This is a genomic window from Kribbella sp. NPDC051587, from assembly GCF_044453945.1.
Lineage (GTDB): Bacteria > Actinomycetota > Actinomycetes > Propionibacteriales > Kribbellaceae > Kribbella.
Genome location: NZ_JBITDE010000001.1, coordinates 1,017,224 through 1,130,570 on the forward strand (window position 1 = coordinate 1,017,224; position 113,347 = coordinate 1,130,570).

The window sequence follows — 113,347 nt, forward strand, 5'->3', positions numbered from 1 at the left end:
CGGGTGAGACCCTCGGCGAATGGATGTACGACGTACCGCCAAGCGGCTGCTGATCGGCGGAGCCCTGGCAGCGGTCATCGGACTGGTCGGCGCGATGGTGACCGACTCGGCGACCAAGCTGAGCTATCAGATCATGGTCGCCGACCCGGCCGCCTCCGGACGGCTGCCGGCGTGCAAGCCGACCGTGCTCTTCGTCGACCGCACGAGCGGTAAGGAACTCCCCTGCTCCGGTACGCCGGAAGGCGGCTACACCGACGCCGAACGCCAGGAGATCCTGCGGGTCGCGGCCGGCATGGCGGCCGACGACGGCACCATCGACGCGGTGGACGAGTTCAAGCTCAGCGAACTCGGCACCCAGATCGGCCTGCGCCACCACGACGCCACGAACACCGCAGGCACCTGGGCCTTCGGGATCATCGGCATCCTGGGCGTCGCGGCGTTCGTGACCGGGATCGTCGTCAGGCTGGTCGCGAACGCGCGACGTAAAGTCCCAGGACGTTGAGCGCGACACCCCAGATCGCCACCATCACGAGGAACGGCAGCACGTCCGCACCACTGAACGTGCCCTTCCACCACAACTGAGCCGACCCGTACGGCGTCAGTCGCCGTACCCCAGGTCCGATCGCGGCCAGCACGAAGTACACACCGAGCGGCGGCACGATCGTCAGGATCGACGCGATCACCCCGCGCCCGGTCAACAACCCGAACCCGGTGCCGAGCGACTGCGCGACGAGCTGCGTCACGAACGAGCCGATGACGATCATCGGCGCATGCTGCCACAGGTCGTTCGAGGTCGACGGCACCAACAGCACAACAAGAATCGACGCGATCAACCCGAGCGCCGCCATCCCCACGGCGTACCCGAAGGCCAGCTTGTACAACGACTTCTCGCGCCGGGCCCCCGCGACCGCACCGATGAACGGCACCCCGATCGAGATCAGGCTCTGCGCAACCGTCGAGGTCGTCGCGAACGTCCGGTCGGCGCTCACCGTCGCGACCTGACTCCCCACCGCCCCGAGCACTCCGACAACCCCAGTGACACCGGCTATGACGCGATAAGTTCGCATCGAGCACCCCCAGCTCTAGTCGATGCCCGCATTGTCCCAGCCCGACGGGTCCGGCGGACGTTTCTGACAGCTTCAGGCCAGCTTCTGGGGTGTGAGCTCGGTCGCAACCTTGGCCAGCTTCGGCAGTACGGTGTCCCGCCATCCTGGACCCATGCGCTCAAACGCGTTGCGGTGCTGGGGATTGTCGAGATCGAAGCCGGAGTGCTCGAGGAACAACCGAGTCCCTCGGCCTTCCGGGCTGAGCCGCCAATCCAGCGTCCAGTCCCCATTGAAGGTGTAGATGAAGCGGGTCGGCGGATCGACGTGCGTGACCTCGCAGGCGATCTCGCCCCACTTCGGCATCTGCAGGTGAAACTGATGACCGACGACCGGCGCGACATCGCCCGGCGCCCACCACTGGCCCAGCAGCTCCGGCTCGGTCAGCACCCGCCACACCCGCTCCGGTGCCGCCGCCACGAATTGATCCACCACGATGGCCGTCTCACTCATCCGAACCCTCCAACTCTTCCGCAAGATCCGCCAGCGCCCGCAGTCGCGGCCGCCAGTACTGCTCGAACGGATGCAGCCACTCGGTGACCACAGCCAGCGGCGCGCCATCGAGCGAGTAGTGCCGCTCGCGCCCCTCGGCCCGGTCCCGCACCAACTCCGCATCGCGCAGGATCTTGAGGTGTTCGGCCACCGCAGGCCGGCTCAACTCGAACTGCGCCGCCAGATCCCCGGCAGTCCGTGGTCCATTCACCAACAGCTCGAGCAACCGACGCCGTACCGGGTGGGCAAGCGCCGCGAACGCATCCGTCATGCCTGGACAATACGTCGGAGATTCCCGACATGTCAACTATTCCCGACACGTTGGTTTAGACCACTGGACAACGGATCGATAACTCCGCAGATCCGTGGGATCCGTTGCCTGCAAGGGCCCGTCCGAGGTTTCGACAAGGTCCCCTGACCCGAAGGAACATCATGAAGCTCAACACCAAGCACCTGATCGTGGCGGCCGCCGGAATCGTTGCCGTCGGCATCACCGGCTGCAGTGCGGCCGCGACGGGCAACACCGAACACACGGTCGTCTACAAGATCAGCGGTACGTCGAAGAAGGCCGATCTGACCTACACGACGGACGGTTCGACGACCACCGAGCAGTCGACCGGCACCGCCGTACCGTGGACGAAGACCCTGAAGATCAAGACGGACTTCCCGGTCTACCAGGTGTCGGCACAGAACAGCATCGACCAGAAGGGCACGCTGACCTGCGTGATCGAGGTCGACGGCAAGCAGGTCAAGACCGCTACCGCCAAGGGCGAAGCGGCGATCGCGGCCTGCGACTACAGCAAGAGCTGAAACCCGCACCACCCGAGGGGGGCTGTCGGCAGCGGACGCGTTGCCGACAGTCGAATTCTCACTCGTCAGCCCAGCGGTCCAGTACGTCGGCGACGCGGGCGAGCACATCGCGAGCGATGTCGTATTCCTCCGGACCGAACTCTTCGGCGAAGCGGTCTTCCAGTTCACGAAGGCGCTGGAACCCGTCGGCCACCACCTTCTGACCGAGCTCGCTGTAGGTGACCAGCTTGGCTCGGCCGTCCTCCGGATCCGGGCGCATCTCAAGGATGCCCAGGGCAACCATCTCGCGGACCAGCTCACCCATCGACTGCCGGGTCATCCCGGCCCGGGTCGCCATGTCCGCCGAGCGCGATCCCTCCCACTGCAGGGTGGCGAAGACCGCGTTGTGCGCCTGCTTCGCCTTCGGGAAGCCGCGCCGGCCCATCTCGCGCACCATGTCCACCTGGAGCGCCCGGTTCGCACGGTCGACCAGGGCGATGAACGGCTTGCGGTCGGGTCGGGGCAGGTCAGGGCTTGACACTCGTAAGGATTCCTTCCATTATTTCGACAGGAATCCTTACAGTATCAGGAGCGACCATGAAACCGAAGGAACTGCACCCGCTGGTGGCGGAGCTGTTTGCGCGGGGCCGGCGCCGGAGTGTCCGGGTCGCCGTCGAGCAGGAGTTCCTGGTCGCCGACGCCACCACGGGCGCCGCCGTACCGATCGAGCGGGTACGACGTGCCGCGGCCGGCGCGATCGCGGCGCCGTACCTGGGATTCGAACCGGGTGGGCAGCTCGAACTGAGCCTGCCGTGCACTCTCGACCCGGTCGGCCAGGTCCGCACGATGGTGGACGACATCGCCAGTCACCTCGCCGCGGCCCACCTCACCATCTACGCGCTGCCGGTCGACCCGCGGCCCGAGCACGAGGTGCCGCTGCAGCTCACCAGCCCGCGGTACGTCGCGATGCACCGTCACTTCGACTCGATCGGCCCTGCCGGTCGCCGGATGATGCGCCGTACCGCCTCCACACAGGTCTGCCTCGACTGGTGGCCGGGGCGAGCCGGGCTCGAGCAGTGGCGAGTCCTCAATCTCGCCGGGCCGTATCTCGCCGCTCGGTTCGCGCGGAGTTCAGGCCCGCACGGCCGGCTCAGTACCTGGCTGGATGCCGATCCGGCGCGAACCGGCTTCGACGATCGGCTGCTCGTGGGCGACGACCCGATCGCCGCCTACACCGCCTTCGCCGCAGGCGCTGCGGTCTTCACGGCCGGCGGCCCGGGCGAGCATCTCACCACGATGTTCCCGCCGGTGCGGCCGCGATCGACGTACCTGGAGGTCCGCTTCCTCGACGCACAGGAACCCTTCGCCATCGGCCGCGTCATCAATGCGCTCACCAGTCTGATGTACGACGCCACGCACCGCCGCAGCGTGTTGCGGGCGCTCGAACCGAGTCGGGGTGAGCTCGCCTCCCAGTGGCGGGCCGCCGCAGCCGGTGAACTCGACCTGGAGCTGGTCGCATGAACGGCATCCTGTTCATCACCGACCCACTCGTCGGGCTGCAGGCCGACGTCGACGCGACCATCGGCCTCATGGCCGCCTCCCAGGACCTCGGCCACGAGGTGTGGTGCTGCCAGCCGGAAGAGCTCGCCGTCATCGACGGCCGCCTGCAGGTTCGCGCGCATCGCATCCGACTCCGTCCGCGCCGGCCCGGGCACGATCACCGGTGGATCGTCGACCCCACCTGGTACGACGAACTGGAGGTCGGCCTGGTCGACGTCGCCGACTTCCTGGTCGCGCAGCTGCGGATCGATCCGCCGGTCGACGAGCGGTACCTGCACACGACGTACCTGCTGGATCTGGCGGGTACCCGGGTGATCAACCGGCCGGACGGGATCCGCGCGGTCCACGAGAAGCTCATCGCCCTACGGTTCCCCTCGCTGTGCCCGTCCACCTACGTCGGCACGTCCGTCGTCGCGCTGCGCGCCTTCGTCGCTCGCGTCGGTACCGCGATCGTCAAGCCGGTCGACGGATTCGCCGGCCTTGATGTCTGGCTGGCGCACGACGACCACTCCGCGCTGTCGTTGCTGGAGTCGGCCACTCGTGGCGGGCGCCGGCAGGTGATCGCCCAGGAGTATCTGCCTGCTGTTGCGCATGGCAACAAACGGCTCTTCCTGCTCAACGGGGAGATCGTCGGTGCGGTCCTGCGCCGGCCGGATGCCAGTGACTTCCGGATCGGCCCGCCGGTCGCCATCGCGCCGATCGACGCCGCCGACGAGGCGATCGCCGCCGCGCTGCGGCCGATCCTCGTCCAGCACGGCCTCACCATCGCCGGCGCCGACGTGATCGGCGGCCGCCTGATCGAGGTCAACGTCACCTGCCCCGGCGGCATGCACAAAACCGACGCCCTCCTCGGCACCACCCTCAGCCAGTCCATCGTCCAGCACCTCACCACGGGAGTCTTCGCATGACCACCATCACCACCATCTGCATGGGCCTGCTCGGTGTCCTACTCTTCCTGCTCGGCGCCAACGTCACCCGTCACCGAGCCCTGCGCGGCGCCGGCAACCAGGCCCCATCAGACCCTGCAGATCCGCTACTGATCGCCGTACGGGCTCATGGCAACGCTGCCGAGTACATCCCGACCATGCTCGTCCTGCTGCTGGTCTGCTCGATGCTGTCCGACAGCTGGCTCGTAGACGCGCTGGCCATCGCCGCCCTGGTCGTCCGCACCACCCACGCCATCGGCATGCTGACCGCCAAGACCCTCGCCGCGCACGGACCCCTCCGCGACATAGGTGCCCTAGGCACCTACGTAGTAGGCCTGGCCATCAGCATCACCGCTATCGCGACCCTCTAGGCCAGCCGGTGTAGGTCTCGGCCAGGTAGGTGGAACCGGCGGTGGAGGTGGTGACGGCGTCGAGTTCGCCTAGCTGGCGGCGGAGGTCGAAGGCGTTGGCGCCGGGGATGGTGTGGAGCATGCTGGTCATCCAGTAGGAGAAGTGCTGGGCTTTCCAGACACGGGCCAGGGCACGGGGACCGTATTCGTCCAGGGCATCGTCGCCAGTGAGCGTCCGTTCGAGAAGCTCGGCGAGGACCCGGACGTCGGCCAGGGCGAGGTTGAGGCCTTTGGCTCCGGTGGGTGGGACGGTGTGGGCGGCGTCGCCGGCGAGCAGGAGGCGTCCGTACCGCATGGGTTCGGCGACGAAACTGCGGAAGCGGAGGACGGTCTTGCTGGTGATCGGCCCCTCGTGCAGGGTCAGACCGTCGGGGCCGGCCACGCGGGCTTGCAGCTCGGACCAGATCCGGTCGTCCGACCAGGAGTCGGCGTCTTCGTCGGGATCGCACTGGAAGTACATCCGCTGCAAGGTGTCCGTGCGTTGACTGATCAGCGTGAACCCGCGCGGCGAGTGCGTGTAGATCAGCTCCGGCGCACTCTTCGGCGCCTCGGCCAGAATCCCGAACCAGGCAAAGGGATACTCGCGCACGTAATGCTGCCGCAGGTCCTCCGGAACCTCCAGCCGGCACATCGAATGCGATCCGTCCGCCCCGACGAGATACTCACACCGCACCTCGTGCTCGACCCCATCGGCCGAGAACAGAATTCCGGGCCGGTCCGAGGTGACGTCGACAACGCGGGTGTCGGCAACCCCGAACCGCACATCACCACCGTCCCGAGCGCGAGCATTCGCGAGGTCGATGAACACATCGGTCTGCGGATACAACCACGACGCCGCCCCGACCAGTCCCTTGAAGTCGATCCGGTGACTCGCGCCGCCGTACCGGAGCACGATGCCGTCGTGCGCGATTCCCTCGCGGTGCACCCGATCGGAGACCCCGGTCTCGACCAGCAGCCGGACGCTGTCGTCCTCGAGAATCCCGGCGCGAACCGTGTTCTCGATCTCTTCGCGGGTACGACGATCGACCACGACCGAATCGATCCCCGCCAGCGCGAGCAGGTGCGAGAGCATCAGCCCAGCCGGCCCACCGCCCACGATCCCGACCTGGGTACGCGTCACCTCAGTCATTCAGTACCTCCTGCGCGATCGCGAAGGCGTGGTTGGCGGCGGGCACCCCGCAGTACACGGCCGACTGCAGCAGCACCTCGGTGATCTCCTCGACACTCAACCCGTTCCGGCGCGCGGCCCGCAGGTGCATCGGCAGCTCGGTCCAGTGCCCGTGCGCGATCAACGCGGTGATGGTGATCGCGCTCCGCATCCGGCGGTCCAGCCCGGGCCGGGTCCAGATGGAACCCCAGGCATACTTCGTGATCAGCTCTTGGAAGTCGGCGGTCAGTGCGGTCTTGGCCGACTCGGCCCGGTCGACGTGCTCATCGCCCAGCACCTCGCGACGCACCTGCATCCCGGCGTCGTACGTCGGATCGCTCATCGCCCACCTCGCTGGAAGTACTCGGTCAGGACGGAGGCCACCGCGGTCGGCTCCTCGGCCGGCGGCAGGTGCGCACTCCCTTCGAACACGTACGACGTTGCCGCGGGCAACCGATCCGCCGATTCCCGAGCCAGCTCCGGCGGTACGACGCGATCGTGGCGACCCGCGGTCACCAGGACCGGTACCGTCGCGGCACCCAGCCGATCCCGTACGTCGAACCGGGCGAGCGCCTCACAGGTCGCGGCGTATGACCGGGCATCCGCATCGGTGAGACTGTCGAGCAACCGCCCGGCGGTCCGCGGATCGCGATCGGTGAACCCCGGGCCGAACCAGCGCTCGACCGAGCCTGCGATCAACGCCGATGTCGATGCCGTCCGGACCAGGTCGGCGCGCTCATACCAAGGACCGGGCTCGCCGATCTTCCCCGCGGCCGCCAGGGTCGCGATCGCGGTGAACGGCCCAGGGTCGACGGCGAGTGCGAATCCGACGGCACCGGCTACCGACACACCGGCGTACCGGGCGTTGCCGGTAGTGAGCTCAGCCCCGACTTTGCGGACGCTGTCGGCGAGGTCTGCCAGATCGAACCCGGTCGCCGGCGCGCTGCGGCCGTGCCCGGGCAGGTCCCAGCCGACGACTCGGAAGGACTTGGTCAGCCCTGAGACACACGCGCTCCACAGGGCCTCGACCGAGGTACCCAGCGACGGGCCGACGATCAGCAGATCGCCGGAGCCGCCGAAGTCGGTGCAGGTCAGCTCAACCACGGTCCCACCTCGCCAGCACCTGATCGACGAAGGAGGTCGCCGACCCGAGGTAGTCCGCAGGTTCGCCCCCTCCGCCACGCTCGGCGAGGAGCTCGGGAGCTGCCTGCTGGGCACGTGCAGTCATCGCCGCCGCGTCGATCTCCAGTCCCCCGAGCAGATCCGCCGTCTGGGACAGCGCGGTGACGGTGAGCGTCAGAACCCTAGTAAAAGAAGGCCATTCCGCATGCCAGGCCCCATCCGGCCGCTCGTCGGTCGCTAACGCGCTGCAGGTGTGCAGGTGGCCGACGAGCGGCGGCACCTGCAACGCGGCGCTGCGGACCAACACACTGAGCACCGGATTGGCCTTCTGCGGCATGGTCGACGACGTCCCCTTCCCGGCGGACCGCCCTTCCCGGACCTCTCCGATCTCCGGACGCCCCAGAAACAACACGTTGCTCGCAATGACGCCGGCTGCCGCACAAGCTTCCGCCAGTACGTCGGCCACCCGCGTGATCGGTGTACGACGGGTCTGCCACGGCAGGGCGGGGAGCAGCCCGAGTTCCGTCGCGAAGGACTCGATAACCGCATCCGGTGAGCCGGTCAGCTCACCCAGGAGCGACCTCGTCCCGGCAGCTCCCCCGACCTGCACGGGAAGCTGCGCGCCTCGGATCGCGTCCCGCGCATCCAGTACGCCGACCAGCCACTGGGCCGCTTTCAGCCCGAAAGTCACCGGTACGGCGTACTGCGTGAGCGTCCGCCCGGCCATCACTGTCTCCCGATGGGTTCGGGCGAGCTCGGCCAGCGAAGCCGCTGTCAGGGTGAGGTAGGTGTCGGCGCGGCCGAGTGCGTCCTTGGCCAGCAGCATCAGCGCGGTATCGAGGACGTCTTGGCTGGTCAGCCCGCGGTGGACGTGTTGGGCGGTACCTTCGTCGACTGCCGATCGGAGGATCCGGACCAGCTCGACGACCGGGCTCCCCGCGTTCTCGATGGTCTCCGGGGCTGGGCGAGGGAGGTCAGTCGCGATCGCTGCGGTGAGGGTACGCAGGTGGAGGTCGGTGGCTTTGCCCTGCGCAACCAAGGCGGCGAGCCAGGCGCGCTCGACCTCGAGCATCGCGCGCCAGAGCCCGTCGTCACCGAGCCCGACGGCGCGATGACGACCTGGTTCCAGCAGGTCGCTCACTGGTGCCTCGGGTAGGTCAGGAAGACCGACTGGTTGTCACCCTGGAGGTGCAGGTCGAGGCGCAGTGAACCGTCCGGCTCGCGGATCGCGGTCATGCGAGCCTGCTCGTCAGGGTCGAGGCTGGCCAGGAGCCGGTCTCCACGGGACGGGTCGGGAAGGTAGATCCGGGTGAACAACCGGTCGAGCAGCCCTCGGGCGAACACGGTCACCGCGAAGAACGGCGTACCGCCGTCGACCGGGCCGGGCTCGACCGTGGAGAACCAGTACTCGCCGGCCAGGTCGGTGCTGCAGCGACCCCAGCCGGTGAAAACGCCGTTACGTATCAACGATCCGGAAACGGCCGGGACGACACCGGCGGCGTCTGCCTGGCGGATCTCGATCAGCGCGTCCGGAACGGGTTGCCCGGCACCGTCGTACACGATGCCGTGCAAGCGGATACCGGTACCGAGCGGCATCAGCTCGCGATCGCCGTCGTACGGGAGGGCGTTGTGGAAGAACGGACCGACGGTCTGGCCGGGGGTACGGTCAGGCATGGTTCTCGTCCTCCAGCGGGGTGGCGTGCGATCCCGTCAGGACGATGTCCCACCGGTAGCCCAGCAGCCATTCGTGCTGGGACAGGCCGTGTTCGTACGTCGCGACCAGGCGTTCGCGCGCGGCCGGGTCGGTGATCGACTGGTAGATCGGGTCGAGCCCGAAGAGCGGATCGCCCGGGAAGTACATCTGGGTGACGAAACGCTGGGTGAAGTCGGTGCCGAACAGCGAGAAGTGGATGTGAGCCGGGCGCCAGGCGTTGCGGTGGTTCCGCCACGGGTAGGGCCCGGGCTTGATCGTGGTGAACGAATAGTTGCCGTCAGCATCAGTCAGGCAGCGGCCGACGCCGGTGAAGTTCGGGTCGATCGGGGCCGGGTGCTGGTCGCGCTGGTGGATGTACCGGCCGGACGCGTTCGCCTGCCAGATCTCGACCAGTTGATGCCGGACCGGACGGCCGTCGCCGTCCAACACCCGGCCGGTGAGCAGCATCCGCTCGCCGATCGGCTCGCCGCCGGCCTGGATGGTCAGATCGGCCTCGAGCGGGTCGATGTCGTGCTCGCCGAAGACGGGCGCGAGCAACTCGGCACCCTCGGGGTCCGCCTGCCGCAGGTCCTTGGTCGGGAACCGCAGCAACGAGCTCCGGTACGGCGCGAAGCCGAGCACCGGATCGGCACGACCGGACGGGGCGGCGGCGATCTCGGCGGAGATCTGCGCCTGGGTCGGCAGGGACGCGGCAGGCTCGTTCACCCGTTCATCGTCGCCACCGCGCGCTCCATCTGCCACGATGGGCTTCCGCTGAGTGGAAGGATCACCGAGATGGCGGGCCGAGTCTCCACCCCGGGCGCGACCGTGGTCTCCCGCGCGCTCAGTCTCCTGTTCGCCTTCGACGACCAGCACCGCCGCCTCACCCTCACCGAGCTGGCCGCCCGCGCCAACCTGCCCCTCCCCACCACCCACCGCCTGATCGGCGAACTCGTCACCGGCGGTGCCCTCACCCGGCAGTCCGACGGCCAGTACGTCGTCACCCGCAAACTGTGGGGCGTCGGCCTGCTCGCTCCCCTGCCGAGCGGCCTGCGCGAGACGGCCGGCCCGTTCCTGAACGACATCCACGCGGCGACCCGGGCGACCGTTCACCTGGCGATCCGCGAGGGCATCCGGACGCTCTACCTGGAACGGATGACCGGCCGCGCCTCGGTCCCCGTGGTCAGCACGGTCGGTTCGTATCTGCCGCTGCACTCAACTGGCGTCGGCAAGGTCCTGCTCGCGTACGCGCCAGACGACGTACAGGAGGAGGCGATGAAGCAGCTCACCCGCTTCACTCCGCACACGATCACCCATCCGGGACGCCTCGCCCGACAGTTGGTCGAGATCCGCGAACGCGGCTACGCCACCACCACCGAGGAGATGACCCTCGGCGCCTGCTCAGTCGCCGTCCCCATCCGCCCCGTCGGCCCCGACGGCCCGGTCGTCGCCGCCGTCGGCCTCGTCGTACCCAACCTCCGCTCCCACCGAGCCGCCCTCCTCGCCGCCCTCCAAGTAGCCGCCCAAGGCATCGGCCGCAGCATCACCACCTGACCCACAACGTCCGAAGCCCCGCAGCACGTGGTCGGCGTGTTTTCGGACGCTGTGATCAGCCACCGCGCAACGTCCGAAGATCCGCAGTACGTGGTCGGCGTGTTTTCGGACGTTGTGATCAGAGGGGGTAGGTGGGGGGTGTGCCGCGGAGGGTGATCCAGCGGGTTTCGGTGAAGGCTTCGATGTTGGCGGTGGCGCCGCCGAAGCGGGAGCCGGTGCCGGAGGCGCGGACTCCGCCGAAGGGGGCGTTGGCCTCGTCGCTCACGGTCTGATCGTTGATGTGCACGATGCCGGTGGGGATCTGCTCGGCGATGGCGAGGCCGCGCATCACGTCCTTGGTGACGATGCCGAGTGACAACCCGTACTCGCTGGCGCCGGCCAGGCTGATGGCGTCCTCGACCGACTTCACCTTGGTGACCGGGGCGACCGGGCCGAAGACCTCTTCGGTGAAGGCAGCGGCGTCGACCGGTACGTCGGCCAGCACGGTCGGCCGGTAGAACAGATCGGCATAGGTGCCACCAGCAACGAGTTTGGCGCCATCGGTCGTTGAGGTTCCGACCAGACCGTGGATCTTGTCGCGCTGACCAGCATCGATCACCGGGCCAAGGGCAACTTCCTCGGTGGCCGGGTTCCCCACTGTCAGCGCCGCGGCCTTCGCAGCAAGGGCTTCCACGAAATCGTCGTACACGCCGGCGGAGACGAGGTGGCGGCCGGTCGTCATGCAGATCTGGCCCTGATGGAAGAACGAACCCCAGGTGGCCAGGTTGACGGCTGCTTCGACGTCGGCGTCGTCGAGGACGAGCAGCGCGGAGTTGCCGCCGAGCTCGAGGTGGGCGCGCTTGAGGTGCTCGCCGGCCAGCGCACCGATCCGGCGGCCGACGGCTGTGGAGCCGGTGAACGAGATGACGCGGACGTTCGGATCGGTCACCAGTGCCTGTCCGACCTCCGCACCACCGGGCAGCATCTGCAGTACGCCGGGAGGTAGTCCCGCCTCCTCGAAGATGCGCGCCATCAGCGCTCCGCCGGTGACCGCCGTCCGGGGATCCGGCTTGAGGATCACCGCGTTGCCGAGGGCAAGGGCCGGGGCGACCGAGCGGATGCCGAGGATGATCGGCACGTTGAACGGCGAGATCACCGTGACGACTCCGGCCGGCATCCGCCGTGCCATCGAGAGGCGTGGCTCCTCCGACGACAGCACCTCACCGAGCGGATGCCCGGGCAGCGCTGCCGCCTGGTAGCACTCCTCGGCGGCGATATGCAGGGAGAAGCCGACGATCCCGCCGGTTGCACCCACCTCGCGGGTGTTCCAGCCCGCAATCTCCTCGGCGTGCTCCTGCCAAAGGTCGCCGGCGCGGCGCATCACCGCGGCACGCGCCGGGTGCGGAAGCGCGGCCCACGCCCGCTGCGCCTCGGCCGCAGCCCGACCGGCCTCGGCGACATCCTCAACACCGGCCAGCCCCATCCGGCCGAGCTCCGCGCCGGTGGCAGGCTCGATGACGGCGTACTGGCCGCCCTTGCCGGGCTGCCAACTCCCCGCCTTGAAGACGTTGCCCGACCAGTCGGCGGAATCCAGAAGCGTCATGTCGCTGCCCTCTCTTAGGTGGCGTCACCGTAGGAGCCGCGGCAGAGCCCTTCAATCCCAACTTCCACTCAGTGAGAGTCCCTCTGGGCGGCTTCTCGGAGCGCCTCGGCCACAGCGTCGACCGGTGGGGTGCGGGCGCGACGCGTGAGCAGGTAGACGGCTCTGCCAACGTCCGCTTCAGCGGGTCGCCGTACGACGACGCCCGGGGTGCCGTGGCGGAGGACCAGATCGGGGAGCAGCGCCGCCGCACCGGTGGTGCGCACCAGCTCAAGCAGGATGAGGAAGTCGTCGGAGGCGTAGCGCAGATCCGGCTCGAACCCGCCGTACTCGCGGCACACGCGGACCTGCATCTCGCGGTGACCAGTACCGGGCTGACAGGCGGCCCAGGCGATGTCAGCGAGCCGGGAGATCTTCACTCGGTCCGCACCGGCCTCAGGGTGGTCCTCCGGGAGCACTACTCGGATGTGCTCGCGCAGTAAGGGCTCACGCTGCAGGTCCGCGTGGACCGAGCGCGGCTGACCGTCGTACTCGTCACCGACCACCAGGTCGAGCTGCTGCAGCCGAAGGGCCGGTACGGCCTGCTCAACCTCGCCCTCGGTCGCCTCCACCCGGATGTTCGGGTGCGTGACAGCCAGTGCCTGTACGGCGGGTGCCACGATCCGCAGGAACGCCGACTGAAACGACGCGATCCGTACGACGCCAGCTACCCGACCCGCCGCGACAGCTGCGAGCTCGGCCTCGGCCGCCTCGACGCCCTCCAGCAGAGTCGCCGCATGGCGGACCAGCACGTGACCGGCCGGGGTCAGCCGGACGTTACGGCCAATCCGCTCGAGCAACGGCGTACCGGCTTCGCGCTCGAGCACCGACAGCTGCTGGGAGACGGCACTGGGCGTGTAGCCGAGTGCGCGGGCGGCGCCGTGGACAGTTCCACGGTCGTGGACCTCGCGGAGGAGACGGAGTCTGTGCAGGTCGAGCATCTGTTCAGGATAGCTACACGATCCTGTCCAGGAAGCCGTGATAGACGTGAACAGTTGAGAGCCCGGATCATCGTTCCCGTGGGCGCCCTCTTCTGTCTCCTTTCCGCTGCCGCCTTCGGCGCGATGGCCGTGTTCGGCAAACTCTCGTACGACGAAGGCGTGTCGGTCGACGCCCTTCTCCTGGTCCGGTTCGGGCTGGCCGGCCTGGTCCTGCTGACGATCGCGCTGGCCCGGGGAGCTTTCCGCGGTATCCCCCGGCGCGCGGTGCTGACCAGCCTCGGCATGGGCGTCTTCGGGTACGCCGCTCAGGCCGGGCTGTACTTCTCCGCGCTGACCCGGATCGACGCGTCACTGGTCGCGCTACTGCTGTACCTCTACCCGATCCTGGTGATGGTCGGCGCGATCATGCTCGGTCGCGAACGCGCGTCCCGGCGGCGGATGTGGGCGCTCGGGATGGCGCTGGCCGGGATCGGCCTGGTCCTGAGCGGCGCGTCTTCCGGTCGCTTCAACCTGACCGGTGCGCTGCTCGCGATCAGCGCGGCCGTGGTCTACACCTGTTACATCCTCGTCGGCGATCGGACGACGGCCGCCGTACCGCCGCTCGCTCTCGCGTCCTTGGTCTGCGTGGGCGCCTTCGGCACCTTCCTGATCGCCGCGGTCGTCCGCGGGAGTAGCGGCCCGCTCGTACAGCTCAGCGCTATCCAACCAACCGGTTGGTTGTGGCTCGCGACGCTGTCGCTGGTCAGTACGGTCGCCGCGATCTTGCTGTTCTTCGCCGGGATGGCTCGGGTTGGGCCGTCGGTCGCGTCGATCCTGTCGATCCTCGAGCCGGTCGTCACGGTGGTCGCCGCTGCGCTCGTCTTCCATGAGCACTTGAGCGCCGTGCAGGGAATCGGCGGCGCGGTGGTGCTGGCCGCCGTACTGATCGTCCAATGGCCGACGCGGACTGCACCTGTGGACGAAACCCAGGTGCAGCCGATCGCGAAGTCGGAGATGCTGCTTACGTGACCCACCCGACCGACCTGGACTTCTTCGCCGGCCTCGCGATCACCGGCACGGTCCTGGGGGTCGACGCGACCAGCGATCTGGCCACGGTCCAAGAGGTGCTGGGCGACGACCATTTCTACGAGCAGCCCCGGATGAACAAGTCGGACTGGGAGTACGCGACCTCCGACTACGGACTGGTCGAGATCGGGTGGAGTCGCGAGCACGGCAGCGCCGAGTGGATCTGCGGCTACGCCGGTACCCAGAACCACCGGTTGTCCAGAGGCAGCCGGCGGACAAGACGTCGTACGGCGGGGTTGCGGTTGCGGCAGCGGTACGGCCAGTTCCGGCCGCTGCTGAACATCGAGGAGCTCCGAGCCGTGGTGGAAGACCACGGATTCACCATGGACAGTACGCCGCAATGGGTGGGGGCGGATTTCTCGCTGTACTGGGTTCCGGGGGTCTCGACCACCATGAACGTAGCGGTCTCCGATCCGGACTGGGGACCGCCGGGGACGGTGGCGAAGATGCTCGGCGGCGGGGCGTCCGAGCAACACCTCAACCACAAGGCGCGGGTGGCATTCGACGGCGAGAAGAAGCAGTTCAATGCCTATGGCAAGGAATTGCGGAAGCTGACCGACGCGCAGCGCGCTGAGTGGCTCGACGAACATCAGCCGGCCGCAGGCCGGGACCGCGAGCTGTGGTGGTCGTTCCTGCGGAGCCCTCACTCCTACCGCGAGAACGAACAGCCGCCCTGGACCGAACTCATGTACGCGCTCGACCGCGAGGCCGCCGTACGAGGTATCGACACACCCGACCGCGCCGCACTCACACAACTCCGCTGGGCCGGAAACCCCGACCTCGCCGAGCGCCCCACGCCGGACGAAGCGATCACCCAGTGGCTGGCGACAACTCCCACCCTCGACGAGGGACGGCGCCTAGCCGCCGCAACCACCCTCACCCCCGACGAGATCCGCCTCTCCCGCCGCCTCCGCGACCAGTCCCACGAACTGCGCCCACACCTACCGTCAATCACCAACCCCACAATCGCCGACCACCTGCGCACCTGGATCACCCTCGGCCCCCAACTCCTCCGCCACCCCTACTTCGGCTAGCTCTTGAGGAAACGGACTGTGGTCCGTTATGGTTTTGGGTATGGACATTGAGGCGGGGTTGGAGCGGGTTCGGGCGTTGGGGAGTAAGGACTTCTGGCTGGCGGTGCTTGTTACTCGGCGGCGGTCCGGGGAGCCGGCGGCGTCGGTGGTCAATGCTGGGGTGTTGGACCATCCGCTGACGGGAGAGCCGGTGGTTGCGCTGGTGGCGCGAGGGGGGAGCGCGAAGCTCAAGCATCTGCGCCGGAAACCGCAGGCTACGTTGGTGTTTCGGGCCGGGTGGGACTGGATCGGCGTCACTGGAACGGTCGAGTTGGCTGGGCCGGATGATGAGCTGGCGGGTCTGGATGCGGAGGCGGTGCGGCAACTGCTGCGCGACATTTACCACGCGGCCGGCGGGGAGCACCCGAATCTGGAGGAGTACGACCGGGCGATGGCAGAGGATCGCCGTACGGCGGTGTTGATCCGCCCCGAGAGTTTCAGCAGCAACCCGAGCGGGGCTGACCACGTGGAGAGCGAGTGAGCACCATCCAGGTGTGGTCAGATCTGTTGTGTCCGTTCGCGCATGTGGCGATCCACCGGCTTCGGGTGGCGCGGGAGCAGCTTGGTGTGGACGTCACGCTGGACCATCACACGTTCGCGCTTGAGCTCTTCAACGGACCGCATCCAAGGCCTGGTACGGACAGCGAGGCGGTCGGGCTTGGACAGTTGGAGCCGGAGCTCGGGTTCCGGTTGTGGACGCAGCCGGACTGGACTTATCCGTCCACGGTGCTGCTCGCGGCCGAGGCTGTGCATGCGGCCAAGGAGCAGGGACTGCGGGCGTCCGAGGAGCTGGATCATGCGCTGCGCAAGGCGTTCTGGCTCGAGTCGCGGTCGATCGCTCATCGGCAGGTGATCCTCGACGTCGCCACCGAGATCGGGATCGACACGACCGCGCTGGCCGCAGCGCTCGATGACGGTCGCGCCCGGGCGACGATGATGGCTGATCACGCGGTCGCCACCACTGACGCCGTACAGGGGAGTCCGCAGTTCGTCTTGCCTGACGGTACGTCGGTCCACAACCCCGGCATCACCGTCAGGTGGGAGGGACCGTTCGCCGAGGGGTATCCGATCGCGCAGAACGCCGATCCGGGATGGGCCGAGCGGTTGCTCAAGCAGGCCGCATGATCCGCCTCGAACGGTTGGTCGTCGGCTACCTGGACACCAACTGCTGGATCATCGCACCGGACCTTCCCGGTCGGCAACCCGCGTTGATGATCGACCCCGGTGACGACCCGGACTACCTGGCTGCGGCTGCCGCGTCGTACGACGTCATCGGGCTGCTGATCACGCACGCCCACGCGGATCACGTACTGGCGTTGCCGGCGCTGGCCGAATCTCTCAACGCCCCGATCATCGGCCACCCGGCCGAACGCAAGGTCTGGGCCGCCGAACTCGACCACCTGCAGGTCCACGGCTATCTCGACGCCGGCACCGCCACCGCGGAGTTGGTTGCCAAGGGCAACGCACCGCGCCCGAATCCCGCCGTACCGCTCTGGGACGGCCGGCTCGACCAGGAGATCGACACCCCGACGACCCTCGCGCTGGGACCACTAGCAGTCAAGGTGATCCCGACCCCAGGGCACTCCCCCGGCAGCCTGTCGGTGCACGTCGCCGGCCACCTCTTCACCGGCGACACCCTCTTCCCGGGCGGCCCGGGCCTGACCAGCCCGGACTATCACCTGACGGACTTCGACGCGATCATGACGTCGGTCCGCCACCTCCTCACCTACCCACCCACCACCGTCATCCACCCCGGCCACGGCGCCGACACCACAGTCGGAACCGAACTCCCGTCCGTCGAAAGCTGGCAGACCCGCGGCTGGTAGGTCAGCCGAGCATCCAGTCGAGGAAGCCGGCCGCGGCGAGCCGGCTGACGGTCGCCTCGGCGGTTGCGCGGCTGAGGTCCTGGACGGCGATGACATTGGCCTCGTAGAAGATGCCACCGCCGTTCGTCTCCGCTTCGATGTCCTGGGTGAGGCGGTACGGGTCGTAGACGATGACGGGGAACCTGCGCTCCCCGTGCACCAGGTGACCACCCATGAGCAGGCCGCGGCTCTCGATCAGCTCCCAGTCGGCATCGTCGAAACCGTCCGGTCCTTCGAGCCGCCAGCCTGCCTGGGTCATCGTTTCTCCTCGATCAGTGGAACATTGCCTTGAGCATTCCGAGATAGTCCGACTCGGTGACCTTGAGCCCTTCCCGGACCACGATCTCGAAGTGCGTACTCGTCTCCGGGTTGCCAGTCTGCCGAATCGCCAGCCGCGGGTCGATCTTGGCCGGGTCGACGCGCAGTGGCTCGAATCCCTTGGGCAGCGCCCCGGGGTTGGCGTTCACCGACATCCCGCCGTTCGGCTTGACGAAGCCGTCGACGTCGACCTTGTAGTCGGTGTTCTTGCGCAGCTCCCACGGCTTGGCGCCATCCGGCTTGGTCCCGCGATAGACGGGCTCGTCCGGTCTCGCCTCGCGACCGACCCGGGACTTCGGCGGCTCCTGCTGGCCCTTGGGCTTGCGCGGCTGCTGCTGGCGTGGTTGTTGCTGCCGCGGCGGCTGCTTGCCCGGGTTGCCTTCCTGCGCCTTGCCCTTGCCCTGATTGCCCCGGTTCTGATTGCCGCGGCCCTCATTGCTCTTGCCGTTGTTGCGTTGGGCCTTGCTGTTGTTCCGCGGTTTCTTCTTGTCCGCGAAGTGTTTGATGATCGTGTGGTAGATCACCACCGTCTTCGCGACGATGCTCATCACCACCACAGTGATCATTCGCCAGAGCGTGACGATCACGGTCGTGACCACCTTGACCAGCTTGACCACCGCGTGCCAGGCCCATTTCAGGACGTCCCAGACGTTCTGGACCTTCTCTTCCCAGCTGACCGTCGTCACCGACTGCTGGTAGGCCTGCAGCATCGCGACGAGCAGCAGGACGACGATCAGCACGACCACGATCACCGGTACGGCGACCACGACCACGAAGTTGCCGTCGGAGTCGTTGTAGCTGACCGGGTTCTGGTTCGCGTAGGCGTACCCGTTCATCTGCCGCTGGTCGGACAGGTCGACGATCGAATCGACCGAGATGAACCGCCCGATGCTCTTGTCGTACTGCCGTGCGCCCAGCTGGACGAGTCCGGTGTCCGGATCACTGGTCCCACCGTGGAAGTCCCGCTGCCCCGGCCAGCTCGTCGGCGCCGTACCGCGGGTCTCGCCGTAGGGCAGCACCCGGCGCTTCTGCACGGCCTGGGTGACCGCGTCGATCGCCGTGAGCGGCGTTCCTTGCAGGTCACCGAGCAGCCAGCTCAGCTTGTTGCCCTCGGTCCGGACGGCGACCACCCGGTCCCCGAACCCGTAGTACCGGGTTCCGGTCACGCTCTGACCGGCCTTGTCGAGATGGAGTTCGGTCTCGCCGATGTACAGCGTGGTTCCGGAGGCATCCCGGCGAATCAACCGGCCCCCGTCCGCGTCGTACACGGCGCTCGTCGAGGCGGTGCCCTTCGTCGTACCGGCCAACTGGTTCTCGGCGTCCCACTGCAGGACCTCGTCCACACCGTTGGTCGTCCGCCGCGTGGTGTTGCCGACCTCGTCGTACCCGAAGGTCTTCGTCTTCGTGCCGGCGGGACCGGTGCTGGTGACGCTGGTCAAGGCATGCGGCTTGGCGCTGCCGTACTCGTACGTGCTCGTCGTGGTCCCGGCCGGCGTGGTCGTCTTCTCCGACTTGCGGTTGCCCGACTTGTCGAACGTCCACTCCTGCGCGTACGGCGCCGGTCCGCCGAGGTCCTGTGCTCCCGCGCAGTCGCCGGCGCTGTTGTCGGCAGCCGGCTTCGGGGTCCAGGCCTTGGTCAGCCGGCTCAGGTAGTCGTAGTCGAAGCACTGGGTGTCGGTAGCCTCACCCGACTCCGCCGGGGCGACGTCGGTGATCTTCTTGATATTGCCGCCCGGGTCGTACTCGTACTGGGTGTCGGAGACCCGCTTGGGCGACAACTCCTTGTCCACCACGACTCTGCTCACCCGGCGGGTGATCTGGTCGTACTCGAACTTCTGCTGCACGAACGGACCCGACGCCGTCCCCAGCGTCAGCACGTCGGCATCCTCGAACGGCGTGTAGGACAGCTGCCGCACGTAGGTGTCCTGGCCGGCCAGCGACGTCGGGAGCCCTTGGTTGTTGTACCCGAGGGTCAGCGTCTCCGCCCCGAGCCCACCGGCGGCCGGGAGTGACCGCGTGGCCACGTTGCCGTCGTCGGTGTAGGTCTGGCCGAGCGTGTAGCTACCGGCCAGCTTCCCCTCGGAGGCAGGCAGGGTGACCGTGGTGCCGGTCGCCCGGCCGGCAGCGTCGTACCCGGTGACCGCGGTCGTGTAGGCCTCGGTCTTACCGTCCTTGGTGACATACCGGGTCGAGGAGGTCGCACGCCCAGCGGCGATCGAGTCGTACTTCCACTCGCTCTGCACCGGCCCGTCCGGGCCGTTCAGCCGCATGGCGGTCTTCCGGCCGTTGTCGTCGTAGCTGGTGTACAGCTTCACGCCACGGGAGTCCGTGGTCGACACCAGTTGGTCGGCCGCGTCGTACTCGTACTTGCTGATGCCCTTGTCCGGGTCGTTCTCCTCGATCTTGCGGCCCTGGACGTCGTACTTGTAGCTCCAGACGTTGCCGGCCGGGTCGGTGACGCTCTTCAGGCCGCCAGCCGGGTAGTAGGTGTACTTGGTGCTGTCGTAGTCACCGGTCGGGCTGTCGCCCTTGTACTGGCGCAGCTCGGTGAGGTTGCCGTCGGCATCCATGATCCGGGTGGTCGGCGTCTGGCCGGTGGGCGGATCGATGGTCTGCTTGTTGGTGCTGATGCTGTGCTCGATCGACCATTTCTGCACGCCCATCGAGCGGAACGTCTGGCTCTTCGGCAGCTCGGCCTCGTCCCAGACGGTCACCTCCTGCTTGGGCAGCGTGGCCTCGTCGACGACCTTCAGCTCGCCCTCGGCCAGCGTCGCGGTGTAGTACGGACCGTTGACCTTGGTCTCGAGACCCCGGGAGTCGTACCGGTTGTCGGTCACCAGCCAGCCACCCCGCGGCGACTGCTCGTGCGTCTGCCGGATCCGCCCGAGCCCGTCGTACAGGTCGTAGCTGATGTCGTAGACGCCGTTCTTCACCCGGCGCTTGGTGGTGACCATCGAGGGGCCGTCGTCACGCAGCTTGTACTCGAGCTCCAGGTCGGCCGGACCGGTGGTCTGGTGCCCGGAGTCCCAGGTCTTGGTGACCCGGCCGACCGCGTCGAGCTGCCGTGCGCCGCGCCGGCCGTCGGCCAGCTGCACCGCGGTCTCGGTACCGAACGCCGGCTCGAGCTCGGTCACCATCTGCTGACCGTTCGGCGCGGTGTCGGTGATCTTGGTGATCGGCCCGTACGCCGGGCTGTACGTGCGGCGGGTCGGACGGTTCAGCGCGTCCACGGACTCGATCTGCCGGCCCTGGGTGTCGTACTTGGCCGTGTAGATCGGCTCGTACGTCGGCTGCCCGGCGGTGTCGAACCCGGACAACCGCTCGGCCCGGGTGATCCGGCCCCTGGTCGGAACCGCGGTCACCGAGGTCGCGTCGTCGTAGAACAGCCGCTGGTCGGTCAGCACGTCGGCGTTCGTAAACGTCTGGTCGCAGCGCTTGCCGACCTGCTGCAGCCGGGCCGGCAGCTCGCGCAGGTTCTTCGCCGGGTTCTCGACGTAGGTGTAGCGCGTGCAACTGTCGTCGGTCGGGTCGGCGAGGTCACCGGCCTCGTCCTTGCTGGTCAGCCGGCCACCCGCGTCGTAGCTGTTCTCGGTGTCGACCTTCAGGGTTCCGGTGTCGGTCGGCTGGTACTGCGTGAGTTGCTTCTGACCGGAGTAGCGCGAGGTCAGCGTGCCCCACGGCCGTGTCATGGTCGCGGTCGGCGCCGACAGGTAGTAGTCGGCGATGCTCTTGTTCAGGACCGCCGCGCCTCGATAGGCGATCTGTTCGCGGGCCTGACCGGCGTACTCGTTGACGTCGTCCACCGCGGTACCGGTCGAGTCGGTGACCTTGACGTCCTTGACACCGCCGGCCGCTGTCCGGTCACCGTCGAGGCCGCGGAAGTACAGCGTCTCGTTGACCGACTGGGTTTCGTCCGAACGGCCCTTGATCACCTTGATGCGACCGAAACCGCGCCACTGCGACCAGGTTGACTCCTTCAGATCGGTACCGGCGTCCTGCTCCTCGAAACGCCAGGCCGGCTTGTCGAGGTACTGGATCGTGGTGACGACCGGTACCGGCGCCTGCCACGGGTCGTTGGCCGCAACAGTCCGGTCGGTCTCCTGCACGGAGGTCACGACGTACTTGTGGAACCAGTCCGTGCGGTCAGGTGAGGTGTCCAGCAGCGACCATTTCTGCGGACGGCACCGCCGGTCGTTGTTGTCCGGTGCGGGCAGACCCGTTGGCTGACAGTCGATCCCGCTGTAGTTCACCGCGACGTCGCCACCGGTCCCACCGTGTACGGCGTTGATCCGGAACCACTCGAGTGGTGGGACGGTGTCGCTACCGGTGTCGACGCGGTTGCCCAGTGGGATGCCGTCGAAGCTGGTCGTGGGCATCTGGATCGGCGTACCGACCAGACCGGTCGGAGTGATCTCCTTCAGCCACAGTGACGGGCTGCTGTTGTCACCGCGCAGATACTCCTGCCGCAGCGACCACGACTGCACGTCCTCCAGCTTGCTGGTCGCAGCACGCCAGACCTGCGTGGTCACTTTGTCCAGCCGCAGCTGGGTCCAGAACGTCGCTGTGTAGTGGTTGTCGCAGTTCGTGGTGCTCGCGCAGGTGAGGTCCCACGGAGTGTCCGGGTACGTCGTCTTCTGCGTCGGCCCGCACGGCAACGGCGTACAGCGCTCGGCCGTCGTGAACAGGACCTGGGCCACCGGCTTCTGGGTGAACACCTGACCGTCGGTCTGGCCGTACTCGATCCGCTTGATGTTGCCGGCGCGGACGTACGTGCTGACCGAGGCCTTGGTGAGGTTGCGGGCGTACCGGTCGATCTCGGTGTTGTAGAACAGGCTCATCGTGTTGCCGTTGGGGTCGACCACGTAGTCGAGGTTCCACTCGTAGGCCTGCTGGCACCACGAGTCCGCGAACGCGGTCTTGTTGCACTGCTCACCGCTGTTGTTGCCGTAGACGGGCACGGTGAAGGCCGACTTGGTCTCCTCCTTGCCGGTCGCCCAGCCCGGCAAGCGGTTCAGGCCGAAGTAGTACTTCGTCCCGTTCGACGACGTCATCCGCCAGTACTCACCCTTGTCGGCGGCCGCGACCCCCTCGTCGCCGTTGACCGCGCCGCTGAGCCGCTCGACGATCGCGCCGTCGTCCCCGCGCATCCGCCAGACCTCGCCACTGGCGTCCTTCTTGGCCAGCACCAGGTCACCGGACTTGCCGTTGACGGAGATGTTCATGCTGTCGCCGGCGAAGCAGAGGTCACCGGTCTTGCGGGTGCCGTTGTTGCCGTTCAGGTCTTTCCCGCAGCTCTTGTACGTCCGCTCGATCGAGCCGCCGCCGGTCGTCGTGAACCCCTGACCGATCTGCGAGCTCTGGTTGTTCGTCGCGGACGACAAACCGTCCAGCGCGCCGGACGAGTAGTTCAGGCCGACCGTCGGCTCCGGACCACCGGTCGCCGGCGGCGCGTCGAACGGCATCTGCCACTCGAAGTCACCGGACGAGCCGCCGACGCTCCAGGTCGCGCTGCCGTCGCCGGAGCCCGACTTCTTGTAGTCGCCGGCCCCGCTCGAATCACCGGCCGCGACCAGGAAGGTCTGCGCCTGCGCACCCACCGGTACGTCGGCGATCACGTCGCCGTTGCCGTTGTTCCGGGTCGGCAGTACGACGGTCTTGCCGTCCTGCTCGGTCGTGAAGCGCAACCGGGTCGCCCAGTCGCCGCCGTACGTGTCGCGGAACTCGCGGTAGTCGACGCCGACCGTCACCTGGCCGGACTTCGCCGTACCGTCGGTCCGGCCGACCTTCAGCTCGAGCGCGTCACCGCGCCGGCCGACCAGATCGACCTTGACCTTGGCGGGCGCTGTCGTCGCACCCTTGGCGAGGACCTCGCGGGCCGTCGCATCGGTCGGTGCGACCCAGACCGGCAGCTGACCGGCCTTCGCACGCTGGTTGACGCGACCGCCGTTGAGTGCGAGCTGCCAGGTGCCGTTCGCAGCCGGCGCCGGTACGGCGACCTCGGCGGAACCGGCGCTGGGCCAGCGGGTCGCGGGCGTGCCGTGGAACTCACGATCGGCGGTCTTGGCCGCGGGCCGGGGATCGGCCTTCGCGGTCCGGCCGTCGATGGACTTGTACTCGGTGGAGTGGAACGCCGGATCGGGCCGGGTCACGGCCGCGGCGGTAAGACCTTGCTGCTGAAGGGACAGGATCATCGAGACGGCGAGTCCGGCGGCAACGGCCGTCCGGGACAGCAATGACCTTCGCGAGGGCATGGGCGGGCCTCCTGGGTAGACGCCAACACCTTGCCGCCTGACCACACACCGTCACCAGGTAAGAAGTGGACAACTTCCGGAACTGGACAGTACCTAACGCGCAGGATCCATCGCGCGTCAACGAGGAACATGACAGGGTTTCCCCGTCCGGCGGAGAACTCTGGTGTGAGGGTGGTGGGGGAATGCGTCGGCGACGCTTGACCTTGGGTGCAGTGCTGATTGCAGTAGCTGCTCTGTTGGTGTCTGGTCCTCCTGAACCGACCCCGGCTGCTGCGGCACCGGTCGCTCAGATGATGGATCCGGAGCTGGCCTCACCGGAGGCGCGGGCGATGGCCACGGCGTTGAAGACCGGGCAGCGCGTCGAGCTGACCGACCAGCGCACCGAGACCGGGCAGGTGTTCGCGAACCCGGACGGCACCAAGACGATGGAGCAGCACAGCCAGCCGGTCCGCGTCCACAAGGGCCGCGACTGGGTCGACCCCGACCCGACGCTGCGACTCGAAGCCGACGGCCGGATCCGGCCGGTCGCCACGGTCTCGCCGCTGGTCCTGTCCGGCGGTGGTGATCAGAACCTGGTCTCGATCGGCACACCCGGCAAGCAGATCCGGCTCGGCTGGCCGACCTCACTCCCGAAACCCGTGCTGAGTGGGAACATCGCGACGTACCCGGCCGTCTTCCCTGGCGTCGACCTGCAGATCACCGCCGAGGTGGACCGCTTCTCCCAGCTGCTCGTCGTGCACAACCGCGAGGCCGCGGCGAACCCGGCCCTTGCCACGGTGGACTTTCCGATCAGCGCGGACGGCCTGACCCTGAAGGTCAATCCGGACGGCTCCACGTCGGGCACGGACAAGACCGGCAAGCTCGTCTATACGGCCGACCGGCCGACGATGTGGGACGCGTCGAGCGTCGAGAAACCACGAGTGGCCAAGCTCGCCATCAAGCACGAGCCAGGCCGCTTCGTCCTGACGCCGGACCGCAAACTGCTCACCGACCCGGCCGCGAAGTACCCGATCTCCATCGACCCGTCGATCTCCGGTACGTCGGTCAACTGGCTGCACGTGAACAAGGAGTCCACCCAGGCCGACGGCTGGACCTACGACCGCAACGCCGGCGGCGCCAAGGTCGGACCGCGCTACGGCGAGCCGGCCAACGTGTACCGGTCGATGTTCCTGATGCGGACCGTCAGCGGCGCGCAAGCGATCGCGGGCAGCACGATCCTGAGCGCGCAGTTCCGGATCACGCTCGACTGGAGTTCGTCGGGGACGGCCAAGCCGGTGGGGCTCTGGCTGGTGTCCGACCTCGACACCGCGAACAAGAACCTCAACTGGGGTACGACGAACGCGACGTACTGGAAGACGTTGCTGGACACCCGCAGTGGGGCGGCCTGGCCGGAGGAGAAGACGCTGCCGATGGAGTTCGGCGACCCGAATGTCGCCACCGCGTTGCGCACCGCCGTACAGGCCGTGGCCAACTCCCGCAAGCCGACGATCTCGTTCGGTCTGCGCTCACCGAACGAGGGCACCAGCACGGAAGCCCAGTACCACTGGAAGAAGTTCATCCCGAGCTCGGCCGCGCTGGCCGTCACCTACAACACCGCGCCGAAGATGCCGAAGGGGCTGAACCTGACCCGGCCGCGGCAATGCGGTACAGCGGCGGCACCGATCCCGATCCTGACCGCGCAGCCGCAGTGGGCGTCGGTCGCGGACGACCCGGACCTCGGCGACAACGTCACGACCACCTTGCAGATCAAGGATCCGAGCGGAACTGTCGTTCATGAGAGCGCGGTCGGGCCGACGGTCAGCGGTGCTGCCTTCGCCTGGCCGGAGACGCCGGCGGGCAAGCTGAGCAACGGCGTCGTGTACAGCTACACGGCCTTCACCAAGGACGCCGCGAACGCGACCAGCCCGAGTACGCCGCCCTGTTACTTCACGATCGATACGTCGGCACCCGCCGTACCGAAGATCGAGTCGACCGACTTCCCGGATGCCGGCGACCCGGTGATCGCGGCGCGCACGCCCGGCAAGGTGACGTTCAAGCCGGGTGCCGGCGAGACCGACATCGACGAGTACGTGTACGGGTTCCAGGCCGACACGTTGGTCAGCCGGGTCAAGGCCGGACCGGACGGGTCCGCGACGATTCCGATCACGGTGCACCCCGACCCGGTCACCGGCGTACCGAGTCTGCGGCTGTATGTGCGGGCCGTCGACCGCGCGGGTAACAGCAGCACGATCCGGCAGGCGTGGGAGTTGTCGGCGAAGTCGCCGACCGGTCCTGCTCCGACAGTGCGCGGAGACAGCAACGGAGACGGGAAGGCCGATGTGACGGCAGTTCTGGATCACGGCTTCGGCCGGACCGGGATCTGGAACGTCGTGTCCGCCGGATCCACCTTCTACAGCGGGACGATGGCGTGGGACACCGGTGAAGGCACCGGCTTCTCGCTGGCGAAGGTCAAACCTGTGCAGGGCGACTTCGACGGTGACGGCCGGACCGACATGGCGGTGTTCCGTTCCGGTGCCGGTGGCCGGATGTGGTTGTACAAGCTGCCGTCGGACGGGAACGAGTACCAGAACCCACCGGCTGTCTGGACGACCGAGACTGCCACGTGGCAGCTCAGCACCGCGCGAGTGGTGGCGGGTGATGTGGATGGCGACGGCAAGGACGACATCGTCGTACAGAACGCTGGTACAGGCGACAACTGGCAGGCGCAGGTGTTCCGCGCGGCCGACGACTTCGCCGTACCGGTGAACTGGGTTGCGGCAGCGGCCGGGAACACCTGGTCGCGGAGTGCGCCGCTCATCGTCGACATCGACAAGGACGGCAAGGCCGACCTGCTCAGCGTGCGCAACCTGACCGACTGCCGGACGGCGATCGACCTCTACCGCTCGACCGGTACGGCGTTCGCGGCGGCGACCACGATCTACGACTCCGGCGCGAACGGGTTCTGCTGGGACAAGAGCCGCTTCACCGTGGCCGACCCGGACGGCAACGGCCGCGACGACGTGGTCGCGCTGACCGAGAACTCCCCCACCGACGGCACTGTGGTCGTGTTCAGCTCCAACGGGTCGCAGCTGACCAAGTCGGACTGGCGCCAGGTCACCGGACTGGAACTGGCGAAGATCACCATGGTCAGCGGTGACTACGACGGCGACCGGCTCGAGGACATCGGCCTGCTGTACGCGGCGGCCGACGGTGACCGCGAGGTCTACACGCTGCACTCCACCGGGACCACGTTCAACGACAAGGTGAAGACCTGGTCGGGTGCGGTCAAGGCGGTGACCGGTCCGAAGTTCGACATCGAGCACCGGCAGTACGAGCTGGTCAACAAGAACAGTGGCAAGTGCCTGAACGTCAACGGCAGCAGCGTTGCCGACAACGCCCAGTTCATCCAGTACACCTGCATCGGGACGGCGTTGAACGAACGATTCCGGTTGATGCCGATCGCCGGCACCGACCAATACAGCATCCGGCCGGTCCACACCGCGGTCGACGCCGGGCCGGTCAAGTGCCTCAGCGCTACCGGTGGCAGCTCGCAGGACGACGCGAACGCCGTACAGTCCACCTGCGGCGGCGGTCTCGGTGAACCACGCGCCTGGGAGCAGGTGACCTTCGACTACGTCGACGGCAGCGCCTACGAGACAGTGGTCCACCTACGGTTCGCGCACAGCAACAAGTGCGTCGGAACTGCGGAGGCCTCCTTGGACGACGGCGCGCTGATCCAGCAGCAGGAGTGCGGTCAGTCCACCAGCGAGCAGTGGATCCTGCGCCCCGCCTTCAACGCCACGCAATTGGGCGGCACCGGCAGTACGAAGTACCGCGTCGATGCAGCCAGCAGTACGACGACCGTCCTCGAGCCACCGAAGTGCGTGACCGCCCCGAGCACGCAGATCAAGATGGGCACCTGGTCGTCGACCAGCGTCTGTCAGCGCTGGAACCTGAAGAGCCTCGGCGACGACATGTACAAGATCGTCGACGCCAACTCCAAGCTCCCGCTGGACATCCAGGGCTGCTCGAAGTTGCCCCGGGCAACCACCATCATCTTCCCGGACAACACCTCCGAGTGCCAGAAGTGGCGCATCGAACCAACCCCCGGCGGCACCTACAGCGTGATCGCCGTCAGCTCGGGCCTGTCCCTCGACGTCGCCGGCGGCAGCTCCACCACTGGCGCCGAAGTGATCAGCTGGTTCTACCACGGCGGCAAAGGCCAACGCTGGTCCTTCAAACCCCAGTAAATGCTTGTAGCGTCCGAACACCCGTCGTACCTGGTCGGCGTGTTTTCGGACGCTACGGGATCGGGGGCGCGGCGGGTCAGGTCTGGTCGTTGCGCTCCTGGTTGATGCGGAGGGCCTCGGCGAGTTGGTCTTCGAGAATGATGATCCGGCAGGCGGCCTCGAGAGCGGTGCCCTGGTCGACCAGCTCGCGGGCTCGGGCGGCGATGCGGAGCTGGTAGCGCGAGTAGCGGCGGTGGCCGCCTTCGGAGCGTTGCGGGGTGATCAGCTTGGCCTCGTCGAGGCTGCGCAGGAAACCGGGCGTGGTGCCGAGCATCTCGGCGGCCCGGCCCATGGTGAAGGCGGGGTAGTCGTCATCGTCGAAATGGGCCGCGCCGGCCGTCGGGCTTGAACTCAACAAAGTCTCCGTCTGCGTGTCTGGGGTCATCGAACCTCCGTGCCGAAGGGCCCCGGTGCCGAAGCACCGGGGCCCAAAGGGGTTGTTGGACTGTCACCATCTACCGGCGGTGAAGCCGGTCCATTCTGAATGCGTAACCGAAGACCACCTTCTTCCGATGGAACTACGGCACCCGCCCGGCGACGTACTGGCACTGGCGGGAGATCCGACGGTGTAATCCTTCCCTTCTTCTCGATCAACTTCCTGCTGGCACTTCACCTACCTGTTGCGTACTGCACTTCCGTCAAGCCCGGAACCCTGATCAACCGCTGGCTCACAGACTCTGACCCTGGCGTGAGACCCGAGCCCTTCCACTGATCGGCCCGGCGGAATCCGCCGTCGTACGTCCAGCACAAAACTCTCGGACAGATCGGTAGCTGTCCACCTCGGCTTCGATGTTCTTCTCTCTCAACACGAGGAACATTACCCACGCCGCTATCGAATGTCTACCTCAGTGAGCATAGATTTTCTCCAGCGCGTCGCAGAGCCTCTTGAGGCGGGCTCGATGCGCTTCGGCGACGGACTCCAGGGGTTCGCCGGCGAGTTGCCGGCGCGCGGTGTCCACCAGTACGGCGGTGTAACCGGCGATGAAGAAGGCAGCGAGCAGCGGGATGTCGCCGGGATAGGCCGGTTCGCGCTCGAGCTCGTCGGTGAGGGCCCGCTGGAGACCGGCCGCGATCTCGCGGGCCCGGTTGGCCAGGCTGGGCGAGGCCGCGACTGTCTGGAAGAACGACAGCGCTCCATCGGCCAGACCCGAGAGCGGGTGGCGATCATCGGCGAGCTTGAGGGTCAGATCGCGCAGCAGCACCAGCACGTCGCCGCCCGGACCGCGGTCCCGCACGGCCGTGAGCAACAGCTCTTCCGCTTCGGCCTGGCGGTCGAGGAAGAGGTCTTCCTTGCGCGGGAAGTGCTTGAAGACCGTCACGCTGGAGACGCCGGCCGCCTTCGCGACGTCGGCGACCGTCACCGCCTCGAATCCGCGCTCGACGAACAGCCCAGACGCGACCTCCGCGATCTTCGCCCGCGTCTGCGGTCCGCCGCGGCTTCCGGTTCTCGGCATGCGGCACTCCTCCTCGTAGGTTGTGTGACTAAGCTTAGTGAGTTAACTTAGTGACCATGATCATCACACAGTCTCCCGGATCCCTGCGTCAAGCCTGGGTCGCCCTGGCCGGGCTCTCGGCCGTCTTCCTCTTCGAGATGCTCGACAATTCGATCCTCAACGTCGCGCTCCCCACCATCGGTCGCGAACTGGACGCGTCGACAACCCAGCTGCAATGGGTCACCGGCGCGTACGGCGTCGTGTTCGGCGGCCTGATGCTGGTCTTCGGGGCACTCGCTGACCGCTCCGGGCGCCGGCGCATGATGCTGATCGGCCTGGTCCTGCTCGGGGTCGCGAGCCTGGCGACCGCCTTCGTCACCACCACCTCGCAGCTCATCGCCGTCCGCGTCGCGATGGGCATCGCCGCCGCCATGACCACGCCCGGCTCGATGGCGCTCGCCTTCCGGCTGTTCACCGTCGACGCGCTCCGCGTCCGCGCCTTCAACCTCATCTCCACGGTCGGCCTGGTCGGTCTCGCGGTCGGTCCGACCGCTGGTGGGTTCGTGCTCTCGTTCGCCCCCTGGCAGGTGCTGCTGCTGATCAACGTGCCGATCGCCGCCCTCGCCTTCATCGGTATCCGGACCGGCATCGCTGCCGATGACGCGGCGGAGCTGCACCGCGATCCGGTCGACATCGCCGGCGCCGTACTGGGTACTGCCACGATCGTGCTCGCCCTGGTCGCGCCGACGTTCTTCGTCGAGAAGGGCGCCGGAGCCTGGCAGTCCTGGGTCACCACCGCGGCCGTCGTACTGGCTGCTGTGCTCTTCATCGTGCGGGAGCGCTCGGCGCGGCATCCGCTGCTCGACCTCAAGCTCGTAGCTCGCCCGCTCGTCTCCAGCGGCCTTGCCTACAAGGCCGCGTCCGGACTCGCCGTCGCTGGCCTCGGCTACATGGTGACGCTCCAACTGCAGCTCGACTGGGGCTGGTCCCCCGCGCTCACCGCGATCGGCCTGCTGCCGCAGGTCGTCGTACTGGTGGCTGGTGGCGCTCTTGTCAGCCCGTTCGTGAAGCGGGTCGGCCTCGAGAACGCCGCCTGGATGAGCTCGGCCATGGTCGTCCTCGGCCTCGCCGTCTACGCGACCCTTGGTCGCCTCGGCTACGTCTGGGTCGCACTGGCACTCGTCTTGGTCGCGGCAGGCATGCGCGTCGTCGGCGTCGTCGCCGGTACGAACGTCCTCCGCGGACTGCCCGAGAACCGCTCCACGATCGGCGCCGCCCTGGTCGACACGGCCTCGCAGGTCACCACCGGCATCGGCATCGCCGCCACCGGCACCATCCTCGCCGCGATGTTCACCGGCAGCATCGCCACCGCCAACTGGACGACCCACCAGACGTCACAGTTCGAGGCCGCCATCACCCTCGCCGGCGCCACCCTCACCGTCGTAGCTGGCGCACTCGTCACCTGGGCCTACCTCCGCACCCGCCACGCGACTGCCACGCCCGAGCCGGCCGCCGTACCGGCCTGACCTCGGTCAGCTGACCAAGCCGTGGCGGTAGGCGTGGACAACCACCTGCACGCGGTCACGAAGGCCCAGCTTGGCCAGGATTCGGGAGACGTAGGTCTTGACCGTCTCCTGGCTGATCACGAGCGCGGCGGCGATCTCGGTGTTGGACAGGCCGTCGGCGATCAGTCGCAGTACTTCGAGTTCGCGCGGGGTCAACGGGCTGTCGTCCGGACTCGTCCGGACCGGGCGGATGCGGGCCGCGTAACGGCCGACCAGTTGGCGCGTGACCTCGGGCGCGAGGAGCGCGGCGCCGGTGGCGACCGTGCGGATGCCGTGCAGCAGTTGGGCCGGCGGAGCGTCCTTCAGCAGGAAACCGCTGGCGCCGGCCCGGAGCGCTTCGTACACGTATTCATCCAGGTTGAACGTCGTCACGACGAGCACCTTCGCCGGATGCTCGACCCCGTCACCGGCCAGCAAGCGCGTCGCTTCGATCCCATCGAGGACCGGCATCCGGACGTCCATCACGACGACGTCAGGATGCACCTGCGCCGCGAGCTCGACGGCGGCCAGGCCGTCGCCGCATTCGCCGACCACCTCGAGATCCGGCTGCGCATCGATGATCGTGGCGAAACCCGTCCGGATCAGCGCCTGGTCATCGCACACCAGCACCCGGATCGTCATACCGCACCCCCGGCCGGAATCCGTGCCTGGACGACGAATCCGTCGTCCACCGCACCCGCAGTGAACTCGCCACCGAGCACCTCGACCCGCTCGCGCAGTCCGGTCAGACCGCGACCGCTCCCACCAGGGGACACAGTGCGCTCGGCCGGTTCGCCGGTGTGGACCTTCACGGTGATCTCCCGTTCGCCGTACCGCACGTGCACCGTCGTCCGGCTGCCGCGTGCGTACTTGAGTGCGTTGGTCAACGCTTCCTGCACCACCCGGTACGCCGTGACCTCCGCGCTGCCGGCAATCTCCAACGGCTCGCCCTCTTCGGTGAACTCCACCGGCTGACCGGCCTGCCGGGTCTGCTCGACCAGCGCGCCGAGCTCGCCCACTGCCGGCGTCCGCGGCTCGACACCATGGTCCGGATTCAGTACGTCGAGCAGGTGCCGTAGATCTGAGATCGCGCGCCGGCCGGTGTCGGTGATCGCGTTCAGGCTGTCGTCGAGCCGCTCCGGCGCGGCGGTCAAGTAGCGGGCGGCTTCGGCCTGGACCACCATCGCGGTCACGTGATGGGTGACGATGTCGTGCAGGTCGCGGGCGATCAGGCCGCGTTCGGTGCTGCGGGTGGTCTCGGCGATGTGCCGCCGCCGTTCGGCCTCGGCGTTCCGGGTCAGCCGGACCCACGATCCGATGCCCCAGGCAACGACCAGTGCCAGGTAGAAGGTGACGTAGCCGGTGACACCTTCGGTCGATCCTTGCCGGTTCAGAGCGACCGCGAACGGCACGTAGGCGATCGAGGCGATCAGCACCGTCATCCAGCGCCGGTGCGCGAGATGGACCGCCGTACTGATCAAAGCGATCGGCAGCGCGCTTCCGGCGACGGTGTGATAGCCGGACAGCTGGTCGATCGCGAAGCCGATCGCGACCAGGGTGAGCGTGACGATCGGCAGTCGGCGGCGCAGGGCCAGCGGCAGGCATTCGAGGGCGACGACGCCGAGCGCGAGCGCGTCCGCGGGCCGCGTCGGCAGGTTGCCGACCTGGGTGCCGTGCCCGTCCAGCGCGGGGGTGAGCGAGACGATCATCAGGACGAGCGCCAACACCAGATCCCGAACCACGACGTCGGTACGACGCCAGCGGTCCGGGACCTGCCGGAGATCGATCACGGGACGAGCGTAGCGGCGGGCGCCGTACGGCGGGCCGGCATCAGGTGGCCGCGGCGCTTCGCGAGCCACAGGAATCCGATCGTGACGATCAGCCCGGCAGCGACCGAGTAGATGCTTGCCTCCGGCCCGAAACCGCCCCCGGTCAGCGCCGCGGGACCGGACAGGACGCCGTCCAGCAGACCCTGCGGTGCGTCCTTGCCGGAGATCTGGGTGCCGAAGATGCCACCCTCCGCGTAGTTCCAGGCGAAGTGCAGTCCGATGGGTACCCACAGGTTTCGGGTGGCGATGTACGCCGCTCCCAGCATGCCGCCGGCCTCGACGGCGATCGCGATCGCACTCCACAGCGTCGCGTGCGGATTGAGCAGGTGGGACAGGCCGAACAGCAGCGCGGTGAAACCCAACGCGGCGAAGGAACCGAAGCGGCCCTCGATGATCCGGAGCAGTACGCCGCGATACATCAGCTCCTCGGTCACCGCCGCGGCCGCCGTGAAGCCGAAGAGGGCGAGTGCGCCGGTCAACGATCCCCAGCCCGCCACGTGATAGTCGCCGAGCAGCGCCAGGTTCACGATCACACCGGTGAACATCACCAGGCCGATCAGCAGTCCGCGGCCCAACGCCGTACGGGCTCCTGACCAACTCAGCTCGGTCACCTCGCGGTGCTCGGTCCGGCCGACAACCCACCGATAGCCCAGCAGCGCGAGCACCGCCGTCGCGAACCCGAACAGCAACGTGAGCGGGGTGTTCCAGTTCATGGCAAGGGTGAGTTGGCTACCAACCAGCGAGATCAGAACCACGACGGCGAGCTGCTTGACCAGTCGCATGACGACTCCTTCGCGAGTACCCCACGGCCCGGTGCCGCGGTACCTCGAACGCTAGGGATTCGCCGCCGGCAAATCGTCACCATGCAGAGGACACCTGGGGGTAGCTCGCACGGGGGACAACCGCTCTTTCAGTACGGCGGTGTCGGCCGCTGACCACGTGCCCGGACGATCAGTACGCCGAGGGCGGCGCCGACGACGTACCAGAAGAGGTCTGGGGCGTTGAAGGTGGAACCGAGGACCAGGTGGGCGAGGGTGCTGCGGGCCGAGAGGTCGGCCGGGACGCCGGTGAGCTGGAAGAACTCGACGGCCCAGCTGAAGGCGGTTGCCGCCAGGGCTGCTGGGAGTGGGCGTAGCCAGAAGGCGACCAGGGCGTAGATGAGGGTTGCGTAGAGGGCGACTCCGGCGTACTTGGCGAAGTCGCCGCCGGTGAACGCTCGGACGCCGAGGCCGCAGGCCAGTACGACGGGGACCGCGAGCCAAGGTCTGAGCACGACACCGATGATCTCGCACGCCTGGGTAGGCTGTCCCGGTGAGACTTGGCAATGGACGGTTGACGATCGGTCTGACCGCCATCGCGGTCCTGGCCGTGGCCGGCGGCGCTGCCTTCGCGGCTGATCGCGGTCCGACGACGTCACCGTCCACTGCTGCGTTGCCGCTGGCCCCTACTCCGTCCGGGGGCGCCGTACCGACGGTCTCGCTGAATCTCGCCCAGCTGCCGACCGGGCGCGCTCCGCAGGTGGCCTACCTGAGCGGGCGAGTGGTCAAGGGCGGGCTCGGGAGCGACATCACCGTCCCCGGCAAGCAGGAGATCTTGGGCGCGGTCCGGTACGACGGCGAGGCGATGGTGATCCTCGAGGTCGGTGTCGGCGGCTCGGAGCTGGTGCAGGTCGGCGAGAGCACGGGCATCGAACCGGGCACTCGTGTCCCGGACGTCGCGAGTCTGGTGACGTCGGTCGACGAGGACATGATCGCTTTCGGGACCGCGCGGCGGAACGCCGACTACACGGCCGCACGGGGCAACACCGTCTACCTGCGCGACAGCTTCGTCGAGGAAGAGCTGCGCCGGCCCAACGACTGGGCGTCAACCGTGCTCGCGGTGGTCGGCGACACGGTGTACTTCGCCGCGCAGACCGATCGCGACGACCAGACCTCGACGCTGAACGCCTGGCATTGGAAGACCGGCAAGGTCGATCTCCTGAGCACCTTCAAGTCGCCGGCGGACGTGGACTTCCAGGGCGCACGCGGGGTGGACCAGCTGTCCGGGGCCGCCCAGACGTTCTGCTCGGCGATCCGGCAACTTGCCGACGGCAAGCAACTGTGGCGGACGTGCGAGTACTCGCTGAACGGCTTCACGCCGGGTGGCGGCACGGTGTTCGCGACTCCGGACTTCCGCGGCGAGGGCGGCGATCCGTCCACGACCGCTATCGACAGCCGGACCGGCGAGGTCCTGCGACGGTGGACCGGCGTGCAGTTCCTCGGCACGGTCGCGGAGGACGACGACCATCTGCTGATGGCGGTCGACACCGGGGAGAACACGGCCGGCGCGATCATCCGGTGCAGCATCGGCTCCGGAAGTTGTGAGTTGGCGACCGGCATCGCGAAGACTGCCCGGCGGGACGACCTGCGGCTGCTGGGAAGCCGGACGTGAAGGGACTTGTGACAGCCGTCGCCGCGGTCACTGTCGCGGCCGTCGTCTTAGGCGCCACGATCGCCGCTCGTCGAGGTCCGGAAGATCAGGGCCTGTCCGCGCCCCCTGCGCCGCTCTCCCCCGGGCCGACCAAGATCACGCTGTCCGTGCCGGGGCTCGCCCAGGGCGATTCGCCTCGGATCCCTTACCTGGTTGGGCGCGAGGTGCGCGGCGGCGGGGATCCGGTCACTGTTCCCGGGAACGAGGACATCTACGAGTTCACTCGCGTGGGCGGCGCCGTACTGGCTGTCACGACGACCGACGTGGACGGGTCGCGGGTCCGACGGATCAACGCCGACGGGGATGCCGTCGTACCGGGTGCTGATCATCTGGTCGCCAACGAGGACCACAGTGCTGCTGCGTACGCCGCATATCAGGGCGGCACGTCGCCGACCGAGGGCGGCCTCGTCTTCGCCGACTCCGGTACGGCGTTGCAGTCGCTGAAGCTGAGCAAGGGCTGGAACTTTCGGGTGCTGGCGTATGCGGGCGGCAAGGTCTATTACCAGTCCTCCGACGTGCTCGGATCGGGCGCGACCTGGTCGACGTACGCGTGGACTCCGGGTCAACCGTCGGCGGTCTTGGCCCCGACGATCCCTTCGCTGACTGCTCTGACCGCGGACGGGAAGACGGCAGCCTCGACGTTGGTGACCAACGACGCGGGTTCGTGTTCGGCGATCAGCTCGGTCGACACCGGGCAGCGCGCCTGGAAGACGTGTGACTACGGGCTGACCGCGTTCACGCCCAACGGGAGCACAGTTTTCGGCGCACCGACGAACAGCCAGAGCTCATGCGTATCGGCCACGGCCGCACTCGACGCCAGCAGCGGCAAGTTGCTGCACGAGTGGCGCGGATGTGTCCTAGGCTCGGCGCCGGAAGGCGACGACCACCTGCTGATGGTCGCCGCCGTCTCTGGTGCCGACACCACCCGCCCGACCGCTGCCATTGTCCGCTGCACGATCATCATCGGCGCCTGCGAACTGGCCGCCCCCAGCACTCGGGACCACCTCCTGCTCAGCAGCTGATGGTCCGCTTAGGCGGCCGTGGCGTAGGGGGTGAGGCGTGCGCGGAGCTGGTCGAGCGTACGGCGGAGCAGTCGTGAGACCTGCATCTGGCTGACGCCGACCTCGGCCCCGATATCGGACTGCGTCCACCCCTCGATGAACCGCAGTTCCAGGATGCGGCGTTCACGCGGCTGGAGATCGTCCAGGATCGGTTGCAGCATGTCCACGGCCTCCAACTGACGGACCGCGACATCGTCCTCGTCCAGTACGACGTCGGCCAGGCTCAGCCCGGTCTCCTCGGCCGGCCGGTCCAGCGACAGCGTCGTGAAACAACCCCGCGCCGCCAACGCCTGCTCGACATCGTCGACCTCGAGTTCGAGGAACCCGGCCAGCTCCTCGGTCGACGGCTCCCGACCCAGCAACTGCTCCAACTCCGGCAACTTCGCCGACACCAGCCCCTGGATCTCCTGCAAGCGCCGCGGAATCCGCACCGTCCACGCACAATCGCGGAAATACCGCTTCACCTCGCCCCGGATCGTCGGTACGGCGTACCCGATGAACGGCGTGTCCGCCGCCAGCCGGTAGTTCGTGGCAGCCTTCATGAGCCCCACGTACGCGACCTGCTCCAGGTCCTCGAGCTCCGCACCCCGTCCCCGGAACCGCTGCGCGATCCCCCGGGCGATCTCCAGATTCAGCTCCACGATCCGCTCCAGCAACACCTGCCGCCGCACCGGATCCGTCGCCTCGGCCCGCGCCTCGAACAACTCGATCGTCGCCGCCTCCCGGACGGCCCGATCGTCGGCCGAGGAACACTGCACCGGCACCGACTGCTGACCAACACTCATCACAGAAACAGTCATTTTGACCTCGCGACATCTCGTCACGGCGCGGCTCACGGCTGAACCGCGGTCAAAGGGCGACTACCTGATACCCACCCGCACCGAACTTATGCATCCTTGTCCGGAGACCGTTGCGTCGGGCTGAGATCGACCCGCCGGGTCCGCACCAGCCAGAGCGTCCCGCCGCCGACGATCAGCGCCACCACCACGACCGCGATCACCACCCAGATCGTCCCGGTGTAGTCCTGCGGATCAGGATCCTGCGCCCCCGGAAGGCTCGGTCCCGGTGACACCGTCGACCCCAACGAGGGCGACGGCGTACCGGGCGACTGCACCGCCGACCAGCCCAGCATCGCCACGGATGACAGCCCGCCGACAACACGATGTCCCCAAGAAGTCATACCCGCCCGGTACCCACCATGCCGGTTTTGTCGCCTGATCGCGCGGGAACCCGGTGGTCATGACCGTGAAGCTCAACAAGACCGCGTTCGACCATGCCAAGGAGCTGGTGCGGAAGGGGCAGACCGTCAAGGACGAGCGGGACGACTGGAGCGAGCACGCGCCGTCCGCCGACGACGAGAACGCCTACCTCGACAAGCACGGCTTCACCGACTACGGCCGGTGGTACCTCGGCATCGACACCGAGATGGACGAGGACACCAAGGGTCACTACAAGTTCCCGTACGGCGACTTCCGCCGGGTGCGCCGCTGCGGGGTGATCAGCGCCGAGTCCCGGGCCGCCCAGAACGACTACGACGACATCACCCGGGCCGTCGCCGAACTCCACGAACTCCTGGACGGCGATCACGCCTAGCGGCTCAGAAAGCTGATCAGGCTCTCGGCCAGTACGGCGGGAGCCTGCTCGGCGACGTGGTGGGTGGAGTCGATGCCGTGGCCGGTGATCTGCGGACACCACGACCGCCAGATCGCGAGCGGATCGCCGTACAGCTCCTCCATGTCGTCACGCGTCGACCACAACATCATCGCCGGGCAGGTGATCCGGCGACCGGCCGCGCGGTCCTGCTCGTCGTGACGGCGGTCGATGCCGACGCCGGCGCGATAGTCCTCGAGCATCGCGTGTACGGTGCCGGGATCACGGATGGCGGCCAGGAAGTCGGCGTGGTTCTCGGGTCCGAGCTGGTCGGGTCCGTTGCTGGTCCACGCGTTGTACCAGGTCTCCGGGTCCGCGCAGATCACCCGCTCGGCCGGCTTCGCGGTCTGCGCGAAGAACCACCAGTGCCACCAGGCCTCGGCGAACTTCGCATCGCACCGCTCCAGCGCTTCGACCGTCGGAATCCCGTCGATCACCACCAGCCGCGTCTCCCGCTGCGGATGGTCCAGCGCGGCCCGGTAGGCGACGCGCATCCCGCGGTCGTGGCCCACGACGGCAAACGCTTGGTGCCCGAGCAGCTCCATCAGGTTGACCACATCACCCGCCATCGCCCGCGCCGAGTACGGCGTGTGCTCCGCGTCGGTCGGCGGTTTCCCGGAACCGCCGTACCCGCGCAGATCCGGGCACACCACCGTGAACCCGGCAGCGACGAGACGCGGCGCCACGTCGTACCAGGTGGTGTGCGTACGCGGGTGTCCGTGGAGCAGGACGACGGGCAGACCCGAACCGCCGTACCGGACCCGGATCCGCACCCCGCCGACGTCGACGTGGTCAAGCGCGAAGCCCTCGAACATGAGCTCATTTCCTCCAGAAGGCGATCCCGGGGGCCGACATGCTCGGCGGGTTCCCGGTGGGGCGTTGGTGAAACGAGCGGTTTACGGCGTCCGGGCGCGGTAACCGGCGGGGTATGAAACTCGGGTTCAAACTCATCGCCGAGGCCTATGGTCCGCTGGAGATCGTCGAGCAGGCGGTCCGCGCCGAGGCGGCCGGATTCGACTTCGTCGAGGTCAGCGATCACTTCCATCCCTGGGTGAGCGAGCACGAGCACTCCGGGTTCGCGTTCTCGATGCTGGCGGCGATGGCCGCGAAGACGTCGACCATCGGGCTGGCGACCGGCGTGACCTGCCCGTTCATCCGGTACCACCCGGCGGTGATCGCCCAGGCCGCGGCGACGACGGCGATCCTGTCCGGCGGCCGCTTCACGCTCGGCGTCGGCGCGGGCGAACGGCTCAACGAGCACGTCGTCGGCGCCGGCTGGCCGGCGGTCGCGACCCGGCACGAGATGCTGCGCGAGGCGCTGGAGATCATCCGGCAGCTGTGGAGCGGCGGCTATCAGTCGTACGACGGGAAGCACCTGCGGCTCGAGGACGCCCGGGTCTTCGACCTGCCGGACGTCCTGCCGCAGATCGCCGTCGCCGCCGGCGGTCCCTCCGCCGCGCGGATCGCGGGCGAACTCGGCGACGCCCTGTTCGTCACCGAACCCAGGAGCGAGCTGATCACGACGTACGAGAAGGCCGGCGGTAGCGGGCCCAAGTACGCCGAGATCCCGCTCGCGTGGGCTGCATCAGCTGATGCAGCTGCCGAGTCGGCCCGTCGGCTCTTCCGCTTCGGCGTCACCGGCTGGAAGGTGCAGTCCGAACTCCCCAACCCGGTGAACTTCGACGCCGCCACCACCTTGGTCACGGCCGACCACATGAAGGACCAGTTCGGCTGCGGGCCGGACGTCGCCCGTCACCTCGAAGTGGCCAAGCAGTTCACCGATGCCGGCTACGACCATCTGGCGCTGATCAACGCAGGCCCGGACATGGATGGCTTCTTCGACTTCTTCACCAAGGAGCTCGGCCCGGCCCTGCGCAACGGATAGCGGTCCTACTTCGCCTGGTCGAGTTGTTCCAGGGCCCAGACGGCCCAGGCTCGGACGGCGGGGAGCACGTAGAAGGCTCGCTCGGCGGCCAATCGGCCGACGGCGAGGGGGTCTGCCAGGTACTCCGGGCCGACTCGCTCCATCTGTGCGCGGATGCGGGCGAGGTTGGTGTCGGCGTCGTCGATGTAGCGCTGCAGGAACACGCGGGCGTCGGCGGGTTCCAGGGATCCGATCAGGAACATCCGCAAGGCGGCCGCGCTTCGGACCTTCTCGTCGGCGGGATCGAGCATCCAGCTCCGGAGCTCGGTGCGGCCGGCCTCGGTGATCGCATAGGTCTTCCGTCCGCGCGACTGCTCGTCGACGACCTCGACCAGCCCGGCATCGGTCATCCTGCGGAGCTCCGGGTAGATGTGGCTGTGCGAGGCGTGCCACGCCCACTGCCCGATCTCCTCGAACCTCTTGGTGAGCTCGTACCCGGTGGCCGACTTCTGATCGAGCATCCCGAGCAGCCCATGACGCAGCGACATGTGATCGACCCTACCATGACATATGTACTGATTGACATGTACATCTTGACATTCAACGCCTCGGGTTGCGACCGTGGAAAGCATCCGCCGGACGACCTGGGAGTACACGATGTCCACGACCGCCCCACCCGCGAGCAAGCTCAGCCGGCTCGCTCCCCTGCTCCTCGACATCGGCCTGCCGCTCGCGGTCTTCTACGGCCTGCGCCAGACCGGCCTCAGCCTCTCCTGGTGCTACGCGGCCGGTACGACGGCCGGCGCGGCCATCGTCGGATTCACCGCCATCCGGCGTCGCAAGCTGGACGGCATCGCGGTGGTCGTCCTGGCCGGCTTCGCCATCCAACTGCTCGTCTCGCTCCTCACCGGCGACGTCAAACTCGCCGCCCTCACCGACTCGGTGACGACCGGGGTGATCGGTGCCGCGATGCTGCTCAGCCTGCTCGGGCGGCAGCCGGGGTTCTACGCGATCGTGCTCAGAGTGCGCGGCGCCACGGCGGCAGGGCGGGAGTCGATCGAGACGCTGTGGCAGACCAAGCCCGCTTATCGCCAACTGATGCGGACACTGACGGTGGTGTTCGGAATGGCACTGATCGCGGAGGCGCTGGTGCGGGTTGTCCTGGTGGCGACACTCGGTCCTGATCAGGTGGTCGGGCTGTCCCGTGTGCTGCAGATTGCCACGATCGCCGGGCTGATGGGCTGGACGCTCTGGTACGGCAAGCGCACCGCACCACGGTGGTCGTGATGACCGACGTACTGATCGTGGGCGCTGGGCCGACCGGCCTGACCTTGGCGATCGACCTGTGCCGACGCGGGGTCGCCGTACGGATCATCGACAGGTCGGACGGTCCTCAGCAGGGCTCGCGGGGATTCGGGGTGAAGCCGCGGACGTTGGAGATCTTCGACGATCTCGGTGTGGTGCAAGGGTTTCTGGAGGCCGATCACTTCGCCGGGCACACGAAGGTGCATCTGGGTGGCTCGTTGCTCGCCGACTTCCGGATCGCGAAGGATGCGCCGACAACAGCCCGGCCCTACCCGAACTACGTCTCACTGCCCGAGTGGAAGACCGAGGAACTGCTGCGCGGGCGGCTCGCCGATTTCGGCGTCAAGGTGGAGTTTGGCCTTGCCCTGCTGGGGTTTGAGGACGACGGCGACGGGGTGACGGCCCCGCTGTCCGACGGCGCGCGGGTGCGGACGTCGTACCTGATCGGATGTGATGGCGGGCGCAGTACCGTGCGGAAGCAACTCGGGTTGTCCTTCGAGGGGAAGACTGAAGAGGACGCCCGTGCGCTGCTCGCCGATGTGGACGTGTCGGGACTGGCGGACGAGAGCGCGGTCAACATCTGGGCCGGTGACGGCGACATGATCGTGATGCGGCCTTGGGCTCCGGGCCAGCCGTGGCAGGTGATCGCGTCGATCGGGCCCGACGACGAGCCATCGCTGGAGTTGCTGCAACGGCTCGCCCGCACACGGACCGGCGTACCTGGGATTGAGGTCAGTAATCCGCGGTGGATGTCGGTCTGGCGGTACAGCCTGCGGATCGTGGATCGGTATCGGGTCGGTCGTGTCTTCGTGGCCGGCGACGCGGCGCACATCCACAGCCCGTTCGGTGCCTTCGGCATGAATACCGGAATCCAGGACGCCTACAACCTCGGCTGGAAACTCGCGTATGTCCTGCAGGGCAAGGCGAACGACGACCTGCTCGACACCTACGAGGCCGAGCGTCTTCCGGTCGGCCGAGCGATCCTCGACGAGAGCGACCGCACCTTCAGCGCCGCGACCGCACCTCCGCGCATCCTCACTCCACTCCTGCGCTTTCTCGTCAAACCCTTCCTGGTAAGGCTGAACAAACGCGGCCGCACCGACCACCCGTCGTACCCGAACAGTCCCCTGACCCGCCCCGGCCGCATCGGCCGCCTCCGCGCCGGCGACAGCGCGCCGCGCGGACTCGGCGCCGGCCCGGACTACACCGTCGTACAGATCGGCCGCACCTACGCCCTGATCCGCCCGGACGGCTACATCGCCGCGTTGAGTACGATCCCCACGATCAACACCCCTGTGTGAGGAGACACAACTTCATGAAGCGCACCGCCACCCGCCTCGCCACCCTGACGGCGGCGACCGCTACCGCCATGGTCCTGGCCACCGCCCCGTCCTTCGCCTACCCGACCACCGCCACCGCGACGACAGCGGCGGGCTACGGCTACTTCAACGGCGAGACCCAGGTCATCGCCGTGCACGATTCGCACAAGGACGGCCAGGGAGTGGCGATCCTCTACTACCGCTACGACCTCGCCAAGACCGGCCCGTACTACGCCTGGAACCAGCAAGGCAACGGCACCACCACATACCTCTACCTGAACATGCCGTCCAACACCACCATCAAGATGTACGCATGCCCGGAGAAGGAGGGCATCGTCATCAACAGCCAATGCGGTTCCGGAGTCTTCGCGACCGTCCCGATCTGACCGTCGGCGTGATCAGGCCGCACCCTCTTTGGTTGCCCGGTGCAACGGACAGCCGGTGCCGGCGCGGGCTGCCAGGTCGGCGCGGAGCGCGGTCAGCTCGGCCAGCCGGTTGTCCAGGATCTGGATCTTCTCGCCGAAGAGGGCGGACAGCGCCTCGGCGGAGTCGGGCGCGTCACGAAGCTCCTCGCCGTGGCGCGCGATCTCGGCCAACGTGAACCCCAGCGTCTGCGCCGTACGGACGTAGTGGAGCCATTCGACGACCTCCGGCGCGAAGTCGCGATACCCGTTGCCCAGCCGATCACCGGAGACCAGGCCGACCTTCTCGTAGAACCTGATGGTGTCCTTGCTCATCCCCGTGCGGGCCGCCAGCTCCCCGATACGCATAGACCCCTCCACGAATTTCTGGCTTGACCTTGGACTGCACTCCACTGTTTACGGTCGTGGGCGTCAGTAGTGCAACTCAAGGAGCTTCCATGACTTATCCGCGCATCGTGCGCGCCAGTGCCTGGTACGACCTGATCGTGACGGCCGGATTCGCGACGCCGTGGACCTACACGATGCTGCACGGCCTCTTGACGTCGACGGGAGAGTCGCTGGGGCTCGGCGGGCTGCCTCCGCTCGACCCGTTCCAGGTGCTCTACGCCAACCTGATGGGATCGGTTGTGGTCGTCTGGGCGCTCTTGCGGCTGATCAAACCGCTGAACCTGCACGGCCTGCTCGACGGCATCGCCCGAGCCCTGTTCGCGTCGTGGCAGATCTATGCCCTCACCCATGGCGCCACCCGAATCCTGTGGCTCTTCCTCGTCTTCGAAGCAGCGTTCGGTCTCGTCCAACTCATCCCCTGGCTCAGGGAGCTCAGCGGCCGGAACTGATGCGCGCGTAGTACGCACGCGCCTCTTGGGTGCGGCCGGCACCGAGCACTCGCAGCGCTTCGGCGAGATCTGGGTAGGTGGGCTCCAGCAGTTCGGCCGCGCCCTGCAGCTCGGCTGCTGACGCGACATCGCGAAGCAGCGACTGGATCGCGATGACCGGGTCGCCGGACGCCGCCGCGCCGGCGGGCTCCGCAGTGGGGACACTCAGCGTGGACTGTTGCGCGGCGCGAATCTCCTGGATCCTGCGCTCCCGCTCTCCCAGCGACATCGTGACCCAGCCGGGCGATCCGACCGCCGTCTCGAGCTGGAGCAGTCTCGACAACACGGCTGGATTGCTGATCTTCGCCCGCTGCCCCGACATCAGCTGCGAGAGCATGGGTGCGGACAGACCCAGTACGGCGGCCAGCTGGGCCTGCGAGAGTTCGAGCCGGTCCAGCAGGCGCCGGAACCGGTCGCCCAGCGGTTCGCCGTACCACTGCAGCTGCAGGTCGAGGTTCCGGGCGTGTACGTCGGTCACTCCGCCTCCGCGATTCCTGTTTGCAAATTGCAGATGCAAACGCTAGGTTCGGGTTGTTCCCGCCTCACAGTTCCTGGAGACGCCATGATACGACGATTCGCCGCTCTCGCAGCCGGGTTGGGCCTAGTGACCGCATTCTCATTCGCTAACGCCGGTCCGGCCGCCGCCGAGGGCGAGCTGTCGCCGGTGATGGTCGTGCTGGATTCGTCCGGCTCGATGACCGCGCGGGACGTCGGCGGTCCGGGCACCCGGATGGACGCGGCGAAGCGAGCCGTCGGGTCCATGGTCGACGGGCTCCCCGCGCAGGCGCAGGTCGGGTTGGCGATCTACGGCGCCAAGACGGGATCCAGCGGTGCGGAGAAGGCGGCAGGCTGTCGCGATGTGCAGGTCGTGCAGCCGGTCCGGGCAGTCGACAAGGCAGCGCTCAAGCGGGCGGTCAATGCGACCAAGGCCAGCGGCTACACGCCGATCGGCCAAGCGCTGCGGACCGCGGCCGCGCAACTGCCGAAGGAGGGCCAGCGCTCCGTCGTACTGGTCTCTGACGGCGAGGACACCTGCGCTCCGCCACAGCCCTGCGAGGTGGCGAAGGAACTACATCGGCAAGGCGTCGACCTGCATGTGCACACGATCGGCTTCCGCGTCGATGCGAAGGCTCGTGCTCAGCTCGCCTGTATCGCGCAGAACACCGGCGGCACGTACCACGACGCTGCGGACGCCGACTCGCTGACCGGTGTCCTCGGCCGGGTCACGGAACGCGCCCTCCGGCACTACGAAGCGATCGGTACGCCGGTCACCGGCACGAAGGATCCGTTCACGGCTCCGACCCTGACCCCGGGCCAGTACCTGGACACCATCGATCCCGTCGAGGAGCGTTTCTACGCTGCCGATCTGAAGGCCGGTGAGACGGCGTACTTCGCGGCGACGGCAGTCATCCCCCGAGGGAACCCGCGCGATATCGAGGTCGTCGACATCCGGATCTCCGGGCCGGGCGGAGCAGACTGCTACACGTCCGAGCGCAACCTGTTCACGCAGGCCGAAGGCGGCGGCTCGCTGACGTCGGTGCTGACCTGGAACGGGCTGGCCGCGGGTTCGCACCAGACTAAGGCGTGCAGTGTCCCCGGCAAGTACGTCTTCAAGGTCACCCGGGACGCCAACTCCGGCGGTACCGACCGGGTGCCGGTGGAGCTCCAGTTGCGGATCGAGCCGCCGGTGACGGGCAGCCTGGGCGAGCAGGCGCAGCAGAACCTCGTCGACTTCGCCCAGCCCCCGGCGGGCGCCATCACCCCGATCCGCGCCGGCGGCTCGTTCAACGAGGCGACGATCCTGAACGGATCCGGCCGGTACGGCGAGACCATCTCCAACGGCGAGGAGCTCTTCTACCGGGTCAAGCTCGAGTGGGGACAGGGCGTCGCGTACCGGGTCACGTTCGGCGGCGTACCGAAGGGTGCGACCGCCAACATCCAGACCGCCTTGTACAGCCCGGTCCGCGCCAAGATCAAGTCCGACAGCACCGCCTACACGGGCCGGACCCAGGTCATGCCCTCCAACGGGAAGCCGTTCGCGACGCCCCGGACGGCGTACCTCAACCGCAACACGAACGACCCGACCATCAAGAAGGCCAGCATCGACGGCTGGTACTACATCGTCGCCAAGCTCGGTACGGCGTTCGGTTCGGCCTCGCCCGGTGGAGTGCCGGTGACGATCGATGTGGCTGTGGCGGGCGACAAGGCGGCCGGACCGGAGTACGGCGCGGCAGGCGACGTTGCGTCCACTCCCACGCCGACTGCCTCCGTGGCGACGCCCTCGGGCCCGGCGACCGAGCCTGGCGTCAAGACCGGCAACACCCAGCCGGTCGCGGATGACTCGTCCTCGGCCCTGCCGTGGATCATCCTCGGCGTAGTCCTGGTGCTGCTCGTCGCCGCTGCCGGAATCGTGCTGCTGGTACGACGCCGCAAGCCGCCGGCACCGCCGACCTACCCGGGACCGAGTTGGCCTAACCGGCCTTGATCCACCGGTACGACGTCCCCTGCTGCCGGCACTCCACGCGGGTGCCGGCACTGGTCGTTTCGATATCGCCCGCCTCTTGCCAACCGCAGACCGCACCTACCGTCACCTGCGGGTTTGGCTTGGGAGTAACAGGGCCGGTGGGAATTGTCTGCGGCGCTGGACTATCAGGCGAGGATGGGGCGCCGCCACCATCAGATGGCCCGTTCAACAGCAGTACTGCAACGGCACCCACTGCGGCCAATCCGACAAGGCCGGCACCGGCCAAGACGACCCATCGTCGGATTGGCCTCGCCTTGCCGGACACCGCCGGCTTCGGTGGCACGGCGAGCGCCTGGTACGCCGGGGGCAGCGGCGGGAGCTGGTCGAAGACCTCGATCAGCTCGCCGTCCGCGGTGTACGCCGGAAGATGCAGCGCCTCATCGAGAGCAGGAGCAAGCGCCGTCAACGCCGCGGTCGCCGATTCGGTTCGCTCACTGGGATCGATGCGGACCAGACTCTCGACCACATCCCACGCGACGCTGCCGGCCGTTCCCGACGGCCGTGGGGGCAACGGCCCACTCGCCGGTGGTTCTTCGCCAGTGAGTAGTTGCCAGCCGGTCACGCCTGCCGCATACAGGTCTTGAGCGCAGGCGGGTGGGTCGCCGGCCAACACCTCGGGCGCGACATAGCCCGGCGTACCGACGACTGTGCCTTGCTGCGTCAGGCGGGGCTCACCGAGCGAAAACGCGATCCCGAAGTCGCTCAACCGCAGTACTGGCCAAGCGGTGCCGGTTGTTTCGAGCAGCAGGTTCGCTGGTTTCACGTCGCGGTGGACGACCCCGGCGGCGTGCACCTGCTCCAGCGCGGCCAGCAACTGGGCGAGCAGCTCGGCCGTGTACCGCTCCGGCAAGCCACCGAAGTCGGCAACGAGGTTGCTCACCGACCCACCACCAACCAGGTCCATCGCGAGCAACGCCTGATCGTCCTCGGCAACCCAGCCGTACGGGCTCAAAACGTTCGGGTGCTCAAGCCGCAGCCCCTGCTCACGAACGAACCGCAGCAAAGCGCCCGCATGGCGTTGCCGCAGCACCTTGGCCGCGCACAACCGCTCCAGCCGGCGATCCCAAGCGCGCCAGACCGTCCCCGTCCCGCCTGACCCCACAGGATCGATGAGCTCGAACCGCCCGGCAAACACGTCAGCCACCGGCGGCCCTCCTCTCACCCAGCACCCGACCCACCTTGCCAGCGCTGACCCCGCCGTGCCACCTCCGACTCACTGACCGGCACGAGCCCAGGTCGGAAGCCAGCTGTCCGGCGGTGACGTGTGCGCCGCGCGCAGGTGGTCGAGGAAGGCTGTCAGTGCGGGGTGCGGGTTGTCGGTGTGCCAGATGACGAAGTGCGGATAGATCGGCGTCGGGTTGACGATGGGGATGCGGCGGAGGTCGTACGACTCGGGCCAGAGATAGCGACTACCCGTCCCGACCAGGGTGGCCAGGGTGGCGGAGGCGGCGAGTTCACCCAGCAGGACTTCGGCGCTGAAGGTGGGTCCGGCCGTATCGATGCTGAGGGCAAACGTTCGGGCCAATTCCTCGTAGTACAAGGCCCATTCGGTGCCAGGCTTCATGCCTGGGATCCAGAGCCGGTGCTCGACGAGGTCGGCAGGAGTGAGGGTGCTCGCGTCGGCGAGCGGGTGGCGCGGGCCCACCAGGAGTTCATGCGCGTCGTCGATGGCACGGGCCGCCTTGACCGGCAGCGCGAGCGGATGCCGTGGCGAGCGGAAGGTGGCATCAATGGTGCCGGAGGCAACGGCTGCGACCACCGTGTCGAGGTCGGCATCGGGCAGCGTCACCACGTCGAGCTCGACGTCGGGCCGGCTCTGATGAAAGGCGTGCAAGGCGGTAGCGGGCGCAGTACGCCGGTTCAGTACGTCGACGCGGAGTGGCCGTCGTACCGACTGCACTGCGGAGACAGCGCGTTCGGCGACCTGGAGCAACTCGCGGGCGTGCGGGAGGAACGCCTGTCCGTCCGCACTCAGCTGAGTACCGCGAGCCGACCGGACGAAGAGCGACACCTGAAGGTGCCGCTCGAGGGTGGCAATGCGCTTGGAGACCGCCTGCTGGGTGACACCGAGCTCGTCGGCCGCGGCCTGGAACTGCCCCGCGTCGGCGACTGCCACGAACGTCCGGACAGCCCCGAGATCCACCACGTCACTCTAATCGGACAACCGACAGTTGTGGCTCGCCGCCCTGACCGTTGTTTGCCGGTCGGCCGCGGCGGCTGCTTGCATCAGCACGACCGCCACGACAAGGAGCCCCCGTGATCCCCTCGACCCACCTTCCCTCCGGTTCGCCCGGCCTCGTCGGCTTCCGCGAACGAGTCGAGCAAGCGATCCGGGTGACCGAGCACCTCAACACCCTCCCGTACGACGACCAGGACGCGATCCAGGCGGCGTGGAGCGAACTGACCGGGCAACCCGTGGATCCGACGTTCCGGCTCATCCCGCCCGTCTACTCCGACCACGGAGTGAACATCCGGCTCGGCCGCAACGTCTTCGTCAACCAGGGCTGCCGTTTCAACGACACCGGCGGCATCGAACTCGGCGACGACGTCATGCTCGGCCCGAACGTCAGCCTGATCACCTCCGGCCACCCGGTCGCCCCGTCCGAACGCCGCAACGGCATCACCCACGCCCCGATCCGCATCGGCCGCAATGTCTGGATCGGGGCGTCCGCCACCATCCTCCAAGGCGTCACCATCGGCGATGACGCCGTCATCGGAGCCGGTGCTGTCGTCGCCCACGACATCCCGGCCGCAACCCTGGCGGTCGGCGTACCGGCAAGAGTCATCCGCACCCTCACGTAGGACGCGCGGGTGCGGATGGCTCGTCGTGTTCGGTGGGACCTACGACGCGAACTTCTTGACGACCTTTCCGTGGCTGTCGTACGCCGTGACCTTCGGGTACTGGTTCCGCGGGTACGAGCCCTTCTCGTTCCAGGTGTAGGCGAACCAGCCATCGGCTCCGACCGGAACGGTGTAGGCAGGTAGGTTCCCGATCCGGAACGAGACCTTCACCGCCTTCGACGACACGCGTCCCCAGCCGGATTCGTTCCAGCCCTTGCAGCTGGTCGCGCCGCAGGGACCACCGCTTCCGCCACCGAGGTAGACATCACGGTAGTCGGAGCCGCTGGCGGGATCGAAGACCGGATCACTCTCGCCCAGCTTGTCGAGAGTGAGGAACCAGGTGGATGTCTCGGCACCCGGCGGCATCGCGACCGGGTACCGCTCGAGTTCGCAGCCGATGGCCTTGTTGCCCGACGGTGAGACCGCGACCAGACTCGCTGCCTTGCCCTTGATCTCGTCGGAGGCGACGACCCGCCAGTGGGTGACGTCGACCCACGCGGCGACGGAGCAGTTCCGCAGCTTGTCCGCCGTACTCGTGGGCACGAGATCCTTGGCCGCTGCCTTGATCAACGCCGGTGACGGCCTGTCTCCCCCCGGAACCGTGCATTCCATGAACTTGACGCCGGGCTTGGCGTCGGACATCGCCTTCCAGCCGGACCGGAATTTCGAGCCTCGCAGCAGGACCTTCTCGTTCGGGGTCTTGAGTGCGCAGCGGCGGGTCGCCTCGTCCTTGGCGAGGTGTTGATCGGCGCCGGCCTCGCCGCGGGGAACCCCGGGCACCGGGCTGAACTGGGAGTTCTCGGACTGCACGCCCGCGGGTTGCGCGTTCTGCTTGGCCGCGGTCCACCCCGGAACAGAAGCGGCGGTCAGTGCGATCGCGGCGATCCCGACCACCGAACCACCGGCGCTCAGGTAGCGGCGTCGCCGCAGACCACGCCGGCCGCGGGCGAGCACGGCGTCAAGATCGACCGGCTGGGGCTGGTGCCTATCGGCCAGACGACGCAAGTCGCCGGAGACTTCGGGGTCATTGGACATAGCGTGCTCCTTCACGGGTCGCAGTTCGGTGCTGCTCGAGGGTTTCGCGAAGGATCGCGAGACCGCGAACGCTCTGGGTCTTCACATTGCTCTGACTACAGCCGAGAATCTCGGCGGTCTGCTCGATCGAGAGATCTTCGTAGTAGCGCAGGACGACGCACGCCCGTTGGCTCGGCCCGAGCGCCCGCAGCGCGGCCAGGATCTCGTCACGGTCAGCGTCCTGAACGGTGAAGTCGCCCTCGCCGGCCCGGTCCGGCACGGAGCCGGTCGCCGTCTCCCGCCGCCACGGCCGACGGCCCCCGTCGTACGCGACGTTGACGACGATCCGCCGCGCGTACGCGAACGGATTGCCGGACCGTTGCACTTTCGGCCACGCCAGATACAGCTTGTACAGCGCCTCCTGCACGATGTCGTCAGCCCGGTGGCTGTCCCCACAGATCAGGTACGCCGTTCTCTGCAACCTCAGCTCGGCTGCCACGACGAACTCGACGAACGCCGCATCACGATCGGCCATTCACGCCTCCGCTCCTACTGTCGCCTTCAATACGGAATCGACAACCGCAGAAGTTGCACGCCGACGACACCGGTACAGAACAGAACCGCCTGACCGCAGCGGGTGCGCGGTCAGGCGGTGGAGGCGGTGCCCTTGCTTAGGCGAGGCCCTTCAACAACTGGCGAGCCATGACGATGCGCTGGACCTGGTTGGTGCCTTCGTAGATCTGGGTGATCTTGGCGTCGCGCATCATCCGCTCGACGGGGTAGTCGTGGGTGTAGCCGTAGCCGCCGAGGAGCTGGACGGCGTCGGTGGTGACGGCCATGGCGACGTCGGAGGCGAAGCACTTGGCGGCGGCGCCGAAGTAGGTGAGGTTGGCGTCACCGCGCTCGGACTTGGCGGCGGCCGCGTAGGTGAGCTGGCGGGCGGCCTCGATCTTCATGCCCATGTCGGCGAGCATGAACTGCAGGCCCTGGAACTCGGCGATGGCCTTGCCGAACTGCTTGCGCTCCTGGACGTAGCCGAGCGCGTAGTCGAGGGCGCCCTGGGCGATGCCGAGGGCCTGGGCGGCGATCGTCACGCGGGTGTGGTCGAGGGTGGCCATGGCGGTGGTGAAGCCGGTGCCGGGGTCGCCGATCAGGCGGGAGGCCGGGATGCGGACGTTGTCGAGGTAGACCTCGCGGGTCGGCGAACCCTTGATGCCGAGCTTCTTCTCCGGGGCGCCGAAGGAGACGCCGTCGTCGGACTTCTCCACGACGAACGCCGAGATGCCCTTCGACCGGGCGTCCGGGTCGGTGACGGCGAAGACGGTGTAGTACTCACTGACGCCCGCGTTGGTGATCCAGCGCTTCACGCCGTTCAGCACGTAGTGGTCGCCGTCGAGCACCGCGCGGGTCTTCATCGACGCCGCGTCCGAACCGGCGTCGGGCTCGGACAGGCAGTACGAGAACATCGCGTCGCCCGCGGCCACCGGCGGCAGGTAGCGCTGCTTGACCTCGTCCGAGCCGGACAGCAGCAGCGGCAGCGAGCCGAGCTTGTTGACGGCCGGGACCAGCGAGGTCGCGGCACAGGCGCGGGCGACCTCCTCGATCACGATCACCGTCGCGAGTGCATCCGCCCCGGCGCCGCCGTACTGCTCGGGGATGTGCGGGGCGTGGAAGTCCGAGGCCTTCAGCGCGTCGTACGACGCCTTCGGGAACTCGGCCAGCTCGTCCACATCACCGGCGTTCGGAGCGACCTTGGCGTCGCAGACGTCGCGGACCGCGGCCCGGATCGCGTCGTGCTCCTCGGACAGCGCGTACAGGTCGAATGAGTTACTCACGGGTCACATGGTACGACGGATGCCGCCGTACCGGGAGTTGCCGCCGACAGGAAGTGACGAACGGCGCACGGTGCGGAACCCCGTTGGCCATGAGCCGGTCACCGGGCGATAACCGCGATGGGTAGAGTCCCCGGCATGAGTGAAGCGACCTCCCGCCCGCTGCGGATCGCCGTGATCGGCACCAACTACCTCGGCGCGAACACCGCGGCCGGGATGGCCGAGTTCGGCTTCGACGTCGTCGGCGTCGAGATCGACGAGCACCGGCTGAAGCTGCTGAACGATGGCAAGGCCCCGCTGTACGAACCCGGCCTGGACCCGCTGCTGAAGAAGCACGTCGACTCCGGCCGGCTGCGGTTCACCAAGGACTACGCCGAGGTCGGCGACTGGGCCGACGTGTACTTCATCTGCGTCGGCACCCCGCAGCTGGAAGGCAGCGAGGCCGCTGACCTGTCCCAGGTGCACTCGGTCGTCTCGATGCTCGCGCCGCTGCTGACGAAGCCGACGCTGGTGGTCGGCCGCTCGACGGTCCCGGTCGGTACGTCGAAGGTCGTCGAAGCGCGGTTCCACGCCGAGGCCCCGGCCGGCGTCGGTGTCGAGATCGCCTGGCAGCCGGAATTCCTCCGGGAGGCGCACGGCGTCGACGACACGCTGCACCCGGACCGGCTGGTCTTCGGCGTACAGACCGAGGCTGCTGAGGCCCGGCTGCGCGAGGTCTTCGCGACGCCTATCGGCGAGGGTACGCCGGTCGTCGTGTGCAACCTGCCGACCGCCGAGCTGGTCAAGGGTGGCGCGAACGCCTTCCTGGCCACGAAGATCTCGTTCATCAACGCGCTGGCCGAGATGGCCGACGCGACCGGCGCCGACGTGACCCAGCTCGCGGACGCGCTCGGCTACGACAAGCGCATCGGCCGTGGCATGCTGAACGCCGGCCCCGGGTACGGCGGCGGCTGCCTGCCGAAGGACCTGCGCGCGTTCATGCACCGGGCCGGTGAGCTCGGTGTCGAAGAGGTCATCACGCTGCTGCGCGAGGTCGACGACATCAACCAGCGTCGCCGCGCCGGCCTGGTCGACCTTGTCCACGAGGTCCTCGGCGGCGTCTGGATCGGCAAGAACGTGACCGTCCTCGGAGCCGCCTTCAAGGCCGGTACGGACGACGTCCGCGACTCGCCGGCCCTCGACGTGGCCGGCCGGATCTCACTGCACGGCGCCACCGTGACCGTCTACGACCCCGAAGCGATGGAGAACGCCCGCCGGGTCCGCCCGACCCTGCGCTACGCCTCCACCGCCGCCGAGGCCTGCGTCGGCGCTCACGCCGTACTGCACCTCACCGAGTGGCCCGAGTTCCGCGAACTCGACCCCGCCGCCCTCCGTGGCGCCGTCGAGAACCCCGTCATCGTCGACGCCCGCCTCCTCCTCGACGCCGCCAAATGGCGCGCCGCCGGCTGGACCTACCGAGCCCCCGGCAAGCCCTAACCCTCCCACCCCATCTGATGGCCCGCCCATCAGAAGGTGCGAGACCCCGCCGCCTGCCGCACCCCGACCGCGCCTCGCCCGCTCCACCCCCGGCAATTTCAGGGGATATCCGCGGAGGTTGTCCCTTCTCCCCTCGAAATTCGACGGGAGAACCGGCACGTTGAGGGGATATCCGCTCAAATGCGCTGGGGCGAGAGGGGGCGCGGGGGTGGGTCAGGAGACGGCGGCGGTGCGGATGACTCGGCGACTGAGGGCGACGGTGCCGATGAGGGCTACGGCGATGCCGATGCCCAGGCAGACGCCGGTGATGCCGACGGACTGGTCTGAGATCCAGCCGAGGACGGGGTTCATCACGACCAGGGCGAGGCTCTGGCAGAGGACGATGACCGACTGCAGGCGGGACTGGTAGCCGCGCTCGACCGAGTTCATCAGCAGCGGCAGGACGTGGCCGGTGAAGGCGCCGACGCCGATACCGCTGATGATGGCGGCCGCGATGGTGAGCGGGATCGAGTCGACCTGCGACAGGCCGATGTACCCGATCGCGGCCCCGAACAGGCCGAGCATCGCGACGACGCCGGGCCGCTGGAACGCGCCGCGGATCAGGATCCGGAACGAGACCACGCCGACCCCGAGACTGCGGGTCGCGATCACCAGACCGGCGGTCTTCGCGTCCCACTCGTGGTGACGTGCGAGCAGCGGCAGGACGAGTGAGTCCATCGGCATCAGCAGACCGGCCGCGAGCGTCATCGTGATCAGCAGCGCGCGGGTCAGCGGCTTGCCGAAGGCGATCCGGAGGCCCTCGGCGATCGACTTGAAGATGCCTGCCTGGCTCGGCGGCGCGGCGGCGGTCGACGTCCGCAGGATCAGCAGTACGGCGATCATGATCGCGAACGTGATCGCGTCGAACGCCGCCGCCGCGGTGAGCCCGGACCAGGTGACGAGGACGCCACCGACCGCCGTACCGGTGACGGCGAAGATGACTCCGGTCACCTGGAAGCTGGCCAGCGCACGCGGGACCTGCTCGGGCGGCACCAGCAGCCGGGGCATGGCGCGGGACGACGGGAGGAAGAACGCGTCGATCACACCAACGACCAGGGCCAGGCAGACCAGCAGCCAGACCGGCTCACCCGCCGCGAGCGTCGCCGGCACGAGCGCTGCGGTGACGACGAACATCGCCATACAGCTGACCAGCAGCACGCGCGGAGCGCCGAAGCGGTCGCCGATCGCGCCGCCGACCAGCAGCAGCGCAGCACGGGGTGCGGCGGCGAGCAGCAGGATCAGACCGGCCACACTGCCGCCGTGCTTGCTGGCCGACCAACCGATCGCGAACGTGATGGTGAGGTCGCCGAGCAGCGACACGGCAGCACCGAACAGCCAGATCCAGTACCGGACCGGGATGCGCTGTGTGTCCGAATCAGCGGGCGGAGTCACGATCGACGACCTTAGACGACAAATGGGTGGGACCTGACGACTACCCCGCCGAGCCGGTGAAAAACCGACTGATGCTCATGATTTACGGAGGTCTGTGGCCCCGTCACGCACGGTAGCACCCTTGGCCCGGGCCACCTCGGCCAACGAGTCCTGGAACGCGACCATCCTGTCCCGCAGTTTCTCGTCCGACGCGGCCAGGATCCGGACGGCGAGCAGCCCGGCGTTCTTCGCGTTCCCGATCGACACGGTCGCGACCGGAACCCCGGCCGGCATCTGCACGATCGACAGCAGCGAGTCCATCCCGTCGAGGTATTTCAACGGCACCGGTACGCCGATCACCGGCAACGGCGTGACCGACGCGAGCATGCCCGGCAGGTGCGCGGCGCCACCGGCACCGGCGATCAGCACCTTGAGCCCCCGCTCGTGTGCTGACCGTCCGTAGTCGATCATCTCGGCCGGCATCCGGTGTGCGGACACCACATCTGCCTCAAAGGGCACGTCGAACTCGACACACACCTCGGCGGCCGCCTTCATCGTCGGCCAGTCCGAGTCCGACCCCATCACAATCCCGATCACAGCGTTCCCCTACTCGTCGATCGTGCCGGTCAGATAAGCCGCCGCGTGCCGCGCCCGCTCCCGGGTCTCCTCCAGCGAGGAGCCGTACGCCGTGACGTGGCCGACCTTGCGACCCGGCTTCACCGGCTTCCCGTAGAAGTGAACCTTCAGCTCCGGGTCCCGCGCCATGCAGTGCAGGAGGCCGTAGTGCATGTCCGCTGTGGTTTCAGGGTCCCCGCCGAGTACGTTCACCATCACCGTGTACGGCGCTCGCGCAGCGGGCGACCCGAGCGGCAGATCGAGCACCGCGCGCAGGTGGTTCTCGAACTGCGACGTCACCGCGCCGTCGATCGACCAGTGCCCGGTGTTGTGCGGACGCATCGCCAGCTCGTTCACCAGCAACCGCCCGTCCCGCGCCTCGAACATCTCGACCGCGAGGATCCCGACCACACCGAGCTCACCAGCGATCCGCAGCGCGGTCTGCTGGGCCTGCGCGGCCTTCTCCGGCGCCAGACCGGGAGCAGGCGCGGTCACCTCGACGCAGATCCCGTCACGCTGGACCGACTCGACGACCGGATACGCCACCGCCTGCCCGTGCGGCGACCGCGCCACGATCGCCGAGAGCTCGCGAACGAAGTCGACCTTCTCCTCGGCCAGGATCGGTACGCCGCTGCCGAAGGCGACCGCGATCGCCTCGTCGTCCGGCCCGTCGACGAACCACACGCCCTTGCCGTCGTACCCGCCGCGCGTGGTCTTCAGGATGATCGGGAAACCACCGACCCGCTTGGCGAAGTCGGCCACCTCGGCAGCCGTCGCCACCACCTGATGCGCCGGCGACGGCGCGTCGAAGCTGTCGAGCCGGCTCCGCATCACCGCTTTGTCCTGCGCGTGCACGAGCGCGTCCGGTCCCGGGAAAACCTTTACGTTCTCGGCCTCGAGCGCACGGAGCAGATCGGTCGGCACGTGCTCGTGGTCGAACGTGACCACGTCACACTCCGCCGCGAACCGCCGTACCGTCTCGGGGTCCTTGTAATCGCCCACCGGCGCGTCCGCGACCGCCTGAGCGGCCGAAACCGTCGGTCCCTCGGCCAGCACCCGCAGCTGCACGCCGAGCGCGATCGCGGTCTCCTGCGTCATCCGGGCCAGCTGCCCGCCGCCCACCATGCCGACCACCGGGGTGCCGACCGGCAACTCATCTCGCGAAAACTTCACGAACGCGAGCCTAATGTCCATACATCACCAGCCGTACGGCGGCCACCGGGCCACGCGGACGATTTCGGCCGTGGACATGTCCCCGGGTACCGTGGGAGTGCCCCCCGCTGTTGCGGCTTGATCACAGAAAGTGCCGGAGACCGTTGAAGCTCGTCACCAAGTTGTACCGCCAGGTCGAGCACCTGGTGCACGAAGTGGCCAAGTTCGGTCTGGTCGGCCTGCTCGGTCTGGTCGTCGACCTGCCGATCTACAACTGGCTGGTCTTCGACAACCCGCTGGTGCTCGCTGACTCCGGCGAGGGCATGCTGCACCACAAGCCGCTGACCGCGAAGCTGATCTCCACCACGATCGCCACGGTCGCGACGTACTTCGGGAACCGGTACTGGACCTGGCGGCACCGCGAGCGCAGCGGCCTGCACCGTGAGTACGTGCTGTTCTTCGTGCTGAACGGCATCGGCCTGCTGATCGCCGCCGGCTGCCTCGCCTTCTCGCGCTACGTGCTCGACCAGCACAGCTGGCTGTCCGACAACATCGCCGCGAACTTCGTCGGCCTGGGCCTCGGCACCCTCTTCCGCTTCTGGTCGTACCGCAAGTTCGTCTTCAAGGAAGAGATCGCCCTCGACGAGGTCGAGCACCCGCACACCCCGGTCACCACCGCCGACCTGGACCCGGACTCCACCGGAGACCTGCCGGCTGTCCGGTAGTAGACATCTGCTGTTACTGGCCACGGTTGTCGCTTGTGCGCCGTGTGCGGCCGGGAAATCCTTCAGGGCATCAGCAATTCGCCCATTGGAAGGAACCGCAGATGCGCAAGCACGCTGTGCGAGCCCTGACCATCGTCGCCGCAGGCGCCGCCCTGACCGGGATCGCTCTCCCGGCCTTCGCCTGGACCCACGTCGGCACCTATCCCTCCAAGTTCAAGTGCGTCGACGCGGGCCAGACCTACCAGCGTGAAGGCTGGGACTACAGCTGCCGCACCCGCCCCGCCGGCGACTGGCTGCTGTTCATCCAGTAGGAGTCAGCCGACGACGGTGGTTACCCAGGGCCCTAGGCCAGGGGTGCTCTGGCGGCCGTAGACGAGGCGGTCGCCAGACTGGGCCACGTAGGCGAGGCGTCGGGTGTAGTCGAGCACCAGTTGGGGGTCTCCTTGGATCGGGGCGCCGGCGACGGTTGGGAGCACGGTGGACTGCCAGGCAGCGTTCGGTGCGTCTTGCCAGCCGTGCAGGATCTTGTTGTCGGTGGTGCGGACGGCGTAGGTGAGCTTGCCGCCGTTGTCCTGCTCGAACGTCGGGTCACCGGCGACCGCGACCGTGTCCAGGGCTGTGGTGCCGAACTGGAGCTTGCCGTCGGTACGGCGGAACAGGTACCGCAGTGAGCCGATGGAGTCCACGGCGATCGCGGGTCGACCGGCTACTCCGGAAGTCTCAGCGAGCCTGTTCGTGAAGACCGGACTGCCCGGCGCGGTCTGAAAGGCCAGCTGTAGTGCACCGGCAGGTGTGCGTACGGCGATCCTGAGCGCACCGTCCTTGTCGAGTGCGACCGTCGGCTCCCCATCCGGTGTCATACCGTCGATGACCGAAGCGGTGGACCCGCGCCCATAGATCAGGCCGGTACCCGAGCGGGCGACGTACACGAGCTGGTTCTGGACGTCGAGCGTGGCCACTGGGTCGCCGGTGATGGAGACGTCGAGGAGTTCGCTCTGCCAGTCCAGGTGGCCGATCGTCTGCTCCCAGCCGTGCAACACCTTGCCTGCGGTCGTTCTGGCGAAGTAGTTGACCCGCCCACTCGCATCCAGCACGACCGACGGCGTACCGACGACTCCGGTCACCGGAATCGTGCTGGTGATCCAGGCAGCGCCCGGTGCACCCTCACGGCTGTCCGTGAGCACGCCGGCCACGTTGCGGATGGTCGCCACGCGGTCGAGTGCGTCACGACTCAGGTACGTCGGTCCGGCCGCGTGCCGGTCACCACTCGGAGGTACGACGTCGATGAAGTCCAGCTCGGCAAAGCCACCGGCCTTCGTGACGCGGATGGTGTTCTTGCCGGCCTTCAGCTGCACGGTCAGACCGCGCAGCACCCACTTGTCCCACGCGTACGGCGCGTAGGTGACCGTCTGCGGCGGACCGCCGTTCACACTGATGTTGTGGGCAGCAGGCTGCTGCGTACCGGTCGCACCACTCACCATCAGCTGATACGTCCCCGCGTACGGCGCGTTGTACGCCAACTCGACGTAGCTACTCGCATCGTCGATCTTGCCGGCCTTGCCCTGGTTGGACGCGTAGTACGTGGTCAGCGCGGTCGCCAGCCCGCCGAACGTCCCCGCCTCGGCCTCCAGTCGCTTGGGCCGCGTGTCAGAGATCCCACCGAACCAGCCGGCCGCTGCACGGCTGTAGCCGCTGACGTTGAGGTGGATGTGGTCGGTGTTCCGGTCCTTCGCATCGTTGATCCGGGAGCGGTTGTCGAGCAGTCGCACGTTCTTCCCGCTCTCCAGCCGCGTGCGGAAGATCTCCAGGATGGTCGCGTTCGCGGTGTTGGTACGGGTGATGTCGTCCTGACCGTCCTGAGTGATCGGCCCGACCGTCCCCAGATAGACCTGCGCATTCGGATTCGCTGCCCAGATGCGATCCAGGACTGCGTTGTAGTCGGCCGACAGGTTCGCCAGGTTGTAGGTCTCCGACAGCACCTCTCGCGAACCACTGTGCATCAGCACAGCATCCGGCTGGTACGTCGCCATCCAGCTGTCGATCTTCGACCGCACCAGCGCCAGGTCGCCGTCCACACCACCATGGTCGCGATCACCGATCACCTGGTCGGCGTCGTACGTCGGACCGACGAAGTCGACCTGCTGACCGGTCTCCCGGAACCACTGCCACAGCTCGGGCCGCGCACCCCCGTTGGCCTTACCGGTGCCGTTCGGCTCAGCCGTGTTGCCGTCGATCGTGGACGACCCGATCGGCAGCAGCTTGAGCACCGGCCCGGCCGGCGCCGTCGTACCGTCGAACTTGGTGATCAGCTCGAGCACATCGAGCCGGTGCTGCCGCAGCGCCTCCGACGCCTCTGAGTGCGTATTGACGCCCTGCACGAGGTAGTTCGGCTTGAGGAGGCGGTCTGCCTTCAGCTTGAGCTCCGGGTCGACGTCCGGCTTGGCAGCGCGTCGCTTGAGCTCCTGCAACAGGTTGTAGTCCTCCAGCCCGTCCCGCATGTTCGCCAGCCGCTGTGAGCCCAGTGGCCCGTCCTTGCCGGGGTAATAGACCGACCCGTCCCCTGCGGTCTCCCGCAGCGTCGCCGGGTTCCAGCTGCTGTAGATGCCGTCGGTCATCGGCTTGTGCGGGGCGTCTGTCGCGTACCAGCGGTTCAGGTTGTAGTAGAGGACGCCGTCGACGCCCTCGGCGTGCGACATCACCCCCATCAGCATCCGCGAGTCGATCGGTGGGTAGCCGTTGAACCAGTTCGGTGCCGGCGCCCCGGAGGCGATCGCCGGATACCAGTACAGCTTCTTCGACTTCGCGTGGGCGGTAGCTGCCCCGTTCGCCGGGTAGCGGAACAGCTCCGGTGCCCAGACGTCGACCTCGGTGAGCTTCGGCTCGGCCGTGCCCATCGTCGCGTCGAAGATGCTCGTCACGATCGGCAGCGCCGGAAATTCGGCCTTGACCTCGCTGAACATCTGCTTGGCGAACTTCTTGCCCTCAAGGGTGTTCAGCTCGTCGAAGCCGTACACATAGGCCTTGTCCGCTACGCCGGCCGCCGCGTAGGCAGCCATGTTCGACCTGAGCTCCACCATCCGCGCCTCGACAGCCGCCGTCCAGGTCGCCGGCTTCGTCAGGTCGACCTTCGACGGCAGGTCGGGCCGCAGGTTGTAGGCGCTGAACCTGTTCAGCCAGCCCTTGGACTGCAGGTACTTCAGGTCGTCCGGATCCGGCCCGGGCTTCACCATGGAGCTGTACGCCGGCTTGCCCGCGTAGATGTTGTCCGGCTCGATCCGGTAGCTCGTGAGGAAGTCGTACGTCTTGTGCGTGAAGTCCCGCATCGCCTGGTGGTCCGTGATCCCGTAGACCAGCTCGGCCACCGAGTCCGGGCGCGTGGTCAGCATCGTGCCGAGCTCGTTGTGCTCGCTGATGGCGACCGGCCACACCCGTGTGTCGACCTGCTGCTCGACAGTCGCCCCGGCCGCATCCGTCAGCGCCACCGTGACCCGGTAGATCCCCGGTACGGCGTCCTTGCCCGACGACACCTCCAACCAGAACGGCTGCCGCTCCCCCGCTGCCACGTTCACGGCCGTGAGGTCCGTCCGGATCGGGTCCGGGATCCAGCCCTTGTAGGTGTGCACGCCCTTGTACGCCGACGACGGTGTGACGTTCAGAAAGCCCAGCGGTGCAACAGTCGCGCTCAGGGCAGCAGGGTCGGCAGGTGCCCCGTCCGGACCCCGTACGCCGGTAATCGCGGCCCGGAGCCCAGTAACCGCCGTACTGGCGAGAGCGACGACCTGGGTGTCCTCACGCTCGCCACGGGTCACGTCGAGGACCCGTACGCCGGGCTCACACGCGCAGGCCGCGTCCGGCTTCGGGTAGGACAGGTCCATCGAGTCGGCGGTGGCTACGGTGAACCCCGCCACGGCGGTTGGTTGTGCCTTCGCCGGCAGCGCGACGAGCGCCGTACCGGCGACACAGGCGGACAGGACTGCACTCAGAAACCGATTGCTCCCCATGGCGGGGACCGTAGTACCGGCTCCGGGAAGGCACGACCCTTTCAATCAGAAGTGAACAGGGTCTCGCCGTCGTCGTCCGGCTTGGCCTTGCGACGCATGTGTTCGGGCGGCTGCTCGTCGTCCAGGATGCCGTCGCCGGGCCGGCCCTCGGGGCCGCCGAAGAGGAGGTCGGACATCTGCAGGTGCACGTGCTCGACATGCGGTACGTCGGGCAGGACGACCTGGCCGCGTTCACCGGCGGACTCGATGTTCAGCGTGCCGCAGCCGAGCATCCGGTCGATCAGGCCGTGCTCGTAGGAGACGTCGTTGATCCGCATCAGCGGGATGTCGCGGCCGGTGCGGGTGAGCACGCCGTGCCGGGTGATGAGCCGGCGGTTGGTCAGCGTGTAGGTGGAGAAGAACCAGTTGAGGAACGGCTTGGCGGCGAACGCGGCCAGCAGCACCACGCCGACCGCCAGGATCGCGATCCGGGCCGGGGTCTGCATGCCGCCGTCCGGAACGATCGCGGCCAGGAAGCCGCCGCCACCGGCCACCACCAGGAGCAGGAACACCGGGAAGATCAGCGCCTTCCAGTGCGTCCGGGTGCTGACGACGACGTACTCGTCCTCGCCCAACAATTTCGCCGAGATCGCCATGGCCCCAGTCTCACAGCAACTGGGGGCTGTTGTCCTGCTGCCTCGACACGATCAGGCAAAAGAGGTAGTACAACTCTTCACAAATTGCATACAGGTACAGAAAGATGCGAACCATGAGCATCTTGTCGATTCTCGATCGGGAGAACACGGTGGCTCCACCGGGATACAGCCGTTGGCTGATCCCGCCGGCCGCCCTCGCCGTCCACCTGTGTATCGGCCAGGCGTACGCGACCAGCGTCTACAAGACGTCGCTGGTGAAGCATTTCGATGCCAGCCTGACCTCGGTCGGCGTGGTCTTCAGTATCGCGATCGTGATGCTGGGCCTGTCCGCCGCGATCGGCGGCACCTGGGTCGAGCGCAGCGGGCCGCGCAAGGCCATGTTCGTGTCGGCCTGTTTCTGGGCCGCCGGGTTCCTGGTCGGTGCCCTGGGCATCGGAACCGGCCAGCTCTGGCTGCTCTACCTCGGGTACGGCGTGATCGGCGGGATCGGACTGGGGATCGGGTACATCTCGCCGGTCTCGACGCTGATCAAGTGGTTCCCGGACCGGCCGGGCCTGGCCACCGGACTGGCCATCATGGGCTTCGGCGGCGGCGCGCTGGTCGCCAGCCCGCTGTCGCGCCAGCTGCTCGGCCTCTACGACTCCGGCTACAACCCGAACGACAGCAAGTCGCTCGCCGACGGCGGCTCACTGGTCGCGCTGTTCGTGACGCTGGGCATCGGCTACTTCCTGATCATGATGTTCGGGGTCTTCAACATCCGGGTTCCCGCCGAGGGCTGGAAGCCGGACGGCTTCGACCCGTCGACGGTGAAGCAGAAGGCCCTCGTCACGACGGCCAGCGTCTCGGCGGCGAACGCGATCAAGACGCCGCAGTTCTGGTGCCTGTGGGTCGTGCTGCTCTGCAACGTGACCGCGGGCATCGGCATCCTCGAGCAGGCCAGCCCGATGATCCAGGACTTCTTCCGCGGTGCGGACGGCAAGTCCACGGTCGCCGTCGCTGCCGCCGCGGGCTTCGTCGGCCTCCTGTCGATCTTCAACATGGCCGGCCGGTTCGCCTGGTCGACCACGTCCGACATCATCGGCCGCAAGCCGATCTACGCGATCTACCTCGGCGTCGGCATCATCGCCTACTTCCTGCTGGCCACGATCGGCCACAACAGTACGGCGGTGTTCGTGCTGCTCGCCGCGGTCATCCTGTCCTTCTACGGCGGCGGGTTCGCCACGGTCCCGGCGTACCTGCGTGATCTCTTCGGCACCTACCAGGTCGGCGCGATCCACGGCCGGCTGCTGACCGCGTGGTCGGTGGCGGGTGTGGCCGGTCCGCTCATCGTGAACGGGTTCCTCGACCGGGAGGGCAAGCCGGGCACGCTGACGGCCGACGCTTACCGGCCGGCACTGTTCACGATGGTCGGCGTCCTGGCCGTCGGCTTCGTCGCCAACCTGCTGATCCGGCCGGTCGCGGCGAAGTTCCACGAGAAGTCCGGCTCGACCGTGGAGGCAGCACAATGAACCAGACCCCACGCCTGGTGATCTCCTGGCTGCTGATCGCCGTACTGCTCGGCTACGGCATCGTCCAGACCCTGATCACGGCCGCGAAACTCTTCACCAGCTAGCGATCCGAGCACCGAGGTATTCGACCGTCGTGGAATGACAGCGCGACATCGTCCGACGCCTTCGACCGTCGTCGAATGGCGTCGAGACGGTGTCGATGAGAGGTCAGGATGGGCGCGGACCTTGCACTCCCCGCCCATCCTCTCGGAGGCACTCATGACCTCTGTCACCCGCCGTACCTTCGTCGGCGGCGCCATGGCAGCCGCACTGGCCGCCGGCCCGGTCGGCCGCGCGGCCGCGGCACCTGGTGCTGTCACGGCTGCGACAGCACCGCCCAACCTTGCGGCCGTCCGCGCGGCGATCCAGCGCCGGACCGGGCTGGATCCGAGCCGGTTCGCCCTGAGCACCCTCGCGCCAGGAGCCGGTGAGGTCGACGCGTTCCAGATCGGCCGCAGCGGCGACCAGGTCGGCATCGCCGGCAGCAGCACGGTCGCAATGCTGTCCGGCGTCAACTGGTGGCTCAAATACGTTGCCCACGGCCACATCTCGCCGAACGGTGACCAGCTGCAGTTCCCCGCGACCCTGCCGACACCGGCCACGCCGATCCGGATGAGCACCGAGCTGGCCGAGCGGTACGCGTACAACTTCACCTTCTTCGGCTACACCAGCCCGTACTGGCAGTGGCCCGAGTGGGAGCGGGAACTGGACTTCCTCGCCCTGAACGGCACCAATCGGGCCCTGGCGCTGATCGGTCAGGAGATCGTCTGGTACGACACCTTCCGCGACTTCGGCATGACCGAGCTCGAGGTCCGGCAATGGATCTCGATGCCGGCGCACCAACCGTGGCAGTGGTACGGCGAGACCACCGGCTACGACCTGGACGCGTCGGGGTACAGCGGACCCGTCTCGATCGAGTTCCTGCACAAGCGCCGGGATCTCGGGCAGCAGATCGTGGCGCGGATGCGGGAGCTGGGGATCACCCCGGTGTTCCCGGCGTTCGTGGGCCACGTACCGGACGCGACGTTCGCGTCGCTCCATCCGGACACCCACATCCCGGCGCAGAAGGACTATGCGGGGCACCCGCGGCCGTACTGGCTGGACACCACCGAGGCGCTCTATCCGGAGGTCGCGCGCCGCTTCTACCAGGACCAAGCGACGCACTTCGGTACGACGACGCACTACTCGAACGACCTCTTCCACGAGGTCGGCGACGACCTTCCGGACTATCTGGACGGCGCCAACCTGGGCGATGCGGCCGTGGCGGTCCAAGATGCGTTGGACGAGGCCTCCCCCGGTGCGATCTGGCTCATCCAGGGTTGGCAGTCGAATCCCCGGCTGGAGATCCTGAACGCGGTCGACGAGAACCGGGTCGTCGTCCTCGACCTGGACTCCGACGACGACCGCAAGTGGGAGGACACCGAGGCGTACTGGGGAGTGCCGTGGTGCTGGGGCAGCATCCAGAACTTCGGCGGCCGGCTGGGCATGTTCGGCAATCTCGGTGAGCCCGGCCAGACATTCCCGCGGGTCCGGACCCGGTCGGACCGGCGCCGGCTGGTCGGCTGCGCCTGGGTCCAGGAGGGCCTGCACCAGAACCCGATCGTTCCCGATCTGCTCGGCGAGATGATGTGGCGCCGGTCGGCGGTCGACCTGTCCACCTGGGTCCGGGATTTCGCCGTCCGCCGGTACGGCAGCGCCGACCCGAAAGCCATCGAGGCCTGGGACATCCTTCGCCGTACGGCGTACTCCTACGTCTCGACCAACCACACCACCGGTGAGGGCCCGTTCGAGTCCGCGTTCCAGGCGATGCCGGACCTGGATCTGCGCAGCGTGTCGATGTTCGGGCCGGACGAGTTCCGCTATGTCCCGGAGGAGTTCGCACCGGCGCTGCCCGCACTGCTCGCGGTCGCACCGGCGCTGCGGAGCACAGCGACGTACAAGTACGACATCGTCGACGTGACCCGACAGGTGCTGGCCAACCGGGGCAGGTTGCTGCTGGGCAAGATCCGCGCGGCGTACGAGGCGAAGAACCGGACGGACCTGGCCCGGCAGAGTAGGCGCTTCCTCACGACGATCGACCAGACCGAACGAATCCTGGGCACCCATCCGCAGTGGATGCTCGGGCCCTGGCTGGAACAGGCCAAAGCCTGGGGAACCACCGCGGAGGAGACCGAGCTGCTGGAGTGGAACGCCCGCTCGATGATCACGATCTGGACCGAAGAGGCGTTCGACACTTTGCGCGAGTACGCGAACCGTGAGTGGCACGGCCTGCTCAGCGGGTACTACAAACCGCGCTGGGAACGGTTCCTCACCGACCTGCCCGCGACCATGGCCAGCGGCAACCAGCCCGAGTACGACGATTGGCTCGAGCGAGGCGACGCCTGGAGCCAGCAGACCGAGCCACATCGCACCACCCCCGCCGCGGACCCGTACACCGTCGCCGCCCAGATCGCCGACGAACTCGCCACAGACCCCCTGTGACGAGCCGCCTCCGACGGTCAGCGGGCCTGCTAGCGGCCCGCTGACTTCACGGTCGAGCTCTCAGGTGCGTGACGTCACCGGCAGCCAGTGCGCGTTCGCCGAGCGGGGTGTCCACGATCAGGCGGCCGTCGGCGGCCAGGTCGCGCGCGGTGCCTTCCAGGAACGATCCGTCTGGCAGCTCGACCCGGACGGCCTTGCCCAGCGTGGCTGACAGCTCTCGGTACTCCGGTAGCAGCCCGGTCGGGTCGTCCAGCCAGGTCCTGTAGCGGGACTCGAGTTCACGCAGTACGGCGGCTGCCACGGTGACGCGGTCGGTTGTGGCAGCGTTCTCCAGCGCCAGTGAGGTCGCCGCGGGATGCGGCTTCTCCGACTCGCGCAGGGTCACGTTCAACCCCATGCCGACGACGACCGCTGGTCCGTCGATCCGCTCGAGCAGGATGCCGGCCAGCTTGCGGTCCTCGACCAGTACGTCGTTCGGCCACTTCACCTGGGCTGGAACCTGCGCCACATGCCGCACTGCCGCGGCCACCGCCAACGGGACGAGCAAACCGAGCCATGGCCAACGCTCGGGGTCTACAGCGGTCGGACGCAGCAGTGCCGACATCAGCAACGCAGAACGCGGCGGTGTCGTCCACGTCCGTCCCAGCCGTCCACGGCCGGCGGACTGGAACTCCGTGAGCACCACAAGTCCTTCTGCGGCACCATCAGCCGCAGCCTTGGCCACGTCTGCGTTCGTCGACGGCGTCTCGTCCAGTACGTCGATCTTCGTCCACAGCGAGCCGGGACGCACCAGCCGCCCACTCAGATAGCGTGCGTCGAGTGGCGGCCGTTCCAGGTCGCCGAACATCAGCCGGTGTTCTGCAGGCCGGCGGCGACACCCGAGACGGTCAGCAACAGCAACCGCCGGGTCCGGACGATCTGCTCCTCGCTGAGCGTGTCATCGGTCCGCAGCGTCCGGAGTGCCCGCAACTGCAGGTAGCTGAGCGCGTCGACGTACGGGTTCCGCAGCTCGACCGCACGGCCGAGCACGCGACGTCCGGCGAGCAGTCGCTCCTGCTTGAGAACCTTGAGCACCCACTCGGTGGTGAGGGCGTGCTCGTCGAGCATGAGCTCCGTGAGGTCGGCCCGGTCACCCAGCTCCAGGTAGCGGCCCAGGATGCGGCGGTCGGTCTTCGCCAGTGACATCTCGGCGTTCTCGAGCATCACCTGGAAGAGCGGCCAGCTCTGGTTCGCCTCCTGCAGCAAGGCAACGTCGCCCACGGCGGCCAGCGCCGAGCCGAGGCCGTACCAGCCCGGTGCGTTCGCCCGCGCCTGGGACCAGGAGAACACCCACGGAATCGCCCGCAGGTCCTCGAGAGACGACACCGAGACCCCACGGCGGGCCGGACGCGAGCCGAGCGGCAGCTGACCGAGCTCCTCCAGCGGAGTCACCCTGCCGAACCACTCCGCGAAGCCGTCCGCCTTCACCAGCCGGTGGTACGCCGTACGGGCCGCCTCGTCGAGGGTCTTCTCCATGACGGCGAAGCGCTCGGCAGCCACGACCGCCCGCTCCTCAATCGCCGGAGTGGAGGCCAACAGTGTCGCTGCGGTCACCTGCTCGATGTGCCGCTGCGCGATCGGTGCGTTGCCATAGCGAGCCGGAATGGCCTCACCCTGTTCAGTGAGCTTGAAGCGGCCGGCCACCGAGCCAGGGGCCTGAGCGAGCACCGCACGGTTCGCCGGGCCACCGCCACGGCCGAGTGCACCACCACGGCCGTGGAACAGGGTCAGCCGGATCGCATTGCGCTGCGCCCACGCGGTGATCCGCGCCTGAGCGTCGTACAGGGCGAGGGTGGCCGAGACCGGGCCGACGTCCTTGGCGGAGTCGGAGTAGCCGAGCATGACCTCGAAGCGCCGGTCGTTCGCCGTGAGGCGGTGCCGGACCCGGGTGAGCTGGATGGCGTTGTCGAGGACCTCTACGGAGTTCTGGAGGTCCTCACCGGTCTCGAACAGAGGTACGACGTCCAGCTCGATCGGACGGCCGTCGAGAGCGGCGTCGGCCAGCTCATAGACGGCTGCCAGGTCACCAGCGTTGCGCGTGAACGAAACGACGTACCGGCGGCACGCCTCGGGGCCGAAGCGCTGCTGGATCTGTCCGATGACGCGCAGGGTCGCCAGGACCTCTTCGGTCTGGTCGGACAGCTCACCGCCGCCGAGCACCTCTTCGAGCGCCTTGGCGTGGACCGACGAGTGCTGACGGACCTCCAGCTCGGCCAGGTGGAAGCCGAACGAGTTCACCTGCCAGATGAGCTGCTGCAGGTCGCCGTACGCCTGGCGGGGTGCACCTGCGCTGACCAGCGAGTCCTGGAGCACCTTGAGCTCGTGCAGGAAGTCGGCAGCGCGCGGGTAGCCGAAGTCGGCGTCACGGGAGCGCGTAGCGGCCAGGCGGCGCGCTGCCAGCAGCAGGAGCTGCCGGTGCGGCTCAGAGGGCGACCGCTCCTCGATGTCGGTGATCAGCTCCGGGTTCACCGCCCGGGCGTCCTCCAGGATCCGCCGTACCGGCGCGGACGGCGGAGTGGTCGCCGCGTCCAGGGTCAGGGAGCGGCCGAGCTTGTCGGTGGCCTGCTCGAGCGCGCGCAGGACGTGGTCGGCCTGGATCTGCATCGCCTCGCGGGTGATCGCCGCGGTCACGTTCGGGTTGCCGTCCCGGTCGCCACCGATCCACGAGCCGAGGCGGACGAACGGCGCCACCACGGGCTGACGCAGACCGGCACCCTCACCGGCCAGGGCGTCGTCGAGCCGCCGGTAGACGTTGCCGACCACGTCGAACAGCGTCTCCTCGAACACGGCCATCGCCGAGCGGACCTCGTCCAGCGGCGAGGGACGACTTTCGCGCAATTGCGCTGTCCGCCAGAGGATGTCGACCTGCTCGACCAGGCGGCGCTGGTTCTCGGCCAGCTCACTGTCACCGGCGCGCGGGTCGTGCCGCTCCTCGAGCAGCCCGGAGATCCGCCGGATCGTCGCCAGGATCGCGCGGCGGCGGGCCTCGGTCGGGTGCGCGGTCAGCACCGGGCGGAACTCCAGCCCGGTCAGTAACGCACGCGCCTGCTGCTCGCCGCTGTCGCGGGAGATCTGCTCGACGGCCTGGGCCAGCTCCGAGGTGACCAGGGCGTTGTCGCTCCGGTCGCGCTCGCGCAGCACACGGGCGCGGTGCAGCTCCTCGCTCAAGTTCGTCAGGTGGAAGTAGCAGCTGAACGCGCGAGCCACGTCCTCGGACCGCTCATCCGGCCAGGACGCGACCAGCTGCTCAGCCGCCTCGCCGTCACCGGCGATGGTGAGCTCACGCAGCCGCTCGACGTCGTTGAGCAGCGGCTGACCGGCGTACTCGACGAGCACTTTTCCGAGGATCTCACCCAGCAGACGAACGTCGGCCCGAAGCTCTTCGGGCACCTCGAACCGCGCGCGGGTACGGGTCTCACTACCGGTCTCGGTCACGTTCGCCCACCCTACTGGGCGCGCCCAGTCAATGCCTCGCGAAGTCCGCCTACTGGATGCCGATCGTGACCGTTTCTGACGCTACTTAACAGTAGGTCACCTAACGTCCGAAGGACCGGAGGGCCCGTCTCCGGATCTTCGGACGTTGACGAGTGTTCAGACGTTGCCGAAACCGCCGCCGACAACTTGGGAGACCACCTTCGCCAGCTCGGCGGGGGTGCGGTCGGTGCCGTCGACCACGAGCATGCGGGCGGACGACTCGGTCATGCTCGCGAGTAACTCGGCCAGTACGGCGAGGTTGGCGTCCGGGTCGGTGACCCCCGGGAGGGATTTCTGCAGGGTCAGGCGGAGGCCCTCGACCAGGAACGCCCGGGCGGCCCGGACCCGGTCGGCGACCACGGGAGCAGCGCCGTACTGGGCTCCGAAGACGATTCGCCACGACTGCGGGTTCTCGGCGGCGGTGGTGAGGAAGGCGGTCAGTCCGTCGAGGACGTGCTCCTCAGGCGTACCGACGGTCGGGTCGGCCGGGAGTGCCGCGACGATCGAGATGACCAGGTGCTGCTCCTCGCGGGCCAGCAGCGCAAGCAGCAGTTCGTCGCGATTGGCGAAGGAGTCGTAGACGACCGGTTTGGTCACGCCGGCCGCGTCGGCCACCGACTGCATCGTCGTCCCGGCGAACCCCTTGGCGGAGAAGACCTCCAGGGCCGCGTCCAGCAACATCGGCCGCCGCCGCTCCGGCCCGAGATGCGCCGCCCGCCGGCGTTTGTCGGAGGGCTCGACCACTTGACAAAGCTATCAGATCACGCGAGATTCCTACGGTCCGGTAGGAACTGCCGCGGGGGTGGTCGTGACCGATCGAGGTGGTGCCGGTTGGCTGGAAGCCGACGGGCTCGCGGGGATGGACGCGAGCGAGCTGGCCCGGCTGGTCGACCGGACATCGGAGCGGGAGCTTCGGCATCGACTCATCGGGGGAGTACGAGAGGTCGCGTTGCGCGAGATCTTTCGGCGGATGCCGGAGTACCTCCGGCCTGCCCGCGCGGCCGGGTTCGACGCCGTCGTCGCCTGGCACATCACGGGGGCGGGCGGGGTCGAGGACGTCGATGCCTTCTGGATCCGCGTCAGTGACGGCCGCTGCGAACTCATCGACAGCGCCCCCGACCCCGACATCTCCATCCGCACCGACCCCGCGACCCTCTTGCGCGTCGTGACCGGCAACGAGGACCCCGTGAACGCCGTACTGAAACAGCGCTTGTCTGTCCGCGGCGACCTAGCCCTGGCCGCCCGCCTCACCAAGATCTTCGCCGTCGGCCCCCTCTAACTCGCCTCAGCGAGTGGGGGTGTGCTCTGTGCTGCGGCCGGCCGCAGCACCCTGCCCGGTCGGGCGACGGCCCTCCGCCGCCTGCCCCTGCGGCACGCGCGGCGCCCCGGCCGCCGACGGCTGGTCTTCCAGTACGCCGCGCAGCGCGGCCACGTCCTGCTCGGCAGCTCCGGTACGGCGTGTCTCCCCCGGCGTACTGGCTCCCAACTGTGCCTGCTGCTGGGCCGGCGACTGCTGCGCAAACGCCACCCGCGGATCCACCGCCTGCTGCCCCGCCTGCGCCGTACCAGCCTGCTGCTGACCTGGCCCCGCCGAGCCGGGCTGCTGCGCAAACGCCACCCGCGGATCCACCGCCTGCTGCTGCGTCGCCTGCGCCGCGGGCGTCTGCTGCTGCGCCGGCTCCTCGCGGGTGGGGATGCGGTCGGCGGCGTTGGGTGGTGGGAGAGCGCCCAGGTCCAGCGTCTCTTCCTGCTGCTGCTCCTGGTTTGGCCCGCCCCGGTGGCGCTCCTCGGCAGCCCGCACCACGCCGGACGCCGAGTCGCCGATCTCAGCACCTCGGGCCTTGGAGACCGCGCGCCGGTTGACCGACTGGTCGGCGTTCAGCGGCTCCAGCTCCGCGAAACCCTTGTCGATCGTCTCCGCGATCTCCTGCCGAACTGCCTCCTCCCGCTCAGCGGGCACCAGGTTCGGCAGCTCGGAGTTGTCGTACAGAAGATCCGCAGCGGCGCGCGCCTTGGTCGTACGAGGCTCCTTGGCCATCTGCCGCAGGACTTCGTCGCCCTCCAGACCCGTCTGGTTGCCGACCGAGTTGGCGAACGCACGCGCCGCAGGCTCCCAGCCCGGATACGAGTGCGGTCCCCGATCATCACGCACAGCCTTGATCTCCGCGGCCAGGTCCGGTGGGAGTACCCGGTCGGCCAGGTCGTCCAGCGCCGCCTGGCTCCAGGCCTCGGTGACCCCCTCCTCGATCGGCCGGGTCTCCGGCTTCTGCATACCGGCCAGGCGATCGGCGTGCGTGTAGCCGTCCGGCGAGGCCAGATGGCTGAACTCGTGGGCGACCGTCTTCAGCGCGTTCCGGCGGGCGATCCACTGCTCGCGGGTGGCAGGCTGGCCACGCGTCGCGTACATCTCTTGCAGGTGCTGGACCACTAGCGCCTGGTCGAAGCACACCGTGCCGTTGTCCCAGGCCTCACCACGGTTGCCGGGTTCCTTGGTGTAGTCGATCCGGCCGTTCCACAACGACGTGGCGGCGCCGGACTCGGCTTGAACAGCGTCACGGACGCGTTCCCACAGCCCGTCACCGACGTCCGGGACCTGACTGTCCGCGGTCCGAACGACGGCCATGTCAGTCCTCTGCGGAGACCGTGTCGAGTACGTGGATGAACTCGGCCAGCGCGCCGTTCATCTCCTGGGCCGCGATCTGCTCGCCGATCGTCGGGGCGGCCGCCGCGATCCGGTTGATCTCGTCCATCGCCGCCCGCGCCCGCGCCTGCTGCTCGGCGGGCGTCCCGATCGGCTGCAGACCGCGCATCATCGCGTCGTTGGCCGCCCAGACCGTCTCGCTGTCCGGGGTGCGCGCCTCCCGTACCAGATCGTCCATGCTCGTCAGGTAGCGGAAGGCCTTGGCCCGGTCCGCCTCGCCATCGACCGTCGCGGCCAGCTCCCGGAGGCGCTCGACGGCGGCGGCCAGTTCCTCCGGGTCGGTGATCTCACGCCCGTAGGCATGCACGATCCGACGGCGTTCGGTGTCGAACTCGAGGTACTCCATGCCCGCATCATCGCATTGGGCCCCTTCTTGCGGCCGACGTCACAGGCAGGGCGGCCTACTGACGCGTAGGCTGCCGGTCATGGGAGAGACGGTGAACATCCACACCACCGCCGGCAAGATCGCGGACCTCGAGCAGCGGCTCGACGACGCGGTGCATGCGGGGTCGGAGCGCGCGGTGGAGAAGCAGCACGCGCGCGGCAAGAAGACGGCCCGGGAGCGGATCGCGCTGCTGCTCGACGAGGGGTCGTTCGCCGAGCTCGACGAGTTCGCGCGGCACCGCTCGACCAGCTTCGGGCTGGAGGCCAACCGCCCGTACGGCGACGGCGTGGTGACCGGGTACGGGACCATCGACGGCCGGCAGGTCTGCGTGTTCGCCCAGGACTTCACGGTCTTCGGTGGCAGCCTCGGTGAGGTCTTCGGCGAGAAGATCGTCAAGGTGATGGATCTGGCGATGAAGATCGGCTGCCCGCTGATCGGCATCAACGACTCCGGCGGCGCCCGGATCCAGGAAGGCGTCGTCAGCCTCGGCCTGTACGGCGAGATCTTCCGCCGCAACGTCCGCGCCTCCGGCGTGATCCCGCAGATCTCCCTGATCATGGGCCCGTGCGCGGGCGGCGCGGTGTACTCCCCAGCCGTCACCGACTTCACGGTGATGGTCGACGAGTCGTCGTACATGTTCATCACCGGCCCGGACGTGATCAAGACCGTCACCGGCGAGGACGTCACCCAGGAGGAGCTCGGCGGCGCCCGGACGCACAACACCAAGTCCGGCAACGCGCACTACCTCGGCAGTGACGAGGAGGACGCGATCGAGTGGGTCAAGAGCCTCGTCGCGCACCTCCCGCAGAACAACCTCGAGGACCCGCCCACGTACGACGTACCGGCGGATCTCGAGCCGGACGAGACCGATCTCGCGCTGGACACGCTGATCCCGGACTCGCCGAACCAGCCCTACGACATGCACACCGTGATCGAGACGGTCGTCGACGACGGCGACTTCCTCGAGGTGCAGACGCTGTTCGCGCCGAACATCATCGTCGGCTTCGGCCGCGTCGAGGGCCGCCCGGTCGGCGTCGTCGCGAACCAGCCGATGCAGTTCGCCGGCACCCTCGACATCGACGCCTCCGAGAAGGCGGCCCGCTTCGTCCGCACCTGCGACGCGTTCAACCTGCCGATCCTGACCTTCGTCGACGTCCCCGGCTTCCTGCCCGGCACCGACCAGGAGTGGAACGGCATCATCCGCCGCGGCGCCAAACTGCTCTACGCGTACGCCGAGGCGACCGTCCCGATGATCACCGTCATCACCCGCAAGGCCTACGGCGGCGCGTACGACGTGATGGGTTCCAAGCATCTCGGCGCCGACCTCAACCTCGCCTGGCCGACCGCGCAGATCGCCGTCATGGGTGCGCAGGGCGCCGTCGGCCTCCTCTACCGCCGCGAACTCGCCGGCGCCGAGGATCCCGAGGCCCGCCGCCAGGAGCTCATCACCGAGTACGAGGACCAGCTCGCGAACCCGTACGTCGCCGCCGAGCGCGGCTACGTCGACGCGGTCGTCAAGCCCAGCGAGACCCGCGCCGAGATCGTCCGCGGCCTCCGGCTGCTCCGCACCAAGCGCGACACCCTCCCGCCCAAGAAGCACGGCAACATCCCGCTCTGATCGGAGACCCTCGATGAACCTGCAGATCCTCAAGGGCGACCCGACCCCCGAAGAACTCGCTGCCCTGGTAGCGGTCCTCACCGCCCGCCCCACCACCTCCGAGCCGCCCGCGGAGACAGGCCGCGCCAGCAACTGGGCGACGTACTGGCGCAACGCCCGCCAGCCCTTCCACCCCGGCCCCGGCCAGTGGCGGGCGTCGGCACATCCCTAAGGGGTTCCGATGGCGAAGTACGAGGTCAATGACAGTGCGGTCGAGTTTGCGCGGAAGCTGATCGACTCCCGGCAGTATGTGCTGGACAGCGACTGGGGCGCGGTGCAGCCGCATGCGGATGCACAGAACGCCTTCCTGGACAAGCATTCCTGGGATGAGTACTCGGCTTGGCACCTCGGTCTCACCGACGGGGCGAACGACGAGACCAAGGCGCGCTACGCCTTCGTGTACGGCGATCTGCGTCGCATCCACCGCACCGGCCTGATCGCGTGCGTCTATCGGGCCTCGGAGTGGCGCCACAAGCAGGTGGAGTTGGCCGCGCACGACCTGCTCCAACGCCTGGACGCCAAAGCCGGGATCAAGTGAGCCGGAAGCGCACCAACGGGTAGATCGGCGCCGCGCCGGACGTGCGGACCGGGCCGGGGAACGTGGTGGCTCCGTCCAGGACCAGACCGTGTACGGCGGCCTCGGCGACCAGGCGGGTGAGTGAGTCCTGGGCGCGCGACGAATTCGGTTCGCGGCCTTCGGCGTACCGGGTGGCGTCATTCTTCTCGGTGGTGGTGAGGAAGACGCCGCCGGGGCGGAGGACGCGGGCGACCTCGGCGAGGATCGGGGCGCTGTCGTCGAGCAGGTGCAGCAGCCAGATCGCGATGACAGCATCGGTACGGCGGTCTGCCACGGGGAGCCGGGTTGCGTCGGCGGCGGCGACGTGACCGGGCAGCCGGACCTTCGCATGCTGAAGCATCGCCGTGGAGAGGTCGAACCCGTGCACGAGGTTGCCTAGAGCAACCAGCTCGGCGCCGACGCTGCCGGTACCGACGGCCAGCTCGAGCACGCGACTCGATCCCTCGGGCAGCAGCTCCTGAACGGCCCGCGCCGCCGCTTGGGCCCTTTGAGTTCCACCGCGAGTGTCGTCGTACTTCGCAGCCTCAGACTCGTTGTAATCAAGGCGATTCTTGGGTGGCGCCCACAGCGCAGGCCAAGCGATACCCACCTTGGCGAGCATCGTCCGCAGCAACGGCAACGAGAGGCCGACGACGTTGTGATAGTCGCCCTCGATGCCCGTCACGAAGGGTCCACCGAAGCCGTCGACGGTGAACGAGCCGGCGACCACGAGTGGTTCACCGGTGGCGACGTACGCGTCGATCTCCTCGTCGGTCAGGTCGGCGAAGAAGACCTTGGTCGAGGCCAGCTCACGCAGCTCCGTCTTCGACTCGGTATCGAACAGGCAGTGCCCGGTGTGCAGTACGCCGGTCTGCCCGCGCATCGCCCGAAGCCGCTCGCGCGCGACCTCCGGCGTACCGGGTTTGCCGTAGGCGACGCCGTCGATCTCGAGCACCGAGTCGCAGCCGAGCACCGTCGCGTGGTCGTCGAGCTCGGCCACAACGGCCCGCGCCTTCAAGACCGCGAGCAGCCGCGCGAGTTCCCCCGGGCTCTCGGCGGTGACGTTGTCCTCGTCGACGCCGGAGACGATCACCTCCGGCTCGACGCCGGCGCTCCGCAACGTCTGCAGCCGCGCCGGCGACTGCGATGCGAGTACGAACCTCACAGCTTGGCCAGCGCGCGGCGCAGCGGGTCGAGACCGATCGACCCGAGATTGAGTGCGTCGGAGTGGAACTGACGCAGGTCGAACGCGGATCCCTTGCGCTGCTTGGCCTCCTCGCGCGCCTGCAGCCAGAACCGCTCGCCCACCTTGTACGACGGCGCCTGGCCCGGCCACCCGAGGTACCGGTTCAGCTCGGCCTTCAGGAACTCGCTCTCCAGCCCGCTGTGCGCGGTCAGGAACTCGAGCCCCATCTCGGCGTTCCAGCGCTCGCCCGGCCGCCAGCCGAACGGGTTGTCGCGCGGGACCTCCAGCTCGAGGTGCATGCCGATGTCGACGATCACGCGCGCGGCCCGGAAGCCCTGCGCGTCCAGCATGCCGAAACGGGCACCCGGGTCGTCCAGGTACCCGAGCTCCTCCATCAGGCGCTCGGCGTACAGGGCCCAGCCTTCGCCGTGACCCGAGACCCAGCAGGCGATGCGCTGCCAGCGGTTCAGCAGGTCGGTGCGGAGGATCGTCTGCGCGACCTGGAGGTGATGCCCCGGGACGCCTTCGTGGTAGACGGTGGTGACCTCACGCCAGGTGGCGAAGTCCTCGACGCCGTCCGGAACGGCCCACCACATCCGGCCCGGGCGGGTGGTCAGGTCCTCGCTCGGCTGGGTGTAGTAGATCGCCCCGTCCGAGGTCGGCGCGATCATGCACTCCAGGGTCCGGATCGACTCCGGGATGTCGAAGTGCTTGCCGGCCAGCTCCGTCACCGCGGTGTCGGACATCTGCTGCATCCAGTCGCGGAAGGCTTCCTTGCCGTGGATCTTGCGGGCCGGGTCCGCGTCCAGCAGTGCGGCCGTCGCCTGGATGTTGCGGTCGCCACCGTTCAGCTCGGCGGCGATCTTCGCCATCTCACCCTCGATGCGGGCCAGCTCGGCCCAGCCCCAGGCGTAGGTCTCGTCGAGGTCGACGGTGGCGCCGAGGAAGTTCCGCGAGGCGAGCTGGTAGACCTCGCGGCCGCACGCGTCCCGCTCCGGCGCCTTGGGCGCCACCTCGCTGCTCAGCCAGGTACCGAACTCCGCGTACGCCTTCCGGGCCGCCTCCGCGGCCGCGGTCACGCTGTTCTTGACCGGGCTCTCCGGGGCCTGGTTCGCGAGCCCGCCGAAGAAGTCGTCACCGGCCGGGTCGGTCCAGGTCTTGATCTTGCCGGCGATGTCGAGCACCTGGCGGCGCGCCGAGACCCGGCCCTGACCGGCCTGGTCGAGCAGCGACTCGCGGTACCCGTCGAGCGCCGTACCGACGAGGTTGAGGCGGATCGCGATCCGCTCCCAGTCGTCGTTGCTCGCGGTCGGCATCAGGTCGAAGACCTGCCGGATGCTCGCCGGGACCGACGAGATCGCGTTCAGCTGGTGCTGCGGGACACCCGCCTCGTACGTCTCCTGCTCAAGTCCGAGCCGCTCGACGAAGGCATCCTTGGCGACCTCCTCGCGCGGGCCGGCCGGCTCGATCGCGGTGGCCTGGGCCAGCGTCCGCCGGGTCAGCCCGAGGACGGCGTCGAAACCGGCCGGGGTGTAGTCCGGCAATTCGTGGTCGTGGCCCTCGATCCCGAAGAACGTCGCCTCGATCGGATTCAGGGCGATGAGTTCCTCGAGGTAGCTCTCGGAGAGCTTGTCGATCGGGCTGTCCGTCGCATCAGTCACACGCCCGACCTTACCTCGGGGCCCTGCCCCGATCCTGCCGATTTCGGTTCAGTCGTGAAGTTCGGGCGGGGCCACCTGGCGCCAGGAATCCAGCAGGATGTCGCGCAGCTCGGCGTCGTCCTCGAGCACGGCGAGGCGGGCCCGGACCCAGTTCGAACCCGCCTCGTGCCGTGGTACCCAGAACTTGTCCGGCTCGGCCAGGATCAGCTCGTCCCGCTCCAGCCGCGGACACCGGACCGCGAACGACGTCTGGTCGTCCGGCACCGTCACGAACATCCGCCCGGCCACATCGAACGTCGGATGCCCCCACCGCTGCTTCTCCCGGGTCTCCGGGAGAGACAGCGCGATCCGTCGTACGTCGTCAGCGTCCAGCACGGCGCCAACTTTAGAGTCAGGCCCCGACAGCCTTGCGGCGACCGGGGAGCAGCAGGCTGACCACCGCGCCGACCGCGACCACGGCCGCTCCCGTCCAGACCGCGGGAACCAGGCCGTCGACGTACCGGTCGGGCGTGTTGTAGTCGCCGGCCGAAGCGAAGACAGAGACCAGTACGGCGATGCCCATCGCCACGCCGATTTCACGGATCGTGCTGTTCGCGCCGGAGGCAACCCCTCGGTCCGCATCGGTCATCTCGGCCATCATCACGCTCGCCAGCGGAGCGAAGGTGAGTCCCATCCCGACTCCGCCCAGGACGAACGGGATGACGAGCTCGCCGAACGTGACGCCGGCCGTGGTGACGAGGGCCATCCACCCCAACGCGATCACCAGCAGCACCTGGCCCGTCGCAACCAGCACCCGCGCGCCGACCCGGTCGACGATCAGTCCCGCGATCGGCGCGACCACCATCGGCGCCATCGTCCACGGCATCGTGCGGAGACCGGACTCCAGCGGGCTGTAGCCCTGCACGACCTGGAAAAACTGCGCCAGCAGGAAGACCGATCCGAACACCCCGAGCGAGAAGGTGAACCAGACGACGTTCACCACGCTGAACGCGCGGATCTTGTACAGCCGCAGCGGCAGCATCGGCGTGGGCGTCCGCCGCTCCCAGCCGACGAACGCGACGAGCAGGACCACTCCAGCGATCAGGGACCCGAGCACCCCGGCAGACGTCCAGCCGTCGTCGGCGCCGTTCACCACACCCCAGACGATCGCCAGGACGCCGACACTCGACAACGCCAGCCCGAGCAGGTCGAGCCGCTGCTTGAACCCGTGCGACTCCTTCAGAACCCGGGCAGCCAGTACGACGGCGATGACGCCGATCGGCACATTCAGCCAGAAGATCCACTGCCAGTTGAGGCCGTCGACGACGGCTCCACCGACGACCGGACCGACGGCCACGCCGAGCCCGGAGATCCCGCCCCAGATGCCGATAGCGGCACTGCGTTGCCGCTCAGGAACTGCCCCGGCCAGCAGAGTCAGCGCCAGCGGCATGACCGCGGCCCCACCCACGCCCTGGATCGCGCGGGCGGTGATGAGCATCCATGGCTCAGTCACCAGCGCGCAGGCCGCCGATGCCAGCGTGAACAGCGCGATCCCGGCCAGGAACAACCTGCGACGGCCGAGGCGGTCGCCGAGCGCGGACGCGGTCAGCAAGAGCGCGGCGAAGGACAGCGTGTAGGCATTGATGAACCACTGCAGGTCGGTCAGCGACGCGTTCAGCTCGGTCTTGATCACCGGCAGCGCGTTCGTCACGACCAGGTTGTCCAGCGTGACCATGAAGGTCGGGATTCCGACTGCGGCCAGGACCGCACCCAGCCCACGGCTCCGGCCGCCGGCGACCGGTACCTGCTCATCGAGAGCGGTCGATGTCATCGTTCACTCCTAGTTGTAATTCACTGATAACAAGCTCGATCACCAAAGTATGCATCGACTGATAACTTGTCAACCCATCCCTAGCGTCCGAAGGTCCGCAGTGCGTGGTCGGCGTGTTTTCGGACGTTGCGAGAAGAGGTAGTTCCACCTGGCGGGAATTTGTTCTGATTGGCTTGGTAAGCGCTTGCCACGGTGTGAAGGGGCCCGCATGATGGCCTCCTGTTCCGCCATCAGGCAGTGCTTTCCGCCTCCGCCCAAGAGACAGGTACTCGATGACGAACCTCTTCAGCCGCCGCAGCGTGCTCGGAGCCAGTGGAGCCGCCGTTGGCGCGGCCGCCCTCGGTTCCCTCGGCTTGAGCCAGGCCGCCGCGACACCCACCGGCCGGCTCTGGCAGTCCGAGCGGGTCCGGTACGACGCGAAGTACCGGCTGGTCTACACGGCCGACGGGGAGGGGAACCGGATCCCCGACTTCAGCCACGCGGGCTACAAGAACGGCGACAGCCCGATCCCGCACGTGCGCACGGTCCGGACGATTGCCCCGATCGAGGGCGACAACACCGCGCACCTGCAGGCCGCGATCGATGAGGTCGGCCTGCGCACCCCGGACCGGAACGGCGTCCGCGGCGCGCTACTACTTGCTCCCGGCAACTATCCGGTCGCGGGCACGCTGCGGGTGAACAGGTCCGGCGTCGTACTGCGTGGATCCGGCGACGGGGCCGACCCGACCCGGAACACCGTGATCCTGGCGACCGGCAACACCCCGGTCGCGCGCGATGTCGTCGTACTGGGTGGGGCTGTCAGCACCGGCTGGCGCGGCGAGGTCGCCGGCACGCGGACGGACATCACCAGCGACTGGGTCCAGGTCGGGTCGCGGTCGTTCGAGGTCGCCGATGCGAGTGCACTCAAGCGTGGCGACAACATCATCCTGATCCACCCGTGCACCGAAGCCTGGCTGGCTTCGGTCGACCACGGCGGTACGGCGACCGACGAGGGTTGGACCGTCGACAGTCAGCCGATCACCTACAACCGCTTCATCCGCTCGATCCGCGGCAACACCGTGACCGTCGACGTACCGATCTTCGAGCACCTACGACGCGCTCGATCGCAGTCCTACCTGTACGTCTGGGACCGCGCCGGCCTGGTGACCGGCGTCGGTGTCGAGAGCCTCCGGATCGACATCCAGTTCGCGGGCGACCCCGATGTCGACGAGGCGCACGCCTGGGTCGGCGTGAAGGTTCGCCAGGTCGAGGACGCGTGGGTGCGGGACAGCACCTTCCTGCATTTCGCGAAGGCCGGCGTCGAGACCACCGAGGCCACTCGGGTCACCGTCCGGAACTGCCGCGCCCTGGATCCGGCCTCGGTCGTCACCGGCGGCCTGCGCTACAACTTCAACTGCGAGTCGTTCTCACAGCAGGTGCTGTTCGTGGACTGCTATGCCAGCAAGGCCCGGCACGCCTTCATCTCGAACGGCGCCAGCAGCGCCTCGGGCATCGTCTTCCTCCGCGGTACGTCGGAAGGCGCGCTCGCCTCGAGTGAGGGTCACCGCCGGTGGAGTCAGGGCCTGCTGTGGGACAACTACCGCGACATCGACCCGAAGGTCGATCTCACGCTGGGCATCTACAACCGCGGCGACTACGGCACCGGCCACGGCTGGGCGACCTCACACTCGGTCGGCTGGAACTGCGACACGGGGACGGCCAAACTCGTCGTACAGAAGCCGCCGACCGCCCAGAACTACGCGATCGGCTGCCGCGGCGTGGTCACCGGCGACGGGCCGTTCACCCAGCCCGCGGGCTACATCGAGGGGGCGAACCGGTCGGGTCTCGTGCCTCCGTCGCTCTACCAGGCGCAGTACCTCGATCGGCACCGCTGAGCACTTGTATGCATCGACTGATAACATAGTCGTTGGGGTGACCGAGCTCAGGTGATGGAGGACCGGATGACGAAAGTACGGCTGACCGCAGCCGAGCGTGGCGAGGAGGTGCTGCAGGCCGCTGTCCAGGCCTTCGGCGCCTCGGGCTACGAAGGCACCAAGACCGACGAGATCGCGCGCCTCGCCGGCGTCTCGCAGCCTTACGTCATCCGGTTGTTCGGCACCAAACAGCAGCTCTTCCTGGCCTCGGTCCGCTATGTCTGCGCCCGGATCGAGCAGGTCTTCCGCGACGCCGCCGCGGAGTCCCCCGACCTGGCCAGCCTCGCCCGCGGCTACGAGCAGATGTCCGAGGAGCGTGAGCTCCTGCTCGTCCTCCTCCAAGGCTTCTCCGCCAGCGCCAACCCCGCCATCGGCGAATGCACCCGGGAAGGCTTCGGCAGCATCTACCGCCTGATCCGCGAACTCACCGGCGCCACCGCCATTGAGGCCCGCGAGTTCCTCAGCACCGGCATGCTCCTCACCGTCCTGACCGCCATGGAAGTCCTAGGCCCCGACGCCCGTCCGGCCGCTTGGGCAGACGAGCTCAAAGCCACCTTCACCGTCAACACCGACTGACGGACCCCCGGGCCGTTTCAGCCGCGGCCGAGGCGTTGCCCGGCGGCGAACCAGATGGTGATCGTGGCCAGCACGAGGGCACCAACCGTCACCAGCAGGGAGCCCGGTACGTCGGCGCCTTGCACCAAGGCCGCGGCCACAGCGACGACCGGCGCGAGGAGCACCGCGATCCCGCCTGGCACAACCCAGCGGCGCAGGGCCCGACGTTCAACGCGCACGTACGACGGGAGTTGCGCGGCGAAGGCGGTGGCCAGGTGCACGACCACCAGCGCGATCGCGGTCACCACCAGGCCCCAACTGATCTCGGCCGGAGCCCGGATCACCCAGCCGATCGTCACCGTCAGCAGGAACATCACCCCCGCCAACGAGTCGGGCGCGACGACAGTTGCTATGAGCAACGGAATCGCCAGGATCAGCACCAGGTCGAGCTGATCCCAGGAGGCGACGGTCGGTATCAGGATCGCCAAGGCCCCGGCCAGCGCGATCACGCCCCGAGCGACCAGCACCCCACGGCCGGTGTCCCGCAGTTGGGCCAGCCATAAGGTCAATCGTTCCGCGGCGGTCATGAGCGCATCCTGGGGGCTGAGGCCAGGCGGGCTGCGTCGCGGAGGACTTCGTCGAGGGTGCCGGAGCCTCGCCAGGGAACGGTGGGGACGCCGAGGTCACCGAGGCGGTCCAGTTCGCGACGGCGTTCGAGCAGACGGAGGCGCCAGGCCAGGGGCCAGGCGCGCTGGTCGTGTTCGTCGAGGTCGATCAGCGAGTCGATGTCGGGCGGCAGTGTGTCGACGGCGATGACGGTGCAACCCGAGTGCACGAGCGTCACCACGTAGCCGAGGACGACCTGACGGAGTAATGGGCTCAGCACCAGGACGAGGCTGTCGGACTTGATCCGGTTCCGCTGAGCCAACTGGTCCTGATCGGGCTGACGTCCTCGGCGGTCGGCGTGCACGAGTGCATCGAGGATCCGCCGCAGATGACCGCGGCCGCTGCCCGAACGAACCCCGCGCACCAGGTTGCCGGTGTCGACCAGCCGAACCCGGTCGCCGTGCCGCAGATAGTGCTCGGCGATCGATGCGGCAGCGCGAACCCCTGTGTCGAGACTGCTTGATCGGCCGTCGATCCCTTCGCTGATCCCGATCTCGCCGCCGGTGTCGAGCAGGATCACCACCTCGGTATCGCGATCCGACCAAGTTGAGGTGACATGCAGCTCGCGGGTCCGCGCGGAGACCGACCAGTTGATCCGCCGCAGGCGGTCACCGGTCCGGAACGGCCGCACTCCCGCCAGCTCCGTCCCCTCCCCCGGCCGCCGCGACCGATGCAACCCGACCAGCCCAGCCGGCCTCGGCATCGCATCAACCGCCTCGAACCCTTCCCGCAACGGCAGCGTCGTCACCGCCAACGCTTTCGCAGAGGTCACCTGCATGCGATACGACCCCAGCACAGACGTAGCCACCACCGTCGGCCGCTCCAACGCCCGCAAACCCCAGCGCTTGGACCGAACCCCGACCTCCAGCTCCACCGCGTCCGGTACGTCGTCCGCCTCGCCCGACTGTGGTCGGACCGGCTCCGCAACAGCAGCCTGGCGCGGTGCGTAGTCGAACCACTTCGACCGCGGCAGCGCCGCGACGATCAGGTCGATCTCCGGATCCACCGTCGACGGCACGTGCATCCGGTACGTCGTCGCCTGGCCCTCGAACAGCACATCCGCATCGAGCTCGGTGTGCACCTCGGGCTCCGCGCGTGGCCGGAAGAACCGGCCCCACACCGCCACGAAGGCCAACGGCAGCCCGAGCACGGCGGCGTCCGGCCGGCGCGCCAGCACGGCGATGACGAGCATCGCCGCCGCGACCACGAGCACCCGGACATGCGCCTGCGTCGGCTGCCACTTCATAGCCTGCCCCCGCAGCATGGTCTAACTCCGCCGCATACTCTGGCTCCGCAGCATGATCTGGCTCCGCAGCATGATCTGGCTCCGCAGCATGATCTGGCTCCGCAGCATGACCTGACTCCCGCGGACATGGCGCGTCTCAACGACCAGCGCCGGCAACGGTGGGCGGCGTCGGCACGGCGCCGAGCACTGACCTGACCACCGTCGCGCCCGTCACGTCATGCAGCCACAACTCCGGCCGAACCGTGATCCGGTGCGCCAGCGCAGGCACCGCAACCGCCTTCACATCCTCAGGTACGACGTAGTCGCGTCCCTTGATCACCGCGTACGCCCGAGCGGTCAGCAACAACGCCAGCGAACCACGCGGCGACGCTCCGACCAGCACCTGCGAATCCCGCCGTGTCGCCGAGGCGAGGTCGACGCAGTACTGCCCGACCGTGTCGTCGACCGTCACGGTCTCGACCGCCTGCTGAGCCGCGAGCAGGCCGGCCGCATCGGTGACCGCCTCGACCTTCTGGTCCTCGCTCCGGCGGCTCATCCGGCGGCGCAGCACCTCCCACTCCTCAGCCGCGGTCGGGTAGCCGAAACCGATCCGCAGCATGAAGCGGTCGAGCTGGGCCTCGGGCAACGGATAGGTGCCCTCGTACTCCACCGGGTTCGCGGTGGCGAGCACGTGGAACGGGACCGGCAGCGGGAAGGTCTGACCCTCGACCGTCACCTGGTGCTCCTGCATCGACTCCAGCAGCGCGGCCTGCGTCTTCGGCGGCGTCCGGTTGATCTCGTCGGCCAGCAGCAGGCCGGTGAAGATCGGCCCGGGCCGGAAGACGAACTCCGAGTTCTTCTGGTCGTAGACGAACGCACCGGTCACGTCGGACGGCAGCAGGTCCGGCGTGAACTGCACCCGCCGGAACTCCAGCCCGAGCGCCTGGGCGAACGACCGCGCCGCGAGCGTCTTCGCCAGTCCCGGGTAGTCCTCGAGCAGCACGTGCCCACCGGCCAGGATGCCCGCGAGGACCAGCTCGAGCGCCTCGCCCTTACCGACGACGGCCTGGCCGACCCGCTCCAGCACCCGCCGGCTCAGGTCGGAGACCTCCGCCAGCCCGAGGCCCGCACTCGGGGTCAGGACATCAGCGGTTCGGGTATCGGAGTCGGTCACGGTTCCTCACAGGTTCTCGATGGTCTGGATCGCGGCCTCGATCTCGCCGAGGGACGCGACGCGCTGGTCGTCGGAGGTGATCAGATTCCACAGCTGGTCACCGGCCACGGCCCGGGCGCGCTCCGGGTCACGGTCGGGGTCGATCCCGTGCCGGTGCACGAGCCGATCGATGGTCAGCTCCAGCAGCAACGGCCGGATCCGCCGGTCGAACGTATGCGAGCCTTCGCCGACCCGCCGCTCACGACTCGACTCCTGCAGCCAGGTCGCGATGAACTGGGTGCGATTGTCGTTGCTCTGGGCCCGCGATGTCGCGAGCTCCGCGTCCTGCCGGGCCGGCCAGTTCGTCTCGAGCAGCTGCGGAACGAGCTGCCGAAGCGCCACCGACCCGAAACCGATGGCCAGCGCCGTCGCCACGAACCACAGCGGCCGCGGCGCCATCCCGGCCGCACCGAACGCCCCGACCAGCGCCAAGCTCAGCACGACCGTGGCACCGACGTGCTGCAGCAGCACCTTGCTCGGCAGCAACGCCCGAACCTTCGGCTTCTCCGCGGGCGGCCGCTCGTCCTCCAACGGCGTCCATCGGTACGACGTCATGCGCTCACCCCGTCATCCGGCGGTGTGGCGTTCGGAGCCGAGGCTGCAACACCGACCCGCTCACCGGCCTGAGCCGCGGCCAGGTCGTCGCGCAACCGGAGCAGGGCCGACCGCGCCTCGGAGCGGGAATCCTCACTGGAACCGTGCGTCGAGTACCGCGCCTCGCGGTAGAGCTCACCCAGCCGGATCAGGTCCGGCTCGGAGATCCCGCCGAGGCCGAGCACTCGCACGGTGAACTCGGCCGGCGTCTCGGACGCCTCCCGCGCGACACCTGCGGACGCTGCCGCCTGCTCCAGCGCCACCCAGCACGCGATCACCGCGTCGGTTGCGCGACCGGAGTCGATCGCGGCCAATCCGGCGTCGACCGCCTCCGCCAGCTTCTCCGCCGCGACGCGCTCCCAGTCCGGGTCGTTCTCCGTCACGGTCGGCAGCTGGACCCGCCGGATGATCCGGTAGATCAGCAACCCGAGGAACACCACCACCGCCGCCAGCGCGATCCAGAACAGGCTCTGGAAGAGTCCCGTGAGCCAGGCCGGCGTCTCCCGGGCCTTCACCGGCGGCTCCGAGCGTTGCGAGAACGTCGGCTGCGACGGCGCAGTCGCACTCTGGGTCCGCGGTGATGCCGGCTTCGGCGACAGCGTGCTGTCGCTCACCGGTCGCACCGACCCACCCGCCGAGGCCAGCACGACGAACCCGGCGCCGGCGATCCCGAGGATCAACACGACGACCAGCGCCCAGCTCCCGCGGCGATGCGTCAACATGCGGGCAGGCTAGCCGATGAAAAGTGCTGACCACGGGTCGATTTCCCCTTTGTGCCACAAGAATGCGTCGAGAATGCGCACTGAGTGCCTGACGCGTTCCGTCAACCCCACGGCAGCAACCGGCCACCGGCGTTCCCGAAGAGTCAGCCCGGGAGCGCACGGGCGAAAGCCCGGGCGGCGATCTCGACGAACGACCGGATGAGCGGACCGGCGTCCGCCGCTCTCCAGACGAGCACCAGGTCGTTGGGCGCCCTGTCCTCGGCAGGTACGACGACCAGCCCGGCCGGGAGCAACTGGTCGACCGGCGCGAGCGTCGACCGGCCGTTCCACAGCACGGCCTGCAGGCATTCCTGAATCGTGCGCAAGGCCTGGCCTGGCGACGTCTGGTCGGTGGCCGGCCCGGTCCAGTAGTCGACCCAGGTCGCGTCGGTGTCACTCGGCAGCCGGATCCACTCTCGGCCGGTCAGCTCGCCGACCCGCACCGAGGCGGCGCCGGCGAGTGGGTCGTCATCGCGCACCACGAGCCCGATCTGCTGGCGGGCCAGCAGTTGCGTCCGCAGACCACTGGTGTCGAACGGCATCCGGGTCAGGGCCACGTCGCAGGCACCCGTGCGGAGCCCGGCAGTCGGATCGCCGAGGTCGAATTCGTGCAGCACCACTTCCACCTGCGGGTGTACTTCCCGGAACGCGGTCACCAGCCGCCCACCGACCAGGTCGAGGGTGTCCGCGAGTGACCCGACCGCGAGACGGGGCTCGCCCGCGGCACGACGTACCTGGGCCTGGATGGTGTCGGCCTGGTCGAGCAACGCCGCCGCGCGCTCGTGCAGCACCCGGCCGGCAGCGGTCGGCTCGACACCCGTGCGGACCCGATCGAACAGAGTCACACCCAGCTCTTCTTCCAGCCGTCGCATCGCCCGGCTCAGCGGCGGCTGGGTCATGTGCAGCCGGGCCGCCGCCCGACCGAGGTGCCGCTCCTCGGCCACCACGGTGAAGTAGCGCAGCACCTGCAGGTCCACTCTCTCACCGTACCGACTGACCTGCGGCGATACTGCGAAGGTATGGCCAGGTCCCAACGGGTCGTGGACGCAGCTCCGGAGCCGGCGCAGCGTGGAGCACATGACCACCACATCCACACTGAACAAGCTGAGCGTGCGGCTGGGCGCCTACCGCTACGCCACCACCAAGCCGCTGCTGGACGGCACGATCACCGTGCCCGGCGCCCGGGAGACCCGCGTCTCAACCGGCGCCACTCTGCCCGAGGTGTTCAAGGTCTTCGCGGCCGGCGACACCGACGTCTCCGAGTTCGGCCTGACCTTCCTGCTGCGCGCACTCGAGGCGGGTGCGGAGTACGTCGCGGTGCCGGTGTTCCCGAACCGGGTCTTCCGGCATTCCTGCGTCTTCGTCAGTGCGGCCAGCGGCATCACGTCCCCCGAACAGCTGGTCGATCGCACTATCGGCGAGTTCGGCATCTACGGCCAGGACTCCGGTGTCTGGGCCAAAGGGCTCCTGATGGACGAGTACGGCTTCCGTCCCGAGGCGAATCGCTGGGTGATCGGCGGCCTCGAGAACCCCATGCCGCCCTTCGACTTCACCACGCACCCGGTCCCGGACGAGGTCCAGGTCAAGGCCGTCCCCGACCGCTCGCTGGTCGACATGCTCGCCGAGGGCGACCTGGACGCCTTGTTCACCGCCAATGTGCCCTGGCTCGAGCTCGACGGCGACCCGCGAATCCGGCGGCTGTTCCCGGACTACCAGGAGCGTGAGCGCGACTGGTACACCCGGACCGGCATCTTCCCGATGATGCACACGGTCGCCGTACGGCGTGCTCTGGTCGAGCGTCACCCCGACCTGCCCCGCGCCGTCTACGAGGCGTTCAACGCGGCCAAGCAGTCCGCGGTCGACGAGGTCGAGCGCGGCCGGTACGTGTACGGCGTTACGTCGATGCTGCCGTGGACCAACGCCCTTTACGAGCAGGATGTCGCCCTGATGGGCCGGGACTGGTGGCCCTACGGCATCGCGGCCAATCGGCACGCCCTCGACACCTACCTGCGCTACCACCACGAACAGGGGCTGTCGGCGCGCCGCTGGACTGTCGAGGAACTCTTCGCTCACGACCTCCTGGACACCTAGGAGGTCCGGCACACTCCCTTGGTGGGTGCGCCAACCGCAGGCGCTTGGCGCACCCACCAGTTCGACGGGTAACGTCGTACTGGAGTTAGACCGTGATGGACCAGTTGGTGAGGGTGCCGGTGTCGCCGGGGCCGTTGTCGCCGATGCGGAGGGTCCAGGTGCCGGCGGCGGTCTCGTCGGCGGCGACGTCGTACGTCTTGCTGGCCGGCAGCGGGTGGCAGCTGAAGCCGCCGCTGCGCTGCAGGTAGTACCAGCGTCCGCTCGGGGAGACCAGGCTGATGTTGAGGTCCTCGAGGCAGGTGTGGTTGCCCTCGACCTTCACCTTGACCGGGCTCTTGGTGCGGCCGGTCGTGGTGGCCTTCACCGTGCTGACCGTGGTCTGGAAGTCGCGGATCGGGTAGTCGGTGCCGTTGGCAAAGGTGCGCTCGCCCGGCTCCGGGTCGGGATCGCCCGGGTCTCCCGGCGTACCGGTGAGCAGGGTGAGGTTCCACTTGGCCAGGGCCTCGGAGACCGGCTGGAAGATCGAGTTGTCCTGGTCGCCGGTCTGGCAGGTCGAGTTGCCACCAGAGTGCAGGCCGACGGCCTTGTCACCGCGCAGCCACGCACCACCGGAGTCGCCACCCTCGGAACAGGCAGAGGTCGTGGTGAGCCCCTCCACCACCGTGGTGCCGTAGTCGATGGTCTGGTTGACCGCACTGACCGTTCCGCACTCCCAGTTCGGTGCGGTGTTGCCGGAGTGGCAGACCGTGTCGCCGACGATCGCCTCAGCCGCACCGGTGACCGTGACTGCCGGCGAACCCCAGGTGTTGACGTTCGCAGAGATCGTCCAGCCGGGCTCGGTGACCGCGACAACGCCCATGTCACCTTCCCGGGCGTTCACACTGTGGCTGCCACCGACGTTCGACGTACCGAGCTTGTTGCTCTGGCCGCTCGCGCCGTACGCCGCCTGGTTCGCGTCGTTGGTGCAGTGGCCCGCGGTCACGAAGTACTTGTTGCCCTGGGCATCGGTTGCCGGGAAGCCGACGGAGCAGTTGGACTCGCTGCCCGGCCACCACGGGTCGCCCGGGTTGACCTCCCCGGACTGCTGCACGAACGTCGTCGCCACCGACTCGACCCGTACGCCGTCCAGGCCGCGGAACGCATCACTGCCACCCCGGGCCTTGACCACGACCTGGTTCGTCACCGGGTCGATTCCCCAGCTCCGCAGGTTGTTCTGACTGCGCGCGATCTGGTCGACCGTCGACAGCAACCCCTGCAGCTGCTGCTGGGTGCGGCTGACGTACTTCGGTGTGGCACCGGCAGCACGGGCCTGCGCAGCGGCGGCGTCCGAGGTCACAGCGACCACCAGGCGGCCGTTCTCGATCCAACGGCCGGCCTGTCCGGCACTGGCCGGGAGGTGCGCCGAGACCTGGTGTGGTTCGGGCGCTACGGCGTTCGACGGCGCCGGGAGAGCGATCAGGCTGCCACTCAGCAGCAGGATCGCGGGGACTGTCCTTCGCATGGTGCACTCCTCAGGTTGGGACGGTGCACCGAACCTAGGAGCGTGACGAGCAAGTGAAAATCGGCAGAACGCCTTTCACAGTTAAGACTCCGGGATTAACAGTTCACTCCCCCACGTCCACCTGAACCCGTGCCGGCCCGGCCCGAAGTTCAGTACGACGTCATGCACCTCAGGCGCGACGTCGACGGCACGTGATTGCTCCTCACCGTCGTCGAGCTGCGAGAACGCCGTACAGGTCGTCGGCAGCACGTCCGGGTCGAAACAGACCTCCAGGACGAACTCACGCACCGGCAACCGGAACTTGCGCTCGTAGTTCGTGGAGGGCGGGTACGGCGCCACATTCACCAGCTCGTGCTCAGTGATCACCGTCTCGCCCTTACGGAGCGGGTGATCGAAGAGCAGCTCTGCAACGAGCAGTCCATCCTCAGGACGCCGTACTGTCCGGCCGAGCGAGCAGTGCCGCAGCGGCCAGATGTCCGGCAGCGGCCGGTCGTGCTCGTCCAGATGCATGATCACGACCCAGCGGTCCGGCCCGTCCGCCTCCGCACGCAGCACCTGGCGCGAGTGGTACGAACGTTCGCCACCCTCGGCACCAATGAACACCCTGTCGTGCTGGCTGATCCGCGTGAGCCGTTCGTCCCAGCGGATGTCCACCTCACTCACAGCCGCCTCAACAGCACTGGGCCGAGGCCAGTACGCCGCTACGTCCGGCCGGTCAGGCACAGTGCTCAGCCAACGACCACGCGGGCGTGGTGGGCCGAGTGACGTGGACAGAGTGCCGGCGGGTAAGTCCAGCACCTCTTCCAAGAGCGACACTGCCGCCAGTGAGTCCCGGCGCTCCGGACGCGACCGACCGGACTGCCAGTAGCTCAGGGTGGCCATGCTGACCGAGACACCCTGCACCAGCAGTCGCTCGCGGATCCGCTCCAGGCCGAGGCCGCGCGCCTGGATGGCCGCGCGCAGCACGTCGGCAAACTCGCGCTCACCCATGCTCGCGACCTTAGGCACGAGCGGCCGCGGTGACCAGAGCGTGGACGCTTAACTGTTAACACCGATGCGGCGGCGATTTCGCGGCAAGGCGGGAAATTTCCCGTGCTGGCGGGAAAGTTCTCCGCCCCCAGCTCTGGACTGATGAAAACCGTTTTCATATACTCGTCGCCATGACCGCCCAACCGAAGACTCCGTTGTCCCTGCTGGCCGGGCTGTCCATGACGCTGCGGCAGCCCGTTCTCGACGCGATGCTGGACGCGACCACGGTGGCCGTGGTGGTCGACCAGGACGAGCTCGCCGGTCGCGGTGTGCTGACCTGGCGAGTGCTGGACGCAGGTGGTCCGATCGACGCCGGCGAGTTCACCGTCGGCGACGACTGCGGCGCCTGCCAGCTCATCGAGTCCCTCATGCCACTGCTGGAGACGCTGGTCGCGCGCAAGCACTGGGACCACGTCGTGCTCTCCGCTCCGCCGGCAATGGAGGCGCGCCCGCTGGCGTCCACCTTGGTCGCGCTGATGCCGGAGATCACGGTCGACACGGTCACCTGCGTCGTTGATGCCGTACTGCTGGTGGAGCAGCTCTCTGGGGACGAACTGCTCGACGAACGTGGCCTGGCCCTCGGACTGCCGGACCGGCGCAACGTGGCTGAGCTGACCGCGCGTCAGATCGAGTACGCCGACGTCTGCGTGCTGGCGAATGCGCACCGCAGCAAGGCTCCGGAGCGGCTGCACAACCTGCTGCTGCACCTGAACCCACGGACCACAGTGGTCGCGGCGGATCCGGCCGGCGTACCGGCTGGGCCAGTAGCGCGGACCGGACTGTTCAACTTCGCAGCCGCCGAGGCGTGGGCCGGTGAGCTGGCAGCATCCGACCAGGTGCAGCCGAGCGGTGACGGCGTAACGACTGTGCTCTGGCGGTCCACACGACCGCTACACCCGGCCCGGTTGAACGAGGCACTCGAGGCCATCGTCGACAACGTCGTGCGGAGCAGAGGCGTGGTGTGGTTGGCGAACCGGCCCACACAGCGCGTGCGCTGGGAGTCTGCGGGCTACAGCGCTTCGCTCGGCACTCTGGGCGAGTGGTCGGACACTGAGCACCTGGCCGAGTGCACTGTGGTTGCTACTGGCATGGGACTCGACCCTGCGAGGCTGCAGTCGATTCTGGACGCCTGCCTGCTCACAGAGTCCGAGCTGGCCAGTCTGGACTGGAAGGAGCTCGAGGACCCGTTCGCTGGAGTGCTACCCCAGTAGCGGCAAGAGCTCGGCGTGCGGGCCGAGCATCTCGAGGTCCGCGTCGTCGAGTGGCACCCGGCCGGTGCCTTTGAGCACGTACGTCGTGGTGTCCCACTCGATCACGTCCCACGCGTCCGGGCCGAACAGACCGTCCAACGTGCGCGCAGTCACGCGCAGCGCCTCAGGATCGGGCTCTGGTGCGTCAGGAAGGTTGAGCGTCAGGTCGAGGTGGTGAACGGTCGCCTCCAGCACCAGCGTCGCCACGAAGTCCTTCACCGCCAGCACATGCCCTTGCGTCTCGATGCGCCCCTCAGCAACCGCAGCAGCCCGTACGGCGGCCTCTGACACCTCCCGCCAGTGCTGCACGAGCACACCGGGCTTCCGGTACGCCGCTGCGACGGTCTGAACGAAACTGGTGTCGCTGGACGACCCAGGCGGGAAGTCACCCCAGTAGCTGACGTAGTCGCGGTTCGGCTCGACCACAGCTGGACTGGCGAAAGCGATCAGCGCGCGCTGAGCGTCGTACAGGAGATGCACCAGCAGCGGGCCGACCGGCATACCGGGGCATCTGGTCTCGCGAGCGAAGTCTGCGGTGCTGAGACCCTGCACGGTCTCGGTGATCCGCCCGTAGGCCCGCTCGAGCGTGCCTGCCAGTCCCTTCGGCAAGGCGCCTCGCTCGGGTGCTCTCATCCCGGCCTCCTCGGTGTCGCTCCTTCCGACGTTAACCCCAGGCGGCCGCTATGTGTTCCGGGCCACCCGCAGGTGCTCGGCCGCTATGGCCTCCAGGTGAGTGACGTCGGAGGAGACCGTGGCGAACGTGAAGCCCTGCTCCAGCCGTCGTCTGGCGTTCTCACCGTCCGGTGTGTGCATGCCGACCGCCAGACCGGCCTGTGTGGCGGTCTTGATGATCACTGCGATCGCCTCCTCCACCGCATCGGCTGTCTCCGGGTCGCCCGGGTAGCGAGCACCGAGAGACAGCGAGAGGTCGGACGGACCGACGTACAGGCCGTCCAGTCCGGGCGTCGCACAGATCTCAGCGACGTTCTGCAGGGCCTGCGCCGTCTCGATCATCGCAATGACCACTGTGAGCTTGTTGTTCTCAGCCGGCACCGGATGCACCCGTAGCTCGGCTCGCATCGGCCCGAAGGACCTGCGGCCGAGCGGCGGGTACTTCACCGACTGCACCGCGCGGGCGACGTCGTCGGCCGTGTCGATCAGCGGAACGATCACTCCGATCGCTCCCGCGTCGAGAGCACGCCCGATCGGCGTGGGGTCGTTCGCCTCCACCCGGACCAGTCCCGCCGCCCCACGACCGGCGTCGATAGCGAGCAGCCCGTTCAGCATGCCCTGGTACCCGAAGAGACCGTGCTGAGCGTCCAGCACCAGGTAGTCGTAATCCAGGCGAGCGATCCGCTCGGTAGCGGGCGGCGCGTCCAGCGTCACCCAGTACCCGACCAGCTGCTCACGATTGCGAAGACGCTCTGCGAAGGTCACGCCGTACAGCTTAGACAGGCGGTACGCCGTGACGCTTGGTCGAGAAATGGCGGTCCTTGGACTGCGCGGCGGCGAGGCGGGCGATCAGGTCGTTGCGCAGGTCCTCGGGCTCGACGATCGCGTCGATCACCAGGTCGGCGGCCAGGCGCAGGATGTCGATGTCGGTCTCGTACTCCTCGCGGAGCTTCGAGACGTACTCGACGCGCTCGGTCTCGTCGGTGATCTCCTGGATCTTGTTGTAGTACACGGCGTTGATCGCCGCCTCCGGGCCCATCACCGCGATCTTCGCGGTCGGCAGCGCGATACACGCGTCCGGCGAGAACCCCGGACCACACATCGCGTACAGACCCGCGCCGTACGCCTTGCGCACGATCACCGAGACCGTCGGGACGGTCGCCTCCGACACCGCGGTGATCATCTTCGCGCCGTGCCGGATGATGCCGGCCCGCTCGACCTCGCTACCGATCATGAAGCCCGGTACGTCGCACAGGTAGATCAGCGGGATGTTGAACGCGTCGCACAACCAGATGAACCGGGCCGCCTTGTCGGCCGAGTCGACGAACAGCACGCCGCCCTTCACCGCCGGCTGGTTCGCCACGAAGCCGACCGTCTGACCGGCCAGCAGCCCGAACCCGACCACCAGCTCCGGCGCGTACGCCGGCTTGATCTCGAAGAACGTGTCCGCATCCGCGATCGCGTCGATCACGTCATGGATGTCGAACCCGACACTCTCCTCCGCCGGCACCAGGTCGCGGGTGAAATCGCGGCCCGCCGGAGAGGCGTCGTACGACGGGGGCCGGGCCCGCCACGAACCGGGCAGGTAGGAGAAGTACTGCTTGGCGAGCTCGATCGCCTCGGTGTCGTCACTCGCGAGGAGATCGCCGCAGCCGGAGACGCTGGTGTGCATCCGGGCGCCGCCCATCTCCTCCAGCGTCACCTTCTCGCCGACGACCATCTCGGCCATCCGCGGTGAGCCCAGGTACATCGAGGCGTTGCCGTCGACCATGATCACCAGGTCGCAGAACGCCGGGATGTACGCACCGCCGGCCGCGGACGGGCCGAACAGGCAACAAATCTGCGGCACCTTGCCGGACAGCGCGACCTGGTTGTGGAAGATCCGCCCGGCGCCGCGACGGCCCGGGAAGAGCTGCACCTGGTCGGTGATCCGGGCGCCCGCGGAGTCGATCAGCCAGAAGATCGGCAGCTCGTCGCGCAGCGCGACCTCGGTGATCCGGACGATCTTCTCGACCGTCCGCGCACCCCACGACCCCGCCTTGACGGTCGGGTCGTTCGCCACGATCAACGCCGGTCGGCCGTCGACCAGCGCCCGGCCGGTCACCACGCCGTCAGCGGGCAGACCCGCGTTCAGCGCGTTCGCCAGCTGCGCCTCCTCGACGAAGCTGCCCTCGTCGACGAGCAGCGCGATCCGGTCGCGGACGTAGAGCTTGTGCTGCGAGTCGAGCTTGGCCTTGGCCTTCTCGGGCGGCGCCAGCGTGGCCTCGCGGGCAACCTTGAACTCTGTCCAGTGATCCCGGGTCATGTCCTCATCATTCCACTGGGAGGCCGAGGCCCCGCGCGATCAGCATCCGCTGGACCTCCGACGTACCCTCACCGATCTCGAGGATCTTGGCGTCACGGTAGAACCGGGTGACCGGGTACTCCTCCATGAAGCCGTAGCCGCCGAACACCTGCGTCGCGATCCGCGTCGCGGTCACGGCGGACTCGCTCGCGTACAGCTTCGCGACCGACGCGGCCTGCTTGAACTCGGCCACCGACGCACCGGCGTCCTTCAGCGCCGCGGCCCGATAGACCAGCAGCTCCGCCGCGTCCGCCATCACCTTCAGGTCGGCGATCTGGAACGCGACCCCCTGCTTACGCCCGATCGGACCACCGAACGTCTGCCGCTCACCGGCGTACTGAACAGACATGTCCAGACAGGCCCGGATGCAGCCGAGCGCGACCGCGGCGATCGCGACACGACCGTCGTCCAGCGTCGCGAGGAACTGCCCGAAGCCCTTGCCGCGCTCACCCAGCAGGTTCGCCTCCGGCACCCGTACGCCGGTCAGCGCGAGCGGATGCGTGTCGCTCGCATGCCACCCGAGCTTGTCGTACGCCGGTTCCGCCACGAATCCCGGCGTACCGGTCGGAACGATGATCGTGGAGATCTCCGGCTTGCCGTTCTCCCGCGTCCCGGTCCGCGCGGTCACCGTCACACACGACGTGATCGCGGAGCCCGAGTTCGTGATGAACTGCTTCGACCCGTCGATCACCCACTCGCCGTTCTCCAGCACCGCCCGCGTCCGGGTCGCGCCCGCGTCCGAGCCCGCGTCGGCCTCGGTCAGCCCGAACCCGGCCAACCGCTCGCCCGCGACCAGCTCCGGCAGCCACTGCGCCTTCTGCTCGTCGGTCCCGTAGGTCAGGATCGGGTTGATCCCCAGCCCTACCCCCGCCTCCAGCGTGATCCCCATCGACTGGTCGACGCGGCTGATCTCCTCGATCGCCACGCACAGGCTGGTGAAGTCGCCGCCAGAACCGCCGTACTCCTCCGGCGCGGTCAGCCCGAACAACCCGAGCTTGCCCATCTTCTGCACGACCTCCACCGGGAAGTAGTGCTTGCGATCCCACTCCGCCGCGTACGGCGCGATCTCCGCCTCCGCGAAGTCGCGCACACTGCGCCGGAACTCGCGGTGCTCCTCGGACAGCTCGAACATGCCAACTCCTCTGTGCTTGACGCTTACGTAAACGTAAAGCACAGTGGGCCAGGTGCACAATATCCAGGTGCCTGCCGACACATGGACGATCGCCGAACTCGCCGCCGAGTACGCCGTCACCCTGCGCACGATCCGCTTCTACGAGGACCGCGGCCTCCTCACCCCCGAACGCCGCGGCACCGTCCGCATCTACCACCCCCGCGACCGCGTCCGCCTCGGCCTCATCCTCCGCGGCAAACGCCTGGGCTTCTCCCTCGACGAGATCGCGACCATCGTCGACATGTACGACGCCGAACCCGGCGAAGCCGGCCAGCTCGAGTACCTCCTGGCCCAAATAGCCACCCGCCGAGCCGACCTGGAACAACGCCGCCAAGACCTGGAACAAACCCTCAAAGACCTCGCCGAGGTCGAAGCCCGCTGCCAAGCCGACCTATCCGCCCTCCGTCGAACTCGCGGCTGACATGGCCGACGACCTCACCAACAGCTCCGTCCTGGGCCGCCTGCTCGAGGAGATCTCCTGGGAAGGCTCCCACGTCCGCGGCTACCGCCAGGGCGGCCGAGGCCGCGAGAACGTCCTGACCGCCGAGGTCCTGGGTGCGCTCTCCTACCTCCCCCGGTCGGTCTTCCTGGCCGCCGTACTGCGCAACGCCCACGGCGCCGACGAGACCCGCGAGCTGACCGCAGCCGAAGTCGAGCAGGCCGCAATCACCCTGCTGCCCGACGAATCCCGTCTCTCACCCGGCGGCGTCATCGTCCAACCGGATGGCGTACTGATCACACCGAGCTGTCACGTCCTGATCGAGGCCAAGGGCATGGGCAAGTCCGCCTTCCAGACCGAGCAACTCTCCCGCGAGTTCGCCTGCGTCCACCGCGACGCCGGGCAGTCCCGCCCGCTGCTCCTCCTCATCACCCCCGAGCCGCCGCCGGTCCCAGTCAAGGGCCACGGCCGCCTCACCATCGAGGCCGCGATCACGCTCCGCCTCGAAAGCGTCCTCGCCCGCACCACCGGTCTCCCCGGTACACCGGATGACCTGGCCGCCACGATCCCCGACACCGTCGCCTGGACCACCTGGGACGAGCTCGGCAACGCGGTAGCCACTGCTGACCTGAACCTCCCCCCACTCCCACCCACCGTCGCCGCCACCATCCACCGGCTCCGCGACGACCTCCTCCGCGCCCTCACCTGGCACAAAACCAAGCCCTAACCGGGCAGACGGCGACGCCAGTCGAGGGGGCCTACCTGGATGCGTTGGGCCGAGGTGCCGGACCAGGTGACGGGGAGATCGTGGGCGCGGAGGGTTTTGGTGATCTGGTGGCCGGCGTCGACCACGCGGGCCTCCCACGGGTTCTTGTCAGCGTCGAAGACGCCGTAGGCGAGGTACAACGCCGCGGGCTCTTCGGCGAGACCGTCGGCGTCTTGCTGGTGAAAGAAGACGTAGGCCGAGGACTCCCGATCTTCAGGGCGTTCGTCGTCGATCTCGGCGTGTCCGCAGTTCTGGCAGCAGGTGAAGTTCATCCGCGCAACAACGCCCGCCGCGTCCAGCTCTGCGAAGGCAGCGGCGAGCCGGTCGGCATCGGTGGACTCCGGCCACGCTTGCTGCTCCTGCAGCCGCCGCGCCCACACCTCGTCGACCAACTGCGTCGCCTGCTCCTCACTCAGTACGCCGTCATCCTCGGCGTACTCGATCGCGTACTGCACCACATCCGGACGCGATCGAAAGCCAGGCTTGACCCAACTCTCGATCTGCTCCCGCAACTCCTCGACCTCGTTCATGGCCGCAACGCTATTCGGCCCGTAGGACAAAACTCAGCCCAGGGACAGCAACCTGTCCCGCCGACCCACCGCCAAGCTCGCCTCGAAAGCCTCCCCCTGTACGGCGAACTGCTCCGGCTCCTCGACCTGGATCCGGCGGCGGACCCACGGCGTACCGGGTGACGCGAAAACGAAGGTCGCCGCGTTGGTGTGATCGAGCAACGTCGGTGTCGAATAACCGGCCAGCAGCAACTGGGATTCAGGGCCGGGAGGATCGTCGGCCTGCGGGAGTTCCGGTTCGGTTCTCAGGCTTGACTCGAAGTGCGGTCGCAGCAGATCGCCGCCCCTCGACTTCCAGCGGTTGATGAGGCGGCGGAAGGCTGCCTCCCGCCGGAAGGATCGACCGGCCGCGAGAATGTCTGTACCGGCCCCGGTGAACGCCTGGGCATACTCGTGTACCGGAATCGTGTGAATGAGACTCAAGGCCCAACTGCTGCGGACCATGATCATCGCCCACCGCATCAGCTCCGCGGCCTCGCGCGCCGATCCATCGAGGGGTCCGCGCTCCGGCTCTCGCACCTCGCGTTTCTGCCACGCAGGCAGTACGGCGTCCGCCGCGCGCCCGGCCTTCGACAGGCTCCAACCGCGGTCAAGGATCGACGCCGTACCGCTGGCAGCCCGAAGGAATCCCCGGTCGCCAAGGCTGACAACCGCCGTACCGGCTTGCCAATCGAACCGGGCCCCGCGGCGATCCACCTGCTCGAACCGCAGAGCCTCCACACCCTCGAACCAATACCGCAGCTCCGCCGGTCTCTGCTCCCCAGAGCGATACCTCCGCTCAACTGCGAGGGTGATATCGCCAACCAGCATGCCTTCCGACCTCTGCACACACAGCGTCCTGACCTCTGCGCTCTCCAGCGCATAGTCCGACGCAAGCTCGTCGACAGCCTCCGCCGTCAATTCCATGGTCCCGGGAGTCACAACTCCCTGCCTGTCACGGGACGGCCCGTCCGCAGACTCCCTCGGTGGCGGCAGCTCGATCGGATGCCCCGCCGCGGCGGCCTGCTCAAGCACCCACGCATAACGCGTCGTACCGAAGTCGGCCATCCAACGAACCCCCTGGCGCGCGAGCTCCTCCCGCCGCCCCGCACCCCGAGCACACGCCGCCCCCACGAACGCTGACGTGTTGTTGTCCCACACGTCAGCGATCCGGTTCACACCCAACCGGTCGAAGTCCCGAGCATCTGCCGACAGCGCCGCGATCTCAGCCCACGACCGATCAAGCACCCCAGCCCAAGCCTCCAGCATCTCCCCCACACTGCACTCTAATCGGAAAGAAATCGGCGTATAGCACCCATTTCTTACCAACTAACGCTCAGCCAAGCTGAAGAAGGCGGTCTTGCCGCGCGGTGGCGAAGGTCGTTTCAAAAGCTTCCAGCTGTACGGCGAAGTGCTTCGGGTCGGCGGTGTGGATGCGGTGGAGGGCGCGGTGGTCGGGTACACCGAGGATGAGCGTCGCTGTGGTCGCTGGGCGGTCACTCGAGCCGAGAAGGTTGCCGAGGCGGTCGGTCGAGTAGCCGGCCACGAGGAGTTGGGCGTTCGGGTCCGGTGGTCCGTCGGGCTGTGGGAGGTCGTGCACTCCGCCGATCATTTCGGTGTCCTCGAGGATCGGGAGCACCCGGTCGGTTGCGGCGCTGCGCCACTTGTCGGTGAGACGCCTGAAGGCGGTCGCGCGGCGGAGCGACGTACCGGCTTGGAGAATGTCCGAACCGGCGCCGGCGAACGTTCGCGCGATTTCGTGCGTCGGGCGGAGGTGGATACGACTCAGATCACCTGCGGCACGCAGATGCAGCATTGCGCTGTGCAGGAAATGTGCGGCCTCTTGAGCGGGAGGCCGTAGGCGAGCGCCTCGCCTGAGCACGCTGCGGGCCTCGTCGGACCAGCCGTGTGATTGCTCCGCGGGAGGTGGGAGGCGGGATGTGAAAGCACGGCCGGCCGTCGACAGCTTCCAGGCCGTGTCTGCGATCGAAACCGTTCCACCCGCAGCCTGGATGACGCCATGCTCACCGAGGGCGAGCGACGCGCTGCTGCCGAGCCGGATGCCGCGACTGTCTGCCAGGTCGAACCGTGCCTCCTCGACACCGTGGAGCTCCAGATTCAGATATGCCTTTCCATCGGCCTGGTAGCGACGTGCCAGCTCGAAGCTGATCTCAGCTTTGAGGAGGCCCCTCGACCGCTCGATACGGAAGTCTGTGACCTGCGCCGTCTCCAGAATGTAGTCGACCTCGAGCTCTTCGAACGTCGCTGCGGCCAGCGGCCGGGACCCCGGCCACAACTCCCCCTTTCTGCCCCTCACCGGACCGTGACGATGGGAGAACAAGGGCGTCGGCAGCTGAAGCTGATGGCCTCCGGCCGCGACCTGCTCGACCGCCCACCGGTAGCGCTCGGTGTACTCGGCCATCCAGCGGACGTTGCTGATCGCGACATCCTCCTGTCGGGCGGCGCCACGGGTGCAGGCTGCGCTGACAAACGCGTAGGTGTTGTTGTCCCAGGTGTTGCCGAGCCGCCCGTACGCCGCGCGGTCGAACTTGCGCGTATCGGCGGAGATCTCCGCGATCTGCTCCAGGGAGCGATCGAGGAGCTCCGCCCACGCGTCCAGTGTCTTCCCCACCAGAGGATTGTTGCTCAGTACGGGGCCTTGGTTACTGCGGTGGTGAAGGAGGTGTAGGTGAGGATTCGGCCTTTGGTGGGGCCTTCGGTGGAGACCTGGCGGGAGCCTAGGTAGGCGCCGGTGTGGGGGTCGATGACGATTTCTTCGCGGGTGGAGCCGTCGTCGCTGGAGTAGGCGATGCCTACTTTGCCGTCGAGGTTGGCGGCTCGGTCGGTGATTTTGAGGTGCTTGAGGTTGGTGAGGGCTCGGTAGAGGGTGGCTCGGGTGTCGGCGGGGAGGAGGCCGGTGCGGAGGGCGTCCTGGGCGTAGACGACGAGTTCGGTTTCACCGCGGCTGTTGTGGGGGGAGTCCTTTTTGAGCTGCTGGTAGAAGGCCTTGGGGTCTTTGGGGAGGCTGGCTAGCCAGGCCTGGGAGGGGTCGGCCCAGCTGCCGGCGGGGTTGCAGAAGCCGCCGTTGCCGGTGAAGTTGCCGCAGGCTGCGGAGGACTTGCTGGTCTTGCGGTCGAAGGTGATGCCGTTCTTGCGGGCTTCGGCGTCGGAGCCGTCGATCCACTGGTGGCGGCCGGTGGTGGTTTGGCGCTGGTACCAGGTGCTGCGGACGTCGGACGGGATCCACAGCTCGATGACGGTCTCCTCCAGGTAGGTCAGGCCGCCACCGGGAATCTCGGTGAAGCCCTCGGTCCAGGACCGCTGGGTCAGGTGGCGGTACTGCCCAGCCGGTACGACGGGATCGGGCGCACCCGTGATCTGTTGGGCGGCGCCGTTCAGCGCTGAGCGGGCTTCAGCCGAGCCACCGGACAGCGTGGTCGTGTAGATGGAGCCTCCGACGACCAGGGCCGCGGCAGCGGCGGCTGCGATCAGCCAGCGGCGGGTACGGCGCTTGGGCGCTGGAGCAGCGACGATCTCCAGGAAGGCGGCGCGGGTCTGTTCGATGCGGGCCAGGTCGGTGTCGACGTCGGCGTGCAGTGCGGAGAGGGCACGGTCGAGGTCGTCGGTGGGGTGCAGGTCAGTCATGGTCGTGCGCCTCCTCGGAGGTGGTCAGAGTGCGGAGCTGGCGGCGTACTCGGTGCAGGCGAGAGCGGACTGTCCCCACCGGGATGCCGAGCGCGTCGGCTACCTCGACTGTGGTCAGTCCGGCCCAGGAGGTGAGCAGCAGTACGTCGCGGTCGCCGTCGGACAGGTCTGCGATCGCAGGGGCGATCCGGCGGGCCAGGTTCTGCGCGTCCACGCGTTCGGCAACCAGTCCGTCGTGAGCGGCCAGGTTGTCGGCCTCACGGCGTCCGGCGCGCGCGGTGGCCTGCAGGCCGCGGATCTCTTGCCGGACGTGCCGCCGGGCGAGATTGGTCGCGATGCCGTACAGCCACGCCTTGGCCGCGGCCAAGGCCGGGTCGTAGCTCTCACGCTGCCGGAACGCCGTCAGGAAGGTCTCACTGACCAGGTCGTGGGCCTGCTCGGCACCGACCCGGCGCGCCAGGTAGCGGTGCATCGGTACGGCGTACTGGTCGAACAGCCGGGCGAATTCCTGCGCCACCGCCGGTCCCGCCAGCTGTGGACGTTCCTCTGGTGGCGGGTGATCGGCATCGGTCGTATCGGTCACGGTCATACCCCTGATTGCCCGGTGGCCCCCCGGACGTTCACGACCGCAGACTAGACGGCCAGGGGTACATCTCGGAGGGCTGCGTCGTAGCGAGCGAGCGCCAGCCGGGCCAGCCGCGGATCGGCACCAAGCGGAGCGCTGACTCGGTGTGAGCCGGCCTGACGGTGCAGGCGGTCGGAGAAGGCGCCGGGGGCAAGCAAGTAGTTGGCGACCGCCAGACGACCCGGTGTGGTCGCGAGGACCGCCGGGACGCGGCGACCCCGTCCAGCCAGGTAGCCAATGCTGACGGGCCGGTGGATCCGGGCCTGCAGGTACGCCGCCATGCGCTCGCAGTCGGCCTGCGCTCGCGGGTCACTGGATCCAGCAGCAGCCAGTACGACGTGGTCGGTGCGCGACAAGTCGCCTAGGCGATCTACCAGGATGTCGGCGAGGAGAGGGTGCGGGCCAAGCGCTTTGGCCGCTGTCAGACCGGAGTGCTGCTCCACCTGACCGGCGATGTCGACGTGCACGTGGTAGCCACTGGAGAGCAGCAGCGGCACGATCACTGCTGAGGGGGTATCGGTCATGACTCGGTCGACCAGCCCAGGCATGGCTGGCGCATCGACGTCCACAAAGCCGAGTGACATCGGGAGGTCGGGGCGGAGCCGAGCCATCTGGCGCACGAGGTCGTGGACAACCCGGATACCCCGAGGATCCGCGGTCCCGTGGGCAATGGCGATGAGGTCGGTCATGACGGCACCGCCGCTGCCTCGACCGCCAGGCGGTAGCCGCGGCGAACCACTGTGCGCACCAGCTCTGGACGACCCACTGCGGTACGCAGTCTGTTCACGGTGACCTCCACTGCATGCACATCCTCAGCACCCGGCAGTACGGCGAGCAGGTCCGGCCGCGAGACCACATCACCACCAGCCGCTACCAGTGCGGCCAACACAGCTCGCGGTCCCGGCCCAAGCGGTAGGACAACCCCATCCAGTACGGCGGCGCCACCGCGGATCACGAGTTGACCGAACTCGGTCTCGATGGAGCGGGCGTTGTCGTCCGTGAGCCGATCAGTGACGATCCGGATGAGAGCACCCAACCGGTAGCGGTCCGGGACCAGCGGCTCAAGACCCAGATTCACAAAGGGCCCCGCAGTCACCGGCCCCACGCACGCATTCAGCACGCGGCCCGTCCGCAGTGCCGAGACCAGAGCGTCGTACTGGCCGTTCAAGGCGGCCGCGTCCAGCATCGCCTGCGCACCTGGCGCCGAGGTGTGGACGACGGCGTCGACTGCACCTGTGCAGACCTGTCCAATCGTTCGCTCGACGACGGCCGGGTCCGGCGCCGGCCCCCAGCGGTAGACCTCGAGGCCGCGCACCGACGCCCCAGCGCCCCGCAGCGCGTCCATCAACGCCGGGTCCGACAACCCGTGCAGCTGTACGACGATCTTCCGGCCCACCACGCCCTGCGCGCGCAGCCACTCGACCACCTCGGCTGTGGTCTCGGAACGCGCCGACCAGTGCTCAACCAACCCAGCGGCCCGGATCGCGCCCCGCGCCTTCGGGCCGCGCGCCAGGATCCGCGACTGCTCCAGAGTCACCAGGAGATCCGCTGCGAGCCCAGCGGTGTCCGCAGCCTCGATCCACCCGCGGAAACCGACCGCAGTGGTCACCACGACGTCGTCCGGCGGGTTGGCGATCACTCGCCGGGTCGCCTCGATCAGAGCGTGGTCGTCGGCGACCGGCGTGATCTGCAGGGTCGGTGCGTGCAGCACCCGCGCGCCGCGGCGTTCGAACGACGCGATCAGGTCGTCCGCCCGCCGGTGCGCGGTCACTGCGATCGTGCAGCCGCTGAGCGGACCTGGCCTACTGTTCGCCGTCACCGGACTCCCCTACCCGAACCATCCCGTCGACGATCTCGACCGGGTAGACCGGCAGCGCCACCGCCGGATCGTCCAGACACACGCCGGTGCGCAGATCGAAGACCTGCTTGAACATCGGCGACGCCACCGTCGGTACGTCGCCTCGACTACCCACGATCCCGCGCGACATCACGTTGGCCCCGCTGAACGGGTCCTGGTTGCCCAGGGCATACACCGACCCGTCGTGCAGCCGGAACAACGCGATCTGCACCTCACCCGCCAGTGCGGCCACACCACGCTCGGGCAGCAGTACGTCGTACCTGCAGACCGCTGTGGACTCGAGAGCCGTGACACTCATCGGCGTACCTCCAATCGGGGACCGGCGAGCAGCACCGGCTCCAGTTGCCCGCGCTCGGCCGGTGTGGCCGGGCGCGGCTGGTTGCGCTCGACCACGTAGCGCAGGTCGGCGTCCGGCTGATCCGGAGCGTTCACGAACGACACGAACCGGGCCAGCTTCGCGGGGTCGTCCAGAGTGGCCCGCCACTCGTCGACGTACGAGTCCACGTGTGAGGCCATCGCAGCATCCAGGTCGGCACCGATTCCGAGACTGTCGTTCAGTACGACGTCCCGCACGTGATCGAGTCCGCCCTCGATCTCGCGGACCCACACCGACGTGCGCTGCAGCCGGTCACCGGTCCGTACGTAGTACATGAGGAAGCGGTCGATCGCCTGGACCAGCTCGTCGTCCGACAGGTCGGACGCGAGCAGTTCGGCATGCCGGGGCGTCATACCGCCGTTGCCACCGACGTACAGGTTCCAGCCCTTCTCCGTCGCGATGATGCCGACGTCCTTGCCCCGCGCCTCGGCGCACTCGCGTGCACACCCGGAGACCCCGAGCTTGATCTTGTGCGGCGACCGGAGCCCGCGGTAGCGCAGCTCCAGTGCGATAGCCATCCCCACCGAGTCCTGTACGCCGTACCGGCACCAGGTGGAGCCGACACACGACTTCACCGTGCGCAGCGCCTTCCCGTACGCGTGGCCCGACTCGAAGCCCGCATCGACCAGCCGCTTCCAGATAGCCGGCAACTGCTCGATCCGGGCGCCGAAGAGGTCGACCCGCTGCCCACCGGTGATCTTGGTGTACAGACCGAAGTCGCGAGCCACCTCGCCGATCGTGATGAGCCCCTCTGGGGTGATCTCGCCACCAGGGACACGCGGTACGACGGAGTACGTGCCGTCCTTCTGCATGTTGGCCATGACGTGGTCGTTGGTGTCCTGCAGCGCCGCACGCTCCCCGTCGAGCACGTGACCGGCCGGGTCCACACTGGCCAGGATCGACGCCACCACCGGCTTGCAGATGTCACAGCCACGCCCAGTGCCGTGGCGCTCGACAATCTCGCTGAACGTCCGCAGACCGGTCACCCGGACCACATCGAACAGCTCAGCCCGTGAGAGCGCGAAGTGCTCGCACAGTGCCTTGCTGACCTCGACTCCAGCCGCTGCGAGCTCCTTGTTCACCAGGTTCTTTACGATCGGCAGACACGAGCCACAGCTGGTCCCAGCCTTGGTGCGGCCGCACACCGACTTCACGTCACCGCAGCCTTCGTCCCGGACCGCGCACCGGATCGTCCCGGCAGACACGTTGTTACACGAGCAGACCGGTGCATCATCCGGCAGCTCCAACTGAGCCGGTACGGCGCCCTCCGGCAGCAGGAAGCCAGCCGGGTCCGCACCGAGTTCCCGGCCCACCATGGGCCGCAGCCCCGAGTACGCCGAGGCGTCGCCGACCAGAATGCCGCCCAGCAGCGTGCGGGCGTCGTCGGACAGCACCAGCTTCTTGTAGACGCCGGCCACCGGGTCGGCGTACACGATGTCCAGTGCGCCCTCAGTGGTGCCGAACGCGTCACCGAAGCTGGCGACGTCCACTCCGAGCAGCTTCAGCTTGGTGGAGGTGTCGGCGCCGGGGAACGTCGCCGCTCCGCCCAGCAGCCGGTCCGCGACGATCTCGGCCATCGTGTTGCCAGGGGCAACCAATCCCCAGACCCGCCCGTCGATGCACGCGACCTCACCGATCGCCCAGACACCAGGCACCGACGTCCGGCAGGCCTCGTCGACCACGACGCCGCCGCGCTCACCCATCTCCAGGCCGGCGGCACGCGCCAGCTCGTCCCGCGGCCGCACACCGGTCGCGAACACGACCACGTCGGCCGGCAGATCAGGACCGTCAGCCACGGCCATCGCCCGCGCTGCGCCCTGAGGAGTGAGCTTGACACGAGTGGTTGCCGTGGCTGTCTGCACGGAGACGTCCAAGCCGCGGATCAGCCGCGCGAGTGCCGACCCGCCGCCCTCGTCGACCTGCAACGGCATCAGTCGCGGGGCGAACTCCACCACGGTCGTGGCTGCGCCTAGCGCGCGCAACGCGCCAGCGGCCTCCAGCCCGAGCAGGCCGCCACCGACCACGACACCGCTGACCTGGTCCCGTTCACTCTTCAGCCGCTCGACATAGACGCGCAGTGCGGCCACATCATCGATCGTCCGGTACACAAAGCAGCCCTGCGCATCACTGTTCTTCACAGGTGGCACAAACGCCGAAGAGCCGGTCGCCAGCACCAGCTCGTCGTACTCCAGCACCTCTCCGCGCGCAGTGCGCACAGCCTTCGCAGCAACGTCCAGAGCCGTCACCTGCACGCCCTTGCGCAGTACGACGACCGGGTCGTTCCAGAGCTCCGGGTCGCCCAGTGCGAGGTCCTGAGGGTCCCGTCCGGAGAAGTAGCTGGTCAGCGCGACCCGGTCGTACGGGAGGCGCGGCTCCTCGGCCAGCACGGTGATCCGCCACTGGATGTCGGTGTCACGCGCCCGCAGCGCCTCCACCAGCCGGTGCGCGACCATTCCGCCGCCTACCACTACAACGTGCCGGGCCTTGCTCAGCTCTGTCATCGTCGCCCTCCTGGCCGGAACTGGTTCGGTCTCGCCACGGCGGAACCGGTCGAGCAGGTCACCGACGGCACCGGTGCAACTGCCGCACCCGGTGGTCGCCCGTGTGGTGGCGGCGATGCCGGCGACACTGTCGGCACCTCCACGCCAGGCCGCTTCGATCGCAGCCCTCGTCACTCCGTTGCACCGGCAAACCGCAACTGCCTTGCGATCCGGTACGGCGGGCTCAGCGAGCAGCCCATCCGCCACTACCGGCGTACCGCGGTCAGCCAGCAGCACCAGCTCCGCCGCAACCTCCGGCGCACCCACTGCGACCGCCGACCGCACCACACCGTCACGCAGTACGGCGCGCACCCACCGCTCGCCGTCCTCAAGCCGCACCTCTTCGCCGGGCTCGTCAGCAGCCCCCAGCACCAGTACGTCGAGCCCTGCAAGCCGAATCACCTCGGCCGCCGGAGTCGCTGCCCCACCCATCAGGTGTGCCGCCAGCACCTCAGCGTGCGACCAGGCGGACCCCACGGTCCCGGTAATCCGGCCATCGAGCTCTGCACAATCCCCGATCGCATGCACGCGCGGATCGTCCGGACTGGTCAGCGTCTGGTCCACGACGATGCCGGTCCGCACAGTGAGTCCGGCTGCCAACTCGGTCCGCGGTTTCACGCCGCAGGCGAGGACCAGCAGGTCGCCAAAGACCTGCCTGCCGTCCGCCAGCCGCAGAGCTCTGCCGGTGCTGACGACCTCAGCGTCAAGCAGCACCTCGACCCCAGCCCGCCGCACTGCACGCAGAACACGTCGCCCAGCAGAACGTGGCATCACCTTGTCCAGCAGGTCTTCTCCGTCGTGCACCAGCGTCACCGCGACCCCACGCTCGCGCAGTGCACAGGCCGTCTCGACACCGAGCACCCCGCCGCCCAGCACCACCACTCGCCGCACCTGGCCAACCGCGTTGACCAGCGCCCGAGCGTCTCCGGCAGTGCGCAGCACCTGCACGCCAGCTGTCAGCGCCACCGGCACGACCGGCTCAGCGCCGGTCGCGAACACCAGGTGGTCGTACTCATGCTCAAGACCAGCAGAGTCAGTCACCACACGCCGCTCGCGATCCACGGCGACAGCGGTCGCCACCGGCTCGTCACCCAGCACCAAAGCGGCCCGGCCGGCGACGTACTCGGTCAGCCGACTGCGGTTGTACGAAACCTCGTCTCCGAGCACAGTCACGTCGTACGACGGCAGCAGCGCCTCGAGCCGTCGTCCCGCCATGCCACCGCCGATAATGACCACCTTCACGCGGACACCCCCGTTACTGGCAAAGCCGCCGCACTCAGTGAGACCGCACAGGCCTTGAACTCGGGCATCCGCGACACCGGGTCGAGCACGTCGTTCGTCAGCTCGTTCACCGCGCCCGCACCGCCGTAGTGGAACGGCACGAAGACCGTGTCCGGCCGTACGTCGGTTGTCACGCGCGCCGGGAGCACCATGGACCCACGTGCCGTCTGCAGCCGCACCGGCCGACCGTCCGCGATCCCCAGGTGCGCAGCGACGCGAGGATGGATCTCCGCGAACACCTCCGGCTCCGCCTCGGCCAGCTCCGCAACCCGCCGCGTCTGCGCACCACTCTGGTAGTGCTGCAGCAGTCGTCCAGTGACCAGGTAAATCGGCGCTGCGGCGTTCAGATCGTCAGCCACCGGACGGTGGTCGACCGGAACCACATGTGCCCGGCCGTCCGGCGTACCGAAGCGGTCGGCGAACAGGCGCGGCGTACCGGGGTGGTCCACCGAAGGGACCGGCCAGAACAGCTCCTCGTGGTCGAGGCGCTCCCAGGTGATCCCGGCGTAGTCGGCCTTGCCACCTGCACTGGCCAGCCGCAGTTCCTCGAACACCTCCTCCGGTGAGGTCGGAAACGCCGCCGTACAGCCCAGCCGCTCGGCGAGGCCGGCAAAGACGTGCAGGTCGCTGCGCACCTCACCAGGTGGTGCAATAGCCGCCTTGCGCCGCAGTACTCGACCTTCGAGAGACGTCATCGTCCCGTCTTCCTCAGCCCACTGCGTGACTGGGAAGACCACGTCGGCGAGCAGTGCGGTCTCGGACGGTACGACGTCCGCCACCACCAGCAAGTCCAACGCAGCAAGGCGTTCCCGGACCGAGGCGAGGTTCGGAGCAGACACGAGCAGGTTGCTCCCGTGGACCAAGAGCGCGCGCGGCCCATCCGCCGTACCGAGGGCGTTGATGAGCTCCACCGCGCTCTTGCCGGGTCCGGGCAAGTCAGCCGGGTCCACACCCCAGACCGCGGCCACGTGGGCACGAGCGGCCGGATCCGTGATGCTGCGGTAGCCGGGCAACTGGTCGGCCTTCTGACCGTGCTCGCGTCCACCCTGGCCGTTGCCCTGCCCGGTGATGCAGCCGTAGCCGCTCCCGAGCCGACCAGGCAGCCCGAGCGTCAGTGCGAGGTTGATACAGGCAGTCACGGTGTCAGTGCCCTTGCTGTGCTGCTCTGCGCCACGGCCAGTCAGGATGAACGCCCCGGCACCGCCATGGACGGGAGCAGCGGCAGCGAGCACGCGAGCGGCCTGTCGGATCGTTGCCGCCGGCACCCCGGTCACACGCTCGGCCCGCTCCGGCCACCACGCCGAGGTCGAGCGGTAGAGCGCATCAGCGTCGTCCACGCGCTCCGCCAAGTAGGCGGTGTCAGCAAGCCCTTCCTGCAGGACAACGTGAGTAAGGGCGAGCACCAGCGCCAGATCGGTGCCAGGAGTCGCCTGCAGATGCAGTGCGCCGGGCAGCGCCGCGGTCGCCGAGCGACGTGGGTCCACGACCAGCAAGCCTTCAGCCGGCAGATGGGCCACGGCCGGCGGCATAGTGTCCGCGATGTTGCTACCGACCAGCAGTACGGCGTCTGCTCCGTCCAGATCCGCCAGGGGGAACGGCAGCCCGCGGTCGATGCCGAAGGCACGGTTCGTCGCGGCTGCTGCCGACGACATACAGAATCTGCCGTTGTAGTCGACGTTCGCGGTCCGCAGCGCCACCCTGGCGAACTTGCCGAGCGCATAGGCCTTCTCGTTGGTCAGTCCGCCACCACCGAAGACCGCCACAGCATCCCGGCCATGTGCGGCTTGCAACTCAAGGATGCGCTGAGCAACGAAGTCCAACGCATCAGCCCAGCTGGCCGGGACCAGCTCACCCGCACCGTTGCGCACCAGTGGCGTGGTCAGGCGGTCCGGCACCGTGAGCACCTCAGCCGCCGTCCAGCCCTTCCGGCACAGCCCACCCGCGCCGCGCGGACGCACCTCCACCGCACCCGGCCGGGCGACCGGATGCAGTGTGGTGGCGCACTGCAGCGCGCAGTACGGGCAGTGCGTGGGGACTGCGGTCACACGCGCTCCTGGCTGAGCGGGCCACCCTTGCGCAGATAGCAGAAGTACGTGACCGCCAGGCAGACCACATAGAACCCGCAGAACACGTAGAGCGCCGGAATCAGCGAGCCGAAGTTACTGGTCGACATCGCGAATCCACGCGGTACCAGGAAGCCGCCGTACGCGCCGATGGCCGAAGCGATGCCGATGCAGGCCGCAGCCTCGCGGCGAGCGCGCCCCGGGTCGCCGGGTGTGGTGATCCGGAAGACCGCCGGGATCATCCGGTACGTCGAGCCGTTCGCCGCGCCGCTGGCGACGAACAGGAACAGGAAGCTGATCAGGAAGCCGGTGAAGCTCTCGGCGTTCAGCGCGACGATCGCGGCCAGGATGCCCAGCCCCATCACCACGAACGAGCAGACCGTCACCCAGGCGCCGCCGACCAGGTCGGCCAGCTTGCCGCCGAACGGCCGGGCGACCGAGCCGACCAGAGCGCCGAGGAACGCGATGTGCGCCACCGTGATCGAAGGGAAGGTCGTCTTGATCAGCAGCGGGAACGCCGCCGAGAAGCCGATGAACGAGCCGAACGTCCCGATGTAGAGGAACGAGATGATCCAGGTGTGCGGGCGCTTGGCCGCGGTGATCGACGCCCGGAAGGACGAGGTCGCGACGGACAGGTTCGACATCACCCGCCAGGCCAGGAAGGCCGCGACCAGGATCAACGGCAGCCAGAGCAGGCCGGCCCGGTTCAGCGTCAGGCCGGCGCCGATCGTGATCGCGACCGGGACCAGGAGCTGGACGACCGCGACACCGAGGTTGCCGCCGGCCGCGTTGATGCCGAGCGCGAAGCCCTTCTCCTTCTCCGGGTAGAAGAACGAGATGTTGGTCATGCTGCTGGCGAAGTTGCCGCCACCGACACCCGCGGTCGCCGCGACCAGCGCCATCAGCCAGAACGGCGTGTCCGGCCGGCTGATGAAGAACGCCAGCCCGCCGGTCGGGATCAGCAGCAGCATGGCCGAGACGATCGTCCAGTTGCGGCCCCCGAAGCGCGGTACGGCGAACGTATAGGGCAGCCGCAGCGTCGCGCCGACCAGGCTGGGCAGGGCGACCAGCCAGAACAACTGGTCGGTGCTGTAGCTGAAACCGGCCTTCGGCATCGACACCACGACGATGCTCCACAGCTGCCAGACCGAGAAGCCGAGGAACTCGGCGAAGATCGACGGCCACAGGTTGCGCCGGGCAACCGCACGCCCCTTGGACGCCCAGAACGTCGCGTCCTCCGGGTCCCAGACATCGATCCAGCGGCCGCGCCGCGGCGCCTCGACCGTGCCCACCGTACCGGCCTGGTCGCTGGGAGCGACGACCTCCGGTCCTGCCTCGAGCGTCATCGTGCGTCTCCTGTCGTCCGACCTCACTGATTAGGCCAGGACGCTATGACCGGGGTGTTTCCACGTGGTCATCTCGTTGTTACGCCGCCGAAACGGCTTCCGCACACCTACCGGTGAGCAGTGAGAGAAGCCGGGTACTGTGCGATGCACCAAGGGTGGAGGGGAACGGAACGTGAACAACAGACGGTGGGCCTGGCGGGGACTGATCGCAGCGGTGCTGATCGGGTGGCTGGTGCTGGGCTCGATCGGCGGGCCGGCGGTCGGCAAGCTGAGCGAGGTCCAGGAGAACGACAACGCCAACTTCCTGCCGAAGCAGGCCGAGTCGACGCTGGTCGCCAACGAGTCGGCCAAGTTCGTCGACTCCAAGGCGCTCCCGTACTTCGTTCTGATCGAACGCGACTCCGGAATCACCTCGGCGGACCTGACGGCCGCGCAGGCGTTCCTCGCCAAGGTGCCGTCGCTGGATCTCGGCGGCGGGAAGAAGCTCGGCGACTACCTGGCCGCGCCCGCGAAGACCGTCATACCGTCTGCGGACAAGAAGGCCTTGCTGCTCACCGTCGAGCTGGACGGCGAGCGGGCTGATGAGGTGGTTGCTGCGGGCGAGACGGTCCTGTTCGCCACCGCCGACACGATGCGTGACGAAATCAAGCAGAATCTCACTCCGAGTGGGCTCCAGGTCTACGTGACCGGGCCCGGTGGGGTGTTCGCCGACTTCATCGTCGCGTTCAGCGGGATCGACGGGATCCTGCTCGGGGTCGCGCTCGCGGTGGTGTTCGTGATCCTGCTGATCGTCTACCGCAGCCCGATCCTGCCGATCGCCGTCCTGCTCACCGCCGTCTTCGGGCTCGCGCTGGCCGCGTCGATCGTGTACCCGCTCGCGAAGCACGGCGTACTGGAGTTGAACGGGCAGAGCCAGGGCATCCTCTTCATCCTGGTCGTGGGCGCGGCGACGGACTACTCGCTGCTGCTGGTCTCGCGGTACAAGGAAGAACTGCACGACTACACCAGCAAGTACGACGCGATGCGGATCGCCTGGCGGGCTGCCATCGAACCGATCGCGGCCAGCGCGGCCACCGTCATCCTCGGCCTGCTGTGCCTGCTGCTGTCGCAACTGGGGAGCACGAAGGGCCTCGGTCCGGTCGGCGCGATCGGTATCGCCGGGGCGTTGATCGCCTCGATGACGTTCC

The 113,347-nt window shown here is 68.2% G+C and carries 107 protein-coding genes (1 of these 107 only partly in view); 39 read left to right on the top strand and 68 right to left on the bottom strand.

Annotated elements, in window-relative coordinates; all coding sequences use genetic code 11:
* The first annotated feature begins 19 nt into the window (after positions 1-19).
* Positions 20-502, top strand: coding sequence for a hypothetical protein (locus ACIA49_RS04905; protein WP_396375770.1), 483 nt, complete (start codon positions 20-22; stop codon positions 500-502).
* On the opposite strand, the gene ACIA49_RS04910 is transcribed toward ACIA49_RS04905, so the two are convergent.
* The 3 genes from ACIA49_RS04910 to ACIA49_RS04920 form a co-directional block, all read right to left on the bottom strand.
* A complete protein-coding gene (locus ACIA49_RS04910) occupies positions 459-1,067 on the bottom strand; it encodes a hypothetical protein (RefSeq protein ID WP_396375771.1) in 609 nt (202 codons plus the stop codon). The genes ACIA49_RS04905 and ACIA49_RS04910 overlap by 44 nt on opposite strands.
* Positions 1,068-1,139: 72 nt before the next feature.
* Positions 1,140-1,556: an SRPBCC domain-containing protein gene (locus ACIA49_RS04915; RefSeq protein WP_396375772.1), complete on the bottom strand. Its 417-nt coding sequence runs from the start codon at positions 1,554-1,556 to the stop codon at positions 1,140-1,142.
* Entirely contained in the window at positions 1,549-1,866 is a 318-nt protein-coding gene (locus ACIA49_RS04920; protein WP_396375773.1) for an ArsR/SmtB family transcription factor, read from the bottom strand. Before ACIA49_RS04920 ends, ACIA49_RS04915 begins: the two co-directional genes overlap by 8 nt.
* 161 nt (positions 1,867-2,027) lie before the next feature.
* Here ACIA49_RS04920 and ACIA49_RS04925 point away from each other — a divergent pair, with 161 nt between their 5' ends.
* Positions 2,028-2,405, top strand: a complete 378-nt coding sequence (locus ACIA49_RS04925) for an MmpS family transport accessory protein (RefSeq protein WP_396375774.1) — start codon at positions 2,028-2,030, stop codon at positions 2,403-2,405.
* Between the two features lie 58 nt (positions 2,406-2,463).
* On the opposite strand, the gene ACIA49_RS04930 is transcribed toward ACIA49_RS04925, so the two are convergent.
* Positions 2,464-2,925 (bottom strand): MarR family winged helix-turn-helix transcriptional regulator, encoded by a 462-nt coding sequence (locus ACIA49_RS04930; protein WP_396375775.1) that lies wholly within the window; start codon positions 2,923-2,925, stop codon positions 2,464-2,466.
* Between the two features lie 56 nt (positions 2,926-2,981).
* On the opposite strand from ACIA49_RS04930, the gene ACIA49_RS04935 reads away from it, so the two are divergent.
* The 3 genes from ACIA49_RS04935 to ACIA49_RS04945 are packed head-to-tail and all read left to right on the top strand — an operon-like array spanning position 2,982 to position 5,241.
* Positions 2,982-3,905 (top strand): glutamate-cysteine ligase family protein, encoded by a 924-nt coding sequence (locus ACIA49_RS04935; protein WP_396375776.1) that lies wholly within the window; start codon positions 2,982-2,984, stop codon positions 3,903-3,905.
* A complete protein-coding gene (locus ACIA49_RS04940; protein WP_396375777.1) occupies positions 3,902-4,852 on the top strand; it encodes a hypothetical protein in 951 nt (316 codons plus the stop codon). Before ACIA49_RS04935 ends, ACIA49_RS04940 begins: the two co-directional genes overlap by 4 nt.
* Entirely contained in the window at positions 4,849-5,241 is a 393-nt protein-coding gene (locus tag ACIA49_RS04945; protein ID WP_396375778.1) for an MAPEG family protein, read from the top strand. The genes ACIA49_RS04940 and ACIA49_RS04945 overlap by 4 nt, the downstream gene beginning before the upstream one ends.
* On the opposite strand, the gene ACIA49_RS04950 is transcribed toward ACIA49_RS04945, so the two are convergent.
* Genes ACIA49_RS04950 through pcaH form a run of 6 tightly spaced genes read right to left on the bottom strand, consistent with a single transcriptional unit; the run spans position 5,225 to position 9,968 of the window.
* On the bottom strand, positions 5,225-6,409 hold the full coding sequence (locus ACIA49_RS04950; RefSeq protein WP_396375779.1) for a 4-hydroxybenzoate 3-monooxygenase: 1,185 nt from the start codon (positions 6,407-6,409) through the stop codon (positions 5,225-5,227). The two genes, ACIA49_RS04945 and ACIA49_RS04950, sit on opposite strands and share 17 nt — an antisense overlap.
* On the bottom strand, positions 6,402-6,770 hold the full coding sequence (gene pcaC, locus ACIA49_RS04955; protein WP_396375780.1) for a 4-carboxymuconolactone decarboxylase: 369 nt from the start codon (positions 6,768-6,770) through the stop codon (positions 6,402-6,404). Before pcaC ends, ACIA49_RS04950 begins: the two co-directional genes overlap by 8 nt.
* Entirely contained in the window at positions 6,767-7,531 is a 765-nt protein-coding gene (locus tag ACIA49_RS04960; protein WP_396375781.1) for an alpha/beta fold hydrolase, read from the bottom strand. The genes pcaC and ACIA49_RS04960 overlap by 4 nt, the downstream gene beginning before the upstream one ends.
* Positions 7,524-8,690 (bottom strand): lyase family protein, encoded by a 1,167-nt coding sequence (locus tag ACIA49_RS04965; protein ID WP_396375782.1) that lies wholly within the window; start codon positions 8,688-8,690, stop codon positions 7,524-7,526. Before ACIA49_RS04965 ends, ACIA49_RS04960 begins: the two co-directional genes overlap by 8 nt.
* Entirely contained in the window at positions 8,687-9,223 is a 537-nt protein-coding gene (gene pcaG / locus ACIA49_RS04970) for a protocatechuate 3,4-dioxygenase subunit alpha (protein ID WP_396375783.1), read from the bottom strand. Before pcaG ends, ACIA49_RS04965 begins: the two co-directional genes overlap by 4 nt.
* Entirely contained in the window at positions 9,216-9,968 is a 753-nt protein-coding gene (pcaH, locus tag ACIA49_RS04975) for a protocatechuate 3,4-dioxygenase subunit beta (RefSeq protein ID WP_396375784.1), read from the bottom strand. The genes pcaG and pcaH overlap by 8 nt, the downstream gene beginning before the upstream one ends.
* 69 nt (positions 9,969-10,037) lie before the next feature.
* Here pcaH and ACIA49_RS04980 point away from each other — a divergent pair, with 69 nt between their 5' ends.
* Positions 10,038-10,796, top strand: coding sequence for an IclR family transcriptional regulator (locus tag ACIA49_RS04980; RefSeq protein WP_396375785.1), 759 nt, complete (start codon positions 10,038-10,040; stop codon positions 10,794-10,796).
* A 118-nt stretch (positions 10,797-10,914) separates the two neighbouring features.
* On the opposite strand, the gene ACIA49_RS04985 is transcribed toward ACIA49_RS04980, so the two are convergent.
* Together ACIA49_RS04985 and ACIA49_RS04990 are read right to left on the bottom strand one after the other, a co-directional pair.
* Positions 10,915-12,378: an aldehyde dehydrogenase family protein gene (locus ACIA49_RS04985; RefSeq protein ID WP_396375786.1), complete on the bottom strand. Its 1,464-nt coding sequence runs from the start codon at positions 12,376-12,378 to the stop codon at positions 10,915-10,917.
* Between the two features lie 68 nt (positions 12,379-12,446).
* Positions 12,447-13,355: a LysR family transcriptional regulator gene (locus ACIA49_RS04990; protein WP_396375787.1), complete on the bottom strand. Its 909-nt coding sequence runs from the start codon at positions 13,353-13,355 to the stop codon at positions 12,447-12,449.
* 78 nt (positions 13,356-13,433) lie between these two features.
* Between ACIA49_RS04990 and ACIA49_RS04995 the strand changes: the two genes are divergently transcribed.
* The 5 genes from ACIA49_RS04995 to ACIA49_RS05015 are packed head-to-tail and all read left to right on the top strand — an operon-like array spanning position 13,434 to position 17,319.
* Positions 13,434-14,363 (top strand): DMT family transporter, encoded by a 930-nt coding sequence (locus tag ACIA49_RS04995; RefSeq protein ID WP_396375788.1) that lies wholly within the window; start codon positions 13,434-13,436, stop codon positions 14,361-14,363.
* Complete coding sequence (locus ACIA49_RS05000) at positions 14,360-15,454, top strand: hypothetical protein (RefSeq protein ID WP_396375789.1); 1,095 nt, start codon at positions 14,360-14,362, stop codon at positions 15,452-15,454. Before ACIA49_RS04995 ends, ACIA49_RS05000 begins: the two co-directional genes overlap by 4 nt.
* Before the next feature lie 40 nt (positions 15,455-15,494).
* Complete coding sequence (locus ACIA49_RS05005) at positions 15,495-15,974, top strand: pyridoxamine 5'-phosphate oxidase (protein ID WP_396375790.1); 480 nt, start codon at positions 15,495-15,497, stop codon at positions 15,972-15,974.
* The gene (locus tag ACIA49_RS05010; RefSeq protein ID WP_396375791.1) at positions 15,971-16,618 is read left to right on the top strand and encodes a DsbA family protein; all 648 of its coding nucleotides are present in this window, start codon (positions 15,971-15,973) and stop codon (positions 16,616-16,618) included. Before ACIA49_RS05005 ends, ACIA49_RS05010 begins: the two co-directional genes overlap by 4 nt.
* Positions 16,615-17,319 (top strand): MBL fold metallo-hydrolase, encoded by a 705-nt coding sequence (locus ACIA49_RS05015; protein ID WP_396375792.1) that lies wholly within the window; start codon positions 16,615-16,617, stop codon positions 17,317-17,319. The genes ACIA49_RS05010 and ACIA49_RS05015 overlap by 4 nt, the downstream gene beginning before the upstream one ends.
* A 1-nt stretch (position 17,320) precedes the next feature.
* Here ACIA49_RS05015 and ACIA49_RS05020 read toward each other — a convergent pair whose 3' ends face one another.
* Both ACIA49_RS05020 and ACIA49_RS05025 read right to left on the bottom strand, forming a co-directional pair.
* Positions 17,321-17,617 carry a hypothetical protein gene (locus tag ACIA49_RS05020; RefSeq protein WP_396375793.1) on the bottom strand — a complete coding sequence of 99 codons (297 nt, stop codon included), beginning with the start codon at positions 17,615-17,617 and terminating at the stop codon, positions 17,321-17,323.
* A gap of 13 nt (positions 17,618-17,630) precedes the next feature.
* The gene (locus ACIA49_RS05025) at positions 17,631-23,927 is read right to left on the bottom strand and encodes an RHS repeat domain-containing protein (protein ID WP_396375794.1); all 6,297 of its coding nucleotides are present in this window, start codon (positions 23,925-23,927) and stop codon (positions 17,631-17,633) included.
* 290 nt (positions 23,928-24,217) lie between these two features.
* On the opposite strand from ACIA49_RS05025, the gene ACIA49_RS05030 reads away from it, so the two are divergent.
* Positions 24,218-28,156: an RICIN domain-containing protein gene (locus ACIA49_RS05030; RefSeq protein WP_396375795.1), complete on the top strand. Its 3,939-nt coding sequence runs from the start codon at positions 24,218-24,220 to the stop codon at positions 28,154-28,156.
* A 76-nt stretch (positions 28,157-28,232) separates the two neighbouring features.
* Here the strand turns inward: ACIA49_RS05030 and ACIA49_RS05035 are convergent, their stop codons facing one another.
* Positions 28,233-28,580, bottom strand: a complete 348-nt coding sequence (locus ACIA49_RS05035) for a MerR family transcriptional regulator (RefSeq protein WP_396375796.1) — start codon at positions 28,578-28,580, stop codon at positions 28,233-28,235.
* Between the two features lie 460 nt (positions 28,581-29,040).
* Positions 29,041-29,649: a TetR/AcrR family transcriptional regulator gene (locus ACIA49_RS05040; protein WP_396375797.1), complete on the bottom strand. Its 609-nt coding sequence runs from the start codon at positions 29,647-29,649 to the stop codon at positions 29,041-29,043.
* A gap of 56 nt (positions 29,650-29,705) precedes the next feature.
* Here ACIA49_RS05040 and ACIA49_RS05045 point away from each other — a divergent pair, with 56 nt between their 5' ends.
* Positions 29,706-31,154, top strand: a complete 1,449-nt coding sequence (locus tag ACIA49_RS05045) for an MFS transporter (RefSeq protein WP_396375798.1) — start codon at positions 29,706-29,708, stop codon at positions 31,152-31,154.
* A gap of 6 nt (positions 31,155-31,160) precedes the next feature.
* Here ACIA49_RS05045 and ACIA49_RS05050 read toward each other — a convergent pair whose 3' ends face one another.
* The 4 genes from ACIA49_RS05050 to ACIA49_RS05065 form a co-directional block, all read right to left on the bottom strand.
* Positions 31,161-31,814: a response regulator gene (locus ACIA49_RS05050; RefSeq protein WP_396375799.1), complete on the bottom strand. Its 654-nt coding sequence runs from the start codon at positions 31,812-31,814 to the stop codon at positions 31,161-31,163.
* On the bottom strand, positions 31,811-32,962 hold the full coding sequence (locus tag ACIA49_RS05055) for a sensor histidine kinase (RefSeq protein ID WP_396375800.1): 1,152 nt from the start codon (positions 32,960-32,962) through the stop codon (positions 31,811-31,813). Before ACIA49_RS05055 ends, ACIA49_RS05050 begins: the two co-directional genes overlap by 4 nt.
* Positions 32,959-33,783 carry a lysostaphin resistance A-like protein gene (locus tag ACIA49_RS05060; RefSeq protein ID WP_396375801.1) on the bottom strand — a complete coding sequence of 275 codons (825 nt, stop codon included), beginning with the start codon at positions 33,781-33,783 and terminating at the stop codon, positions 32,959-32,961. Before ACIA49_RS05060 ends, ACIA49_RS05055 begins: the two co-directional genes overlap by 4 nt.
* A 128-nt stretch (positions 33,784-33,911) precedes the next feature.
* Positions 33,912-34,274, bottom strand: coding sequence for a DUF2809 domain-containing protein (locus tag ACIA49_RS05065; RefSeq protein ID WP_396375802.1), 363 nt, complete (start codon positions 34,272-34,274; stop codon positions 33,912-33,914).
* A 38-nt stretch (positions 34,275-34,312) separates the two neighbouring features.
* On the opposite strand from ACIA49_RS05065, the gene ACIA49_RS05070 reads away from it, so the two are divergent.
* On the top strand, positions 34,313-35,431 hold the full coding sequence (locus ACIA49_RS05070) for a hypothetical protein (RefSeq protein ID WP_396375803.1): 1,119 nt from the start codon (positions 34,313-34,315) through the stop codon (positions 35,429-35,431).
* Positions 35,428-36,492 carry a hypothetical protein gene (locus tag ACIA49_RS05075; protein WP_396375804.1) on the top strand — a complete coding sequence of 355 codons (1,065 nt, stop codon included), beginning with the start codon at positions 35,428-35,430 and terminating at the stop codon, positions 36,490-36,492. The genes ACIA49_RS05070 and ACIA49_RS05075 overlap by 4 nt, the downstream gene beginning before the upstream one ends.
* 8 nt (positions 36,493-36,500) lie before the next feature.
* Here ACIA49_RS05075 and ACIA49_RS05080 read toward each other — a convergent pair whose 3' ends face one another.
* Complete coding sequence (locus ACIA49_RS05080; protein WP_396375805.1) at positions 36,501-37,316, bottom strand: sigma-70 family RNA polymerase sigma factor; 816 nt, start codon at positions 37,314-37,316, stop codon at positions 36,501-36,503.
* 101 nt (positions 37,317-37,417) lie between these two features.
* On the bottom strand, positions 37,418-37,711 hold the full coding sequence (locus tag ACIA49_RS05085; protein WP_396375806.1) for a hypothetical protein: 294 nt from the start codon (positions 37,709-37,711) through the stop codon (positions 37,418-37,420).
* Between the two features lie 59 nt (positions 37,712-37,770).
* On the opposite strand from ACIA49_RS05085, the gene ACIA49_RS05090 reads away from it, so the two are divergent.
* On the top strand, positions 37,771-38,124 hold the full coding sequence (locus tag ACIA49_RS05090; protein WP_396375807.1) for a hypothetical protein: 354 nt from the start codon (positions 37,771-37,773) through the stop codon (positions 38,122-38,124).
* On the opposite strand, the gene ACIA49_RS05095 is transcribed toward ACIA49_RS05090, so the two are convergent.
* A complete protein-coding gene (locus ACIA49_RS05095; RefSeq protein WP_396375808.1) occupies positions 38,121-38,996 on the bottom strand; it encodes an alpha/beta fold hydrolase in 876 nt (291 codons plus the stop codon). The two genes, ACIA49_RS05090 and ACIA49_RS05095, sit on opposite strands and share 4 nt — an antisense overlap.
* A gap of 113 nt (positions 38,997-39,109) precedes the next feature.
* Here ACIA49_RS05095 and ACIA49_RS05100 point away from each other — a divergent pair, with 113 nt between their 5' ends.
* Complete coding sequence (locus ACIA49_RS05100) at positions 39,110-40,066, top strand: TIGR03557 family F420-dependent LLM class oxidoreductase (protein ID WP_396375809.1); 957 nt, start codon at positions 39,110-39,112, stop codon at positions 40,064-40,066.
* 5 nt (positions 40,067-40,071) lie between these two features.
* Here ACIA49_RS05100 and ACIA49_RS05105 read toward each other — a convergent pair whose 3' ends face one another.
* Positions 40,072-40,593, bottom strand: coding sequence for a PadR family transcriptional regulator (locus ACIA49_RS05105; RefSeq protein ID WP_396375810.1), 522 nt, complete (start codon positions 40,591-40,593; stop codon positions 40,072-40,074).
* Between the two features lie 109 nt (positions 40,594-40,702).
* Between ACIA49_RS05105 and ACIA49_RS05110 the strand changes: the two genes are divergently transcribed.
* From ACIA49_RS05110 to ACIA49_RS05120, 3 genes are read left to right on the top strand one after another with little or no spacing between them, the layout of a single operon-like run.
* Positions 40,703-41,332 (top strand): VC0807 family protein, encoded by a 630-nt coding sequence (locus ACIA49_RS05110; protein ID WP_396375811.1) that lies wholly within the window; start codon positions 40,703-40,705, stop codon positions 41,330-41,332.
* A complete protein-coding gene (locus tag ACIA49_RS05115) occupies positions 41,332-42,651 on the top strand; it encodes an FAD-dependent oxidoreductase (RefSeq protein ID WP_396375812.1) in 1,320 nt (439 codons plus the stop codon). Before ACIA49_RS05110 ends, ACIA49_RS05115 begins: the two co-directional genes overlap by 1 nt.
* Positions 42,652-42,665: 14 nt before the next feature.
* Complete coding sequence (locus ACIA49_RS05120) at positions 42,666-43,055, top strand: hypothetical protein (protein ID WP_396375813.1); 390 nt, start codon at positions 42,666-42,668, stop codon at positions 43,053-43,055.
* Between the two features lie 12 nt (positions 43,056-43,067).
* Here ACIA49_RS05120 and ACIA49_RS05125 read toward each other — a convergent pair whose 3' ends face one another.
* Positions 43,068-43,439, bottom strand: coding sequence for a MerR family transcriptional regulator (locus ACIA49_RS05125; protein ID WP_396375814.1), 372 nt, complete (start codon positions 43,437-43,439; stop codon positions 43,068-43,070).
* 89 nt (positions 43,440-43,528) lie between these two features.
* Here ACIA49_RS05125 and ACIA49_RS05130 point away from each other — a divergent pair, with 89 nt between their 5' ends.
* Complete coding sequence (locus ACIA49_RS05130; RefSeq protein ID WP_396375815.1) at positions 43,529-43,927, top strand: hypothetical protein; 399 nt, start codon at positions 43,529-43,531, stop codon at positions 43,925-43,927.
* Here the strand turns inward: ACIA49_RS05130 and ACIA49_RS05135 are convergent.
* Positions 43,911-44,444, bottom strand: a complete 534-nt coding sequence (locus ACIA49_RS05135) for a helix-turn-helix domain-containing protein (RefSeq protein WP_396375816.1) — start codon at positions 44,442-44,444, stop codon at positions 43,911-43,913. The genes ACIA49_RS05130 and ACIA49_RS05135 overlap by 17 nt on opposite strands.
* Before the next feature lie 126 nt (positions 44,445-44,570).
* Here ACIA49_RS05135 and ACIA49_RS05140 point away from each other — a divergent pair, with 126 nt between their 5' ends.
* Positions 44,571-46,451, top strand: a complete 1,881-nt coding sequence (locus tag ACIA49_RS05140; protein ID WP_396375818.1) for a VWA domain-containing protein — start codon at positions 44,571-44,573, stop codon at positions 46,449-46,451.
* Here ACIA49_RS05140 and ACIA49_RS05145 read toward each other — a convergent pair.
* Together ACIA49_RS05145 and ACIA49_RS05150 are read right to left on the bottom strand one after the other, a co-directional pair.
* Positions 46,438-47,634: a serine/threonine-protein kinase gene (locus ACIA49_RS05145; protein ID WP_396375819.1), complete on the bottom strand. Its 1,197-nt coding sequence runs from the start codon at positions 47,632-47,634 to the stop codon at positions 46,438-46,440. The genes ACIA49_RS05140 and ACIA49_RS05145 overlap by 14 nt on opposite strands.
* 69 nt (positions 47,635-47,703) lie before the next feature.
* The gene (locus ACIA49_RS05150; RefSeq protein ID WP_396375820.1) at positions 47,704-48,633 is read right to left on the bottom strand and encodes a LysR family transcriptional regulator; all 930 of its coding nucleotides are present in this window, start codon (positions 48,631-48,633) and stop codon (positions 47,704-47,706) included.
* Between the two features lie 113 nt (positions 48,634-48,746).
* On the opposite strand from ACIA49_RS05150, the gene ACIA49_RS05155 reads away from it, so the two are divergent.
* Entirely contained in the window at positions 48,747-49,292 is a 546-nt protein-coding gene (locus ACIA49_RS05155) for a sugar O-acetyltransferase (RefSeq protein ID WP_396375821.1), read from the top strand.
* A 39-nt stretch (positions 49,293-49,331) separates the two neighbouring features.
* On the opposite strand, the gene ACIA49_RS05160 is transcribed toward ACIA49_RS05155, so the two are convergent.
* The 3 genes from ACIA49_RS05160 to ACIA49_RS05170 form a co-directional block, all read right to left on the bottom strand.
* The gene (locus tag ACIA49_RS05160; RefSeq protein ID WP_396375822.1) at positions 49,332-50,366 is read right to left on the bottom strand and encodes a hypothetical protein; all 1,035 of its coding nucleotides are present in this window, start codon (positions 50,364-50,366) and stop codon (positions 49,332-49,334) included.
* A complete protein-coding gene (locus ACIA49_RS05165; RefSeq protein ID WP_396375823.1) occupies positions 50,356-50,880 on the bottom strand; it encodes a SigE family RNA polymerase sigma factor in 525 nt (174 codons plus the stop codon). The genes ACIA49_RS05160 and ACIA49_RS05165 overlap by 11 nt, the downstream gene beginning before the upstream one ends.
* 136 nt (positions 50,881-51,016) lie before the next feature.
* A complete protein-coding gene (locus ACIA49_RS05170; RefSeq protein ID WP_396375824.1) occupies positions 51,017-52,180 on the bottom strand; it encodes an acyl-CoA dehydrogenase family protein in 1,164 nt (387 codons plus the stop codon).
* 135 nt (positions 52,181-52,315) lie between these two features.
* Between ACIA49_RS05170 and ACIA49_RS05175 the strand changes: the two genes are divergently transcribed.
* Positions 52,316-53,653: a UDP-glucose dehydrogenase family protein gene (locus ACIA49_RS05175; protein ID WP_396375825.1), complete on the top strand. Its 1,338-nt coding sequence runs from the start codon at positions 52,316-52,318 to the stop codon at positions 53,651-53,653.
* 213 nt (positions 53,654-53,866) lie between these two features.
* On the opposite strand, the gene ACIA49_RS05180 is transcribed toward ACIA49_RS05175, so the two are convergent.
* From ACIA49_RS05180 to ACIA49_RS05190, 3 genes are all read right to left on the bottom strand, one after another.
* Positions 53,867-55,084: an MFS transporter gene (locus ACIA49_RS05180; protein ID WP_396375826.1), complete on the bottom strand. Its 1,218-nt coding sequence runs from the start codon at positions 55,082-55,084 to the stop codon at positions 53,867-53,869.
* A 75-nt stretch (positions 55,085-55,159) separates the two neighbouring features.
* On the bottom strand, positions 55,160-55,645 hold the full coding sequence (gene purE / locus ACIA49_RS05185) for a 5-(carboxyamino)imidazole ribonucleotide mutase (protein WP_396376035.1): 486 nt from the start codon (positions 55,643-55,645) through the stop codon (positions 55,160-55,162).
* 24 nt (positions 55,646-55,669) lie between these two features.
* Positions 55,670-56,851, bottom strand: a complete 1,182-nt coding sequence (locus tag ACIA49_RS05190) for a 5-(carboxyamino)imidazole ribonucleotide synthase (RefSeq protein WP_396375827.1) — start codon at positions 56,849-56,851, stop codon at positions 55,670-55,672.
* Positions 56,852-56,994: 143 nt separating this feature from the next.
* Here ACIA49_RS05190 and ACIA49_RS05195 point away from each other — a divergent pair, with 143 nt between their 5' ends.
* Together ACIA49_RS05195 and ACIA49_RS05200 are read left to right on the top strand one after the other, a co-directional pair.
* On the top strand, positions 56,995-57,555 hold the full coding sequence (locus ACIA49_RS05195; RefSeq protein ID WP_396375828.1) for a GtrA family protein: 561 nt from the start codon (positions 56,995-56,997) through the stop codon (positions 57,553-57,555).
* Between the two features lie 101 nt (positions 57,556-57,656).
* A complete protein-coding gene (locus ACIA49_RS05200) occupies positions 57,657-57,866 on the top strand; it encodes a hypothetical protein (RefSeq protein WP_396375829.1) in 210 nt (69 codons plus the stop codon).
* Positions 57,867-57,869: 3 nt separating this feature from the next.
* Here ACIA49_RS05200 and ACIA49_RS05205 read toward each other — a convergent pair whose 3' ends face one another.
* A complete protein-coding gene (locus ACIA49_RS05205; protein ID WP_396375830.1) occupies positions 57,870-61,556 on the bottom strand; it encodes a glycoside hydrolase domain-containing protein in 3,687 nt (1,228 codons plus the stop codon).
* Between the two features lie 41 nt (positions 61,557-61,597).
* Positions 61,598-62,191 (bottom strand): PH domain-containing protein, encoded by a 594-nt coding sequence (locus ACIA49_RS05210; RefSeq protein ID WP_396375831.1) that lies wholly within the window; start codon positions 62,189-62,191, stop codon positions 61,598-61,600.
* 113 nt (positions 62,192-62,304) lie between these two features.
* Between ACIA49_RS05210 and ACIA49_RS05215 the strand changes: the two genes are divergently transcribed.
* Both ACIA49_RS05215 and ACIA49_RS05220 read left to right on the top strand, forming a co-directional pair.
* Positions 62,305-63,699 (top strand): OFA family MFS transporter, encoded by a 1,395-nt coding sequence (locus ACIA49_RS05215; protein ID WP_396375833.1) that lies wholly within the window; start codon positions 62,305-62,307, stop codon positions 63,697-63,699.
* A gap of 258 nt (positions 63,700-63,957) precedes the next feature.
* Positions 63,958-66,219, top strand: a complete 2,262-nt coding sequence (locus tag ACIA49_RS05220) for an alpha-N-acetylglucosaminidase TIM-barrel domain-containing protein (RefSeq protein WP_396375834.1) — start codon at positions 63,958-63,960, stop codon at positions 66,217-66,219.
* Positions 66,220-66,265: 46 nt separating this feature from the next.
* On the opposite strand, the gene ACIA49_RS05225 is transcribed toward ACIA49_RS05220, so the two are convergent.
* The 3 genes from ACIA49_RS05225 to ACIA49_RS05235 all read right to left on the bottom strand — a co-directional run bounded on the left by ACIA49_RS05225 (position 66,266) and on the right by ACIA49_RS05235 (position 70,476).
* Positions 66,266-67,066 (bottom strand): biotin--[acetyl-CoA-carboxylase] ligase, encoded by an 801-nt coding sequence (locus ACIA49_RS05225; protein ID WP_396375835.1) that lies wholly within the window; start codon positions 67,064-67,066, stop codon positions 66,266-66,268.
* On the bottom strand, positions 67,066-69,693 hold the full coding sequence (locus ACIA49_RS05230) for a phosphoenolpyruvate carboxylase (protein WP_396375836.1): 2,628 nt from the start codon (positions 69,691-69,693) through the stop codon (positions 67,066-67,068). Before ACIA49_RS05230 ends, ACIA49_RS05225 begins: the two co-directional genes overlap by 1 nt.
* Before the next feature lie 156 nt (positions 69,694-69,849).
* A complete protein-coding gene (locus ACIA49_RS05235) occupies positions 69,850-70,476 on the bottom strand; it encodes a TetR/AcrR family transcriptional regulator (protein ID WP_396375837.1) in 627 nt (208 codons plus the stop codon).
* A 64-nt stretch (positions 70,477-70,540) separates the two neighbouring features.
* Between ACIA49_RS05235 and ACIA49_RS05240 the strand changes: the two genes are divergently transcribed.
* Positions 70,541-71,011, top strand: a complete 471-nt coding sequence (locus tag ACIA49_RS05240) for an SCP2 sterol-binding domain-containing protein (RefSeq protein ID WP_396375838.1) — start codon at positions 70,541-70,543, stop codon at positions 71,009-71,011.
* 6 nt (positions 71,012-71,017) lie between these two features.
* On the opposite strand, the gene ACIA49_RS05245 is transcribed toward ACIA49_RS05240, so the two are convergent.
* Both ACIA49_RS05245 and ACIA49_RS05250 read right to left on the bottom strand, forming a co-directional pair.
* Positions 71,018-72,355 carry a hypothetical protein gene (locus ACIA49_RS05245; RefSeq protein ID WP_396375839.1) on the bottom strand — a complete coding sequence of 446 codons (1,338 nt, stop codon included), beginning with the start codon at positions 72,353-72,355 and terminating at the stop codon, positions 71,018-71,020.
* 1 nt (position 72,356) lies between these two features.
* A complete protein-coding gene (locus tag ACIA49_RS05250) occupies positions 72,357-72,779 on the bottom strand; it encodes a hypothetical protein (protein WP_396375840.1) in 423 nt (140 codons plus the stop codon).
* A 79-nt stretch (positions 72,780-72,858) separates the two neighbouring features.
* On the opposite strand from ACIA49_RS05250, the gene ACIA49_RS05255 reads away from it, so the two are divergent.
* From ACIA49_RS05255 to ACIA49_RS05265, 3 genes are read left to right on the top strand one after another with little or no spacing between them, the layout of a single operon-like run.
* The gene (locus ACIA49_RS05255) at positions 72,859-74,436 is read left to right on the top strand and encodes an acyl-CoA carboxylase subunit beta (protein ID WP_396375841.1); all 1,578 of its coding nucleotides are present in this window, start codon (positions 72,859-72,861) and stop codon (positions 74,434-74,436) included.
* A 13-nt stretch (positions 74,437-74,449) separates the two neighbouring features.
* Positions 74,450-74,647 carry an acyl-CoA carboxylase subunit epsilon gene (locus ACIA49_RS05260; protein WP_396375842.1) on the top strand — a complete coding sequence of 66 codons (198 nt, stop codon included), beginning with the start codon at positions 74,450-74,452 and terminating at the stop codon, positions 74,645-74,647.
* A gap of 9 nt (positions 74,648-74,656) precedes the next feature.
* Positions 74,657-75,013 (top strand): hypothetical protein, encoded by a 357-nt coding sequence (locus tag ACIA49_RS05265; protein WP_396375843.1) that lies wholly within the window; start codon positions 74,657-74,659, stop codon positions 75,011-75,013.
* On the opposite strand, the gene ACIA49_RS05270 is transcribed toward ACIA49_RS05265, so the two are convergent.
* From ACIA49_RS05270 to ACIA49_RS05285, 4 genes are read right to left on the bottom strand one after another with little or no spacing between them, the layout of a single operon-like run.
* The gene (locus ACIA49_RS05270) at positions 75,006-76,196 is read right to left on the bottom strand and encodes a Maf family nucleotide pyrophosphatase (protein ID WP_396375844.1); all 1,191 of its coding nucleotides are present in this window, start codon (positions 76,194-76,196) and stop codon (positions 75,006-75,008) included. The two genes, ACIA49_RS05265 and ACIA49_RS05270, sit on opposite strands and share 8 nt — an antisense overlap.
* Positions 76,193-77,878 (bottom strand): DUF885 domain-containing protein, encoded by a 1,686-nt coding sequence (locus ACIA49_RS05275; protein ID WP_396375845.1) that lies wholly within the window; start codon positions 77,876-77,878, stop codon positions 76,193-76,195. Before ACIA49_RS05275 ends, ACIA49_RS05270 begins: the two co-directional genes overlap by 4 nt.
* Before the next feature lie 48 nt (positions 77,879-77,926).
* Positions 77,927-78,253 (bottom strand): MmcQ/YjbR family DNA-binding protein, encoded by a 327-nt coding sequence (locus ACIA49_RS05280; protein WP_396375846.1) that lies wholly within the window; start codon positions 78,251-78,253, stop codon positions 77,927-77,929.
* Positions 78,254-78,269: 16 nt separating this feature from the next.
* Positions 78,270-79,688, bottom strand: a complete 1,419-nt coding sequence (locus tag ACIA49_RS05285; protein ID WP_396375847.1) for a DHA2 family efflux MFS transporter permease subunit — start codon at positions 79,686-79,688, stop codon at positions 78,270-78,272.
* A gap of 272 nt (positions 79,689-79,960) precedes the next feature.
* Here ACIA49_RS05285 and ACIA49_RS05290 point away from each other — a divergent pair, with 272 nt between their 5' ends.
* The gene (locus ACIA49_RS05290) at positions 79,961-81,562 is read left to right on the top strand and encodes a hypothetical protein (RefSeq protein ID WP_396375848.1); all 1,602 of its coding nucleotides are present in this window, start codon (positions 79,961-79,963) and stop codon (positions 81,560-81,562) included.
* A 66-nt stretch (positions 81,563-81,628) separates the two neighbouring features.
* The gene (locus ACIA49_RS05295; RefSeq protein WP_396375849.1) at positions 81,629-82,177 is read left to right on the top strand and encodes a TetR/AcrR family transcriptional regulator; all 549 of its coding nucleotides are present in this window, start codon (positions 81,629-81,631) and stop codon (positions 82,175-82,177) included.
* Positions 82,178-82,194: 17 nt separating this feature from the next.
* Here the strand turns inward: ACIA49_RS05295 and ACIA49_RS05300 are convergent, their stop codons facing one another.
* The 6 genes from ACIA49_RS05300 to ACIA49_RS05325 form a co-directional block, all read right to left on the bottom strand.
* Positions 82,195-82,743, bottom strand: coding sequence for a hypothetical protein (locus ACIA49_RS05300; RefSeq protein ID WP_396375850.1), 549 nt, complete (start codon positions 82,741-82,743; stop codon positions 82,195-82,197).
* Positions 82,740-84,068 (bottom strand): DUF58 domain-containing protein, encoded by a 1,329-nt coding sequence (locus ACIA49_RS05305; protein WP_396375851.1) that lies wholly within the window; start codon positions 84,066-84,068, stop codon positions 82,740-82,742. Before ACIA49_RS05305 ends, ACIA49_RS05300 begins: the two co-directional genes overlap by 4 nt.
* 136 nt (positions 84,069-84,204) lie before the next feature.
* The gene (locus ACIA49_RS05310) at positions 84,205-85,221 is read right to left on the bottom strand and encodes an AAA family ATPase (protein WP_396375853.1); all 1,017 of its coding nucleotides are present in this window, start codon (positions 85,219-85,221) and stop codon (positions 84,205-84,207) included.
* Between the two features lie 6 nt (positions 85,222-85,227).
* Entirely contained in the window at positions 85,228-85,815 is a 588-nt protein-coding gene (locus ACIA49_RS05315) for a hypothetical protein (RefSeq protein ID WP_396375854.1), read from the bottom strand.
* Positions 85,812-86,576, bottom strand: coding sequence for a DUF4129 domain-containing protein (locus tag ACIA49_RS05320; protein ID WP_396375855.1), 765 nt, complete (start codon positions 86,574-86,576; stop codon positions 85,812-85,814). Before ACIA49_RS05320 ends, ACIA49_RS05315 begins: the two co-directional genes overlap by 4 nt.
* A 143-nt stretch (positions 86,577-86,719) precedes the next feature.
* On the bottom strand, positions 86,720-87,592 hold the full coding sequence (locus ACIA49_RS05325; RefSeq protein ID WP_396375856.1) for a LysR family transcriptional regulator: 873 nt from the start codon (positions 87,590-87,592) through the stop codon (positions 86,720-86,722).
* A 100-nt stretch (positions 87,593-87,692) separates the two neighbouring features.
* Between ACIA49_RS05325 and ACIA49_RS05330 the strand changes: the two genes are divergently transcribed.
* Complete coding sequence (locus ACIA49_RS05330; protein ID WP_396375857.1) at positions 87,693-88,706, top strand: hypothetical protein; 1,014 nt, start codon at positions 87,693-87,695, stop codon at positions 88,704-88,706.
* An 85-nt stretch (positions 88,707-88,791) separates the two neighbouring features.
* On the opposite strand, the gene ACIA49_RS05335 is transcribed toward ACIA49_RS05330, so the two are convergent.
* Both ACIA49_RS05335 and ACIA49_RS05340 read right to left on the bottom strand, forming a co-directional pair.
* The gene (locus ACIA49_RS05335) at positions 88,792-90,207 is read right to left on the bottom strand and encodes a proprotein convertase P-domain-containing protein (RefSeq protein ID WP_396375858.1); all 1,416 of its coding nucleotides are present in this window, start codon (positions 90,205-90,207) and stop codon (positions 88,792-88,794) included.
* 81 nt (positions 90,208-90,288) lie between these two features.
* Positions 90,289-91,197 carry an XRE family transcriptional regulator gene (locus ACIA49_RS05340; RefSeq protein WP_396375859.1) on the bottom strand — a complete coding sequence of 303 codons (909 nt, stop codon included), beginning with the start codon at positions 91,195-91,197 and terminating at the stop codon, positions 90,289-90,291.
* A 170-nt stretch (positions 91,198-91,367) separates the two neighbouring features.
* Here ACIA49_RS05340 and ACIA49_RS05345 point away from each other — a divergent pair, with 170 nt between their 5' ends.
* Positions 91,368-92,447 carry a CobW family GTP-binding protein gene (locus ACIA49_RS05345; protein ID WP_396375860.1) on the top strand — a complete coding sequence of 360 codons (1,080 nt, stop codon included), beginning with the start codon at positions 91,368-91,370 and terminating at the stop codon, positions 92,445-92,447.
* Here the strand turns inward: ACIA49_RS05345 and ACIA49_RS05350 are convergent.
* Genes ACIA49_RS05350 through ACIA49_RS05365 form a run of 4 tightly spaced genes read right to left on the bottom strand, consistent with a single transcriptional unit; the run spans position 92,436 to position 96,634 of the window.
* Positions 92,436-93,119, bottom strand: coding sequence for a maleylpyruvate isomerase N-terminal domain-containing protein (locus ACIA49_RS05350; RefSeq protein WP_396375861.1), 684 nt, complete (start codon positions 93,117-93,119; stop codon positions 92,436-92,438). The two genes, ACIA49_RS05345 and ACIA49_RS05350, sit on opposite strands and share 12 nt — an antisense overlap.
* Before the next feature lie 48 nt (positions 93,120-93,167).
* Positions 93,168-93,923 (bottom strand): HpcH/HpaI aldolase/citrate lyase family protein, encoded by a 756-nt coding sequence (locus tag ACIA49_RS05355; protein ID WP_396375862.1) that lies wholly within the window; start codon positions 93,921-93,923, stop codon positions 93,168-93,170.
* A gap of 10 nt (positions 93,924-93,933) precedes the next feature.
* Complete coding sequence (locus ACIA49_RS05360; RefSeq protein ID WP_396375863.1) at positions 93,934-95,463, bottom strand: acyl-CoA carboxylase subunit beta; 1,530 nt, start codon at positions 95,461-95,463, stop codon at positions 93,934-93,936.
* Between the two features lie 7 nt (positions 95,464-95,470).
* Positions 95,471-96,634 carry an acyl-CoA dehydrogenase family protein gene (locus tag ACIA49_RS05365; RefSeq protein WP_396375864.1) on the bottom strand — a complete coding sequence of 388 codons (1,164 nt, stop codon included), beginning with the start codon at positions 96,632-96,634 and terminating at the stop codon, positions 95,471-95,473.
* Between the two features lie 67 nt (positions 96,635-96,701).
* Here ACIA49_RS05365 and ACIA49_RS05370 point away from each other — a divergent pair, with 67 nt between their 5' ends.
* Together ACIA49_RS05370 and ACIA49_RS05375 are read left to right on the top strand one after the other, a co-directional pair.
* Entirely contained in the window at positions 96,702-97,094 is a 393-nt protein-coding gene (locus ACIA49_RS05370; RefSeq protein WP_396375865.1) for a MerR family DNA-binding transcriptional regulator, read from the top strand.
* Between the two features lies 1 nt (position 97,095).
* On the top strand, positions 97,096-97,839 hold the full coding sequence (locus ACIA49_RS05375; protein WP_396375866.1) for a hypothetical protein: 744 nt from the start codon (positions 97,096-97,098) through the stop codon (positions 97,837-97,839).
* Here the strand turns inward: ACIA49_RS05375 and ACIA49_RS05380 are convergent.
* From ACIA49_RS05380 to ACIA49_RS05430, 11 genes are all read right to left on the bottom strand, one after another.
* Positions 97,836-98,408 carry a DUF6891 domain-containing protein gene (locus ACIA49_RS05380; protein WP_396375867.1) on the bottom strand — a complete coding sequence of 191 codons (573 nt, stop codon included), beginning with the start codon at positions 98,406-98,408 and terminating at the stop codon, positions 97,836-97,838. The two genes, ACIA49_RS05375 and ACIA49_RS05380, sit on opposite strands and share 4 nt — an antisense overlap.
* A 33-nt stretch (positions 98,409-98,441) precedes the next feature.
* Positions 98,442-99,695, bottom strand: coding sequence for a hypothetical protein (locus ACIA49_RS05385; RefSeq protein ID WP_396375868.1), 1,254 nt, complete (start codon positions 99,693-99,695; stop codon positions 98,442-98,444).
* A 67-nt stretch (positions 99,696-99,762) separates the two neighbouring features.
* On the bottom strand, positions 99,763-101,058 hold the full coding sequence (locus ACIA49_RS05390) for a hypothetical protein (RefSeq protein ID WP_396375869.1): 1,296 nt from the start codon (positions 101,056-101,058) through the stop codon (positions 99,763-99,765).
* Positions 101,059-101,072: 14 nt separating this feature from the next.
* Positions 101,073-102,071 carry a CU044_5270 family protein gene (locus ACIA49_RS05395; protein WP_396375871.1) on the bottom strand — a complete coding sequence of 333 codons (999 nt, stop codon included), beginning with the start codon at positions 102,069-102,071 and terminating at the stop codon, positions 101,073-101,075.
* A complete protein-coding gene (locus ACIA49_RS05400; RefSeq protein WP_396375872.1) occupies positions 102,064-102,660 on the bottom strand; it encodes an RNA polymerase sigma factor in 597 nt (198 codons plus the stop codon). Before ACIA49_RS05400 ends, ACIA49_RS05395 begins: the two co-directional genes overlap by 8 nt.
* A 44-nt stretch (positions 102,661-102,704) precedes the next feature.
* Positions 102,705-103,385 (bottom strand): sirohydrochlorin chelatase, encoded by a 681-nt coding sequence (locus ACIA49_RS05405; protein ID WP_396375873.1) that lies wholly within the window; start codon positions 103,383-103,385, stop codon positions 102,705-102,707.
* A complete protein-coding gene (locus ACIA49_RS05410; RefSeq protein ID WP_396375874.1) occupies positions 103,382-104,515 on the bottom strand; it encodes a uroporphyrinogen-III synthase in 1,134 nt (377 codons plus the stop codon). The genes ACIA49_RS05405 and ACIA49_RS05410 overlap by 4 nt, the downstream gene beginning before the upstream one ends.
* Entirely contained in the window at positions 104,499-104,852 is a 354-nt protein-coding gene (gene nirD / locus ACIA49_RS05415; RefSeq protein ID WP_396375876.1) for a nitrite reductase small subunit NirD, read from the bottom strand. Before nirD ends, ACIA49_RS05410 begins: the two co-directional genes overlap by 17 nt.
* On the bottom strand, positions 104,849-108,712 hold the full coding sequence (gene nirB / locus ACIA49_RS05420; protein ID WP_396375877.1) for a nitrite reductase large subunit NirB: 3,864 nt from the start codon (positions 108,710-108,712) through the stop codon (positions 104,849-104,851). The genes nirD and nirB overlap by 4 nt, the downstream gene beginning before the upstream one ends.
* A complete protein-coding gene (locus ACIA49_RS05425; RefSeq protein ID WP_396375878.1) occupies positions 108,709-110,796 on the bottom strand; it encodes a molybdopterin oxidoreductase family protein in 2,088 nt (695 codons plus the stop codon). The genes nirB and ACIA49_RS05425 overlap by 4 nt, the downstream gene beginning before the upstream one ends.
* Positions 110,793-112,160, bottom strand: coding sequence for an MFS transporter (locus tag ACIA49_RS05430; protein ID WP_396375879.1), 1,368 nt, complete (start codon positions 112,158-112,160; stop codon positions 110,793-110,795). The genes ACIA49_RS05425 and ACIA49_RS05430 overlap by 4 nt, the downstream gene beginning before the upstream one ends.
* Positions 112,161-112,332: 172 nt before the next feature.
* Here ACIA49_RS05430 and ACIA49_RS05435 point away from each other — a divergent pair, with 172 nt between their 5' ends.
* On the top strand, positions 112,333-113,347 hold the start of the coding sequence (locus tag ACIA49_RS05435; RefSeq protein ID WP_396375880.1) for an MMPL family transporter. Its footprint extends 1,142 nt past the window's final position; 1,015 of the gene's 2,157 nt are visible here — the first part of the coding sequence; it begins with the start codon at positions 112,333-112,335; the stop codon falls past the right edge of the window.

Bases quoted from the DNA above. Each gene is read 5' to 3' on its own strand.
- ACIA49_RS05110 (WP_396375811.1), top strand. From the start codon at position 40,703: ATGTCCACGACCGCCCCACCCGCGAGCAAGCTCAGCCGGCTCGCTCCC.
- ACIA49_RS04925 (WP_396375774.1), top strand. From the start codon at position 2,028: ATGAAGCTCAACACCAAGCACCTGATCGTGGCGGCCGCCGGAATCGTT.
- ACIA49_RS05020 (WP_396375793.1), bottom strand. From the start codon at position 17,617: ATGACCCAGGCAGGCTGGCGGCTCGAAGGACCGGACGGTTTCGACGAT.
- ACIA49_RS05105 (WP_396375810.1), bottom strand. From the start codon at position 40,593: ATGTCGCTGCGTCATGGGCTGCTCGGGATGCTCGATCAGAAGTCGGCC.
- ACIA49_RS05015 (WP_396375792.1), top strand. From the start codon at position 16,615: ATGATCCGCCTCGAACGGTTGGTCGTCGGCTACCTGGACACCAACTGC.
- purE (WP_396376035.1), bottom strand. From the start codon at position 55,645: ATGGGGTCGGACTCGGACTGGCCGACGATGAAGGCGGCCGCCGAGGTG.
- ACIA49_RS05125 (WP_396375814.1), bottom strand. From the start codon at position 43,439: ATGCGTATCGGGGAGCTGGCGGCCCGCACGGGGATGAGCAAGGACACC.
- ACIA49_RS05295 (WP_396375849.1), top strand. From the start codon at position 81,629: ATGACGAAAGTACGGCTGACCGCAGCCGAGCGTGGCGAGGAGGTGCTG.
- ACIA49_RS05365 (WP_396375864.1), bottom strand. From the start codon at position 96,634: ATGTTCGAGCTGTCCGAGGAGCACCGCGAGTTCCGGCGCAGTGTGCGC.
- ACIA49_RS05345 (WP_396375860.1), top strand. From the start codon at position 91,368: ATGACCGCCCAACCGAAGACTCCGTTGTCCCTGCTGGCCGGGCTGTCC.
- ACIA49_RS05360 (WP_396375863.1), bottom strand. From the start codon at position 95,463: ATGACCCGGGATCACTGGACAGAGTTCAAGGTTGCCCGCGAGGCCACG.
- ACIA49_RS05045 (WP_396375798.1), top strand. From the start codon at position 29,706: ATGATCATCACACAGTCTCCCGGATCCCTGCGTCAAGCCTGGGTCGCC.
- ACIA49_RS04945 (WP_396375778.1), top strand. From the start codon at position 4,849: ATGACCACCATCACCACCATCTGCATGGGCCTGCTCGGTGTCCTACTC.
- ACIA49_RS05400 (WP_396375872.1), bottom strand. From the start codon at position 102,660: ATGACCGTGACCGATACGACCGATGCCGATCACCCGCCACCAGAGGAA.
- ACIA49_RS05255 (WP_396375841.1), top strand. From the start codon at position 72,859: ATGGGAGAGACGGTGAACATCCACACCACCGCCGGCAAGATCGCGGAC.
- ACIA49_RS05375 (WP_396375866.1), top strand. From the start codon at position 97,096: ATGGCCGACGACCTCACCAACAGCTCCGTCCTGGGCCGCCTGCTCGAG.
- ACIA49_RS05085 (WP_396375806.1), bottom strand. From the start codon at position 37,711: ATGACTTCTTGGGGACATCGTGTTGTCGGCGGGCTGTCATCCGTGGCG.
- nirD (WP_396375876.1), bottom strand. From the start codon at position 104,852: ATGAGTGTCACGGCTCTCGAGTCCACAGCGGTCTGCAGGTACGACGTA.
- ACIA49_RS05035 (WP_396375796.1), bottom strand. From the start codon at position 28,580: ATGACCCCAGACACGCAGACGGAGACTTTGTTGAGTTCAAGCCCGACG.
- ACIA49_RS05320 (WP_396375855.1), bottom strand. From the start codon at position 86,576: ATGTTGACGCATCGCCGCGGGAGCTGGGCGCTGGTCGTCGTGTTGATC.
- ACIA49_RS05205 (WP_396375830.1), bottom strand. From the start codon at position 61,556: ATGGGGAGCAATCGGTTTCTGAGTGCAGTCCTGTCCGCCTGTGTCGCC.
- ACIA49_RS05395 (WP_396375871.1), bottom strand. From the start codon at position 102,071: ATGACTGACCTGCACCCCACCGACGACCTCGACCGTGCCCTCTCCGCA.
- ACIA49_RS05080 (WP_396375805.1), bottom strand. From the start codon at position 37,316: ATGAGTGTTGGTCAGCAGTCGGTGCCGGTGCAGTGTTCCTCGGCCGAC.
- ACIA49_RS05260 (WP_396375842.1), top strand. From the start codon at position 74,450: ATGAACCTGCAGATCCTCAAGGGCGACCCGACCCCCGAAGAACTCGCT.
- ACIA49_RS05220 (WP_396375834.1), top strand. From the start codon at position 63,958: ATGACCTCTGTCACCCGCCGTACCTTCGTCGGCGGCGCCATGGCAGCC.
- ACIA49_RS04910 (WP_396375771.1), bottom strand. From the start codon at position 1,067: ATGCGAACTTATCGCGTCATAGCCGGTGTCACTGGGGTTGTCGGAGTG.
- ACIA49_RS05090 (WP_396375807.1), top strand. From the start codon at position 37,771: ATGACCGTGAAGCTCAACAAGACCGCGTTCGACCATGCCAAGGAGCTG.
- ACIA49_RS05160 (WP_396375822.1), bottom strand. From the start codon at position 50,366: ATGTCCAATGACCCCGAAGTCTCCGGCGACTTGCGTCGTCTGGCCGAT.
- ACIA49_RS05225 (WP_396375835.1), bottom strand. From the start codon at position 67,066: ATGTTCGGCGACCTGGAACGGCCGCCACTCGACGCACGCTATCTGAGT.
- ACIA49_RS05115 (WP_396375812.1), top strand. From the start codon at position 41,332: ATGACCGACGTACTGATCGTGGGCGCTGGGCCGACCGGCCTGACCTTG.
- ACIA49_RS05030 (WP_396375795.1), top strand. From the start codon at position 24,218: ATGATGGATCCGGAGCTGGCCTCACCGGAGGCGCGGGCGATGGCCACG.
- ACIA49_RS05210 (WP_396375831.1), bottom strand. From the start codon at position 62,191: ATGGCGATCTCGGCGAAATTGTTGGGCGAGGACGAGTACGTCGTCGTC.
- ACIA49_RS05250 (WP_396375840.1), bottom strand. From the start codon at position 72,779: ATGGAGTACCTCGAGTTCGACACCGAACGCCGTCGGATCGTGCATGCC.
- ACIA49_RS04905 (WP_396375770.1), top strand. From the start codon at position 20: ATGGATGTACGACGTACCGCCAAGCGGCTGCTGATCGGCGGAGCCCTG.
- ACIA49_RS05095 (WP_396375808.1), bottom strand. From the start codon at position 38,996: ATGTTCGAGGGCTTCGCGCTTGACCACGTCGACGTCGGCGGGGTGCGG.
- ACIA49_RS05040 (WP_396375797.1), bottom strand. From the start codon at position 29,649: ATGCCGAGAACCGGAAGCCGCGGCGGACCGCAGACGCGGGCGAAGATC.
- ACIA49_RS05120 (WP_396375813.1), top strand. From the start codon at position 42,666: ATGAAGCGCACCGCCACCCGCCTCGCCACCCTGACGGCGGCGACCGCT.
- ACIA49_RS04950 (WP_396375779.1), bottom strand. From the start codon at position 6,409: ATGACTGAGGTGACGCGTACCCAGGTCGGGATCGTGGGCGGTGGGCCG.
- ACIA49_RS05305 (WP_396375851.1), bottom strand. From the start codon at position 84,068: ATGAAGTGGCAGCCGACGCAGGCGCATGTCCGGGTGCTCGTGGTCGCG.
- ACIA49_RS05025 (WP_396375794.1), bottom strand. From the start codon at position 23,927: ATGCCCTCGCGAAGGTCATTGCTGTCCCGGACGGCCGTTGCCGCCGGA.
- ACIA49_RS05335 (WP_396375858.1), bottom strand. From the start codon at position 90,207: ATGCGAAGGACAGTCCCCGCGATCCTGCTGCTGAGTGGCAGCCTGATC.
- ACIA49_RS05350 (WP_396375861.1), bottom strand. From the start codon at position 93,119: ATGAGAGCACCCGAGCGAGGCGCCTTGCCGAAGGGACTGGCAGGCACG.
- ACIA49_RS05200 (WP_396375829.1), top strand. From the start codon at position 57,657: ATGCGCAAGCACGCTGTGCGAGCCCTGACCATCGTCGCCGCAGGCGCC.
- pcaC (WP_396375780.1), bottom strand. From the start codon at position 6,770: ATGAGCGATCCGACGTACGACGCCGGGATGCAGGTGCGTCGCGAGGTG.
- ACIA49_RS05060 (WP_396375801.1), bottom strand. From the start codon at position 33,783: ATGCGACTGGTCAAGCAGCTCGCCGTCGTGGTTCTGATCTCGCTGGTT.
- ACIA49_RS04915 (WP_396375772.1), bottom strand. From the start codon at position 1,556: ATGAGTGAGACGGCCATCGTGGTGGATCAATTCGTGGCGGCGGCACCG.
- ACIA49_RS04935 (WP_396375776.1), top strand. From the start codon at position 2,982: ATGAAACCGAAGGAACTGCACCCGCTGGTGGCGGAGCTGTTTGCGCGG.
- ACIA49_RS05285 (WP_396375847.1), bottom strand. From the start codon at position 79,688: ATGACATCGACCGCTCTCGATGAGCAGGTACCGGTCGCCGGCGGCCGG.
- ACIA49_RS05005 (WP_396375790.1), top strand. From the start codon at position 15,495: ATGGACATTGAGGCGGGGTTGGAGCGGGTTCGGGCGTTGGGGAGTAAG.
- ACIA49_RS05290 (WP_396375848.1), top strand. From the start codon at position 79,961: ATGACGAACCTCTTCAGCCGCCGCAGCGTGCTCGGAGCCAGTGGAGCC.
- ACIA49_RS05340 (WP_396375859.1), bottom strand. From the start codon at position 91,197: ATGGGTGAGCGCGAGTTTGCCGACGTGCTGCGCGCGGCCATCCAGGCG.
- ACIA49_RS05405 (WP_396375873.1), bottom strand. From the start codon at position 103,385: ATGACCGACCTCATCGCCATTGCCCACGGGACCGCGGATCCTCGGGGT.
- ACIA49_RS04940 (WP_396375777.1), top strand. From the start codon at position 3,902: ATGAACGGCATCCTGTTCATCACCGACCCACTCGTCGGGCTGCAGGCC.
- pcaG (WP_396375783.1), bottom strand. From the start codon at position 9,223: ATGCCTGACCGTACCCCCGGCCAGACCGTCGGTCCGTTCTTCCACAAC.
- ACIA49_RS05245 (WP_396375839.1), bottom strand. From the start codon at position 72,355: ATGGCCGTCGTTCGGACCGCGGACAGTCAGGTCCCGGACGTCGGTGAC.
- ACIA49_RS04990 (WP_396375787.1), bottom strand. From the start codon at position 13,355: ATGCTCGACCTGCACAGACTCCGTCTCCTCCGCGAGGTCCACGACCGT.
- ACIA49_RS05130 (WP_396375815.1), top strand. From the start codon at position 43,529: ATGACTTATCCGCGCATCGTGCGCGCCAGTGCCTGGTACGACCTGATC.
- ACIA49_RS05385 (WP_396375868.1), bottom strand. From the start codon at position 99,695: ATGCTGGAGGCTTGGGCTGGGGTGCTTGATCGGTCGTGGGCTGAGATC.
- ACIA49_RS05380 (WP_396375867.1), bottom strand. From the start codon at position 98,408: ATGAACGAGGTCGAGGAGTTGCGGGAGCAGATCGAGAGTTGGGTCAAG.
- ACIA49_RS04920 (WP_396375773.1), bottom strand. From the start codon at position 1,866: ATGACGGATGCGTTCGCGGCGCTTGCCCACCCGGTACGGCGTCGGTTG.
- ACIA49_RS04985 (WP_396375786.1), bottom strand. From the start codon at position 12,378: ATGACGCTTCTGGATTCCGCCGACTGGTCGGGCAACGTCTTCAAGGCG.
- ACIA49_RS05265 (WP_396375843.1), top strand. From the start codon at position 74,657: ATGGCGAAGTACGAGGTCAATGACAGTGCGGTCGAGTTTGCGCGGAAG.
- ACIA49_RS05165 (WP_396375823.1), bottom strand. From the start codon at position 50,880: ATGGCCGATCGTGATGCGGCGTTCGTCGAGTTCGTCGTGGCAGCCGAG.
- ACIA49_RS05430 (WP_396375879.1), bottom strand. From the start codon at position 112,160: ATGACGCTCGAGGCAGGACCGGAGGTCGTCGCTCCCAGCGACCAGGCC.
- ACIA49_RS05300 (WP_396375850.1), bottom strand. From the start codon at position 82,743: ATGACCGCCGCGGAACGATTGACCTTATGGCTGGCCCAACTGCGGGAC.
- ACIA49_RS05050 (WP_396375799.1), bottom strand. From the start codon at position 31,814: ATGACGATCCGGGTGCTGGTGTGCGATGACCAGGCGCTGATCCGGACG.
- ACIA49_RS05100 (WP_396375809.1), top strand. From the start codon at position 39,110: ATGAAACTCGGGTTCAAACTCATCGCCGAGGCCTATGGTCCGCTGGAG.
- ACIA49_RS05330 (WP_396375857.1), top strand. From the start codon at position 87,693: ATGACCACCACATCCACACTGAACAAGCTGAGCGTGCGGCTGGGCGCC.
- ACIA49_RS05175 (WP_396375825.1), top strand. From the start codon at position 52,316: ATGAGTGAAGCGACCTCCCGCCCGCTGCGGATCGCCGTGATCGGCACC.
- ACIA49_RS04980 (WP_396375785.1), top strand. From the start codon at position 10,038: ATGGCGGGCCGAGTCTCCACCCCGGGCGCGACCGTGGTCTCCCGCGCG.
- ACIA49_RS05215 (WP_396375833.1), top strand. From the start codon at position 62,305: ATGAGCATCTTGTCGATTCTCGATCGGGAGAACACGGTGGCTCCACCG.
- ACIA49_RS05315 (WP_396375854.1), bottom strand. From the start codon at position 85,815: ATGACGTCGTACCGATGGACGCCGTTGGAGGACGAGCGGCCGCCCGCG.